This window comes from Limnohabitans sp., from assembly GCF_036804465.1.
Lineage (GTDB): Bacteria > Pseudomonadota > Gammaproteobacteria > Burkholderiales > Burkholderiaceae_C > Limnohabitans.
Genome location: NZ_DAIRSK010000006.1, coordinates 53,735 through 137,926 on the forward strand (window position 1 = coordinate 53,735; position 84,192 = coordinate 137,926).

The 84,192-nt window shown below is 56.8% G+C and carries 79 protein-coding genes and 1 riboswitch (1 of these 80 running past the window's edge); of the genes, 18 read left to right on the forward strand and 61 right to left on the reverse strand.

The features are described 5' to 3' along the window. The 27 genes from hisA to pilM form a co-directional block, all read right to left on the reverse strand. Positions 1–641: the 5' portion of a 1-(5-phosphoribosyl)-5-[(5-phosphoribosylamino)methylideneamino]imidazole-4-carboxamide isomerase gene (hisA, locus tag V7Q41_RS04490; RefSeq protein ID WP_333843330.1), read on the reverse strand. 100 nt of this gene lie to the left of the window's left edge; only the first 641 of its 741 coding nucleotides appear in the window; the start codon lies at positions 639–641; the stop codon falls past the left edge of the window. Positions 642–656: 15 nt separating this feature from the next. After that, positions 657–1,307: an imidazole glycerol phosphate synthase subunit HisH gene (hisH, locus tag V7Q41_RS04495; RefSeq protein ID WP_333843334.1), complete on the reverse strand. Its 651-nt coding sequence runs from the start codon at positions 1,305–1,307 to the stop codon at positions 657–659. Between the two features lie 12 nt (positions 1,308–1,319). Beyond that, positions 1,320–1,925, reverse strand: a complete 606-nt coding sequence (gene hisB, locus V7Q41_RS04500) for an imidazoleglycerol-phosphate dehydratase HisB (RefSeq protein WP_333843337.1) — start codon at positions 1,923–1,925, stop codon at positions 1,320–1,322. A gap of 2 nt (positions 1,926–1,927) precedes the next feature. Next, a complete protein-coding gene (gene hisC / locus V7Q41_RS04505; RefSeq protein ID WP_333843339.1) occupies positions 1,928–3,064 on the reverse strand; it encodes a histidinol-phosphate transaminase in 1,137 nt (378 codons plus the stop codon). Between the two features lies 1 nt (position 3,065). Then, the gene (gene hisD / locus V7Q41_RS04510; protein WP_333843341.1) at positions 3,066–4,409 is read right to left on the reverse strand and encodes a histidinol dehydrogenase; all 1,344 of its coding nucleotides are present in this window, start codon (positions 4,407–4,409) and stop codon (positions 3,066–3,068) included. A gap of 24 nt (positions 4,410–4,433) precedes the next feature. Next, positions 4,434–5,102 carry an ATP phosphoribosyltransferase gene (gene hisG, locus V7Q41_RS04515; RefSeq protein ID WP_333843343.1) on the reverse strand — a complete coding sequence of 223 codons (669 nt, stop codon included), beginning with the start codon at positions 5,100–5,102 and terminating at the stop codon, positions 4,434–4,436. After that, on the reverse strand, positions 5,099–6,379 hold the full coding sequence (gene murA / locus V7Q41_RS04520) for a UDP-N-acetylglucosamine 1-carboxyvinyltransferase (protein WP_333843345.1): 1,281 nt from the start codon (positions 6,377–6,379) through the stop codon (positions 5,099–5,101). Before murA ends, hisG begins: the two co-directional genes overlap by 4 nt. Positions 6,380–6,387: 8 nt before the next feature. Beyond that, positions 6,388–6,633, reverse strand: coding sequence for a BolA family protein (locus V7Q41_RS04525; protein ID WP_333843347.1), 246 nt, complete (start codon positions 6,631–6,633; stop codon positions 6,388–6,390). A gap of 10 nt (positions 6,634–6,643) precedes the next feature. Continuing rightward, positions 6,644–7,423 carry an ABC transporter permease gene (locus tag V7Q41_RS04530; RefSeq protein WP_333843539.1) on the reverse strand — a complete coding sequence of 260 codons (780 nt, stop codon included), beginning with the start codon at positions 7,421–7,423 and terminating at the stop codon, positions 6,644–6,646. Next, a complete protein-coding gene (locus V7Q41_RS04535) occupies positions 7,423–8,340 on the reverse strand; it encodes an ABC transporter ATP-binding protein (protein WP_333843350.1) in 918 nt (305 codons plus the stop codon). The genes V7Q41_RS04530 and V7Q41_RS04535 overlap by 1 nt, the downstream gene beginning before the upstream one ends. Positions 8,341–8,414: 74 nt before the next feature. After that, on the reverse strand, positions 8,415–8,702 hold the full coding sequence (locus tag V7Q41_RS04540) for an STAS domain-containing protein (RefSeq protein WP_333843353.1): 288 nt from the start codon (positions 8,700–8,702) through the stop codon (positions 8,415–8,417). Positions 8,703–8,705: 3 nt separating this feature from the next. Continuing rightward, positions 8,706–9,380 (reverse strand): MlaC/ttg2D family ABC transporter substrate-binding protein, encoded by a 675-nt coding sequence (locus tag V7Q41_RS04545; protein ID WP_333843356.1) that lies wholly within the window; start codon positions 9,378–9,380, stop codon positions 8,706–8,708. A gap of 44 nt (positions 9,381–9,424) precedes the next feature. Continuing rightward, positions 9,425–10,177, reverse strand: coding sequence for an MlaA family lipoprotein (locus V7Q41_RS04550; protein WP_333843358.1), 753 nt, complete (start codon positions 10,175–10,177; stop codon positions 9,425–9,427). After that, on the reverse strand, positions 10,174–10,653 hold the full coding sequence (gene mlaD, locus V7Q41_RS04555) for an outer membrane lipid asymmetry maintenance protein MlaD (RefSeq protein ID WP_333843362.1): 480 nt from the start codon (positions 10,651–10,653) through the stop codon (positions 10,174–10,176). Before mlaD ends, V7Q41_RS04550 begins: the two co-directional genes overlap by 4 nt. A gap of 15 nt (positions 10,654–10,668) precedes the next feature. After that, positions 10,669–11,445: a lipid asymmetry maintenance ABC transporter permease subunit MlaE gene (gene mlaE / locus V7Q41_RS04560; protein ID WP_333843364.1), complete on the reverse strand. Its 777-nt coding sequence runs from the start codon at positions 11,443–11,445 to the stop codon at positions 10,669–10,671. Further along, positions 11,442–12,275 (reverse strand): ABC transporter ATP-binding protein, encoded by an 834-nt coding sequence (locus V7Q41_RS04565; RefSeq protein WP_333843367.1) that lies wholly within the window; start codon positions 12,273–12,275, stop codon positions 11,442–11,444. The genes mlaE and V7Q41_RS04565 overlap by 4 nt, the downstream gene beginning before the upstream one ends. Before the next feature lie 85 nt (positions 12,276–12,360). Then, complete coding sequence (locus tag V7Q41_RS04570; protein WP_333843369.1) at positions 12,361–13,842, reverse strand: glutamate synthase subunit beta; 1,482 nt, start codon at positions 13,840–13,842, stop codon at positions 12,361–12,363. Between the two features lie 30 nt (positions 13,843–13,872). Beyond that, a complete protein-coding gene (locus V7Q41_RS04575) occupies positions 13,873–18,588 on the reverse strand; it encodes a glutamate synthase-related protein (RefSeq protein WP_333843372.1) in 4,716 nt (1,571 codons plus the stop codon). A 112-nt stretch (positions 18,589–18,700) separates the two neighbouring features. Beyond that, positions 18,701–19,411: a transposase gene (locus tag V7Q41_RS04580; protein ID WP_333843375.1), complete on the reverse strand. Its 711-nt coding sequence runs from the start codon at positions 19,409–19,411 to the stop codon at positions 18,701–18,703. A gap of 44 nt (positions 19,412–19,455) precedes the next feature. Continuing rightward, complete coding sequence (locus V7Q41_RS04585) at positions 19,456–20,328, reverse strand: class I SAM-dependent methyltransferase (protein ID WP_333843378.1); 873 nt, start codon at positions 20,326–20,328, stop codon at positions 19,456–19,458. Between the two features lie 87 nt (positions 20,329–20,415). Continuing rightward, the gene (locus V7Q41_RS04590) at positions 20,416–20,988 is read right to left on the reverse strand and encodes a DUF1415 domain-containing protein (RefSeq protein WP_333843381.1); all 573 of its coding nucleotides are present in this window, start codon (positions 20,986–20,988) and stop codon (positions 20,416–20,418) included. Further along, the gene (locus V7Q41_RS04595) at positions 20,985–22,139 is read right to left on the reverse strand and encodes a deoxyguanosinetriphosphate triphosphohydrolase (protein WP_333843384.1); all 1,155 of its coding nucleotides are present in this window, start codon (positions 22,137–22,139) and stop codon (positions 20,985–20,987) included. The genes V7Q41_RS04590 and V7Q41_RS04595 overlap by 4 nt, the downstream gene beginning before the upstream one ends. Positions 22,140–22,275: 136 nt before the next feature. Continuing rightward, a complete protein-coding gene (gene aroB / locus V7Q41_RS04600) occupies positions 22,276–23,376 on the reverse strand; it encodes a 3-dehydroquinate synthase (protein WP_333843387.1) in 1,101 nt (366 codons plus the stop codon). Between the two features lie 9 nt (positions 23,377–23,385). Next, positions 23,386–23,955, reverse strand: coding sequence for a shikimate kinase (locus tag V7Q41_RS04605; protein WP_333843390.1), 570 nt, complete (start codon positions 23,953–23,955; stop codon positions 23,386–23,388). An 8-nt stretch (positions 23,956–23,963) separates the two neighbouring features. Beyond that, positions 23,964–25,526 (reverse strand): type IV pilus secretin PilQ, encoded by a 1,563-nt coding sequence (locus tag V7Q41_RS04610; RefSeq protein ID WP_333843393.1) that lies wholly within the window; start codon positions 25,524–25,526, stop codon positions 23,964–23,966. Further along, on the reverse strand, positions 25,523–26,539 hold the full coding sequence (locus V7Q41_RS04615; RefSeq protein WP_333843396.1) for a pilus assembly protein PilP: 1,017 nt from the start codon (positions 26,537–26,539) through the stop codon (positions 25,523–25,525). Before V7Q41_RS04615 ends, V7Q41_RS04610 begins: the two co-directional genes overlap by 4 nt. Continuing rightward, entirely contained in the window at positions 26,539–27,747 is a 1,209-nt protein-coding gene (gene pilM, locus V7Q41_RS04620) for a pilus assembly protein PilM (protein ID WP_333843399.1), read from the reverse strand. The genes V7Q41_RS04615 and pilM overlap by 1 nt, the downstream gene beginning before the upstream one ends. A gap of 120 nt (positions 27,748–27,867) precedes the next feature. Here pilM and V7Q41_RS04625 point away from each other — a divergent pair, with 120 nt between their 5' ends. Next, positions 27,868–30,243, forward strand: coding sequence for a penicillin-binding protein 1A (locus tag V7Q41_RS04625; protein WP_333843402.1), 2,376 nt, complete (start codon positions 27,868–27,870; stop codon positions 30,241–30,243). Here the strand turns inward: V7Q41_RS04625 and cyaY are convergent. Then, positions 30,233–30,568 (reverse strand): iron donor protein CyaY, encoded by a 336-nt coding sequence (gene cyaY, locus V7Q41_RS04630; RefSeq protein ID WP_333843406.1) that lies wholly within the window; start codon positions 30,566–30,568, stop codon positions 30,233–30,235. The two genes, V7Q41_RS04625 and cyaY, sit on opposite strands and share 11 nt — an antisense overlap. A gap of 12 nt (positions 30,569–30,580) precedes the next feature. Between cyaY and lptM the strand changes: the two genes are divergently transcribed. After that, entirely contained in the window at positions 30,581–30,823 is a 243-nt protein-coding gene (lptM, locus tag V7Q41_RS04635; protein WP_333843408.1) for an LPS translocon maturation chaperone LptM, read from the forward strand. A gap of 18 nt (positions 30,824–30,841) precedes the next feature. Then, on the forward strand, positions 30,842–32,119 hold the full coding sequence (gene lysA / locus V7Q41_RS04640) for a diaminopimelate decarboxylase (RefSeq protein ID WP_333843411.1): 1,278 nt from the start codon (positions 30,842–30,844) through the stop codon (positions 32,117–32,119). Positions 32,120–32,243: 124 nt separating this feature from the next. Here lysA and V7Q41_RS04645 read toward each other — a convergent pair whose 3' ends face one another. The 3 genes from V7Q41_RS04645 to V7Q41_RS04655 form a co-directional block, all read right to left on the reverse strand. Beyond that, positions 32,244–32,873, reverse strand: coding sequence for a sulfite oxidase heme-binding subunit YedZ (locus tag V7Q41_RS04645; protein ID WP_442918803.1), 630 nt, complete (start codon positions 32,871–32,873; stop codon positions 32,244–32,246). A 13-nt stretch (positions 32,874–32,886) separates the two neighbouring features. Further along, positions 32,887–33,909, reverse strand: coding sequence for a protein-methionine-sulfoxide reductase catalytic subunit MsrP (msrP, locus tag V7Q41_RS04650; RefSeq protein WP_333843416.1), 1,023 nt, complete (start codon positions 33,907–33,909; stop codon positions 32,887–32,889). Positions 33,910–34,048: 139 nt separating this feature from the next. Beyond that, positions 34,049–34,702 (reverse strand): c-type cytochrome, encoded by a 654-nt coding sequence (locus V7Q41_RS04655; RefSeq protein WP_333843418.1) that lies wholly within the window; start codon positions 34,700–34,702, stop codon positions 34,049–34,051. A gap of 229 nt (positions 34,703–34,931) precedes the next feature. On the opposite strand from V7Q41_RS04655, the gene yihA reads away from it, so the two are divergent. Next, on the forward strand, positions 34,932–35,534 hold the full coding sequence (gene yihA, locus V7Q41_RS04660; protein ID WP_333843541.1) for a ribosome biogenesis GTP-binding protein YihA/YsxC: 603 nt from the start codon (positions 34,932–34,934) through the stop codon (positions 35,532–35,534). Positions 35,535–35,561: 27 nt separating this feature from the next. Here the strand turns inward: yihA and V7Q41_RS04665 are convergent, their stop codons facing one another. Both V7Q41_RS04665 and V7Q41_RS04670 read right to left on the reverse strand, forming a co-directional pair. Continuing rightward, positions 35,562–36,428 (reverse strand): lysophospholipid acyltransferase family protein, encoded by an 867-nt coding sequence (locus V7Q41_RS04665; protein WP_333843419.1) that lies wholly within the window; start codon positions 36,426–36,428, stop codon positions 35,562–35,564. Between the two features lie 2 nt (positions 36,429–36,430). After that, the gene (locus tag V7Q41_RS04670; RefSeq protein WP_333843421.1) at positions 36,431–37,297 is read right to left on the reverse strand and encodes a lysophospholipid acyltransferase family protein; all 867 of its coding nucleotides are present in this window, start codon (positions 37,295–37,297) and stop codon (positions 36,431–36,433) included. Between the two features lie 193 nt (positions 37,298–37,490). On the opposite strand from V7Q41_RS04670, the gene metK reads away from it, so the two are divergent. Continuing rightward, positions 37,491–38,675 (forward strand): methionine adenosyltransferase, encoded by a 1,185-nt coding sequence (metK, locus tag V7Q41_RS04675; RefSeq protein ID WP_333843424.1) that lies wholly within the window; start codon positions 37,491–37,493, stop codon positions 38,673–38,675. Between the two features lie 268 nt (positions 38,676–38,943). On the opposite strand, the gene V7Q41_RS04680 is transcribed toward metK, so the two are convergent. Continuing rightward, positions 38,944–40,758: an ABCB family ABC transporter ATP-binding protein/permease gene (locus tag V7Q41_RS04680; RefSeq protein WP_333843426.1), complete on the reverse strand. Its 1,815-nt coding sequence runs from the start codon at positions 40,756–40,758 to the stop codon at positions 38,944–38,946. A gap of 38 nt (positions 40,759–40,796) precedes the next feature. Here V7Q41_RS04680 and V7Q41_RS04685 point away from each other — a divergent pair, with 38 nt between their 5' ends. Then, positions 40,797–41,207, forward strand: coding sequence for an acyl-CoA thioesterase (locus V7Q41_RS04685; RefSeq protein WP_333843428.1), 411 nt, complete (start codon positions 40,797–40,799; stop codon positions 41,205–41,207). A gap of 3 nt (positions 41,208–41,210) precedes the next feature. On the opposite strand, the gene V7Q41_RS04690 is transcribed toward V7Q41_RS04685, so the two are convergent. From V7Q41_RS04690 to V7Q41_RS04710, 5 genes are read right to left on the reverse strand one after another with little or no spacing between them, the layout of a single operon-like run. Then, the gene (locus tag V7Q41_RS04690; protein WP_333843430.1) at positions 41,211–41,693 is read right to left on the reverse strand and encodes a thioesterase family protein; all 483 of its coding nucleotides are present in this window, start codon (positions 41,691–41,693) and stop codon (positions 41,211–41,213) included. Positions 41,694–41,705: 12 nt separating this feature from the next. Then, positions 41,706–42,470, reverse strand: a complete 765-nt coding sequence (locus V7Q41_RS04695) for an enoyl-CoA hydratase (protein ID WP_333843433.1) — start codon at positions 42,468–42,470, stop codon at positions 41,706–41,708. 11 nt (positions 42,471–42,481) lie between these two features. After that, positions 42,482–42,934: a DUF2147 domain-containing protein gene (locus tag V7Q41_RS04700; protein ID WP_333843435.1), complete on the reverse strand. Its 453-nt coding sequence runs from the start codon at positions 42,932–42,934 to the stop codon at positions 42,482–42,484. A gap of 35 nt (positions 42,935–42,969) precedes the next feature. Beyond that, positions 42,970–44,766: an acyl-CoA dehydrogenase C-terminal domain-containing protein gene (locus V7Q41_RS04705; RefSeq protein ID WP_333843438.1), complete on the reverse strand. Its 1,797-nt coding sequence runs from the start codon at positions 44,764–44,766 to the stop codon at positions 42,970–42,972. A 12-nt stretch (positions 44,767–44,778) separates the two neighbouring features. Further along, entirely contained in the window at positions 44,779–45,465 is a 687-nt protein-coding gene (locus tag V7Q41_RS04710) for a TetR/AcrR family transcriptional regulator (RefSeq protein WP_333843440.1), read from the reverse strand. 79 nt (positions 45,466–45,544) lie between these two features. Between V7Q41_RS04710 and V7Q41_RS04715 the strand changes: the two genes are divergently transcribed. Further along, positions 45,545–46,219, forward strand: coding sequence for a histidine phosphatase family protein (locus tag V7Q41_RS04715; RefSeq protein ID WP_333843443.1), 675 nt, complete (start codon positions 45,545–45,547; stop codon positions 46,217–46,219). On the opposite strand, the gene ruvB is transcribed toward V7Q41_RS04715, so the two are convergent. Together ruvB and ruvA are read right to left on the reverse strand one after the other, a co-directional pair. Further along, positions 46,216–47,268: a Holliday junction branch migration DNA helicase RuvB gene (ruvB, locus tag V7Q41_RS04720; protein ID WP_333843445.1), complete on the reverse strand. Its 1,053-nt coding sequence runs from the start codon at positions 47,266–47,268 to the stop codon at positions 46,216–46,218. The genes V7Q41_RS04715 and ruvB overlap by 4 nt on opposite strands. A gap of 3 nt (positions 47,269–47,271) precedes the next feature. Continuing rightward, a complete protein-coding gene (ruvA, locus tag V7Q41_RS04725) occupies positions 47,272–47,844 on the reverse strand; it encodes a Holliday junction branch migration protein RuvA (protein ID WP_333843448.1) in 573 nt (190 codons plus the stop codon). A gap of 41 nt (positions 47,845–47,885) precedes the next feature. On the opposite strand from ruvA, the gene V7Q41_RS04730 reads away from it, so the two are divergent. Both V7Q41_RS04730 and ybeY read left to right on the forward strand, forming a co-directional pair. After that, positions 47,886–48,842 carry a PhoH family protein gene (locus tag V7Q41_RS04730; protein WP_333843451.1) on the forward strand — a complete coding sequence of 319 codons (957 nt, stop codon included), beginning with the start codon at positions 47,886–47,888 and terminating at the stop codon, positions 48,840–48,842. Between the two features lie 3 nt (positions 48,843–48,845). After that, positions 48,846–49,298 carry an rRNA maturation RNase YbeY gene (gene ybeY, locus V7Q41_RS04735; RefSeq protein ID WP_333843453.1) on the forward strand — a complete coding sequence of 151 codons (453 nt, stop codon included), beginning with the start codon at positions 48,846–48,848 and terminating at the stop codon, positions 49,296–49,298. Positions 49,299–49,320: 22 nt separating this feature from the next. Here the strand turns inward: ybeY and dbpA are convergent, their stop codons facing one another. From dbpA to tyrS, 3 genes are read right to left on the reverse strand one after another with little or no spacing between them, the layout of a single operon-like run. Next, positions 49,321–50,733 carry an ATP-dependent RNA helicase DbpA gene (gene dbpA, locus V7Q41_RS04740; protein WP_333843455.1) on the reverse strand — a complete coding sequence of 471 codons (1,413 nt, stop codon included), beginning with the start codon at positions 50,731–50,733 and terminating at the stop codon, positions 49,321–49,323. Then, entirely contained in the window at positions 50,730–51,176 is a 447-nt protein-coding gene (gene dtd, locus V7Q41_RS04745) for a D-aminoacyl-tRNA deacylase (protein WP_333843457.1), read from the reverse strand. The genes dbpA and dtd overlap by 4 nt, the downstream gene beginning before the upstream one ends. Positions 51,177–51,180: 4 nt before the next feature. Beyond that, positions 51,181–52,440 carry a tyrosine--tRNA ligase gene (gene tyrS / locus V7Q41_RS04750; protein WP_333843460.1) on the reverse strand — a complete coding sequence of 420 codons (1,260 nt, stop codon included), beginning with the start codon at positions 52,438–52,440 and terminating at the stop codon, positions 51,181–51,183. 163 nt (positions 52,441–52,603) lie between these two features. Here tyrS and V7Q41_RS04755 point away from each other — a divergent pair, with 163 nt between their 5' ends. Together V7Q41_RS04755 and V7Q41_RS04760 are read left to right on the forward strand one after the other, a co-directional pair. Then, entirely contained in the window at positions 52,604–53,893 is a 1,290-nt protein-coding gene (locus V7Q41_RS04755) for a M23 family metallopeptidase (protein ID WP_333843544.1), read from the forward strand. Continuing rightward, positions 53,894–55,045, forward strand: coding sequence for an anhydro-N-acetylmuramic acid kinase (locus V7Q41_RS04760; protein WP_333843462.1), 1,152 nt, complete (start codon positions 53,894–53,896; stop codon positions 55,043–55,045). It begins immediately after the preceding gene. Here V7Q41_RS04760 and erpA read toward each other — a convergent pair whose 3' ends face one another. The 3 genes from erpA to rplM all read right to left on the reverse strand — a co-directional run bounded on the left by erpA (position 55,046) and on the right by rplM (position 56,407). Next, on the reverse strand, positions 55,046–55,411 hold the full coding sequence (gene erpA / locus V7Q41_RS04765) for an iron-sulfur cluster insertion protein ErpA (protein WP_108358382.1): 366 nt from the start codon (positions 55,409–55,411) through the stop codon (positions 55,046–55,048). 165 nt (positions 55,412–55,576) lie between these two features. Next, positions 55,577–55,969 carry a 30S ribosomal protein S9 gene (rpsI, locus tag V7Q41_RS04770; RefSeq protein ID WP_104797055.1) on the reverse strand — a complete coding sequence of 131 codons (393 nt, stop codon included), beginning with the start codon at positions 55,967–55,969 and terminating at the stop codon, positions 55,577–55,579. A 9-nt stretch (positions 55,970–55,978) separates the two neighbouring features. Then, entirely contained in the window at positions 55,979–56,407 is a 429-nt protein-coding gene (gene rplM / locus V7Q41_RS04775; RefSeq protein ID WP_100131731.1) for a 50S ribosomal protein L13, read from the reverse strand. Between the two features lie 208 nt (positions 56,408–56,615). Between rplM and V7Q41_RS04780 the strand changes: the two genes are divergently transcribed. From V7Q41_RS04780 to V7Q41_RS04800, 5 genes are all read left to right on the forward strand, one after another. Next, complete coding sequence (locus V7Q41_RS04780; RefSeq protein WP_333843481.1) at positions 56,616–57,494, forward strand: 23S rRNA (adenine(2030)-N(6))-methyltransferase RlmJ; 879 nt, start codon at positions 56,616–56,618, stop codon at positions 57,492–57,494. A gap of 338 nt (positions 57,495–57,832) precedes the next feature. Continuing rightward, the gene (locus V7Q41_RS04785) at positions 57,833–58,129 is read left to right on the forward strand and encodes a hypothetical protein (protein WP_333843483.1); all 297 of its coding nucleotides are present in this window, start codon (positions 57,833–57,835) and stop codon (positions 58,127–58,129) included. Further along, a complete protein-coding gene (locus tag V7Q41_RS04790) occupies positions 58,120–58,737 on the forward strand; it encodes a tetratricopeptide repeat protein (protein WP_333843486.1) in 618 nt (205 codons plus the stop codon). Before V7Q41_RS04785 ends, V7Q41_RS04790 begins: the two co-directional genes overlap by 10 nt. Positions 58,738–58,810: 73 nt before the next feature. Beyond that, on the forward strand, positions 58,811–59,074 hold the full coding sequence (locus tag V7Q41_RS04795; RefSeq protein WP_333843489.1) for a DUF4212 domain-containing protein: 264 nt from the start codon (positions 58,811–58,813) through the stop codon (positions 59,072–59,074). Next, positions 59,071–61,185 carry a VC_2705 family sodium/solute symporter gene (locus V7Q41_RS04800; RefSeq protein ID WP_333843492.1) on the forward strand — a complete coding sequence of 705 codons (2,115 nt, stop codon included), beginning with the start codon at positions 59,071–59,073 and terminating at the stop codon, positions 61,183–61,185. The genes V7Q41_RS04795 and V7Q41_RS04800 overlap by 4 nt, the downstream gene beginning before the upstream one ends. A gap of 100 nt (positions 61,186–61,285) precedes the next feature. On the opposite strand, the gene V7Q41_RS04805 is transcribed toward V7Q41_RS04800, so the two are convergent. From V7Q41_RS04805 to ahcY, 4 genes are all read right to left on the reverse strand, one after another. Next, positions 61,286–61,897, reverse strand: a complete 612-nt coding sequence (locus V7Q41_RS04805; RefSeq protein ID WP_333843495.1) for an OmpW/AlkL family protein — start codon at positions 61,895–61,897, stop codon at positions 61,286–61,288. A gap of 125 nt (positions 61,898–62,022) precedes the next feature. Then, a complete protein-coding gene (metF, locus tag V7Q41_RS04810; RefSeq protein ID WP_333843497.1) occupies positions 62,023–62,862 on the reverse strand; it encodes a methylenetetrahydrofolate reductase [NAD(P)H] in 840 nt (279 codons plus the stop codon). A 22-nt stretch (positions 62,863–62,884) separates the two neighbouring features. Continuing rightward, the gene (locus V7Q41_RS04815) at positions 62,885–63,640 is read right to left on the reverse strand and encodes a TlyA family RNA methyltransferase (protein WP_333843501.1); all 756 of its coding nucleotides are present in this window, start codon (positions 63,638–63,640) and stop codon (positions 62,885–62,887) included. A 27-nt stretch (positions 63,641–63,667) separates the two neighbouring features. Continuing rightward, complete coding sequence (gene ahcY, locus V7Q41_RS04820) at positions 63,668–65,101, reverse strand: adenosylhomocysteinase (RefSeq protein ID WP_333843503.1); 1,434 nt, start codon at positions 65,099–65,101, stop codon at positions 63,668–63,670. Positions 65,102–65,188: 87 nt separating this feature from the next. Then, a riboswitch (S-adenosyl-L-homocysteine riboswitch) is annotated at positions 65,189–65,273 on the reverse strand. A gap of 108 nt (positions 65,274–65,381) precedes the next feature. On the opposite strand from ahcY, the gene V7Q41_RS04825 reads away from it, so the two are divergent. Further along, positions 65,382–67,013 carry a peptide chain release factor 3 gene (locus V7Q41_RS04825; RefSeq protein ID WP_333843505.1) on the forward strand — a complete coding sequence of 544 codons (1,632 nt, stop codon included), beginning with the start codon at positions 65,382–65,384 and terminating at the stop codon, positions 67,011–67,013. Between the two features lie 45 nt (positions 67,014–67,058). Here V7Q41_RS04825 and V7Q41_RS04830 read toward each other — a convergent pair whose 3' ends face one another. The 10 genes from V7Q41_RS04830 to V7Q41_RS04875 all read right to left on the reverse strand — a co-directional run bounded on the left by V7Q41_RS04830 (position 67,059) and on the right by V7Q41_RS04875 (position 82,945). Next, positions 67,059–68,264, reverse strand: coding sequence for an MFS transporter (locus V7Q41_RS04830; protein ID WP_333843507.1), 1,206 nt, complete (start codon positions 68,262–68,264; stop codon positions 67,059–67,061). A gap of 2 nt (positions 68,265–68,266) precedes the next feature. Continuing rightward, the gene (locus V7Q41_RS04835) at positions 68,267–74,179 is read right to left on the reverse strand and encodes an excinuclease ABC subunit UvrA (RefSeq protein ID WP_333843509.1); all 5,913 of its coding nucleotides are present in this window, start codon (positions 74,177–74,179) and stop codon (positions 68,267–68,269) included. A gap of 167 nt (positions 74,180–74,346) precedes the next feature. Further along, the gene (locus V7Q41_RS04840; protein ID WP_333843511.1) at positions 74,347–74,538 is read right to left on the reverse strand and encodes a hypothetical protein; all 192 of its coding nucleotides are present in this window, start codon (positions 74,536–74,538) and stop codon (positions 74,347–74,349) included. A gap of 83 nt (positions 74,539–74,621) precedes the next feature. Beyond that, a complete protein-coding gene (locus V7Q41_RS04845; protein ID WP_333843514.1) occupies positions 74,622–76,280 on the reverse strand; it encodes an MFS transporter in 1,659 nt (552 codons plus the stop codon). 267 nt (positions 76,281–76,547) lie between these two features. Continuing rightward, complete coding sequence (locus V7Q41_RS04850; protein ID WP_333843516.1) at positions 76,548–77,180, reverse strand: 2-hydroxychromene-2-carboxylate isomerase; 633 nt, start codon at positions 77,178–77,180, stop codon at positions 76,548–76,550. Positions 77,181–77,200: 20 nt separating this feature from the next. Next, the gene (locus V7Q41_RS04855) at positions 77,201–77,467 is read right to left on the reverse strand and encodes a DUF1289 domain-containing protein (protein WP_333843519.1); all 267 of its coding nucleotides are present in this window, start codon (positions 77,465–77,467) and stop codon (positions 77,201–77,203) included. A 30-nt stretch (positions 77,468–77,497) separates the two neighbouring features. After that, a complete protein-coding gene (locus tag V7Q41_RS04860) occupies positions 77,498–78,406 on the reverse strand; it encodes a hydroxymethylglutaryl-CoA lyase (RefSeq protein WP_333843548.1) in 909 nt (302 codons plus the stop codon). A gap of 8 nt (positions 78,407–78,414) precedes the next feature. Beyond that, entirely contained in the window at positions 78,415–80,448 is a 2,034-nt protein-coding gene (locus V7Q41_RS04865; RefSeq protein WP_333843521.1) for an acetyl/propionyl/methylcrotonyl-CoA carboxylase subunit alpha, read from the reverse strand. Between the two features lie 67 nt (positions 80,449–80,515). After that, a complete protein-coding gene (locus tag V7Q41_RS04870; RefSeq protein WP_333843523.1) occupies positions 80,516–81,310 on the reverse strand; it encodes an enoyl-CoA hydratase/isomerase family protein in 795 nt (264 codons plus the stop codon). Positions 81,311–81,322: 12 nt separating this feature from the next. Further along, positions 81,323–82,945: a carboxyl transferase domain-containing protein gene (locus V7Q41_RS04875; RefSeq protein WP_333843525.1), complete on the reverse strand. Its 1,623-nt coding sequence runs from the start codon at positions 82,943–82,945 to the stop codon at positions 81,323–81,325. 98 nt (positions 82,946–83,043) lie between these two features. Here V7Q41_RS04875 and V7Q41_RS04880 point away from each other — a divergent pair, with 98 nt between their 5' ends. After that, complete coding sequence (locus tag V7Q41_RS04880) at positions 83,044–84,081, forward strand: AraC family transcriptional regulator (RefSeq protein ID WP_333843528.1); 1,038 nt, start codon at positions 83,044–83,046, stop codon at positions 84,079–84,081. The last annotated feature ends 111 nt before the right edge of the window (positions 84,082–84,192 follow it).

Below are 84,192 nucleotides of genomic sequence, written 5' to 3' on the forward strand. Positions count from 1 at the left end.
TCCACAGCGCAGAGTTGCTCAATGTCGGCCATGTTGGACAAACCGCCCGAGGCGATGATGGGAATGCTCACGGCTTGCGCGAGTTTGACGGTGGCTTCGATGTTGATGCCGCTCAGCATGCCGTCGCGGCCAATGTCGGTGTAGATGATGGACTCAACCCCATAGTCTTCAAACTTTTTGCCGAGATCAGCGACGTCGTGACCTGTGAGCTTGCTCCAACCATCCGTCGCCACTTTGCCGTCTTTGGCGTCTAGTCCGACGATGATGTGGCCGCCAAACGCGCTGCAGGCGTCGCGCAAGAAGCCAGGGTTCTTCACGGCCGCCGTGCCAATGATGACGTAGCTCAGGCCTGCATCGATGTATTTTTCAATTGTGTCGAGGTCGCGAATGCCGCCACCCAACTGCACTGGAATGTCGTGACCCACGGCTTGCAAGATGGCTTTGATGGCGGCTTTGTTTTGTGGCGTGCCAGCGAAAGCGCCGTTCAAATCCACCAAGTGCAGACGACGAGCGCCCTTGGCCACCCAGTCGAGGGCCATTTGCGCGGGGTCTTCGCCGAAGGTGGTGGATTGCGCCATGTCACCTTGTTTGAGGCGCACGCAATGTCCGTCTTTGAGATCGATGGCAGGTATTAAATACATGATGGCGTTAAGTGTTCAAGGGTTCCAGTGCAGAAAATTGCGAAACAGGGCCAAGCCATGTGCCGCGCTTTTTTCTGGGTGAAATTGTGTCGCAAAAAGGTTGTCACGGGCCACGGCACAGGTAAAAAGGCTGCCGTAGTCAGTTTGGGCTGCGCTGTGTGCTGAGTTTTGAGGGCGCGCATAAAAGCTGTGCACGAAGTAGAAAAAGCTGGCATCTGGAATACCTTGCCACAAAACATGCGGCTGGGTTTGCAAGACTTGGTTCCACCCCATTTGCGGCACCTTGAAGCGGCTGCCATCGGCTTGTGTGCGGCCCGTCAAATCAAACTTGATCACTTCGCCTGAAATCAAACCCAAGCCAGCCGTGTCGCCCTCGGCGCTGTGGTCGAGCATCATTTGCATGCCCACGCACACGCCAAACAAGGGCTTTTTATTGGCGGCGTCGAGCACCGCCTCGAGCAAGCCCGACTCGCGCAACTCGCGCATGCAGTCAGGCATGGCGCCTTGGCCCGGCAAAACCACGCGGTGCGCGTCGCGCACCACTTGTGGCTCAGAAGTGACGATCACCTCGGCATGGTCCACGTCCGAGGCAGCGTGCATGACCGCTTGCGCCACAGAGCGCAAGTTGCCCATGCCGTAATCGACCACAGCGACTTTGTTATGCATAAACGCGAAGGATCACAAGCTTCCCTTGGTGGAGGGGATCATGCCGACAGAGCGGGGGTCCAATTCCAAGGCAGCGCGCAGAGCGCGGGCAAACGCTTTGAACACGGTCTCAGCTTGGTGGTGCGCGTTTTCACCGCGCAGGTTGTCGATGTGCAAGGTCACGAAGGCGTGGTTCACAAAACCTTGGAAAAACTCATACGCCAACTGGCTGTCGAATTCGCCAATCATGCCGCTCTTGAACGGCACATGCATGATGAGACCAGGGCGGCCCGAAAAGTCCACCACCACGCGACTGAGCGCTTCGTCCAGCGGCACGTAGGCGTGGCCATAGCGGCGAATGCCTTTTTTGTCACCCACGGCTTTGGCAAAGGCTTGGCCCAGGGTGATGCCCACGTCTTCCACGGTGTGGTGGCCGTCGATGTGCAGGTCGCCTTTGGCTTGGATGTCGAGGTCAATCAAGCCATGACGCGCGATTTGGTCGAGCATGTGGTCAAAAAAACCAATGCCCGTGGAGAGATTGGATTGGCCTGTGCCGTCGAGGTTGACCTTGACGGTGATTTGGGTCTCGGCCGTGTTGCGGCTGACTTCGGCCGTGCGCGCGGATGCTTGGGATGTCATGTCTAGGCTTTCGATGAAGAGAGAGCGGCTTGCAAGGCTGCCAAGAGTTGTTGGTTCTCATCGGGCGTGCCGATGGTCAAGCGCAAACAGTTGGCGAGCAATGGGTGCATTTTAGAAACGTTCTTCACCAGCACGTGGTGGGACTTCAAGACCTCAAAAGCGCGGTTGGCGGCATCCGTGTCGGCAGGGGAGTTGCCATTGAAACGCACCACCATCATGTTGGCTTCGCTGGTGTAGGCCGTGACGCCTGACATGTGCTGCAAAGCTTTGAACAAAGCGTCCCGCTCGCTACGAACGACCGCAGCTTGCTGCGCAAACACCTCGGCATGCGCCAAGGCAAACAGGGCGCATTCGGCGTTGAGCACGCTCACGTTGTAGGGCGGGCGCAATTTGTCGATCTCGTTGATGAGCGCTTCAGGGGCAATCATGTAGCCCAAGCGAATGCCAGCCAAGCCAAACTTGGACAAGGTGCGCATCAGCAGCACGTTGGCGTTGGCCGCTGGGTATTGGCGAATTTCATCGAGCCAGCTTTTGCTAGAGAACGGTTGATACGCCTCGTCCATCACCACCAAGCCGCCATAAACGCTGACTTGTGTGATGAGGCGGCGAATGGCGTCGGCGTCCCACAAATTGGCGGTGGGGTTGTTGGGGTAGGCGATGTAGACAATGGCGGGTTCGTGCAAGGCGATGGCCACAGACATGGCGGCTTCGTCCAACTCAAAGTCGGCCCTCAAAGGCACGCCGATGTAGGGCAAACCATGCAGCTTGGCGCTCATGCCGTACATCACAAAGCCTGGCTCGGGGGCCAGTACTTTGGCACCGGGCTGAGCACAGGCCATCGACAACAAAGCAATCAACTCGTCCGAGCCGTTGCCCAGCATCAACGCCATGCCCGCAGGCAAATCGACGTAGCGCGCCAACGCGTTTTTGAGGTCGTCAATGCGTGCGCCGGGGTAGCGGTTGACCTCCACGGCACCCAAGCGTGCGCCCAGCTGGGCCTGCAATTCGGGCGAGAGGGTGAATGGGTTTTCCATCGCGTCGAGCTTGACCATGCCCACCGAGTGCTGCACAGCATAGGCGTGCATGGCTAGAACATCAGGGCGAATGAAACGCAGGGCTTTGTTCGTTTGATTCGTCATCTCAGTCTTTCTTCAAACGAAACTCAGCCGCCATCGCATGGGCCTGCAAGCCTTCGCCATAGGCCAACACGGCGGCAATCTTGCCCAGCGTTTGCGCGCCCTGCTCGCTCACCTCGATCAAGCTGCTGCGCTTTTGAAAGTCGTACACGCCCAAGGGCGAGCTGAAACGCGCGGTGCCACTGGTGGGCAGCACGTGGTTGGGGCCAGCGCAGTAGTCACCCAAGCTTTCACTGGTGTAAGCGCCCAAAAAGATCGCGCCTGCGTGCTTGAGCAGCGGCTCCCACTTGTGAGGTTCGTGGCTCGACACCTCTAAGTGTTCGGGTGCAATGCGGTTGCTGATGGCGCAGGCCTCTTCCATGCTGCGGGTGTGGATGAGCACGCCACGGCCATTGAGCGATTTTTCGATGATGTCTTTGCGCGGCATTTGGGGCAGCAAGCGTTCGATCTCGGCTTGCACGCGGTCGATGTACGCGGCATCGGGGCACAGCAACACGCTTTGTGCCAACTCGTCATGCTCGGCTTGGCTGAACAAATCCATCGCCACCCAATCGGCGGGCGTGGAGCCATCGGCCAACACCAAAATTTCGCTGGGGCCCGCAATCATGTCGATGCCCACCGTGCCAAACACGCGGCGTTTGGCAGCGGCCACATAGGCGTTACCGGGGCCGGTGATTTTGTCCACCGCGGGCACCGTGGCGGTGCCATAGGCCAAAGCAGCCACAGCTTGCGCGCCGCCGATGGTGAACACTCGGCTCACACCGGCCACATAGGCAGCAGCCAGCACCAAGGGATTTTTTTCACCACGCGAGGCATTGGCCGAGCTTCTGTCTCTTGCTGGCGTGGGCACCACCATGATGATTTCTTCCACACCTGCCACATGCGCAGGAATGGCGTTCATCAACACGCTGGAGGGGTAAGCGGCTTTGCCACCAGGCACGTAGATGCCCACGCGGTCGAGGGGCGTGACTTTTTGGCCCAACAGCGTGCCGTCCGCATCGCGGTAGGTCCAGCTCTCGCCGCTGGCTTTCTTTTGCGCCTCGTGGTAGCTGCGCACGCGTGCGGCTGCGGCTTGCAAGGCCTCGCGCTGCTCGGCGGGTAAGCCGTCAAAAGCAGCTTTGAGTTCGTCTTGCGTCAGCTCCAACGCGGCCATGGTGTCGGCCTTCAGGCCGTCAAAGCGCTCGGTGTACTCCAGCACTGCGGCATCGCCACGCTTTTGCACGTCGGCCAAGATGTCGGCCACGCGTTGTTCGATGGCCGCGTCGGTGTCGGCAGACCAATGCAGACGCGCTTTGAAATCAGCTTCAAAGGTGGGGCTGGTGGTCGAGAGACGAAGCGGTTTGGCCATCTTGTGTACGGGTGTGATGAGAGTTTATTTGCCTGCGGACAAAGCTGCAGCAAAGGCATCGATGATGCGGCGAATGTCAGCCTGCTTCATCTTTAAAGCAGCTTGGTTGACCACCAAGCGCGAGCTGATGTCCATGATGCGCTCGACTTCCACCAAGTGGTTGGCTTTGAGCGTGTTGCCCGTCGACACCAAGTCCACGATGGCATCGGCCAAACCGGTAAGCGGGGCCAATTCCATGGAGCCATAGAGTTTGACCAAATCAATATGCACGCCTTTGCTGGCGAAGAAGTCACGCGCGATGGTGGTGTACTTGGTCGCCACTTTTAAGCGCGCGCCTTGTTTGACCATTGCGGCGTAGTCAAAGTCTGAACGCACGGCCACGCTCATGCGGCATTTGGCGATTTGCAAATCAAGCGGCTGGTACAAGCCCGCAGTGGCCACACCACCTGCCACGCCGCCGCCGTGTTCGATCAAGGTGTCGAGTCCCGTCACGCCCAGATCAGCGCCACCGTATTGCACATAGGTGGGCACATCCGACGCACGCACCAACACCACGCGCACGCTGGCATGGTTGGTGGGCAAGATGAGCTTGCGAGATTTTTCTGGGTCTTCGAGCACCTCAATGCCCGCGGCTTTGAGCAGCGGCAATGTTTCATCAAAGATGCGGCCTTTGGAAAGCGCGAGCGTGATCATGATTTGACCCTTTCAATGTCCGCACCCAGGGCGCGCAACTTGGCTTCCATCTTGTCGTAACCGCGGTCCAAGTGGTAGATACGGTCCACCCAAGTTTCGCCGTCCGCCACCAAGCCAGCAATGACCAATGAGGCAGAGGCTCGCAAATCTGTGGCCATCACATTGGCACCAGAGAGCTTGGGCACGCCTTCAAGTACCGCCACTTTGCCATCAATTTGGATGTGTGCGCCCAAGCGCACCAACTCATTGACATGCATGAAACGGTTTTCAAAAATGGTTTCGGTCACCTTGGACGTGCCCTTGGCAATCGCGTTCAACACCATGAACTGCGCTTGCATGTCGGTGGGAAAGCCTGGGTATTCGGTGGTGCGAAAGTTTTGCGCCTTGAGGTGCGCGTGGGCAGGGCCTGCGCCTTGAATGCGAATGCCTTGTTCGTTGCTGGTCACCGTGACACCCGCATCACGCAACTTGTCGATGACGGCATCCAAATGGTCGGCACGGGCATGGCGCAAAAACACATCACCACCCGTGGCGGCCACCGCACACAAAAAAGTCCCGGCTTCAATGCGGTCGGCCACCACTTGGTGGCTACACCCGTGTAAACGCTCCACCCCTTGGATGCGAATGCGGCTGGTGCCGTGCCCCTCAATTTTGGCGCCCATGGCAATGAGCATGTTAGCCAAGTCGGGAATCTCAGGCTCTTGCGCGGCGTTTTCGAGCACGGTTTCGCCCTCGGCCAAAGCGGCCGCCATGAGGAAGTTTTCTGTCCCCGTGACCGTCACCATGTCGGTGGCAATACGCGCGCCTTTGAGACGCGTGCGACCGCCGCCCAACTTGGCCAACATGTAGCCGTGCTCGACATCAATCTGAGCACCCATGGCTTGCAAGCCTTTGATGTGCTGATCAACGGGCCGCGAGCCAATGGCACAACCACCAGGCAGCGACACCTTGGCATGGCCAAAGCGGGCCAACAAAGGGCCAAGTGCCAACACCGAGGCGCGCATGGTTTTGACCAGCTCATAAGGGGCTTCGGGGTTATTCAAGGTGCCCGCATCCAAGCTGACCGTACCGTCGTCCGTGCGCTCAGCCTTCACGCCCATGTTGCGAATGAGCTTGAGCATGGTGGACACATCTTGCAAATGCGGCACGTTGTGCAGCGTCACAGCCTGATCCGTCAACAAGGCGGCGCACAGTTCGGGCAGGGCCGCGTTTTTAGCGCCAGAAATCAGCACCTCGCCATTGAGGGTACGGCCGCCGCGAACGAGTAATTTATCCATAGGGTGTCTTAGGCTTTGGCGGCAGCTTGCCACTCGGCAGGCGTGTAGGTTTTCATGGACAACGCGTGCACTTCGTCGGTTCGTATTTTTTGACCTAAGGTGGCGTACACCTGCTGGTGGCGCTGAATGAGGCGCTTGCCCTCAAACTCAGCCGACACCAAGGTGGCATACCAATGACGGCCATCCCCCTCGACCTGCAAATGCTCGCAGGGCAGACCTGCGGCAATCAGCGTTTGTAGTTCTTGTGCAGTCATCTATTCACCCTCATCCTCTAATCTTGTAACCCGTGCGCAGCAGGTGCAGCGCGGTGGTCGACACCAGCGCCAAGCACACGCCCACCACACCCAAACTCAACCAAGGCGACACATCGCTCTGACCAAAAAACCCAAAACGAAAACCGTCAATCATGTAGAAGAACGGATTGAGGTGACTCACACCTTGCCAAAAGCTAGGAAGTGAATGGATGGAATAAAAAACGCCGCTCAAAAACGTCATTGGCATGATGATGAAGTTTTGAAAGGCTGCCATTTGGTCAAACTTGTCAGCCCACAAGCCGGCAATCAAACCCATCGCACCCAGCATCAGTGCGCCCAACACCGCAAAGGTGACGACCCACACGGGCTGGGAGGGCATCAGCGAGAAACTGAGCGCCGACGATTGCCAAACAAACAGCACGCCCGCGAGCAACACGCCCGCACCCACCAGCAAACCACGCACCACAGCCGACAACACATAAGCAAAAAACCAGCCCCAGTGCGACAAAGGCGTGAGGAGCAAGAAAACCAAGTTGCCCATGATTTTGCTTTGCACCATCGACGACGAACTGTTGGCAAACGCGTTTTGCAGCACACTCATCATCACGAGGCCGGGAATTAAAAACGCGGTGTAGCTCACGCTGTCGTAGACCTGCACATGCGCTTCAAGCACATGACCAAAGATCATCAAGTACATCACAGCGGTCAGCACGGGCGCTGCTACCGTTTGGAAACCAACCTTCCAAAAACGCAGCACCTCTTTGTAAAACAGCATGGTCCAACCGTTCATCATGCTGGGCTTTCCGTATGTTGGTGCATCACGCCGAGGAACACATCTTCCAAATCAGCTTTGCGGATTTCCACATCTTGCGCATGTAAACCTGCCTCGCGGACTGCAGTGAGGTAGTGCTCGATTTCCAAGGCATCATGGGCTGGGAACTGCACGATGCGGCCCGTGACACGCGCTTTTGCGGCCAGCAGGGGCGGCAACTCGGCGTCGAGCTTGAAGCGCAGCACATTGCTTGAGGCGGCTTTGAGTAACTCGCAGGTGCTGTCCAGGGCCACCACATTGCCATTTTTCAACATGGCGATGCGACCGCACAAGGCTTCGGCTTCTTCGAGGTAATGGGTGGTCAGCAAGACCGTACAACCTTCGCGGTTGAGTTTGGCAATGAACTGCCACAGAGTTTGGCGGAGCTCGACATCCACACCTGCAGTGGGCTCATCGAGCACGATGATCGGCGGCTTGTGCACCAATGCCTGGGCGACCAACATACGACGCTTCATGCCGCCTGAGAGTTGACGCATGTTGTGGTTGGCCTTGTCCGCCAGTCCAAGGCAGTGCAGCAGTTCATCAATCCAAGCATCATTGCCTGTTACCCCAAAGTAGCCCGACTGAAATTTCAAGGCTTCACGCACATTGAAGAAGGGGTCGAAGACCAACTCTTGTGGCACCACACCCAACATGCGGCGAGCTTTGGCAGATTGGGTGGCCACATCCACACCATGCACCAACACCGAACCCGCGGTGGGTTTGGCCAAACCGGCCAAGATGCTAATGAGTGTGGTTTTACCTGCACCGTTGGGGCCTAGGAGCCCAAAGAACTCGCCCTTTTGGACATCAAAGCTCACGCCATTGAGCGCCTGAAAGGGGCCTCGGGCGGTGAGAAAGGTTTTGGAGACGGATTGGAAAGAAATAGCGGGCATGAGTAGCCAATGATTTTAAGGCTTTACCAATGCCCTCAGACTTGGGGGCGCCTAAACGACGCCTAAAACCCGTTTTAGTGCAGCAATGCGCTCAGGCCATAGACCTGAGCCAAGGCTTTGGCTCGCTCGGGCAAGCCTGTGACGCGTAATTGCGCACCTTTGGCCAACACCGCACGATGACAAGCCAAAATAACAGCCAAAGCGGATGAGTCAAACTGACTCAAAGCCTTGGCATCCAACAGCGCCTCGCCCCCTTGGGACAGCTGCTCGGTCAAAGATTTGACCAAGGCGTTGGCCACTGATTGGGCTTGCGCTTGCAGCAAAACAGCGGGCAAGGCAATGGAAGAGGTCAAGTTGCTCATGGCTTATTTGGCGGCGCGGGCATTTGCTTTGTTGCGTTCGGCCAAGCTGGCGATCAAGCCATCAATGCCTTTGGCGTTGATTTCTTGGGAGAACTGGCTTCGGTAGTTTTCAACCAACCAAATACCCATCACATTGAGGTTGTAAATGCGCCAACCCGATGGCGCATCACTTGATTTTTCAACGCGGTAGTCGAGCTGAATGGGTTCGCCTTTGCCGCGAATCTCAGTGCGCACCACCACCTCTTTGTCGTCTGCTGCAGCTCGCACAGGTTTGACCACGATGGTTTGATCATTCAACTGGCTGACCGCGCCTGAGTAGGTACGAATCAGCAGAGTTTTGAATTCTTCCTGTAAGCGTTTTTGCTGCTCTGGCGTAGCTTGACGCCAGCCTGGACCGACCGCCGAAGAAGTCATGCGCTGAAAATTCACATGTGGCATCACGCGCTGGTCTACCAAAACAGAAATCTTGGTGACATCGCCAGACAAAATGGATTTGTCCGCTTTGACAATGTCCATCAACTCAGAGGTCAGGCGCTTGATAAAAGCATCCGGTTCTTCGAGCGCCGCATGCGCAAACTGCCCCGAGAGAGTCAAAACCAAACCCAACCCAAGCGCAAAAAGGTGACTCAGCCAAGCGCGTCGGCTAGCGGGCAATGCTGAAAATCGAATACGAGCCATACAAACCTATTCCTTACCGTAGAAGAATGAAACGTTTCAAGCAGTTATTTAGACGACTGAGAGGGCGCCTGGCTTTGATCGGGCAAGTCTTGGTCAGGGGGATTTCCATCAAAGATTTGTGAACGCCTGCGCTGCAAATAGGCATCGCGCAAGAAGGCGTATTTATCAATCGAGGCCTCATTCAACAGATTGCCAGCCGCCAGATACCCAGCACGCCTGTCGACGATGCGCAGAATCTGAGTTTCTGGGCTAAAGCTTGCAATGCGAGCGTTGCTCACTGGATCGACATGCCAGTCCACAGGAAGGCCGGCTGTGTCTCGCACCGTCGAAGGGCCAAGTAAAGGCAAAACAAGGTAAGGACCACTTCGAACCCCCCAATACCCCAATGTCTGCCCAAAGTCTTCTGGGTAACGCTCTAGCTTGATGGCAGTGGCCACATCAAACAGACCGTAAACGCCGACCGTGGTGTTCACCACCACGCGCATCAATGACGACGCGGCTTGACGCCCCTTGAGCTGCAGGCCATTGTTCAGGACGGCAGACACATCAGAAAAATTATTGAACACATTGCGCACACCCGTCTGCACCAGCGTTGGCGTGTAATCACGGTAGCCCGTGGCAACAGGCTTGAGCACGTTTTCGTCCAAGCTGTCGTTGAAACGAAACACGCTGCGGTTGAGGGGCTCAAGCGGGTCTGTTGGATTGGTTTGAGGGCCCGTGGCGCAGCCTGCCAAGAACAAAACTGATGCAGCGACAAGCAGCCCATGCGCTGAACGAGAGAAGAGCTGAGCGATCATTTGTCACTCCCTTTCGAAGCGGGCTTGGCCGCAGAGTTGTATAAAAATTGACTGATTAAATTCTCCAACACCACCGCTGATTGGGTGGACTGAATCCGATCACCATGGGCTAAGTTGTCAGCCTCTGACCCCGCTTCGATGCCAATGTATTGCTCACCCAACAAACCGCTGGTGAGAATTTTCAAAGAGCTGTCCTTGGGGAATTGGTAGCGGGTGTTGATGCCCATGGTGACGGTGGCTTGGAAGGTTTTATCGTCAAACGTGACCGACTCGACCCGTCCTACCACCACCCCTGCGCTCTTGACAGCGGCTTGGCGCTTCAAGCCGCCAATATTGTCAAAGCGACCCGTGACGGTGTAGTTGGATTGGAAATTTAAGCTCAGCAAATTAGCGGCCTTCAAAGCCAAGAACAAAATAGCTGCAGCGCCCAAGAGCACAAACAAGCCGACCCACACATCATTTTTGGAGCGTTGCATTGCTTTCTCGATTCATCAAATACTGAACATCATGGCAGTGAGGACAAAGTCCAATCCCAACACCGCCAAAGAAGCGACCACCACTGTTTTGGTCGTCGCACGCGAAACACCTTCTGGCGTGGGTTGGGCTTCATAGCCTTGCAGCAACGCCACAAACGTGACGGTCACACCAAAAACAAAGCTTTTGATCACGCCATTGCCCACGTCTTTCCACACATCGACGCCGCCTTGCATTTGGCTCCAGAACGAACCAGCGTCGACGCCAATCATCAGCACACCCACCATCCAGCCGCCCAAAATGCCAACCGCACTGAACACAGCCGAGAGCAAAGGCAAAGCAATGATGCCGCCCCAAAAGCGCGGACCCAAAATGCGGCGCACCGGATCAACCGCCATCATGTCCATCGCGCTGAGTTGCTCGCCCGCTTTCATCAAACCAATTTCTGCGGTGAGCGAGGTACCTGCACGGCCTGCAAACAACAAGGCACTGACCACGGGGCCAAGTTCGCGCACCAAGCTCAAGGCCACCAACAAGCCCAAAGCCTCTGACGAACCGTAACGCTGCAAGGTGTAGTAGCCCTGCAAGCTCAAGACAAAGCCCACAAACAGACCAGACACCGCGATGATGGCCAGCGAGTAGTTGCCCAAGAAATGCACTTGGTCACGCACCAAGCCAAAGCGTCGCATATTGCTGCCAAACTCTGCCACAAGACGCACAAACAAACGTGCGCCCAAGCCCAATCCAGCCAAAAAGCTGCGCACGGCAAAGCCTAAATTGGCGATGAATTTCATGCTTTGTCCCCCATGCCAAAGTCTTGCACCACACTGGGGCCTGGGTAATGAAATTGAACAGGGCCATCAGGCGCAGCAGTGACAAACTGCTTGACCAAAGGGTCTGTGCTGTGGCGCACTTCCTCGGGTGTGCCTTGCGCAGCAATCTTGCCATTGGCCAACACGATCACTTGATCGGCGATGTGGAAGGTTTCATCCAAATCGTGCGACACGATGATGCTGGTCAGACCCAGCGTGTCGTTGAGTTGGCGAATCAAACGCGCAGCGGTGCCGAGCGAAATCGGGTCCAAGCCCGCAAAAGGCTCGTCGTACATGATTAGCTGAGGGTCCAACGCCATAGCGCGGGCCAAGGCAATACGGCGGGCCATGCCACCAGAGACTTCGCTGGGCATCAAATCGCGGGCGCCGCGCAGACCAACGGCTTCGAGTTTCATGAGCACGATGTCACGAATCATGGATTCGCTCAAGTCGGTGTGCTCTCGCAGCGGAAAGGCCACATTGTCAAACACACTCAAGTCGGTGAACAAGGCACCAAACTGAAACAACATGCCCATGCGACGACGCACAGCATACAAATCGGCGGCATTGAGGACTGCCACTTCTTGGCCATCAAACGTGAGGCTACCGGATTGGGCGCGGTACTGGCCACCAATCAAACGCAGCACGGTGGTTTTACCGCCGCCCGACGCGCCCATGAGCGCCGTGACTTTGCCACGCGGCACAGTCAGCGTGATGCCATCGAGGATCACCCGTTCGCCGTAGCCAAAGCGTATGTCACGCAATTCGACCAGCGCATCAGGGTTTGTGTTTAATGGGGAAGTGGTAGTCATAAAAACAAAAGCTGGCCCATTGAGAGAACAGGCCAGCTTTGTCTATTTTAGAGCCAAGCCGTGAATGGCTTGTAAAGATGAGAAATTAACGCGGCAAATCGCTCGCGCCCATCAAGAACTCATCCACCGAACGCGCGGCCTGGCGGCCTTCGCGGATGGCCCAGACCACCAAAGATTGACCGCGGCGAATATCGCCAGCCGCAAAGACCTTAGGCACGTTGGTGGCATAGCCGCCCGTAAAGTCTGTGGTGGCCTTGGCATTGCCGCGTGCATCTTTCTCAACGCCGAAGCCCTCTAGAACTGTCGCCACGGGGTTGACAAAGCCCATCGCCAGCAACACGAGGTCGGCTTTGATGATTTCTTCACTGCCTGCGACTTCCACCATCTTGCCGTCTTTCCACTCGACGCGAACGGTTTTGACGCCTGTGACTTTGCCGTTTTCACCGACAAACTCTTTGGTCGAGATGGCAAATTCGCGCTTGAGCAAGCCTTTTTCAGCGCTCTCGTCGTGGCTAGAGCTGGTGCGCAGCTTCAGCGGCCAGTAAGGCCACACCATGGGTTTGTTCTCGTGCTCGGGTGGCATGGGCATGACCTCAAACTGCACCACGCCGGCAGCGCCGTGGCGGGTGCTGGTGCCCACGCAGTCAGAGCCTGTGTCGCCACCGCCAATCACCACCACGTGCTTGCCGTCGGCGCGTAATTGGTCTTTGACCTTGTCGCCACCATTGACCTTGTTTTGTTGTGGCAAAAACTCCATCGCGAAGTGAATGCCCGTCAAGTCGCGGCCAGGTGCTGGCAAATCGCGTGACTGCTCTGAACCACCCGTCAACAGCACAGCATCAAACTCTTTTTGCAGCTGAGCGGGGCTGATGGTCTCCACGGCCCAATTGGTGACCTTCGAACCCTTAGGCAACTCGCCCACCATCACATTGGTTCGGAGGGTCACGCCCTCGGCTTGCAGTTGTTTGACGCGGCGGTCGATGTGCGATTTTTCCATCTTGAAGTCTGGAATACCGTAGCGCAGCAAGCCACCGATGCGGTCGTTCTTTTCAAACAAAGTCACGTCGTGGCCGACACGTGCCAACTGCTGTGCAGCAGCCATGCCGGCGGGGCCAGAACCTACGACCGCCACTTTTTTGCCCGTCTTGTGTTTGGCTGGCTTGGCAACCACCCAGCCTTCAGACCAAGCTTTGTCGATGATGGCGTGCTCGATGGACTTGATGCCCACCGCGTCGCCATTGAGGTTCACCACGCAGGCGGCTTCGCAAGGTGCGGGGCAAATACGGCCCGTGAACTCAGGGAAGTTGTTGGTGCTGTGCAGCACGTCAATCGCGTTCTTCCAATCGTCTTGATAGACCAATTCATTGAAGTCCGGAATGATGTTGTTGACGGGGCAGCCGTTGTTACAAAACGGTGTGCCGCAGTCCATGCATCGCGCTGCTTGTTGTTTGGCCTGGCCATCGTCCAAGGCGATGACAAATTCGTCGTAGTTTTTCAAGCGTTCTTTGACGGGCTTGTAGCCCTCTTCGATGCGCTCAATTTCCATGAAGCCAGTGACTTTTCCCATGATTCAAATCCTTTTACTCGGGTCTTTGCATTACTTGACGGCGACAGCTTTTGGCGCCGCTGGAGCAGTGGCTTTGGCCGTCTTGGCGGCGTTTAACTCGCCCAATGCGCGCTTGTATTCGTTGGGAAACACTTTGACAAATTTGGCACGTGCGGTGTCCCAGTTGTCCAACAAGTCACGGGCGCGTTTGGAGCCCGTCCAGCGGTGGTGGTCTTCGAGCAACTTCTTGAGTTGCGCTTCGTCGGTTTGGTCACGGTGCCAAATGGCGCGTGGCAAGGTGTCTTCTTGCTGTGCAGCCGTCAACACTTTTTCCATGGAGACCATGGCAGTGTTGCACTTTTTGTGGAACTGACCGTCTTCGTCGTACACATACGCCACGCCGCCGCTCATACCTGCAGCAAAGTTGCGGCCGGTTTTACCCAACACCGCCACCGTACCGCCTGTCATGTATTCGCAACCGTGGTCGCCTGTGCCTTCGACCACAGCAGTCGCGCCTGACAAACGCACAGCAAAGCGCTCGCCAGCCACGCCGCAGAAGAACGCTTCACCACGTGTCGCACCAATCATCACGGTGTTGCCCACGATGATGTTGTTCACCGCGTCGCCACGGAAGTCAATGCTGGGGCGCACCACCACGCGTCCGCCTGAGAGGCCTTTGCCGGTGTAGTCGTTGGCGTCACCAATGAGGTAGAGCGTGATGCCATTGCACAAGAACGCGCCGAACGACTGACCGCCCGTGCCCTCTAATTGGATACGGATGGTGTCGTCAGGCAAACCCTCTGGGTGCACCTTGGTCACAGCGCCAGACAACATCGCACCGACAGAGCGGTTGACGTTGCGAGCCACTTCCATGAATTGCACTTTTTCACCGCGCTCAATGGCAGGCTTGGATTTTTCGATGAGCTTTTGGTCGAGCGCTTTTTCCAAGCCATGATCTTGCACAGCAACGTGGTAGCGAGAAATTTCTGGACCCACTTGTGGCACCGCCAACAAGCGCGTGAAGTCGAGGCCTGAGGCTTTCCAATGCTGGATACCCGCGCGCATGTCGAGCAAGTCGGCGCGTCCAATCATGTCGTCAAACTTCTTGATGCCCAGTTGCGCCATGATCTGGCGCACTTCTTCAGCGATGAAGAAGAAGTAGTTGACAACGTGCTCAGGCTTGCCTGTGAACTTTTTGCGCAACTCGGGGTCTTGAGTAGCCACACCCACGGGGCAGGTGTTTAAGTGGCATTTGCGCATCATGATGCAGCCCTCCACCACCAACGGGGCAGTCGCAAAACCAAACTCGTCAGCGCCGAGCAAAGCACCCACCGCCACGTCGCGACCCGTTTTCATTTGGCCGTCAGCTTGCACACGGATACGGCCGCGCAAGCCGTTCAACACCAAGGTTTGTTGGGTTTCTGCCAAACCGATTTCCCACGGCGAACCTGCATGCTTGATCGATGACCAAGGCGATGCGCCTGTCCCGCCGTCGTGTCCTGCAATCACCACGTGATCGGCCTTGCACTTGGCCACACCTGCGGCAATCGTGCCCACGCCGATTTCGGCCACCAGCTTCACGCTGATGTCCGCATGAGGGGCCACGTTTTTCAAATCATGGATCAGCTGCGCCAAGTCTTCGATGGAATAAATATCGTGGTGAGGCGGAGGAGAAATCAAGCCCACACCAGGCACGCTGTAGCGCAGTTTGCCGATGTACTCCGACACTTTGGAGCCTGGCAACTGGCCGCCTTCACCTGGCTTGGCGCCTTGCGCCATCTTGATCTGAATTTGGTCAGACGATGACAAATATTCGGCCGTGACACCAAAGCGGCCTGAAGCCACTTGCTTGATGCGTGAACGCAAACTGTCGCCTGCATTCAAAGGCATGTCCACTTCCACCACATCGTTGCCGATGATGGATTTGAGAGTGTCGCCTTGCTTGATGGGGATGCCCTTGAGTTCGTTGCGGTAACGTGCGGGGTCTTCACCACCCTCACCCGTGTTGGACTTGCCGCCAATGCGGTTCATTGCCACGGCCAGCGTGGCGTGCGCTTCTGTGGAGATCGAACCAAGCGACATCGCACCTGTGGCAAAGCGTTTGACGATTTCTGTAGCAGGCTCCACCTCGTCCACCGAGATCGCTTTGCTGGGATCAATCTTGAAATCAAACAAACCGCGCAAGGTCAGGTGACGCTTGTTTTGGTCGTTGACGATTTGTGCGTACTCTTTGTAGGTACTGAAGTTGTTCGAACGTGTGCTGTGTTGCAACTTGGCAATCGCATCTGGCGTCCACATGTGCTCTTCGCCACGGGCGCGCCAAGCGTATTCACCGCCAGCATCAAGCATATTGGCCAACACGGGTTTGTCACCAAACGCATCATGGTGCATGCGAATGCCTTCTTCGGCCATCTCGAAAATGCCAATGCCTTCCACGCGGCTCGGTGTGCCAGTGAAATACTTTTGCACGGTTTCGGTGTTGATGCCGATGGCTTCAAACAACTGCGCGCCGCAATAAGACATGTAGGTCGACACGCCCATCTTGGACATGATTTTTGATAGGCCTTTGCCGATGGCTTTGATGTAGTTGTAAGTGGCCTTGTCGGTCGACAAATCTGCTGGCAGATCTTTGTGCAAGTTGGCCAGTGTTTCGAGCGCGAGGTAGGGGTGCACGGCTTCTGCGCCGTAGCCTGCCAGCACGGCAAAGTGGTGCACTTCGCGCGCACTGCCCGTCTCCACCACCAAACCCGCGGTGGTGCGCAAACCTTCGCGCACCAAATGTTGATGAATCGCCGACAAGGCCAACACAGCCGGAATCGCCACTTGGGTGGCGCCTATTGCGCGGTCGCTGATGATGAGGATGTTGTGGCCACCTTTGATGGCGTCCACCGCTTCAGCACACAACGAAGCCAATTTGGCCTCGACGCCTTCGTGGCCCCATGCCAAAGGGTAAGTCATGTCGAGCGTGGCGCTCTTGAACTTGCCATGGGTGTAGAGCTCGATGTCACGCAACTTGGCCATATCGGTGAAGTCCAACACAGGCTGGCTGACTTCCAAACGCATGGGTGGGTTGACTTGGTTGATGTCGAGCAAGTTGGGCTTGGGACCCACGAACGACACCAGCGACATGACAATGGCTTCACGGATCGGGTCGATCGGTGGGTTGGTCACTTGCGCAAACAACTGCTTGAAGTAGTTGTAGAGCGGTTTGTTTTTGCCAGACAGCACGGCCAAGGGGCTGTCATTGCCCATGGAGCCAATGCCTTCTTCGCCGTTGATGGCCATCGGGGCCATCAAGAACTTGATGTCTTCTTGGCTGTAACCAAAGGCTTGTTGACGGTCGAGCAAAGACACATCGCTGGCTTGGGCGGTTTCGCCTTCATGGCGTTTGACATCGTCAAGTTTGATGCGGACGTTTTCAATCCATTGCTTGTAAGGCTTGGTATTGGTGAGGCCTGCTTTGAGCTCTTCATCATCAATCATGCGACCTTGTTCGAGGTCGATCAAGAACATCTTGCCGGGCTGCAAACGCCACTTGCGCACGATCTTGCTCTCTGGCACTGGCAGCACGCCTGACTCCGATGCCATGATGACCATGTCATCGTCGGTGATGCAGTAGCGTGAAGGACGCAAGCCGTTGCGGTCCAAGGTCGCGCCAATTTGGCGACCATCGGTGAACACGATTGAAGCGGGGCCGTCCCACGGCTCCAACATCGCGGCGTGGTATTCGTAAAAGGCCTTGCGGCGCTCGTCCATGGTGCTGTGGTTTTCCCATGGCTCGGGAATCATCATCATCACAGCTTGGCTGATGGGATAGCCTGCCATCGTCATCAATTCGAGGCAGTTGTCGAAGGTAGCGGTGTCTGACTGATCAGCAAAGCTGATGGGGTAGAGCTTTTTGAGGTCGTCACCCAAGACGGGGGAGGACATCACGCCTTCGCGCGCCTTCATCCAGTTGTAGTTGCCTTTGACGGTGTTGATCTCACCGTTGTGCGCCACATAGCGGTAAGGGTGAGCCAGCGGCCATTCTGGGAAGGTGTTGGTCGAGAAGCGTTGGTGCACCAAACCCAGTGCTGACACGCAGCGCTCATCGGTCAAATCGCGGTAATAAGTGCCCACCTGGTCGGCCAGCAACAAGCCTTTGTAAATGATGGTGCGGCTAGACATGCTGGGCACGTAATACTCTTTGCCGTGCTTCAGGTTGAGGTGCTGAATCGCGGCGCTGGCTGTTTTACGGATGACGTAGAGCTTGCGCTCGAGCGCATCCTGCACGATCACGTCGTTACCGCGGCCGATGAAGATTTGGCGGATCACGGGCTCTTTTTCGCGCACACGTGGCGACATGGGCATGTCCAGGTTGACCGGTACATCGCGCCAGCCCAGCAACACTTGGCCTTCGGCTTTGACCGCGCGGTCAAGCTCTTGCTCGCAAGCCAAGCGCGACGCGCTTTCTTTGGGCAAAAACACCATGCCGACGCCGTACTCGCCCATCGGGGGCAAGTGGACCCCTTGTTTGGCCATCTCTTCGCGGTACAAAGCGTCGGGCAATTGAATCAAGATACCTGCCCCGTCGCCCATGAGCGCGTCAGCACCCACGGCACCCCGGTGGTCGAGGTTTTCCAAAATTTTGAGCGCTTGACCCACGATGGCGTGGCTCTTTTGACCCTTGACGTGAGCCACAAAGCCCACGCCACAGGCGTCATGTTCGTTAGAGGGGTCGTACAAACCCTGAGCTTGCAGGTGTGCTTTGTTGGCAGCCGTGGTCATCGCGCATTCCTCAAAAAAATCAGCGGGACAAGAAGAATACTGCATTGCAGCATCCATGCCAAGAAAATTAATTGGGGTCAGAACCCAATTAATTGCTTGTTAATTCTGGGGATTATTTAATGGGGGACGGATCAAAACCCTTGCCAAACGGCCGTCCCGCCTTGGTTTTTACCAAGCGTCGTGCGGTTTGGGCTTGCAAATCGGCCACAAAACGCTCGTCGCCTAGCGCCCAACCGCTGAGCGTGGCGTTGGTCAGTGCACCGAGCTGTTCCGCACTGATGCCCGCCCGCACCAATTCGGCGTATGCCGCCTCACGGGCGAACGGCGTGTTACCCAAGGACCAGCAGAGGGCATGCGGCGTGATAAGCCGATCCGTGCGAAGCCCCGCATAGTGGCCGTAGCTCGACCATGCGTAATCTTCAGGTTGCGCCACCATGTGCGCACGCACGGGGTTGAGGTCGATGTAGGCCATGCATGCCAAAAGATAGCGGTCGGTCTGTATGAGTGTGCAGCGGTAGCGCCCCTCCCATAGCGTGCCAGTGCGCGCATGCATTTTGTTGAATACCTGCACATAGCTTCGGCCCACGGCCTGCATCATTTTGGGCAGGCACTGGTCTTGTTGTGGCGTGAGCAACAAATGCAGATGGTTGCCCATCAACACATAGGCATGAATATCCACCTTGTGCGCGCGGCTGTGCTCGAAAAGCAAATCAAGCATGCGCTGGTAGTCAACGGTGCTGCGAAAAATGTCTTGGCGGTTGTTGCCCCGCAAGATGACGTGATGCGGGTAGCCGGTGACGGTGAGACGAGGGAGGCGGGCCATCTGCTGATGTTAATTGGGATCTGACCCTAATTAATTCCAATTAATTAGGCGGCAATTTTGAATCGCGTCTCGGCCAGCTCTTCCACACCAAACTCCGTCAGCAACGCCTGCAAGCGCTCCGCTGCAGCGCGCTTTTTCTGCCCCGTGTACTTGGCCAAGATGAGCTCGTTTTTCATGCTGTGCTCCCAGCCCACCAGCTCGGTCACGGTCACTTGGTAGCCCATCGCTTCGAGGTACAAACAGCGCAGCACGTTGGTGAGCTGGCTGCCCATCTCGCGCGTGTGCAGCGGGTGACGCCAAAGCTCGGCCAGCGGGGTGCGCTGCAAGTTGAGGGCTTTGTTTTTGTTGAGCGCACGTGCCAGCTCGGCTTGGCAACACGGCACCAGCACCATGTAGTTGGCTTTCTTTTGCAGACCAAACGCCATCGCGTCGTCGGTGGCGGTGTCGCACGCGTGCAGCGCGGTGACCACATCAATCTGGTCAGGCAACGCATCGGTATGCGTGGACTCGGCCACGCTGAGGTTGAGAAACTTCATGCGTTCGAACCCCAAGCGTTGCGCCAGTGCTTGGGAAGACGCGACCAACTCGCTGCGCGTCTCGATGCCGTAAATACTGCCCTTGCCTAGCCCCTTGAAAAACAAGTCGTAAATGATGAAACCCAAATACGACTTACCCGCACCGTGGTCTGCCAAAGTGGGACCTTGCTCGCTGGCAGGGAGTTCTTTCAAGAGCTTGTCGATGAACTGAAACAGGTGATACACCTGCTTGAGCTTGCGACGCGAATCAAGGTTGAGCTTGCCGTCGCGGGTGAGAATGTGCAGCTCTTTGAGCAACTCGATGGACTGTCCGGGGCGCAGGTCAAGTTGCGAACTTGGGTCTTGAGGCTTGGGTGCGACGGCGAGTTTGTGTTTGGACATAGGCTCATTGTGCCGTGGGAGCTCATTACTTCGCAGCCAATCGGCATAGCCGGTGCGCGAAGCAAACGCAAACACGCCTACCGCCAATTAATCCTGAAGACGCGCACGAATCCCCAAAGCCTTCCACCCCGCATGCCCCAACTGATTCAACACCTCAATGTTGCGCTCAAAGATGAGCGACGCATCGGGATAGGCCTCCACCGCTTTGTCAAGGCTGGCTTCGCGCAGCAAGTGCAGTGTGGGGTACGGCGTGCGGTTGGTGAAGTTTTCGATGTCGTCCACCTCCGTGCCGCCAAATTGGTAGTGCGGATGAAAGTCGGCCACTTGCAGCACGCCGTCTAGTGCTAGGTCTAACAGCACGTCGTCGCAGTCGGCCAAGAAATCGTTGAAGTCCAAAAAGTCGGGCAAGGCCTTGGGCGCAATCAGCAGCGTGGTGTCTAGCTTGTCTGGGTCGGCCTCAGCCAAGTGCTGCAACTCTTCGCGCAGCATGGCCAGCACATCGGTAGGTTCGGCTGATGTGCACACGCGGTAGCGCACCATGTCTTTGACCACCACTGCCTTGGCGAAGGGGCACAGGTTGAGGCCCACCACGGCGTCTAGCAGCCACTTTTGGGTGTCTTCGATGGCGGTTGTTTCGAAGTCAGTCATTCGTTCAGTCATGCGGTCAGTCTGGCGTGTTCACGCGTGGCGAAACGGTCGGTCATGCCGGACAAATAGTCGGCCACGGCACGCGGCACGTCGCTGCGCTGGGCATAAGCCGCAGGCATTTCTTGGGGCTTGCCCAAGTAGACGGCAAACAGTTCTTGCACCATGGCGCGAGCGCCGTCGGTGTTTTGCATGACCTGCGGGTGACGGTACAAATTACGAAACAAAAACGACTGAAGCGCTTTCGACTCTTGGTGCATTGCCACGCTGAACTGCACCAGTGCGGGGCACTGACGCGCTTCGTCGACGCTGGTGGGGGCGTGCTGGTCGAGCGCTGCTCGCGTGGCATTGATCACGTCGTACACCTGGTCGCTCAACATGCGGCGAATGGTTTCATAAAGCAAGCGACGGCCTTGCGCATTGGGGTGCTGCGTTTGCAGGTGCGGGTAATCCAACAGCGTTTGTGCTTGGTAGCGCGCAAACAGTGACACGTCTTGTAACTGGTCGAGCGCGAGCAAACCAGAGCGCACGCCGTCATCAATGTCGTGCGCGTTGTAGGCAATGGCATCGGCCAGATTGCACAGCTGCGCTTCTAAGCTCGGCTGCGTGCCGTTTAAAAACCGAGCGGCAACGCCGTTTGGTTCTTGTGCGTTGATGAGTTCGGCATTGCGGCGCGCGCAATGTTTCAAGATGCCCTCGCGGGTTTCGAAGCTCAAGTTGAGTCCGTTGAAGGCGGGGTAGCGCTCTTCCAACTCATCCACCACGCGCAGGCTTTGCAGGTTGTGTTCGAAGCCTCCGTAGGGGGCCATGCATTCGTTGAGCGCGTCTTGGCCAGCATGACCAAAAGGCGTGTGGCCGAGGTCATGCGCCAAGGCAATGGCTTCGACCAAGTCTTCATTCAAATTCAATGCTCGCGCGATGGAGCGTCCCAGCTGCGCCACCTCAAGCGAGTGCGTCATGCGCGTGCGAAACAAGTCGCCTTCGTGGTTCAAGAAAACTTGGGTTTTGTAGACCAAGCGCCTAAAGGCCGTGGAATGAACGATGCGGTCGCGGTCGCGCTGGTGCGGGTTGCGCACGCTGGAGGCGTGAGCTGGCACAGAGGGTTCTGCGTGGCGGCGACCACGAGACTGTTCAGGCTGGCAGGCGTAGGGGGCGAGTTGGATCATTGCTTTTTTTTCTGTGCTCGCTGGCGATATGGGGGATGTGCCGCTTCTTCATGCTGGTCCAGAAATCATCAGCGGCACATCCCCCATACCGCCAGACTGCGAACGGCGTTGTTTCACTCGCCTAGCTTGGCCACTCTTATTTTTCACAGCAGTCGTCGATGACTTGGGCCACCAAGGCATCGGGTGCGCCACGCACGATGGCCGTGCCCGGCTTGTCGATGAGCACGAATTTGATTTCACCGGCTTCGGCTTTTTTGTCCACGCGCATGTGGTGCAGGTAAACATCTGCGCCAAGTTGGGGGCCGACGATGGGCAAGCCAGCGCGCGCAATGAGGGCGGTCAAGCGCGAGACAAACGCTTCGTCCACCAAACCCAAACGTTGCGAGAGATGCGAGGCCATGACCATGCCGCAGCCCACAGCTTCGCCGTGCAGCCACTCGCCAAAGCCCAAACCCGCCTCAATGGCGTGACCAAAGGTGTGGCCGAAATTCAAGATGGCGCGAATCCCGCCTTCGCGTTCGTCTTGGCCCACCACCCACGCTTTGATTTCGCAACTGCGCTTCACAGCGTGCGCCAACGCTTGCGGGTCACGCGCCAGCAGCGCGTCGAGGTGGCTGTCGATCCAATCCAAAAACTGCATGTCGGCGATGGGGCCGTATTTGATGACTTCGGCCAAGCCCGCGCTCATCTCGCGCTGAGGCAAGGTTTGCAGCGTATCTAAGTCGCACACCACGCGGTGCGGCTGGTAGAAGGCGCCAATCATGTTTTTACCAATGGGATGGTTGATAGCCGTTTTGCCGCCAACCGATGAATCGACTTGCGCGAGCAATGTGGTGGGCACTTGCACAAAAGGCACACCCCGCATGTAGCACGCGGCGGCAAAACCAGTCATATCGCCCACCACGCCGCCGCCCAAAGCGAACAGCACGGTTTTGCGGTCTGCACCTTGACCCAACAGCGTGTCAAAAATCAGGTTGAGGGTTTGCCAATCTTTGTGGCTCTCGCCATCAGGCAAGGCCACCGTGTGCACATGCGGGTAAAGCGGCGCGAGGGCGGCTTGCAAACGCTGGGCATAAAGGGGGCCCACGGTGTCGTTGGTCACGATGAGGGCGGCGGAGGCTTTGGGCAAATCGGCCCAGGTGCTGGCGTGACTGAGCAACTGCGCGCCAATCAAAATTGGATAGCTGCGCTCGCCCAATTCAATGGCAACGCGGTCGAGGTGTGGTGTGTGGGACATGGCTCAGGTTCAGTGAGGAGGCGACACGCGTGGACGGTCGGTGGGCGCGGGAGGCGAGACGGGCTTGATGTGCCCAGCGAGTTCAAGCTGCGACACGATCATGTTGACCAAGCCTGCCACATTCGGGCGGCCTGTTTCGATGACGTAATGCGCGGCTGCGCGGTACATGGGGTCACGCGCCTCAAGCAGCTCACGCAGACGGGCTTGGGGGTCGGCCACTTGCAGCAAAGGACGGTTTTGGTCGTTGCGCAAACGACGAAACACCTCTTCGGGGCTGGAGCGCAAATAAAACACATGACCATGTTGGCGCAGGCGTTCACGGTTGATGGGGCGCAGCACCGAGCCGCCGCCAGTGGACAACACGCCTTGGTGGTGGTGGCACAAATCGGCGATCACTTCAGATTCGAGGTCACGAAAGCGGTCTTCCCCTTCGCGTTCGAAATATTCGCGGACCGAACAACCTAAGCGGTTCTCAATCGCGTGATCCGAATCAACAAAGGGGAGGTGAAGTCGTCGCGCCAATTGACGCCCAACGGTCGTTTTGCCAGAACCCGGCAGACCCACCAAAACCAACAACATAGGCTTTCTCAACGTGCAACGGCACTGTGATCTAGCATTTTAGGGGTTATGAAGACCAGCAACTCTTGCTTGGCTTGGGCGGTGCGGCGGTTTTTGAACAAAAAGCCCAGCACGGGAATGTCGCCCAAGAGCGGCACTTTGTACACGTCCTCTTGTTCGCTGGTTTCGTAAATGCCGCCAATCATGACCGTGCCGCCGTTTTCAACCAGCACTTGGGTTTTGATGTGTTTGGTGTCGATGGCAAAACCCGCGGGGGTGATTTGGCCCACGTTGTCCTTTGAAATATCCAAGTCCAATACAATGCCGCCTTCGGGCGTGATTTGCGGGGTAACTTCGAGCTTGAGGTTGGCCTTGCGAAATGCCAAGGTGGATGCGCCGCTGGCCGCCGCCACTTGATAAGGCAATTCAGTGCCTTGCTCAATCACGGCTTTGGCTTGATCGGCCGTGACCACGCGTGGGCTGGACACGACCTTGCCTTTGCCATCGGCCTCAAGTGCTGACAACTCCAGGTTCAGAAAACGGTTCTTGGCCGAATTAAAAATTGACACCGCAAAACTGGCTGAGGCAAAACCATTGAGGCTGGGAGCGGGCAAATTAACAAAGCTGCCTGAGGTGTCTAGCGTTTTGTCGGCCATGTTGAAGCTCGTGGCTTGCTGCGCCGTGGGGTTGGCATTGGCGACAACGTTGACATTCGTCGGGCCCCACACACTTTGAGAGCCACCCTGCCCCATGCCACCCAGACGAACCCCCAACGTTTGGCCAAAGGTGTCGCTGGCTTGCACGATGCGCGCTTCGATCATGACTTGGCGCAGAGGAATGTCGATTTTGGCAATCATTTGCGCCACCTGCTCGATGCGTTCGGCAACGTCTGTGACAAACAGCTGATTGGTTCGCGACTCGGCCATGGCGCTGCCGCGTGCGCTGAGAATGCGCGAACCACCGCCCATGGATGACAGGCCAAAAGGTGCAGAGCCTAAAGGCGGCACGGCGCCTAGGCCCGCGCCACCCATGCCAGCGAAGCCGCCAACACCTCCGTAGCTGCCCATGGCAGGTAAGGCTGGCATCACCGTGCCGCCTTGAATTTGCGTCAATACATCCACCGCCTTGGCGTAATTGAGGAGAAAGCCACGCGTTTGCATGGGTGCTAGATTTTGCGCGGCAAGTTTGCTTTCATACTCCAGCTTTTCACGCGCAGCCACTTCGGCACGTGGGGCGACCCACACCACATTGCCTTGCTGGCGCACACTCAAGCCCTTCGCTTGGGCCATGATGTCCAACACTTGGTCCCAAGGCACTTTGTGCAACTTCAAGGTGAGTGATCCTGTGACGCTGTCTGAGGTGATGATGTTGAGCCCTGTGAAATCAGCCAAGATCTGCAGCGCCGTGCGTACCTCGATGTTTTGAAAATTCATCGACATGGGTGCGCCGATAAATGGGGGCTTGCTCTCTTGGCCTTGCAATGGGGCTGCAAAAGCGCAACAGCAAATCATGAAGCCCCCCTCAACAGCACGGCGCACTGCATTTACCAATGCACCCGTCACCCGCAAGCCATAGAAAAACTGAACACTCATGGAGACGCCTCCTGCAATGGCAAACGTACTTCGCGTGTTTGCCATTGGCCAGCGGCAGTCAAGGCCAACTCTTGCAGCATCAAGTGTTCAGGGCGAACGGCCAACACTTTGCCAAAATCTTGCCCTAGGCGCTGCCCCAACCGCACGCGGTACACACTCATCATGGCGGCTTCTTTCTTGGCGCCCTCAGGCGGCACAACCCGGATCAGCCCTTCCAACTCAGCGCCAGAGGCGATGTGGCCCACGTATTGCAACCGCTCGCGCGGAAAAGCCTCGAGCACATCACGCGCACGCAACAACTCGGGGGCAACCAAACGCAAGTAACTGGGCTGCTGCGCAGCATATGCTCGCTGCGCACTGACCCAAGCTTGTGCATTGAATGGGTCATTTGAATGTGCATTTGCATTTGCATTTGCACTTTCCAAGTTGACCTTGGACAGCTCAAAGGTCGATTCGGTCGACGTCGATTGAGGCGCCACCGCAAGCACTTGTGCCGCGATGCTGCCAGATGCATCAGCCTTGATCTCTAGCGAAGCCACCGTCATGCCTGGCGCAGCAACTGGCCATTGCGCAAGCCAATGGCGCCAGCTATCCCAAGCGCCATGCACTTTGAAGTGCATAGGCAGCTGCTGTATTTGCAACGCATTCAGGGCTGCACTTTGCAGCGGTTTGTCCACACCCTGCTCAGAAAACTGCAGGCCTTGCTGTTGAGCCAACTGGGTAAGCACAGCCGCATCTGCCAGTGGGACGGCAAATGGCTGTTGCTCTTGCAGCAGTTGCGCAGTTTGTGCGTGCAGCGCTTGTATGGCGTCTTGCTGGGCCTGCAACTTTGCTTGCGCTGCATTCGCTTCATCCAACGCTTGCCAGTTGTGCAGCCACCAAGGACTGAGGAGCAACACACCACACACGCCTGCGCCCACAAACAACAGGTTTTGAACCGCACGAGGCCAACACCAAGGCTGATGCCAATCCACATGTTGCACAGACAACTTAAAAATGCTGAGCCACGCCATCACATTCCTCCTTTCAGATCAGCTTCAATGCGGAACTGCCAGACAGGCAAGCCAGTGGTTGAAACCGCGGACGTCAGTTGCGGCAGCTCGGGGGCTTGCACCCAAATGTCTAGCGCCTTGAGTTGCTGCACCAAGTGCTGCGCATGGCCGGGTGTCAAGGCTTCGCCCTGCATCGTCCAACGCGTCCCTTGCTGTTTGACGGTAGACACCCACACACCTTGGGCGCCATGGCTAAGCACTCGGCTCCATTGCAGACTCTGCAACTGCAGGTCTTGACGAACCTTGAGCCAACTTGCTTGCGCTGCACGCCGCTCATCGATGGTTTTGGCGTGGGCATGTGCGCGTTGTGCCTGCGACCATGCACGAGAAGACGATGCGGCATCGGCCAAGTGAGCTTGCTTGGCTTGAGTGGCAGACGCCATCACCACGGCAAAACCTGCGGCCAACACCGCGCCACCCAGGGCACTCAAGGCCACGCCCCAGAAGCATCTGCGGCGCAACACATCCTGAGATGCATCGCGGCGTGGTAAAAAATTGATTCCGTCATCATGCCATGCACGTAAGGCCAAACCCAAGGCCACCTCGCATTGCATGGTCAAAGCCAAACTGGCGATGGGTAAGCCTGCCAAGGCTTGGCATTGCTCTGCTTGGCATTGCTCTTTACGGCGAACAGCATCTTGTCTAGGTTCAATCACCCGCACTTTGAAGCCCGCCGTGTGTGCCACCCGCTGCAAGGCATCGACTTGCGCACGCGGGACAGCTTGCACACAATAGGTTGATTCGTTCATGGTGGCGGTTGTGGTGTCGACGGCGTAATCGATGCACACCTCTGGGGCATGTGGAGGCAACACCGCCTGCACCTCCGCTTGCAGCTGAAACCTCACATCTGCGGGCGACAGGCCAGCCGCCAAAGTGACCATGTGATGCGACACCTGTGCACTGTCTAACCCGATGAAGACCTCGCTAGGCTCGTAGCCACCCGCGTCCAATTGAGAACGCAGCCATTGCCCCAAGGCCACCGACTGCACCACCTCACCCTGCGCCACCAAACCATGAGGAAGTTGCAGCCGCTCAGCGCAGCAAACCCTGTCGGGCTGGCTCTGAGAACCGCTGAGCACCACCCAACTGCATGCCTGTGGACCAATATCAAGCCCAACCACACAAAGACGGTGCGGGCGTGAGCGTGGCAACCATGAAGTCCAGCGCATCAGAGCATCCTTTGATCAAGCTAAAAATGCTTTGAATTTCAACGTTAAAAAAGCGGATTGCGGCGGTGTTTGACTTGACACTTTTGTGATGCAGGCGTGTTTTTATAATCCTTGTTACTTATGGCCAAAAACCACACCCCCGAAGGTTCGAAAGAACACGCCGCCGCACCTGCAGCGCCCAGCTCTTTACTGGGCTATGTCTTGCTATGGGCCTTTGGACTGGCGGCAGCAGGCGCAGTGATCATTGGCCTCCTGGTCGCCGTGGCGCTGGCCATGGCCTACCCCCAATTGCCCGACATTTCCGACTTGGCTGATTACCGACCCAAGTTGTCGATGCGCGTGTATTCGGTAGAGGGCACCCAAATTGGCGAATTCGGCGAAGAGCGACGCAACCTCACACCCTTCAAAGACATCCCAAAGGTCATGAAAGACGCGGTGCTGGCCATTGAAGACGCGCGCTTTTACCAACATGGCGGGGTGGACTACATCGGCCTGATGCGTGCGGCATTGGCCAACTTAGGACGGGCCAAAAGCCAGGGTGCTTCTACCATCACCATGCAGGTGGCGCGCAATGTGTACCTCACGTCTGAAAAAACCTTTACCCGCAAGATTTACGAAATTTTGCTCACCAGCAAACTTGAACACTTGCTCAGCAAAGACCAGATTTTTGAGATCTATCTGAACCAAATTTATTTGGGCAACCGGGCTTACGGCTTTGCCGCAGCGTCTGAGGCTTACTTTGGCAAACCCCTCAAAAATATCAGCATTGCCGAAGCGGCCATGTTGGCGGGCTTGCCCAAAGCGCCCTCGGCCTACAACCCCATCGTCAACCCCAAACGTGCCCGCTCACGCCAGCTCTACATCATTGAGCGCATGGAGGAAAACGGCTTCATCACCAAAGAACAAGCCATTGCCGCCAAGCAAGAGGAGTTGAAGATTCGCACTGCCACCAGCAGCCTCAACACACACGCTGACTTCGTGGCTGAGATGGCCCGTCAGCTCATGTTTGCGCAGTACGGCCCCGAGATCTATACACGCGGCTTGAACGTCTACACCACGATTCGCGCCAGCGACCAACAAGCGGCCTACTTTGCGCTGCGTCGCGGCATCATGGACTTTGAGCGCCGCCAACACTACCGCGGCCCTGAGCGTTTCATCACCTTGCCTGAAAAAGCAGCTGAGCTAGAAGACGCGATTGACGACGCCTTGATTGAGCAGGGCGACAAAGGCGATTTGCTGGCAGCCGTGGTGCTAGACGCCACCCCCAAAAAAGTGCGCGTGATGCGCCAAAACAGCGAAGTTCTGGAAATCACGGGCGAAGGTTTGCAGCCTGTGCAATCGGGCTTGTCAGACAAAGCCGCGCCCAACATCAAGCTACGCCCAGGCGCGCTGGTGCGCATCACCAAGACCGCCAAAGGCGGCTGGGAAATCACCCAACTGCCCGAAGTGGAAGGCGCGTTTGTATCCATCGACCCACGCGACGGTGCGATTCATGCGCTGGTGGGCGGCTTTGACTTCAACAAAAACAAATTCAACCACGTGACCCAAGCTTGGCGCCAACCGGGGTCAAGCTTCAAACCTTTCATTTATTCAGCCGCGCTAGAAAAAGGCTTCACGCCCATGACGGTGGTGAACGATGCGCCGCTGTTCTTTGATGCCAGCGTCACGGGTGGCCAACCGTGGGAGCCCAAAAACTACGACGGCACGTTTGAAGGTCCCATGAGCTTGCGCAAAGGTTTGGCCAAGTCGAAAAACATGGTGTCGATTCGCGTGTTGCAAGCGGTGGGCGCACAAAACGCGCAAGACTGGATTGCCCAGTTTGGCTTTGATGCTGAAAAACATCCGCCCTACCTGACCATGGCTTTGGGTGCTGGCTCGGTCACGCCACTGCAAATGGCGTCAGGCTATTCGGTGTTTGCCAATGGTGGCTACCGCGTGAACCCCTACCTCGTGACCAAGGTGACCGATCAAATGGGCAAGGTTTTGTCTGAGTTCACACCGCCCCCGCTGGAAGAATCAGCCCGCGCCATCGACGCACGCAACGCATTTGTGATGACCAGTTTGCTTCAAGAGGTCACCCGTTCAGGCACCGCTGCGCGCGCACAAGCCACCTTGAAGCGCAACGACATTTACGGCAAAACAGGTACCACCAACGATTCAATGGACGCTTGGTTTGCAGGCTATCACCCCACACTCACCGCCGTCACATGGATCGGCTACGACACACCGCGCAAGCTGGGCGACCGCGAAACGGGTGGCGGCTTGAGTCTGCCCGTGTGGATCAGCTACATGCAACACGCCTTGCAAAACGTGCCCGTGTCTGAGCCAGTACCGCCCGCAGGCCTGAGCCATGAAGGGGGCGATTGGGCGTATTCCGAATTCAGCCGTGGCGCAGGCGTGGGGAGTTTGGGGCTCGAGAGCCGATCAGGCAACGGCAGCGAACCACTGCCCGCCAACGACGAGAAGAAAAAGATTCTCGATTTATTTAGGAACTAGCATGAAAGCCCAACGCTAGCCCAGTTTGGGTGCTGGCGTCTTGGGACAGGCGTTCAAAAAATTCACCTTGGCCTTTGGTGTCGACCCATTGCAAGCCGTCAAACTTGAAGTGATAGCCCCCAGAGCGTGCCGCCAACCAGACCTCATGCAAGGGCTTTTGCAAGTTGATGATGATCTGGCTTTTGTTCTCAAATGTCAGCGTGATCATGCCACCCACGCGCTGGTTGTCGATGTCGGCCTCACCGTCGTCGTTGATGCGGTCGCAAGCCAACTCAACGGCTTTGAGCAGAAGTTCTGCATGGTCTAAGAATTCGAGATCGGTCATACAATTTGTGCCATGGGTATTGATAAAAAGATTCTAGTCAGAGGCTCGCACCTTGGTGCGACTGCGGCCTCTGCATTGAGCTTGGTGCTTGCTTTGTCAGCCTGCGGCCAAAAGGGCGCACTCTATATGCCCAACGACCCCGAGTTCAAACAACGCGCCACCTTGCCCGACATTGTGCGCCGTCAATTGCCTGGCACCGCAGCACCTCCTGCCTCACCTCCTGCCAATGCTGCGTCTGCTGCGACTGGCCGTTAATTCTTCAAGAACCGTCCAATGACACACACCACGCTTGCCGGCGCGCCCTTTGTGGCCACACAGAACAATGATTTGTATTTAGAAAACGTCAAGCTCGCCGACCTCGCCCATGTGCATGGCACGCCTTTGTTTGTGTACTCCAAAGCCGCCATGCTCAACGCCCTGGCCGCTTATCAACGCGGTTTCGCAGGCCGCAACGCCCGTATTTGCTACGCCATGAAAGCCAACTCGTCCTTGGCCGTGCTGCAAGTGTTTGCGCAAGCGGGTTGTGGTTTTGACATCGTCTCGGGTGGGGAGCTAGACCGCGTGATCGCTGCAGGTGGCGACGTCTCTCAAGTCATCTTCTCCGGTGTAGGTAAAACACGCGCCGAAATGCGCAAAGCTTTGGATGCGGGCATTGCCTGTTTCAACGTCGAGAGCGAAGCCGAACTCGAAGTGCTCAGCGATGTGGCACAAAGCATGGGCAAGCGCGCACCCATCAGCATCCGCGTCAACCCCAACGTAGATGCCAAAACCCATCCCTACATTTCCACGGGTCTCAAAGGCAACAAATTTGGCGTGGCACACGAGCGCGCTTTGGCCACCTACCAACGCGCTGCCAGCCTGCCGGGCTTGCAAGTCAAAGGCATTGACTGCCACATCGGTTCGCAAATTACTGACGCCACGCCCTACTTAGACGCGATGGACCGCGTGCTTGATTTGGTCGATGCCATTGAGGCCGCAGGCATTGCCATTCAACACATTGATTTTGGCGGCGGCCTAGGCATCAACTACAACGGCGACACGCCACCTGCTGCAGACGCGCTATGGGCACAACTCTTGGCCAAGCTCGATGCACGTGGCTACGGCCAGCGTCAGCTGATGATTGAACCCGGTCGCTCTCTTGTTGGCAATGCGGGCGTGTGCTTGACAGAGGTGCTTTATTTGAAGCCCGGCGAGCAAAAGAACTTTTGCATCGTCGACGCGGCCATGAATGACTTGCCGCGTCCTGCGATGTACGAAGCCTTCCACCAAATCGTGCCCTTGACGCCGCGTGCGGGTGAGGCGGTGGCGTACGACGTGGTGGGCCCTGTGTGCGAAAGCGGTGACTGGCTGGGTCGTGACCGCCAGCTCGCAGTGCAGACGGGCGATTTGTTGGCCGTGCTGTCGACCGGTGCGTATTGCGTGGCCATGTCTAGCAACTACAACACGCGCGGGCGGGCGGCTGAGGTTTTGGTGGACGGGGACAAGGCGCATGTGATTCGACGCCGTGAGACGGTGGCGGATCTGATGGCGTGTGAGTCTTTGGTTTCTTAAGCTTTTGCTTTCGTGGCGCTTTGCTTTCGCTGCGCTTTGCTTTCGCTGCGCCGCGGCGATTAGCCAGCCCCTGACGATTTCTGGTACCCCAGCATGAGAAAGGGGCCGCACACCCGTAGCCGCATCAGCGAGTGAAACCAACCGAGCGCAACAAACGACGCCACAAAGAAGAGTGGAAAACCCGCCAAGCCAGCAAAACAAACAAAACAGCGGCATAAACAAACACCTCTGCAAAGTCACTCTTGCCCGCCCGCATCCAAAAAAAGTGCAACACCGCTAGCAAAGCCACCGCATACACCAGCCGGTGCAACGCCTGCCAACGCTTGGCCCCTAGCCAACGAATCGCGCGGTGAAATGAAGTCAAGGCCAAAGGCGTGAGCAACACACACGCAGTGAAACCCACCAAGATAAACGGGCGCTTCGCAATATCCGTCGCAATGTCGCCCCACTCAAACCCCATATCCAACCAGCTGTAACAAAGCAAATGCAGCACCACATAAAAGTAGGTGAACAAGCCCAGCATGCGCCGAAAGCGAAGCAGCTCTGGCAACCCCAACATCACACGCAACGGCGTCACCGCCAAGGTGATGCACAACAGGCGCAGCGTCCAATCGCCGCTGGCGCGAATCAAATACTCCGCGGGGTTCGCACCCAAGGCATCATTGGCAGCGCCCCACACCAACCAAACAAAAGGCGCAAGAGCCAACAGCCACAGCGCAAGCTTGGCACCGCCATGTTGCAAAGCATTGCGCAGGGCGGCATTCACCTCAATAAAACTTACTCAGGTCCATGCCTGCATACAGCTGACCTACTTGGGCCTCATAGCCATTGAACATCAAGGTCTTGCGCTTTTTGGCGAACAAGCCATCTTCGCCAATGCGCCGCTCCGTGGCTTGGCTCCATCGCGGGTGGCTGACGTTTGGGTTGACGTTGGAGAAAAAGCCATACTCTTGAGGCGCTGAGCGACCCCACGAGTTAACAGGTTGCTTTTCGACAAAGCGAATCTTCACCAAGCTCTTGGCGCTTTTGAACCCGTATTTCCACGGCACGACCAAGCGCACAGGCGCGCCGTTTTGATTGGGCAGCACTTCGCCATACATGCCAAAGCTCAAAAGCGTGAGCGGGTGCATGGCCTCGTCCATGCGCAGGCCCTCGACATAAGGCCAATCGAGCACCCGCGAGCGCACGCCGGGCATGGTTTTGGGGTCCGCCAACGTGTAGAACTCCACAAACTTCGCACTGCCCAAAGGCTCCACGCGTTTGATGAGTTCAGCCAAGGAATAGCCCACCCAAGGAATCACCATCGACCAGCCCTCCACACAACGCATGCGGTAGATGCGCTCTTCCATCGGGCTGAGTTTGAGCAAGGCATCGAGATCCAAACGGCCTGGTTTATTCACAAGGCCTTCGATGTCCACCGTCCAGGGTTTGATCGGCAAGGTGTGTGCGTATTTGGCGGGGTCTGATTTGTCGGTGCCAAATTCGTAAAAATTGTTGTAGGTGCTGGCGTCGGTGTAGCTGGTGATTTTTTCCATGGTGTTGGAGCCGCTCACACGGCTCACCGCACCCGTCAAAAGGGCCAACTTGCCTGGACGCACCACGGCTTCGCTGGCTGTTTGAGCCCAAGCCCCACGTGAAGCCCAAGCAGCCATTGACAAGCCCGCTGCACCAGCGGCCATGTGCTTGAGCCAGTCGCGGCGCTGGGCGTAGGCCACTGGCGGCGTGATCTCGCTGCTCACAGGGTGAACAAAGCCCGAGTCATGGTTGTTCGAAAATTGCGGGGATGGCACAACGACTCTCCTTGAACGACGAAGTTTGCTGATTGTGAGGCAAAGTCAATTCCCCCCGCCCATTGGCCCAAACCCATGCAGCAGACAACAAAAAAGCTGGCACATGGCCAGCTTTGGATCATCAAGTGTGGGGCTGGGATTAACGCAAGCCAGCGATGTAGTCAGACACAGCTTTGATTTCGCGGTCATTCAATTTGGAAGCCACACCGCTCATCTGAGCATTGTTGCCACGGCCCACGTTTTGACCCGCGCCTTTGTTGGCGTGCTCACGGAAAGCACTCAACTGAGCCATGGTGTAGTCGGCATGTTGGCCAGACAAACGTGGGTACTGAGAGGGAATACCAGCGCCTGTTGGGCTGTGGCAGCCAGCACAAGCCGCTATTTGACGCTCGGCCACGCCACCGCGGTAAATGCGCTCACCCAATGCCACCAAATCTTTTTCTTTGGCAAAGTTGGGCTTGGCCTCTTTGGTGGCCAACCAAGCGGCGACGTTCTTCATGTCTGCCTCAGACAAACCTGCAGCCATGCCGCTCATGATGGCGTTGGCGCGTTTGCCTGATTTGTACTCTTGCAACTGCTTGACCAAATATTCGGGATGCTGTTGTGCCAGCTTAGGGTTGGCAGGTGAGCCAGAGTTGCCGTCTGCACCATGGCAAGACGCGCAAATCGCTGTGAAAGTGGCTTCACCTTTTGCCAAATCGGCCTTGGCAGCAGGTGCTGGAGGCTGAGCGGCGGTTGACAAGACGGGGGCTACCAAGGCGGCAGCAATGAGCAAAGAGGCAATCAGCTTCATAAGTGTTCTTTGGTTAAAAAGGTCTCAAAGACGGCGAAAAACTTGGCTGATTCTACAATGCCGCATGAATCAGCCCCACCCACACGACACACATCCCCCTATAGACAACCCTGAGACGCCCGAAATCAAGGTCTTGAATGCTGAATTTCAAGCCCAACGCGAAGCCGAGCTGGCAGCTGCCAAAGAGGCCTTTGACCTGCTAAGCCCATCCGAACAAGCCAAATACGCCATGGGTTGGCTTCATACCGCGCGCTTTTTGACCACCGCCGCCCAGCTCCACCACTTGCCCACCTACGATCTGCCCGAAATTGCGTTTGTGGGACGCTCGAATGCGGGCAAATCCACTTGCATCAACGTGTTGACCCAGCAAAAACGCTTGGCCTACGCCTCTAAAACACCCGGCCGCACGCAGCACATCAACTTGTTTGCCATGGGCAGGCATGGCAAGACAGACGCGGTACTGGCCGACTTACCGGGCTACGGCTACGCCGCTGTGCCCAAACAAGACAAGATTCGTTGGCAACAAGTGATGGCCAACTATTTGCTCACCCGCCCCAACCTTCGCGCAGTGGTGCTGATGTGCGACCCCCGTCACGGACTCACCGAATTGGACGAAATTTTGTTGGACGTGATTCGCCCGCGCGTGGCAGAAGGCATGAAGTTTTTGGTGCTACTGACCAAGGCTGACAAGCTCAACAAAACAGATGGTGCGAAAGCTCTGCAAATCACCAAACTGCAAGCCGGCGGTGGTGAAGTACGCTTGTTCTCGGCGCTCAAAAAGCAGGGCGTGGATGAAGTGGCTGCCACCTTGTATCAATGGATGCACCCTTGAATTGCAGCGGGGTTTTGGCTTGACGCGTTAGTAAATTTCAGCCGCACCCACTGGACGTGTTTTGAAGCGCTTGTGCACCCAAAAATACTGAGCTGGCATGGTGTTGATGAACACCTCTAAGCGCTGGTTCATGGTGGCAGTATCGGCCAGGGCATCGTCCGTTGGGAAGTCATGCCAAGCGGGATGCACCACCACCTCGTAGCCTGTATCGGTCATGCGTGTGATGACGGGCACCACGCGGGCTCGACCTAGCTTGGCAAAGCGCGACAACGACGGCACAGTGGCCGCTGGCTCGCCAAAGAACGGCACAAAAATAGACTCGTTCGCGCCAAAATTCATATCGGGCAACAAATACAGCAGTTGGTTCTGACGCAAGGCGGCAAGAATGGGTTTGACCCCATCCTCGCGACGAAACAAACGCACCTGACCAAAGCGCTCCCGGCCTTTGGCCACCCACGCATCCACGGCGGCATTTGACTGCGGTGTGAAGATGGTGGTGAAGTGCAAGGGCAGACGCATGGTGAGCGCAGTCCAGCCTACATCCAAGCCCATGAAATGCGGTGCAAACAGCACGGTGGGTGTCGCCTCTGACAAAGCGCTCACCTCGCCAGAGATCTGTATGCGCGACCGAATGCACGCCGCGCTGCGATGCCAAAGCCAACTGCGGTCCAACCAAGCTTGCGCGAAATACACAAAGGTTTGGCGCATCAAAGCGTCGCGCTCGGCATCACTCCAACCAGAAAAGCAAACGCGAAGATTGGCTTGCACCACGCGGCGGCGTGAAGGAATCGCAAACACCAACAATGCGCCCAAGCCAGCCCCCAAAGCGCGCAACCATGACAAGGGCAAATAACCCAAACCACGCAGCAAAAACAAGCCCCACTTGCTGAACATGGCTAGCTCTCCGCCCGCGGCTGCTTGTCGCGGGCGTAGCCCCACAGGTATTGGCCAGGCGCCTCGCGCACCATGGCTTCCACACCGCGGTTCACGGCAGCGGCGGCATCTAGGGGCGACACCGTGGCGTCTTTCATCTCAGGCGCATCAAAGGGGCGCATGTGCATGCAAAAACCTTGGCCCGAGGGCAAGCGTTCGCACCACGTCATGATGACTTGCGCACCGGTTTGTTGCGCCAACTTGGCGAGCAAGGTCATGGTGTAGACATCTCGCCCAAAAAACGGCGCCCACACACCTTGACCCAGCGGCGGCACTTGGTCGGGCAAGATGGCCGTGTAGCCACCGCTGCGAAGCGTGCGAATAAGCGTTCGCACCCCTGCCAGCGAAGTGGGCGCTGAATCAAGATAAGGTCGGGTGCGTGCATTGGCCACCAAGGGCTCTAGCCACGCTTGGCGAGCAGGACGAAAGAGCGCAACCATCGCGCCATGCTTGGGGCCAAACTTTTCGGCAATGGCTTGTGCGCCTATCTCCCACGCCCCCAAATGCGGCGACATGATGATGGCACCCTTGCCCACTTGCATGGCGGCTTCAAAGTGCTCGGCGCCGTCCCATCTCACCAAACCATCCAACTTGGTGCGGTGAGGACGCATCCACACCCAAGGCAGCTCGGCCACCATCGCGCCAATGGCGGCCACTGCAGGTCGGGCATCAGACCACGCCACGCCTGCAGCTTGCACATTGGCTTTGAAATGACGTCTATAACTGGGCGACAACCACCACACACACCAACCTAGCCCAGCGCCAAGCCGCTGCATCCAAGGCAGAGGGATGCGGGCAAGCAACTGAAAGAGGGGGGGGACGAAAGACATGAACTTTTTACTAACTTTGATAACTCCACTAGAATCACGATTGTCGCCGAGTTAAAGAACTACTTGCAGGGCGACAACACACTGCGGTGTGTGGGCTCGGAGCAATCTGGCCACTCTGCTAAAGCGTTCGCTGGGCTCCAAGTTTTCAGGGTCGGCAACGCCGAACACCCTATCGAAAACAAGGAGCTTTTTTATGTCCAGCAATTACCTCTTCACCTCTGAATCCGTCTCAGAAGGCCACCCTGACAAGGTGGCTGACCAAATCTCTGACGCGATCTTGGACGCCATCTTCGCGCAAGACCCACGTTCACGCGTGGCGGCCGAAACCCTGACCAATACTGGTCTGGTGGTGTTGGCCGGTGAGATCACCACCAACGCGCATGTGGACTACATCCAAGTCGCACGTGACACCATCAAGCGCATCGGTTATGACAACACCGAGTACGGCATCGACTACAAAGGTTGTGCAGTCATGGTTTGTTACGACAAGCAATCCAACGACATTGCCCAAGGCGTTGACCATGCATCTGACGACCATCTCAACATCGGCGCGGGTGACCAGGGCCTGATGTTTGGCTACGCTTGCAGCGAAACACCAGAGCTCATGCCAGCCCCCATCTATTACGCCCACCGTTTGGTCGAGCGCCAAGCCCAGTTGCGCAAAGACGGCCGCCTGCCCTTCTTGCGTCCTGACGCCAAGAGCCAAGTGACCATGCGCTATGTGGACGGCAAGCCGCACAGCATTGACACCGTGGTGTTGTCCACCCAACACAGCCCTGACCAAAGCGAATCCGCCACCAAGATGAAGGCCAGCTTCAACGAAGCCATCATTGAAGAACTCATCAAGCCGGTGTTGCCCAAAGCGTGGTTGCAAGACACCACGTATTTGATCAACCCCACTGGCCGTTTCGTCATCGGCGGCCCACAAGGCGACTGCGGTTTGACGGGTCGCAAAATCATTGTGGACACGTACGGCGGCGCATGCCCCCACGGTGGTGGCGCGTTCTCTGGCAAAGACCCCTCCAAGGTAGACCGCTCAGCGGCTTATGCGGCTCGCTACGTGGCCAAAAACATCGTGGCTGCAGGCTTGGCCACGAAGTGCCAAATTCAAGTGGCGTACGCCATCGGCGTGGCACGCCCCATGAACATCACCGTGAACACCGAAGGCACGGGCGTGATTGCTGACGACAAAATCGCCGCGTTGGTCGCCGAGCACTTTGACCTGCGCCCCAAGGGCATCATCCAAATGCTCGACTTGCTGCGCCCCATCTACAGCAAAACCGCGGCCTATGGTCACTTTGGTCGTGAAGAGCCAGAGTTCACGTGGGAGCGTACCGATAAGGCTGCTGCATTGAAGGCGGCTGCTGGTGTGAAGTAAACGCTTTTTTGCTTTTTTAGCTTAAAGGGCCTCTTGTTTTGACGAGAGGCCCTTTTTGTTTGCGTCTTTGTCTTCGGTCCTCGGGGATGCGAGTTGTTGTTCAAAAAACTTCACGCAAGAAGTGATTGCGTTTAGCCGCGCACGCCTTTAGAAGCTTGGGTGGCGTAGCCCAATAAGGCGCCATTCGTCGCGTAGCGATGTAAGCCGTTTGGGGTGCGCCACCCAAGCTTCGCCGCAACGACGACGAAGCAAAAAGACGAAAGAAACGTCAACCCTCCGAAGACTGCTGCAACGCCCACATCTGCGCATACCGACCATTCATCGCTAACAGCGCCACATGTGAACCCCGCTCCACAATGCGCCCCGCATCGAGCACCAAAATCTCATGCGCATCCACCACCGTCGACAAACGGTGTGCAATCACCAAGGTGGTCTTGTTCTGCGCAGCGCTTTGCAACTCCGCTTGAATCGCTCGCTCATTCGCGCTGTCGAGCGCCGAGGTGGCCTCGTCAAAAATCACAATCGGCGGGTTTTTCAACAAGGTGCGTGCAATCGCCACGCGCTGTTTTTCGCCGCCCGACAACTTCAAGCCACGCTCGCCCACCATGGTGTCGTAGCCCTTGGGTGTGGAAGAGATGAAATCGTGAATGTGCGCAGCGCGTGCCGCTTGCTCCACCTCGGCTTCGGTCGCGTCGGTGCGACCGTAGGCAATGTTGTAGCGCACGGTGTCGTTGAACAGCACGGTATCTTGCGGCACGATGCCCATGGCACGGCGCACGCTGCTTTGGGTCACTTGGCGAATGTCTTGTCCATCGATGGTGATCGCGCCACTGCCCACGTCGTAGAAGCGAAACAGCAAACGTGCCAAGGTGGATTTGCCAGACCCCGAAGGCCCCACCACCGCCACGGTTTTGCCCGCTGGAATTTCAAAGCTGATGCCATGCAAGATGGGTCGTGCGGCTTCATAGGCAAACACCACGGATTCAAACTTCACCGTCGGTGGCCCGCTCAATTGAAGGACAGATGCATTGTCCGCATCAGCCACTTCACGTTCTTTTTCAAGCAAGGTGAACATGCGGTCTAAGTCCGTCAGGCTTTGCTTGATTTCGCGGTACAGCACACCCAAAAAGTTGAGCGGAATGTAGAGCTGAATCATGAAGGCGTTGATCATCACCAAGTCACCTAAGGTCATGCGCCCATCCACCACGCCTTGTGTGGCGCGCCACAGCATACCCACCAAGGCCACAGCGATGATGAGCTGCTGACCCGTGTTGAGCAAGGACAACGAGGTTTGCGCTTTCAAGCGTGCCCGGCGCAAGGCTTCCAGGCTTTTGTCGTAGCGCGCAGCTTCAAAGGCCTCGTTGTTGAAGTACTTCACCGTTTCATAGTTGAGCAAAGAATCTACAGCTTTGGTGTGGGCGGCTGAATCAAATTCATTGGCTTGACGGCGGTACTGCGTGCGCCACTCTGTCACGCTGATCGTGAAGATGATGTACAGCGCCAGCGCGACCAGGGTAATGCCAGCAAACCACACATCAAACTTCACCGCCAAAATACTCAACACCAAGGCCACCTCAATGAGGGTAGGCACCACGCTGTAGAGCGAATAAGAAATGAGCGACTCAATGCCTCGCACGCCCCGCTCAATGTCGCGGGTCATGCCACCGGTTTGACGCTCTAAGTGAAAACGCAGGCTTAGACCATGCAAGTGCTGAAATGTTTCCAAGGCAATTTGCCTAGCAGCTCCCTGTGTGGCTTTGGCAAACACCAATTCGCGCAACTCGGTAAACGCAGACACAGACAAACGAAGCACGCCATAGACAAACAACAAAGACACGGGCACCACGATGACCGCCATTGGGTCGTTGGGCTTGAACGACATGGCATCAATCAACTCTTTGAGTAACAAAGGCACACTCACGTTCGCCACCTTCGCGCCCACCATGAAAGTCAATGCAGCCAACACCCGCCATTTGTATTGCCACAAATACGGCAAGAGACGTTGAATGGTTTCACTGTCGGGGCGTTGTTGCGGAGGCTGCCCAGCAGGCATGGGCTCAGAAGTATGGGCGTGATGACGCATGTTGCACAATGCCAAATAGTAATTCTTCGATTGTGCCTATGTCCAACCCCCAGAAATCTCCCCCAGTCACCCTGCCAGTCGATCAAGAGTTGGTGTTGAAAGTGATCCCCATGCCTGGCGATTGCAACCAAAACGGGGATATTTTTGGGGGCTGGGTCATGGCACAGGTGGACTTGGCCGGTGCGGTGCTGCCGGCGCGTTATGTGCGAGGCCGCATGGCCACGGTGGCAGCCAATGAATTTGTCTTCAAACACCCCGTCAAAGTGGGAGATGTCTTGAGTTTTTTCTCGCGTGTACAGCGCATTGGCAACACCTCCATCAGCGTGAAGGTGGAAGTGTTTGCCGAGCGATTGATCGCACAAGGGCAATACATCAAAGTGACCGAAGCCACCCTGACCTACGTGGCCATTGATGAAGCGGGCAAGCCCCGCGCCATCCCAAAAGACTGAACCTCAAGAGACGATATAGGCGCCCGTGCCGGTGGACATCAGCGTGCCATCTGGACCGCGAAACTCCATGCGCGAAGTACCCACGCGCGTTCCCACACGCAAAGCGTTGGCATGGATGGTGAAGTACTCCCCAATGCCGGGGCGCAAATAGTCCACTCGCAAGTCAATCGTGCCCAGCTTGGCAAAGCGTTCTAAACGTAGTGCAGGGGGCTCTTTCATGTGCTTGGCAGCCAAGCAGGCCATCACGGCCGCACTGCCAATGGCATCCAGCACCGCACTGATGACGCCGCCATGAATGCGGTTGTAAGCGTAGTGCCCAACGAGCTCTGGGCGCATGTCGATGCGTGCCACCACTTCGTCAGGCGTGACGCGCACGAGCTTCAAGCCCAGTGTCTGGTTGAACACCACTTTCTCTTCGTAGATTTCCCGAAAGCCTTCAAGATACTCAGGCTCAAACACGACAAGGCTTGGGTTGGGTTGGGTCATGCCTTGTCGCTCTCAGAGCTGAGAGAAATCAGGCTTGCGCTTTTCCATGAACGCGCCAAACGCTTCTTTGGCGGCGGGCTCGTTCAGCATGCGGCCAAACGATGCGGCCTCTTCGTTCATTTGTTGTTGCACCAGCGCAGCCTGACCGGCTTTCATCAAACGCTTGGTTTCCAGCAGCGACGACAACGGTTTGGCCGCCAACTTACGAGCTTGCACTTGCACGTAGCTGTTCACCTCCGTGGGCGGCAACACGCGGTTGACCAAGCCAATTTCCAAAGCAGCTTCGGCCATGAAGGGCTCGCCCAACAACAAGGCTTCTGCAGCGCGGTGGTAGCCCATCATTTGCGGGGCCAACAAACTCGATGCGGCTTCGGGGCACACACCCAGGTTGACAAACGGCATGGCAAACGCCGCGTTGTCGCCCGCATAAACCAAGTCGCAATGAAACAGCAGCGTGGTGCCAATACCCACGGCAGGCCCCGCCACTGCAGCCAACACGGGCTTGGGAAACGCCGCAATGCTGCGCAGCAAACGAAACACGGGCGCGTCTGCTGATGAGGGCGGATTGCTCAAAAAATCTGCAATGTCGTTGCCCGCACAAAACACGGTTTCGTGACCTTGGAACACCAGCACACGCACCTCTGGGTTGCGCTCAGCTTGCGCCACAGCATCGGCCAAGGCGTTGTACATCGCCGCGGTTAAAGCGTTCTTTTTGTCGACGCGGTTGAACGTCAAGGTCATCACACCCGAGTCGATGTGGCTCAAAATTTCTGTCATAACTTTCCTAATTACTGCGCACGCAGCCAAGTTTGGGTGCGGTAAAACGGTCCGATGTAGCCGCGCACTTGCAGCTTTTTACCGCCCTCTTGCGGCACCAGTTTGACGGTGTATTCCTTGCCGTTTTCTGGGTCCAAGATTTTGCCGCCACTGGCCCACAGGTTCTCACCCGATGCATCAGGTTTGACGCCACGCACAATTTCCATACCGATGATGGCTTGACCCTTGCGGTCGTCTTTGCATTCGTCGCAGGTTTTCTTGGCATTGGGGTCGTTGCGCAGCGACTTGACGACGCGCCCGCTGAGCGCACCGTCTTTGTCGATGATTTGAATTTCGGCTTTGGCCTCGCCTGTTTTATCGTCAATCGAATGCCAAGTGCCCACAGGCGTCATTTGCGCAAAGCTGCTGCCTGCAGACAACAGGGCCAAGCCCACGAGGATTTTGAAAAAGTGTGTGTGTGTCATGGTTTGAATTTACTCGAATTAAATGACGATGCAACTCATGCAAACACCGCCTCTGTCTCCATCAGCACAGCCGCACCGGCGCGAGCGGTGATCATGAGCGAGGCGGTTTCTGGAAACAGCTTGGCAAAGTAAAAACGTGCGGTCTGCAGCTTGGCTTGGTAGAAGGGGTCACGGTCCCCTTGTGCCATCTTTTGCAACGCCACTTTGGCCATGCGCGCCCAAAAGTAGCCAAACACCAAATGGCCCGCCACGCGCAAATAGTCCACCGCAGCAGCCCCCACCTCGTCTGCGTTTTCTAGGGCTTTGTAGCCGATCTCGCCAGTGAACTGCGTCATTTGCTGGCCCAACTTGGCCAAGGGGTTGATGAATTCGGCCATGTCCTCATCGCCCTGGGCATCGGCCACCAGCTCGGCAATGAGCTTGCCAAACTTCTTCAGTGACGCGCCTTGGTTACCCAGCACCTTTCGTCCCAGCAAGTCCAAGCTTTGGATGGTGTTGGTGCCTTCGTAAATCATGTTGATGCGCGCATCGCGCACATATTGCTCCATGCCCCATTCGCGAATAAAGCCATGACCGCCAAACACCTGCATACACGACGACGTAGCCGTCCATGCGTTGTCGGTGATAAAGGCTTTCACGATGGGCGTGAGCAAGGCCACTTGTTCAGCCGATTCGGCACGCACCGCTTCGTCGGGGTGACTGAGCTCGCGGTCAATCAGCACAGCACAATGCAAAGCCAGCGCGCGACCGCCCTCTGCGTAGGCCTTGGCTGTGAGCAGCATCTTGCGCACATCGGGGTGCACCAAAATGCTGTCAGCAGCTTGACTGGGGTCTTTGACGCCCGTCAGGCTGCGCGACTGGATGCGATCTTTGGCATAGGCCACTGCGTTTTGGTACGCCACTTCGGTCAGGCCCAACGATTGCATGCCCACGCCCACGCGGGCGGCGTTCATCATCACAAACATGGCCGCCAAACCTTTGTTGGCTTGACCCACCATCGTGGCCACTGCGCCGTCCAACACCATTTGGCAGGTGGCGTTGCCGTGAATGCCCATCTTGTGCTCTAAGCCGCCACAAAAAATACCGTTGCGCTCGCCAAGGCTGCCGTCGGCGTTGACATGAAACTTGGGCACCACAAACAAGCTGATGCCTTTGCTGCCCGCAGGCGCATCGGGCAAACGCGCCAACACCAAGTGCACGATGTTGCTGACCAGGTCGTGCTCGCCCGCACTGATGAAGATTTTGTTGCCCGTGATGCGGTAAGTGCCATCGGCTTGAGGCTCGGCCTTGGTGCGCAACAGGCCCAGATCGGTGCCGCAATGCGGCTCGGTCAAACACATGGTGCCCGTCCACTCGCCGCTGGTGAGCTTGGGCAAGTACAACGCTTTTTGCGCGTCGCTGCCGTGTGCGTGCAAGGCCTCATAAGCGCCGTGGGTGAGGCCGGGGTACATGGTCCACGCTTGGTTGGCGCTGTTGAGCATTTCATAAAAACACTGGTTCACCACCACGGGCAAGCCTTGACCACCATAAGCAGGATCTGCACTCAAGGCGGGCCAGCCGCCTTGGACGTATTGCGCATAGGCGGCCTTGAAGCCATCTGGCGTTTTGACCTCGTGCGTGTCGCGGTTGAGCGTGCAGCCTTGTTCGTCTCCCACTTGGTTGAGCGGGAAGATCACCTCCGTCGCAAACTTGCCGCCCTCTTCTAGCACCGCCGACATCGTGTCAGCATCCAGGTCCGCGTGCTTGGGCATTTGCTTGAAGTCATCGGTGACGTGCATCACTTCGTGCAGCACAAATTGCATATCGCGCAGAGGTGGGGTGTAGCTAGGCATGTCTGTAACTCCTTACTTTTTGGCTGAATTGGTGCGCTTAAGGCTTGCTGCAATGGCGGGTACAACATCGCTTGCGCCATAGCGCAGCAAGATGTTTTCAAAACCTTGGGTGGTGCGTGACAGCGATTTGGACGAACGCAAAAACCGTGCTTCGTACTGCAAAGCCAAAATGAGGCCGTGCAACTCAAACACCATTTGCTCCGCGTCTGTGCCTGCGGCCAAATGGCCCTCTTCGCACGCTTGCACCACGGTGCGATGCACAGCAGCCAACCAAGTTTTGACCGAGCTCGACAGTGCATCACGCACAGGGCCGGGACGGTCATCAAACTCGGCGGCACCGCTGATGTACAGACACCCTGAATCAATCTCAGCAGAGGTGCGCTTGGTCCAGTTGGCAAACAACTGGCGCAAACGTGGCAAGCCACGCTGGGCTTGCAAAATGGGCAAAAACACCTCGGCTTCAAAGCGCGCGTGGTATTCGCGCACCACCGATATTTGCAGCTCTTCACGTGAACCAAAGTGCGCAAACACACCCGACTTGCTCATGCGCGCCACTTCGGCCAAGGCGCCAATGCTCAAGCCTTCCAAGCCAATTTGTGTGGCCAAGCCCAAAGCGGCGTCCACAATGGCGGCTTTGGTTTGCTGGCCTTTTTGCAGAGCCTTGTGTTCGGGGGCTTCGGTTTTGCGCGTGGCGGTCATGCGAAATTTCAAAGAAGTATTTATAAAAAGAACGATCGTGCTATTTTGCATGATTTTTCAATCTTTAAACTTAACCCTTATGCAAGCCACCCGAATTCTCGCCATCCGCCACGGAGAAACCCCATGGAATGTGGACACCCGCATCCAAGGGCACATCAACATTGACCTGAACGAAACAGGCCGCTGGCAAGCCGAGCGCGTGGGCCATGCCTTGGCAGAAGAGCCAATTCACGCCATTTACAGCAGCGACTTGCAGCGCGCATTCGACACCGCACAAGCCATTGCCAACGCCCCCGCACGGCTGGCCGCACGCACACCCACACCCGCGCACATCACCCCGCACCTGCAATTGCGCGAGCGCCACTTTGGCCACTTACAAGGCAAAACATGGGCAGAAATAGAAACTGACCACGCCCAAGACTGCAAGCTGTGGCGCGATCGCGACCCGCACTGGGCCCCATCGGGCGGCGAGTCACTGACAGTTGTGCGCGAACGCATCCGCCAATGCGTGAATGAATTGGCCAGCCAGCACTTGGGCGAACAAATTGTGCTGGTGGCACACGGCGGTGTGATGGATGCGCTGTATCGCTTGGCCACCAATCAATCGGTGCAAGCGCCGCGCACCTGGCACTTGGGCAACGCCGCCATCAACCGTTTGCTGTGGACACCTCAGGGCTTGAGCCTCGTGGGCTGGGGCGATGTGTCGCACTTTGAGGAGGCGAATACAGGGCCTCGCGATGAGACCACCACTTAGTCTGTGGTGACGTCGCCAATCGCCTTTGGCGGCGTCACCCCCAAGTGCCGATACGCCGCCAAGGTGGCGATGCGGCCACGGGGCGTGCGTTGCAAGAAGCCTTGCTGAATCAAATACGGCTCAATCACGTCTTCAATCGTGTCGCGCTCTTCGCCGATGCTGGCGGCAATGTTGTCTAGGCCCACAGGGCCGCCGTCAAAGCGGTGAATGACCGCTTCGAGTAATTTGCGGTCCATCAAGTCAAAGCCTTGTGGGTCGACATCCAACATCGCCAGTGCTTTGTTGGCCATGTCTAAGGTGATGCGGCCATTGCCCTTGACATCCGCATAGTCGCGCACGCGGCGCAGCAAGCGGTTGGCAATGCGTGGCGTGCCGCGCGAGCGACGCGCAATCTCAAAACCGCCCTCCACATCCATGGGTGTGTTCAACAAACCTGCGCTGCGCACCACGATGCGCTGCAACTCTTGTGCGGTATAAAACTCTAGGCGCGACACAATGCCAAAACGGTCACGCAAAGGGTTGGTCAACATGCCTGCGCGGGTGGTGGCGCCCACCAAGGTGAAGGGTTGAAGATCGAGCTTGATGCTGCGCGCCGCTGGGCCTTCCCCAATCATGATGTCGATTTGGTAGTCCTCGAGGGCGGGGTACAAAATTTCTTCCACCACGGGTGACAAGCGGTGAATCTCGTCGATGAAGAGCACATCGTTTTTCTCAAGGCCCGTCAGCAACGCAGCCAAGTCTTTGGGTTTTTCCAGCACAGGGCCACTGGTAGAACGCAGGTTCACGCCCAGCTCTTGCGCAATGATGTGGCTGAGTGTGGTTTTGCCCAAACCGGGCGGGCCAAACAGCAACACATGGTCAAGCGCTTCGTTGCGCATCTTGGCGGCGCCAATAAAGATTTCTAACTGCTCGCGTACCTTCAACTGGCCCACGTACTCTTGCAGCAGTTTGGGGCGCAAGGCGCGTTCAATGGCTTCTTCGTTGGGCGACACGGGCGCAGCAGACACCACGCGGGGCGCGGGGGCGAAGTCGTCAGTTTGGATGCTCATGCTTTATTTGGCCAATGACTTCAAAGCCAGCTTGATGCCGTCGCTCACACCCACCTCAGCGGGCAAGGCTTTGAGCGCGGCAGCGGCTTCTTTGTCGTTGTAGCCCAGCGCCAGCAGCGCTTGCAAGATGTCGGTTTGGTGGTCGGGCGAGCTCGACCTATTGGGCCCCAAGTCTGCACCCAATTTACCCTTGAGTTCTAAGAGCAAACGCTCAGCTGTTTTCTTGCCAATGCCCGGCACCTTGGTGAGACGGCCTGCGTCTTGATCTGACACCGCACGTGCCAACTCGTCAGCGCTCAAGCCGCTCAAAATGCCAAGCGCCATACGGGGGCCCACGCCAGAGATTTTGATGAGCAAGCGAAAGGTGGCTCGCTCAGATGCAGTGCCAAAGCCAAACAAAATTTGCGCATCTTCGCGCACCACAAAATGCGTCAGCAACGACACTTTTTCGCCAGTGGCGGGCAAGTTGTAGAACGTGCTCATGGGCACGTCGACTTCGTAGCCCACCCCGTGACAGTCCACCAACACTTGGGGTGGATTTTTCTCGCTGAGAATGCCGCTTAATTTGCCAATCACATCTTGCCTATCATTGGGGGTACTTTTGAGAGATTATCGACTTGATTCTTCGCCACACCTTCACCCCGCATAACAACACCCGTTTGTCGCATTTGTGCGGCCCCACCGACGAACACCTGCGCACCATCGAGCTGGCGCTGGACGTGAAAATCGCCCACCGCCACGAGCAGTTCAAAGTGGACGGTCACAAGGCCAAGGCCACCCGCGCCATGGAGGTGTTGCAAGCTTTGTATGAGCGGGCGGCCAAAGCCATTCCCCCAGAGCAAGTCCAGCTCATGCTGGCAGGCGACAGCGCAGACGAAGACGGCGCGCATGTGCTGCAAACCCGCCGCACCGACCTGCGGCCTCGCACCCCCACCCAAGCGGCCTACCTCGACAACATTGCGGCGCACGACATCAGCTTTGGCATTGGCCCCGCGGGCACGGGCAAAACTTATTTGGCTGTGGCTTGTGCGGTGGATTCGCTCGAGCGCAGCGCCGTGCAACGCATTGTGCTGACGCGCCCAGCGGTGGAGGCTGGTGAAAAACTGGGCTTCTTGCCCGGCGATTTGAGCCAAAAAGTAGACCCGTATTTGCGTCCTTTGTACGACGCGCTGTATGACCTGATGGGCTACGACCGCGTGCAAAAAGCGTTCGAGCGCAACGCGATTGAAATTGCGCCGCTCGCCTTCATGCGCGGGCGCACACTCAACAACGCCTTCATCATCTTGGACGAAGCACAAAACACCACACCCGAGCAAATGAAGATGTTTCTCACCCGCATTGGCTTTGGGGCCAAAGCCGTGGTGACGGGTGACGTGAGCCAAATTGACTTGCCCAAGGGCCAGCTCAGCGGCTTGATTGATGCCGAACGCGTGTTGAAACGCGTCAAAGGTATTTCAGTCACCCGCTTCACCAGCGCCGACGTGGTGCGCCACCCGCTGGTGGCCCGCATCGTCGATGCCTATGACGCCCAACGCACTGCCACGACAGGCGCAGCTTCTCGCAAACCAACTTAAAAAATGGCAGCGCCCACCCTTGACCTCTCCCTGCAATTTGGCGACTTGTCTGACGCCGCGCTTCACCGTGCCGCGTTGCCACGTGCCTTTGTGAGCCTTTGCCTTCGCAGCGCCCTAGCCCATGATGCTGAGATGACCGTGCGCATCGTCGATGCGACAGAGGGCCAAGCTTTGAACAAGGACTACCGCAAGAAAAACTACGCCACCAATGTGCTGACGTTTGACTACGCACAAGCACCCATGGTGATGGCCGACCTCGTGCTGTGTGCGCCGGTGGTGGCGGCAGAGGCCAAAGCACAAGACAAGTCGCTGCAAGCGCACTACGCACATTTATTGATTCACGGAGCGCTGCATGCCCAAGGCTATGACCACGACACCTCAGAAGCCAATGCCATCGAGATGGAGACGCTGGAGATGCTCATCATGGCCAGCCTTGGACTGCCGTGCCCGTATTGACGCCAAACCATAGGCAAGTCGATCAACGACCCAATGCGTCTTCCAACAAACGCACTTTCACCGTCTTGCCTTTGACGCGTCCTGCGCTCAAACGCTTGACCGCCTCACGCGCAATGCTTCGCTCCACCGCCACGTAGGTGGAGAACTCATTCACACTGATCTTGCCCACCTGCTCTTTGGTAAAGCCTGCGTGACCCGTGAGTGCACCCAGCACGTCACCCGCGCGAATTTTTTCTTTGCGACCTCCCACTATTTGCAGGGTTGCCATCGGTGGCTGCAAGATGCCGCCTGCGGCAGGTGTGAGGCTGCTCAGCGGGGCCCAGGTGGACTCACGGTTTTGCAAGAGTTCAATCTTGCCCACGTTGCCCATCTCGTCCATGCTGGCGAGTGACAAGGCCAAACCTTCGGCGTCACCGCGGCCCGTGCGGCCAATGCGGTGGATGTGAATCTCTGAATCGGGCGTCACGTCCACGTTGATGACAGCTTCTAAGTTGGCCACGTCCAAGCCACGCGCGGCCACATCGGTGGCCACCAACACCGAGCAACTGCGGTTGGCAAACTGCACCAGCACTTGGTCGCGCTCGCGTTGCTCGAGTTCGCCAAACAAAGCCAAAGCACTGAAGCCTTGCGCTTGCAGCACGGTGACCAAATCGCGGCATTGCTGCTTGGTATTGCAAAACGCGAGGGTGGACTCAGGTCGGAAGTGGTTGAGCAGTTGCGACACGGCATGTAAGCGTTCGTTGTTGCTGACCTCATAAAAAATCTGTTTGATTTTTTGTGCGTCGTGCTGCGCTTGCACCTTCACCGTTTGTGGCTCGCGCATGAACTGCGACGCGAGCTTGGCAATGCCTTCGGGATAGGTGGCTGAGAACAGCAAAGTTTGACGGTCTTTGGGGCACTGACGGGCCACCTTGGCGATGTCGTCAAAAAAGCCCATGTCCAACATGCGGTCGGCCTCGTCGAGCACCAACATCTTCAAGCCTTGCAGGCTGAGCGAGCCGCGCTCTAGGTGGTCCATGATGCGTCCGGGCGTGCCCACCACCACATGTGCGCCGTGCTCTAGGCTCAGAGTCTGACCACGCAAGGCCACGCCACCGCAGAGGGTGACCACTTTGATGTTGCCCACGGCGCGGGCCAAGCGACGAATTTCTTGTGTTACTTGGTCGGCCAGTTCGCGTGTGGGGCACAAGATCATGGCTTGCGCATCGAAGAGCGCGGGGTCGAGTTTTTCAACCAAGGCAATGCCAAAGGCAGCCGTCTTGCCGCTGCCAGTGCTGGCTTGGGCAATCAAGTCGCGGCCCGCCAAAGTCAGGGGCAAGCTGGCAGCTTGAATGGGCGTCATCTGGGTGTAGCCCAGTTGCGTCAGGTTGTCGAGAGAAGAGACCGCGAGGCTCAGAGAGGCAAAGGTCGTAGCGGTAATTTGTGGGTCGGTCATGCACCGATTATCGTGACAGGGATGGTCACTGGGCCATCGTTGACCAAATGCACTTTCATATCCGCACCAAAAAGCCCCGTTTGAACAACAGGGTGGCTGGCTTTGGCTTGCGCCACAAACGCGTCGTACAAGCGGCGGCCTTCTTGTGCGGGTGCAGCGCTGGTAAAGCTGGGCCGCGTCCCACTGCTGGTGTCAGCTGCTAAGGTAAATTGGCTGACGACCAACAAGCCACCTTCCACATCCACCAAGCTTCGGTTCATCTTGCCCGCGTCGTCGTAGAACACGCGCAGCTTCAAAATTTTGTCGAGCATTTTTTGGCCCGTGACTTCGGTGTCGCCTTTTTCGGCGCATAGCAACACCATCAAGCCTTGCGCAATTTCGCCCACGACTTGGCCATCCACCACCACGCGGGCTTCGCTTACCCGCTGCAAGACGGCCTTCATGCCTTCACGCAGTCAATGTGACGCGCGCAAATTTGCGTTTGCCCACTTGCACCACATAAGTGCCAACGTCTAACTTCAAGCCTTTGTCGCTGACAACGCTTGAATCCACACGCACGCCGCCGCCGTCTATCAAACGGTTGGCTTCGCTGCTAGAAGGTGCCAACCCTGTGGCTTTGAGCAAGGCACCCAAACCCATGGGGGCACCACTGAGCGAAACGTTTGAAATGTCATCGGGCACACCGCCTTTGCTGCGGTTGATGAAGTCTTGCTCTGCCGCTTCGGCTGCCGCAGCGCCGTGAAAGCGTGCGGTGATTTCTTTGGCCAACGCCACCTTGGCGTCTTTGGGGTTGCGACCGCCTTCGATTTCTTTTTTCAGTGCCTCAATATCGGCCATGGACTTGAACGAGAGCAAGGTGAACCAGCGCCACATGAGCACATCTGAGATGGAGAGCACCTTGGCAAACATGGTGTTGGGCGCTTCGCTGATGCCGATGTAGTTGTTTTTGGATTTGGACATTTTTTCAACGCCGTCCAAACCTTCGAGCAGCGGCATGGTCAAGATGCACTGCGCTTCTTGTCCGTATTCGGCTTGCAGATGGCGGCCCATGAGCAAGTTGAATTTTTGGTCGGTACCGCCCAACTCCAAATCAGACTTCAAGGCCACCGAGTCATAGCCCTGCATGAGCGGGTACAAGAACTCGTGCACGCTGATGGGCGTGTTGGCATGAAATCGGTCATGAAAGTCGTTGCGCTCCATCATGCGCGCCACGGTGTATTTGGATGCAAGCTGAATCATGCCCATGGAGCCCAACGGATTGCACCACTCGCTGTTGTAGCGAATTTCGGTTTTCGCGGGGTCCAGCACCAACGAGGCTTGCTTGTAATACGTCTCAGCATTCACCTTGATTTGCTCGGGCGTGAGCGGCGGGCGTGTGCTGTTGCGACCCGATGGGTCGCCGATCAAACTGGTGAAGTCACCGATCAAGAAGATCACTTGGTGTCCCAAGTCCTGCAACTGACGCATCTTGTTGAGCACCACGGTATGGCCTATGTGAATGTCGGGCGCCGTGGGATCAAGGCCGAGCTTGATGCGCAGCGGTTGGCCCGAGGCTTCAGAGCGGGCGAGCTTTTTCACCCATGCGTCTTCGGGAATCAGCTCTTCACAGCCGCGCTTGGTGACAGCCAAAGATGCCAGAACACGGTCAGTCACTGGATGTGTCACGGGGTGGCTAAGGGGCTGAGTTTGTAGAGATGCTTGATTCATAAGGAGTTTTTACCGTCGAAGGTATAATCAACGGTTTGGTGTTTAGGCCTGATTTTAGAGGCCCAAACCTGGAGGCCTGGAGCTCTTTGCTGGCCGTCAACCAACTGCTGGAGATCACCCCTTGCAGACATCGTTTTCTTTGTGGGTCACGCGCTTGCAAAACATGCTTCACACACACCACCGCCGCGTCTTGGCGGGAGCTGCTGTGACGCTCACGGTCCTGGGTGGTGGTGCGTTTGCGGTGGCCAACTTGGACGACGGGGCATCCAAACTTCCCTTGCGCCAAGTGGTGGAAAGCGTCAACACCTTGTCGTTGCCAGACTTGTGGACGCAAAAATCTTTGCAATTGTTTCGCTCAGACGTCACCCGCTCTAGCGACTCGGCCGACAGCTTGCTGTCACGCCTGGGCTTGAGCGACCCTGAAGCCGCTGCCTATTTGCGCAGCACGCCCACAGCTCGCCAGTTTGTAGGACGCGCGGGCCGCTTGGTGAGCGTGCAAAGCGATGCCCAACACCGTCTTACGCGCCTGAGCGCCCGTTGGGCCAACGACGATGGCCAAACCTTCACCCGCTGGGTGATGGAGCGCCATGCACAAGGCTTTGTGGAACGCCAAGAAACTGCTGCCCTGACCATCAACTCACGCTTGGGCAGCGGCACCATCCAAAGTTCTCTGTTTGCGGCCACCGACGATGCCAACATTCCCGACAGCGTGGCCAGCCAATTGGCCGACATCTTTGCGGGCGACATCGACTTTCACCGCGCCCTTCGCAAAGGCGACCGCTTTGCAGTGGTGTACGAATCCCTCGAAGCAGACGGCGAGGTGCTGCGCACGGGCCGCGTGATCTCGGCCGAGTTTGTGAACAACGGCAAAACCCATCAAGCCTTCTGGTTCAAAGAAGCCAACGCCAAAGAAGGCGGCTACTTCAATGCCGATGGCATCAGCTTGCGCCGCGCCTACTTGGCATCCCCCCTCGCCTTTTCCCGCATGACCAGCGGATTCAAGATGCGCTTTCACCCTATTTTGCAAACTTGGCGAGCGCATCTGGGCGTGGACTATGCAGCCCCCACCGGCACGCCAGTGCGCAGCGTGGGCCAAGGCATCGTGGATGTGGCTGGCGCGCAAGGCGGTTTTGGCAATGTGGTGATGGTCAAGCACGCCGGCGGCCAAACCACTGTCTACGCACACTTGAGCCGCATCAACGTCAAACGCGGCCAAGCGGTCATGCAGGGCCAAACATTGGGCTTGGTCGGCTCCACCGGCTGGGCAACTGGGCCGCATTTGCACTTTGAATTCCGTGTGAACGGTCAACACAAAGACCCTCTCACCATGGCACGCCAAAGCGTGGCTGTGGAAGTGTCAGCCAGCGCGCGTGAGCAGTTCAAGCAACAGGCTTCAACCGCCAAAGTAGACCTCGCCGCAGCAGCCAGCACGCAAGTGAGTCGCGCTGAATAAATGCTGGGGTCAACGCCAAAGTCACCGGCTTGGGCGCTGACATCGCCACCACTTTTCATTGGATTGATGTCGGGCACCTCGCTTGACGGCGTAGACGGTGTGTTGGCAGATTTCAGCGGCGCTCAGCCACGCGTGTTGGCGCACCACGCCATGCCTTTTGCACCCGCTCTCAAGCAAGAGCTGCTGGCCCTCAACACGCCGTCTGACAATGAACTGCACCGTGGCGCCTTGGCAGCGCAAGCCCTGGTGCGCATCTATGCCCAAACCGTCCACGCCTTGTTGGCAGACACACACACCCGTGCCAGCGATGTTTGCGCCATCGGCGCACACGGCCAAACTGTGCGCCACCAACCCGGCGCGTGTGATGGCACTGGTTACACCCTACAAATCAACAACCCTGCTTTATTGGCCGAACTCACAGGCATCGATGTGGTCGCCGATTTCCGCAGCCGCGATGTGGCGGCTGGTGGTCAAGGCGCACCGCTTGTGCCCGTGTTTCACCAAAGCATTTTTGGCCAACCCAACAGCACAGTGGGCGTGCTGAATGTGGGTGGCATTGCCAACCTCAGTGTGTTGCATGCCAATCGCGATGTGTTGGGTTTTGACTGTGGGCCAGGCAACGCCCTGCTCGATCATTGGTGCCAAGCCCACACTGGCAACGCGTTTGACAACCACGGTGCGTGGGGCGCAAGCGGAAGGGTGATTGAACCTTTGCTTCAAACCATGTTGGCTGAGCCATATTTGCACCAAGCCCCGCCCAAAAGCACAGGCCGCGATTTGTTTCATCCCGCTTGGTTGGCCCAACAACTCCATGGCCATGCCAACGCCCATGCGGCCGACGTGCAAGCCACCCTCACCGAGTTCACCGCGTGCGCATGCGCAAACGATGTGCTGCGCCATGCAGCCGCTGCGTCTGAACTCATTGTGTGTGGCGGTGGCGCGCTCAATCGTCTCTTGATGCAGCGCTTGCAAGCCAGGCTTGACCCTGTCCGCGTGCTGTCATCTGATGTGCGTGGCATGCCGCCCCTGCAAGTCGAAGCTGCCGCCTTCGCTTGGCTAGCGCGACAAACCGTGCTGGGCCTACCGGGCAATTTACCAAAAGTAACGGGCGCTCAAGGCGCCCGCATACTGGGTGGAATTTTTAAAGCTTGATTAGGCGGAGAACGATGAGCCGCAGCCGCAAGTCGATGTCGCATTTGGGTTCTTGATGACGAACTGAGCGCCCTGCAAGTCTTCTTTGTAATCAATCTCAGCGCCCACCAAATATTGGTAGCTCATGGCATCCACCAACAAAGACACGCCGTTTTTGTTGATGGTGGTGTCATCTTCATTCACGATTTCATCGAAAGTGAAACCGTATTGAAAACCTGAACAACCGCCACCCTGCACAAACACGCGCAGCTTCAACTCTGGGTTGCCCTCTTCTGCAATCAGATCAGCCACTTTGGCAGCTGCGCTGTCGGTGAAGACGAATGGGGATGGCATTTCTGTTTGGATATTTTCTGCAACGGCGCTCATAGGAGGACTCCTGAATCTATGTGAAAAGTATATCGCTTTACTCGGGTATTGCATCCATCTCAGGCCAGAGACGCTGTTTGCAACATGGGCATTGCCCTGACGCGTTGGCCCCATGAAAAAAGCCGCAAGGGAGAACCCATGCGGCTTTTGGCAGAGAGAAGCAGATTAACGCTTGCTGAACTGCTTGCGGCGACGAGCAGAATGCAAGCCAACCTTTTTACGTTCGACTTCACGCGCATCGCGCGTCACGTAACCAGCTTGTGACAGGACGGGCTTCAAAGCTGCGTCGTAGTCGATCAAAGCGCGGGTGATGCCGTGGCGCACTGCACCCGCTTGGCCAGACTCACCACCGCCGTGCACGTTGACTTGAATGTCAAACGCTTCGCCGTTGTTGGTCAGCATCAAGGGTTGCTTTGAAATCATGATCGAGGTTTGACGGCCGAAATAGGCGGCGATGTCTTTACCGTTGATCGTGATTTTGCCGGAGCCTTTTTTGAGAAACACGCGAGCGACGCTTGATTTGCGACGGCCGGTGCCGTTGTTCCATTCACCAATCATTTCAGCTCCTTAGATGTCCAGCACTTTAGGCTGTTGTGCGGTGTGTGGGTGCTCAGCACCGCCATACACCTTGAGCTTTTTGATCATGGCGTAGCCGAGTGGGCCTTTAGGCAACATGCCCTTGACGGCCTTCTCGAATGCGCGGCCAGGGTGCTTGGCTTGCATGTCACGGAAGTTGGTCGCTGTGATACCGCCGGGGTAACCCGAGTGACGGTAGTACACCTTGTCCAAAGACTTGGTACCAGTGACCTTGAGCTTGGAAGCGTTGATGATGACGATGAAGTCACCTGTATCGACGTGGGGTGTGTAAATGGCTTTGTGTTTGCCGCGTAAACGGAGAGCAACTTCGCTGGCTACTCGTCCGAGCACCTTATCGGTGGCGTCAATCACAAACCACTCATGCACCACGTCAGCGGGTTTTGCGCTGAAAGTAGACATAGTTAAATCCTAAAAGGAGAGTTGGTTTGTAGGGTCCTTTTCCACGGTCGGCGTTCTTCTCTTGAGAACCTCTTAGGTGGGGGTGCTTTTTGCAAAGCCTCTGCCGCGGGACCACTCAAACGCTGCAGAGCCAAACATTATAAGCAAAATCAAGCGCTTAGCGCAAATATCGCCAAATCAAGGCGATTGGGCGGGTTACCATGCCCCCATGTTCAGTTATCGCCACGCTTTTCACGCCGCAAACCACGCCGACGTCCTCAAACACCTCACTTTGATCGCCACCTTGAAGCATTTGATGCAAAAAGATGCTGGCATTCAGTTTGTAGACACCCACGCAGGCGCTGGCCTGTACCGCTTGGACGGTGACTACGCCGAAAAAAGCGGCGAGGCCGCCGAAGGCGTGCTCAAGCTGCTCAATCTCAAAGGCCCCGCCGCCTTGACCGACTACCTAGAGTTGGTGGCTGGCTTCAACACCAAAGGCAGCACCAAGATTTACCCGGGCTCGCCTTTCATCATCCACAAGCTGTTGCGCCACGAAGCACGTGACCGCCTGAAGCTGTTTGAATTGCACCCCACCGACCACAAGTCCTTGGTGGGCAACGTGCAGCAGTTGGAGGCAGGCCGCACCATCAGCGTGACACGCGCAGATGGTTTTGAGTCACTCAAGGCCTTGTTGCCACCGCCGGTATCAAGCGCTGGCTCACGACGCACCTGTGTGCTGATTGACCCCAGCTACGAGCTCAAAAACGACTATTACCGCGTGCTCGATTGCATTCAAGACAGTTTGAAGCGCTTTGCCACAGGCACCTACATGGTGTGGTACCCCATCATTGCGCGCCCCGAAGCGCATGATTTGCCCCGCAAGCTCAAAGGCCTGTGCAGCCAAGTCAAAAAACCATGGCTACATGCCACGTTGGCGATTGGCCGCAAAACCGGCGGCAACGACACGGGCCTGAGCGCCAGCGGCATGTTCATCGTCAACCCGCCTTTTGCCCTCAAGCCTTTGTTGAACGAAGCATTGCCCGTGGTGGAAGAAGCCTTGGCGCGCGGCCCAGGCCGCGGCTGGACGGTGGAATCGGGCGGCTAATCTAATTGAAGCCACACCTCGTCAGCAGGAATGACCAAAAATCCACTGATGGTTGAAATTGTGTTTCCTGCAGCAGACAGAAACTGGTTATCAACAAGCAAAAAATAAGGGAAATACTCCACAGTACTTTCCCTTAATTACAGTCCAAAAAAAAATTCCGCCCGCGCCAACTTTTTGAAGTTGTTTGGCTGTAACACGCCATTCCTCCAATGAGAAACGCAAAAAAACGAACAAAAAAGCAATTTACCTGAAATAAATAAGGGCTTTTGTCTGGTTTGTAAGCGGCAAGTAATTTTGTAAGAATTTAAGCACTTAAGGATTTGGATCAAGAAAGTTCTATGTTGCTTGCTGTCGTAATTGTTAAAAGTCTGATCGAGCTTTCGCTGATGTTCATTGTTGGGCGATTTTTGCTAGGACTGTTGGCAGGACCCAATCGCGACAACAATGTTTTTTGGCAATTGCTGGATGTGGCGTCCAAACCCGCACTTTGGATCACTCGCAGAGTTAGCCCCAAACTGATACTTGACCAGCACATCCCCCTAGCCGCAAGCAGTTGGCTCACGATTGCTTGGGTTGTGGTGGTGCAAATGAAAATTGAAATGTGCCTCGAATTGGGAATTGCAGCATGTCAGTAAACACCCACATTTCACCGGCCAGCCCCAGCCCCGCTATTCGCAACAGATGCCTGTGGTTGAAATTCAAGGCCAAGGCGTTGTTGGTGGTGGGTTTGCGAGCCAAAGCCCATGGTGTTTTTCAAGAAATTCTCGCTATCAATCCGGCAGATCCTTTAGCGCTCAACAGCCTTGGGTACCAAGAGTTGAGTCTCCAACGTTTTACTCAGGCCTTGGACTACTTTGAACGCGCACTGGTTCAAACACCGCACAACGCCAATGCCCATTTCAATGTGGGATTTGTATGCGAAGAGCTAGGACGAAGCCAGCAAGCTGAACTGGCATTCAAAGCCGCCATTCAGATCGATGACAAATTTGACCGCGCCTGGTATGGCTTGGGCTTGGTGCTGGTGCGGCAGCAACGATTTGAAGAATCCTTGGCGGCCTTCAAGCGCAACACAGAACTGCAATCGATGAGCCCCTTCGCTTGGTACCAAATGGCACGCGTTCACATGGAGTTGCGCCAACCCGAAGAAGCTTTAGCGGTGATGCGACACCTGAAGGGTTTCGAGCCCAAAGTGGCCGCTCAACTGGAACGGGAAACAGGGCTGAAATTAAGCGGCTCTGCATGAGAACAAAAGTCACAAAGGGTGCCTAAAAGTCAAGTTTGTCAGTCGGTAGTTTTTTAACCAAAAGGAGATCAAGATGCAGCTCACTGCAAGGCACCAGGAATACTGGAGCAAAAACTTAAGAATTACTGGGCTTTTGCTTGCCTTGTGGTTTTTTGTGACCTTTGTACTTTTGTTTTTTGCGCGTGATTTGACGTTCACCTTTTTTGGGTGGCCTTTTTCATTTTGGGTGGCCGGACAAGGCGCCCTGATCATCTACTGCCTGATTATTTGGTACTACGCCCGCTACATGAACAACCTTGACAAGGAATATGGCGTTTCAGAAGGAGAAGAAGCATGAGTGTATTTGGAGGGGAAGGCCAAACCCAGGGCCAGTTTCAGCAATCTCTGAACAAAGTTTTTATCATGTACGGCGGGGGCTTTGCGGCCTTCGTCATTGCGCTTGCCGTGCTTGAGCAAATTGGCCTGCCTAAAGACTACATTGGCTACGCCTTCTTGGCGGCCACCGTGCTCTTGTATGCGGGCATTGGTGTTATGAGTCGCACCAACGACGCGGCCGAATACTATGTGGCCGGCCGCCGCGTGCCCGCCATCTACAACGGCATGGCCACCGGCTCTGACTGGATGTCTGCGGCGTCCTTCATCGGTATGGCCGGTACGCTGTACCTGACCGGTTACGGCGGTCTGGCCTTCATTTTGGGCTGGACTGGCGGTTACTGTTTGGTGGCCTTGTTCTTGGCGCCTTACTTGCGCAAATTTGGTCAGTTCACCATTCCCGACTTTTTGGGCGCGCGCTACGGCGGCAATATGGCACGCATCATTGGTATCTTTGCAGCCATCTTGGTGTCCTTTGTCTATGTGGTGGCGCAGATCTTTGGCGTGGGCTTGATCACAGCCCGCATGACGGGTTTGTCTTTTGATGTGGGTGTTTATGTGGGCTTGGCCGGTATCTTGGTCTGTTCATTCCTGGGCGGTATGCGCGCTGTGACGTGGACCCAGGTGGCGCAGTACCTGATCTTGATCGTCGCTTACATGATCCCCGTGGTTTGGTTGTCGGTCAAACACACCAGCAATCCAGTGCCCCAGATCTCATATGGCTACCTGCTTGAAAAAGTCTCGGCCAAAGAAGAACAACTGCTGAAAGACCCCAAAGAACTCGAAGTTCGCGGGATCTTCAAAGCACGTGCTGATGCAGCCGCTGAAAAGCTGAAAGATGTGCCTGCATCCATGGCCGCTGACAGAGAAGCCGCCACGAAAAAGCTGGATGAGCTGAAGGCCGCCAACGCACCAGCAGCTGAGATCAAGGCCGCTGAAACTGCTTTGAATGGACTACCCAAAGATGAAGCGGCTGCCAAAGCGGCTTATACCGCTGCTCGCACCACCAACACGGCACGTGCAGCCCCACCCCTGCGCCATGCTGAGCCATTCCCTGGCAAAGATGAACCCGCCCGAGATATTGCACGCAAGAATTTCTTGGCCTTGGTGTTCTGTTTGATGATTGGTACAGCCGCATTGCCGCACATTCTGATGCGCTTTTACACCGTGCCTTCGGTGCGTGAAGCGCGCGAGTCGGTGGCTTGGTCGCTGTTCTTTATCTCTTTGTTGTACTTCACAGCGCCCGCCTTGGCGGTGTTGGTCAAGTTTGACATCTACACACTGTTGGTCGGCACGCCGATGGACCAGTTGCCGGGATGGATTGCACGCTGGAACGTGGTGGATCCCACGCTGATGGCGGTGGCTGACATCAACAAAGATGGCATCTTGCAGCTCGCTGAAATCCGCTTGGGCGGTGACATTGTGGTGTTGGCTACCCCTGAAATCGGCGGCTTGCCGTTTGTGATTTCGGGTTTGGTGGCGGCGGGTGGTTTGGCTGCGGCCTTGTCCACGGCCGATGGCCTGCTGCTGACCATTGCCAACGCCATGTCGCACGACCTGTACTACAAAGTGATTGACCCCAATGCCTCGCCCAGCCGTCGGGTGGCGATCTCCAAAGTTATTTTGGTGTTCGTAGCCTTGGCCGCTGCTTATGTCGCATCTTTGCGGATGGCGGACATTTTGTTCTTGGTGTCTGCGGCTTTCTCGTTTGCAGCAGCAGCCTTCTTCCCTGCGTTGACGCTGGGCATCTTCTGGAAGCGTGCCAACAAATGGGGCGCTTCGTTGGGTATGGTGGCTGGTTTGGGCATCTCGTTCTACTACATGGTCAAGACCCATCCCTGGATGTACGGCTTGTTCCATGAGGGATCACTGACACCTGAAATCTTGAAGGCCAACACCTGGTGGGACATTGCCCCCATCTCAGCCGGTATCTTTGGTGTGCCACTGGGTTTTGCAGTGATCATCATTGTGTCTCTGCTGACCAAGGAGCCTGAGCAAGAAGTTCAGGATCTGGTGGAGAACGTCCGCTTCCCAAGCTTTGACGGTACTACTTCTCAAGGCATTAGCATGCACTAAGTAAACCGAGTTTGCAAAGTCAGTTTTGCAAACTTGCGTCTACACAGCAAAACCCCGATCGCTCTGTGCGATCGGGGTTTTTTTTAGTTCTTGCTGTTGCTTAGAAGCGATAGCCAACGCCGACACCCACCAAGACAGGGTCGAGTTTCAAAGTGCCTTGACTCACGCCGTTGGCATAAACATCACTCTTCAAATAAATCTTTTTCACATCCAGGTTAATTGACCATTGCTTGTCCAGAGGAATATCCACGCCGACTTGGTATGCAAAACCAAAACTGTGGTTGTCCAAGCTGACGCTGTTGACACCTAATGCTGTTGCTGCACGGCTCAAATCAACCGAGCTGATTTTTGTGTAGTTGATGCCCGCTCCCACATATGGCTTAAAACCTTGAAGGTCTGTGAAGTGGTATTGCATTGTCAAGGTAGGTGGCAAGTGTTTGAACATCCCCACATCTGTTGCACCCACATGCACAGTTTGCGATTGGGGAACCGTCAGAATCAATTCCGCAGCAAGGTTCTTGGTAAAGAAATAGCTGATATCCACTTCGGGAATGGTTTTGTCGTTCACGCTCAAATCTGCAACATTTGTGTTGTTGGTGTTCGCCATGTTCAAGTGGGCCGCACGAGCACGGACCAACCATGGACTTTCCTGAGCGGCGACAGAACCAGCGACCAACATACCGACAGCGGCGGCGATGAGAATTTTTTTCATTGTTTGCTTTCTTGAACTCGGGTCTATTCCCGTGCTGTTGATTTCACAGCGATCAAGCAAGCAAGACATTGACCGCGATCAAGCCTTGGCACCAAGGTGTTTGACGCAGATCAAGCCATGGGGCGTTAGGTGGTCAAGCCAAGGTTTTTACAAATCTCTAAGGTGCTGGCACTTTGGTTCATGCTGTAGAAGTGCAGCCCAGGCGCTCCGCCAGCACGCAACTGATCGCAGAGGTCGGTGACGACCTCTAAGCCAAATGCCTTGATGGACGCGATGTCGTCGCCATAGCCCTGCAAGCGCAAGCGAATCCAACGTGGGATCTCTGCGCCACACGCATCAGAAAAACGCAGCAGCTGCGACGAACTGGTGATCGGCATGATGCCGGGCACCACAGGAATGTGCACGCCCAGTTTGTCCGCATCTTCTAAAAATCGAAAATACGCATCGCTGTTGTAAAAATACTGGGTGATGGCCGAATCAGCGCCCGCCTTGACCTTGGTGGCAAAAGCTTGCAAGTCGGCCTCGGCCGATTTGGCTTGTGGGTGAATCTCTGGATAGGCCGCCACTTCGATGCCAAAGTCATCGCCCGTCTCGGCGCGAATAAACGCGACCAAATCGCTGGCGTAATGAAACTCTCCGCCCGCGCCGTAACCACTGGGCAAGTCACCCCGCAAGGCCACCAAACGCTTGACGCCCATGGCCTTGAATTCGGCCAACTGTTGACGCACGCTGTCGCGCGTGGCACCGATGCACGAAAAGTGCGAGGCGGCCGACATGCCCTCGCCCAAAATTTCTTTCAAGGTTGAGATCGTGCCGGCTTGGGTCGATCCCCCCGCACCGAAAGTGACCGAGCAAAACTGAGGCTTGAGCGGGTACAGCGCTTGGCGCACCGCGCGCAACTTGTGCGCACCCTCTGGCGTTTTGGGAGGGAAAAATTCAATGCTCAAGCTGTTGTTTGGGGTCATCTCTGTCTCACTTGTAGGCGCATCACGCGTGACGCGCACCAATCCAAAACTCGTGGTTGCCATCGCCACCGGCAATGGCGCTGGGCCAGTAGCCCAACACCTCTAAATGCAATGCTGCACAGGCCTCGCGCAAACGCGTTTGTACCTGCACATAGCTGGCTTCGTCCTTGACCAAGCCGCCTTTGCCAATGTCGCTGGGCTGCAATTCAAACTGCGGCTTGACCAACATCAGCAGCGCGCCGCCCTTTTTCATCATGGGCAACACAGCAGGTAACACCAGGGTGAGTGAGATGAACGACACATCACCCACCAACAAATCAAAGCCCATTGCAGCATCTGGCACACGCACATCGTCGGCTTGCAGTTCGCGGGCATTGATGCGTTCGACACACACCACACGCGCATCGTCGCGCAAACGCGGATGCAACTGGCCATGCCCCACATCCAAGCCCACCACTTGCGCAGCGCCTTGCTGCAACAAGCAATCGGTAAAGCCACCGGTGCTTTGCCCCACATCGAGGCAGCGCCAACCTTGCACCGAAAGTCCGCTGCAGAGCAACGCACCCTCTAACTTCAAACCGCCGCGAGACACATAACGTGTCTCGGCGGTGTCCAACAAGCGCAACTCGCTGGGCAGCGGCAACTCATCACCATTCTTGGTCACGCGTTGCCACAGCTTGGTCCCCAACCGCCACTCCACGCCCGAGGTAATCAGCCGCTGCGCTTGAGAGCGCGAAGCGGCCAACCCTCGGTCGAGAAGCAACTGATCAGCCCGCATCAATGCAATGCAATGAAATGCAAGGGCTTAGTAGCGGTAAGTGTCGGCTTTGTAGGGACCGGCCTTTGACACACCGATGTAGGCCGCTTGCTCGTCGCTCAACACCGTCAGCATGGCGCCGACTTTTTCGAGGTGCAAACGTGCCACTTTTTCATCCAGGTGCTTTGGCAGCACATAGACCTTGCCAGATTCGTACTGGTCTTGCTTGGTGAACAACTCGATCTGGGCGATCGTTTGGTTCGCAAAGCTAGCGCTCATCACAAAACTGGGGTGGCCCGTGGCACAACCCAAATTCACCAAACGGCCTTTGGCCAAGAGGGTGATCTTTTTGCCATCAGGGAAAATGACGTGGTCGACTTGCGGCTTGATCTCGTCCCACTGCAACTTTTCTAGAGAAGCGACGTCGATTTCGTTGTCGAAGTGACCGATGTTGCAGACAATGGCTTCGTCTTTCATGGCGGCCATGTGTTCATAGCGGATCACGTTTTTGTTGCCCGTGGCCGACACAAAGATGTCGCACTTGTCAGCGGCGTATTCCATGGTCACGATTTTGTAGCCTTCCATCGCGGCTTGCAGTGCGTTGATAGGGTCGATCTCGGTCACCCACACTTGGGCGCTCAAAGCGCGCAGGGCTTGGGCAGAACCTTTGCCCACATCGCCATAGCCGGCTACAACAGCCACTTTGCCAGCGATCATCACGTCGGTGGCGCGCTTGATGGAGTCCACCAACGATTCGCGGCAGCCGTACAGGTTGTCAAACTTGCTCTTGGTCACAGAGTCGTTCACGTTGATGGCGCGGAACATCAGGCTGCCCTTGGCGGCCATTTCGTTCAAGCGCAACACGCCGGTGGTGGTCTCTTCGGTCACACCAATGATGTGCGCACCTTTGCGGCTGTACCAAGTGGGGTCCACGGCCAACTTGGCTTTGATGGCGTCGAACAAACACGTTTCTTCTTCGCTGCTGGGATTGGCGATCAACGAAGCGTCGGTTTCAGCGCGTTTGCCCAAGTGCATCAACAACGTGGCGTCGCCGCCGTCGTCCAAGATCATGTTGGGGCCTTCGCCTTCGGTTCCGGCCGCGCCGAATTCGAAAATGCGGTGGGTGTAGTCCCAGTACTCGGCCAAGGTTTCGCCTTTGGTGGCGAACACAGGAATACCCGCTTCGGCAATCGCAGCAGCGGCATGGTCTTGGGTTGAGTAGATGTTGCAAGAAGCCCAGCGCACGTCAGCACCCAAAGACTTCAAGGTTTCGATCAGCACGGCCGTTTGAATGGTCATGTGCAACGAGCCCGTCACGCGTGCGCCTTTGAGGGGCTGCGCTTTGGCGAACTCTTCGCGAATGGCCATCAAGCCAGGCATTTCGGTTTCGGCGACTTTGATTTCTTTGCGCCCCCAAGCGGCCAAAGACATGTCGGCCACGATGTAATCCGCGGCGACGTTGGTTTTAAGAACAGCGTTCATGAATAAATACTCCAAACAGTGGGTCAGACCAATGTCAGGGCGCAAGAAGCATCATGAAGAATCACGAGGTGCTCACCTCACGTTGACAGTGGGTGAGCGCGGTTGGAAACCCGAGCCTCGCCTGATGAATAGACCTGTTGCAGGTCCGCAGGCTGCAGCGCTCCTCGGATAACACAGATTTTAGACGAAGTTCTAAAAACCCCGCTTTGCCACGGCCTCAGCGCTATGATTCCCCCCTTGAGTGCTGTTTTTAGGCATTCCTCCCCCCTTTTTAAAGCCCATGAGCTCTTTTTTAAACGAAGTGCGGCGCCGTCGCACCTTTGCCATCATTTCCCACCCTGACGCGGGCAAAACCACGCTGACCGAAAAGCTGTTGCTGTTTTCGGGTGCGATTCAAATCGCGGGAGCCGTGAAAGGCCGCAAAGCCAGTCGACACGCCACCTCAGACTGGATGGAGATTGAAAAGCAACGTGGCATTTCGGTGGCCTCATCGGTCATGCAAATGCTGTATCGCGACCACGTCATCAACCTGCTCGACACCCCCGGCCACAAAGACTTCAGCGAAGACACCTACCGCGTGCTCACCGCGGTGGACTCGGCCCTGATGGTGATTGATGCCGCCAACGGTGTGGAAGCGCAAACACGCCGTTTGATTGAGGTCTGCCGCCAGCGTGACACGCCTATCATCACGTTTGTCAACAAGATGGACCGCGAAGTGCGCGACCCGCTCGACATCTTGGACGAAGTGGAACGCGAACTGGGCATGCCTTGCGTGCCCATGACGTGGCCTGTGGGTCAAGGCAAGTTGTTTGGCGGCATCATCAATTTGCGCACCCAAGCCATGACCGTGTTTGACTCGGGCTCTGAACGCTTGCCGCAAGACTTTGAAACCCACCCTCTCGCACAGCAAGCACAGTTGGCAGAACGCTTTGGCGCTGAGTGGGTCACTGCCATGGAAAGCATGGAACTGGCCACCGGCGCATCGCCCAAGTTTGACAAGGAAGCCTTTTTGGCGGGTAAACAAACCCCCGTGTTCTTTGGCTCGGGCGTGAACAACTTTGGTGTGATGGAGGTGCTTGACGCTTTGGTTGACCTCGCGCCAGCACCCCGCCCTCGCTTGAGCCACTTGGTGGTGAACAAACAAGCGGTCGAGAAAACGATTCAACCTGAAGACGAAGGTTTCGCAGGCGTGGTGTTCAAAGTGCAGGCCAATATGGATGCCAACCACCGCGACCGCATTGCCTTTGTGCGCGTGGCCTCGGGCAAGTTCACGCCAGGCATGAAACTCAAGGTGCAACGCACCGCCAAAGAATTGCGCCCCACCAGCGTGGTGACCTTCATGTCGCAACGCCGCGAAGCCGTAGAAGAGGCCTATGCGGGCGACATCATCGGCTTCACCACCCACGGCGGCGTCCAGCTGGGCGACACCATCACCGACGGTCCTGCGCTGCAATTCACGGGCTTGCCCTTCTTTGCGCCTGAACTGTTTATGACGGTGATTTTGAAAAACCCTTTGCGCACCAAACAACTGCAACAAGGCCTAGACCAACTGGGCGAAGAAGGCGCGATTCAGGTGTTCAAACCCGAAGCCGGCGGCGCGATGCTGCTAGGTGCTGTGGGCCAACTGCAGTTTGAGGTGGTGCAACACCGCTTGAAAGCCGAATACGACTGTGACGTCAAGTTAGAGAGCTGTCAGTACACCGGTGCGCGTTGGATCACAGCCGATACGCCTGCCGAGTTGCGCGAGTTCAACTACGCCTATCCACAGCGCATGGCCTTGGATGCGGCCAACACCTTGGCGTATTTGTGCACCTCGCCCTATGACGTGCGACTCGCGCAAGAGCGGTTTCCAAAGATTCATTTTCATCCGCTGCGCGAGCATGCGGGGTTGGCGTTGTCGACGGCTGGGTGATGGTTTGGTTCGTCACCTCGTCAGTCCATCCACTCGGCTGCACCATCACTGCATGCGGTCTCTGCGCGCCAAGGTTGGAAACAGCTTGATCCAAGAAGCTGCGACCAGCACGGTGCCCACACCACCGCTCACCACCGACACGACGGGCCCCCACAACGCGGCCACAGCGCCCGACTCAAACTCACCGAGCTGGTTGGAAGCGCCAATGAAAATTGAATTCACGGCGGCGACGCGGCCACGAATCTCATCAGGCGTTTGCAGCTGCATCAACGTCACTCGGGTCACCACACTGATGTTGTCGGCTGCTCCCGTCACGGCCAAGGCCAACAGCGATAAACCAAAGCTTTCTGACAAACCAAACACCACGGTAGCCACACCAAATACCGCCACCGAACCCAATAGGCTGTAGCCCACATGGCGTTGCAAAGGCCAACGCAACATGACAAATGACATCACCAACGCACCCACGGCAGGGGCAGCACGCAACAACCCTAATCCTTCAGGACCTGTGTGCAAAATGTCACGCGCGTAGATGGGCAACAGGGCTGTGGCACCACCCAGCAACACTGCAAACAAATCCAAGGTGGTCGCGCCTAACAAAATCTTGTTATGCCGCACAAAGGTCACGCCCGCTAGGACAGACTCCCAAGTCACAACCTCTTGTGTTTTTTGATGCACGTAGCGAACAAGCAATGTCAGCACAACCGAGACCAACATCATGCCTACACAGGTGGCATACACGGTCAAAGCGCCATGCGCATAAAGCAAGCCCCCCAGCGCAGGTCCGCCAATGGTGCCCGCTTGCAGCGCACTCGAACTCAAAGCCGCACCGCGTTGCATCATGGATGGCGGCAGCAGGGTGGCAATCAAGGCTTGCTGCGCAGGCATCTGAAAAGCCCGCGTCGCACCCAGCACGACGGACAAGAAAAAAATCAAATCTCGGCTGACAAACTCTCCCAGCGTGGCCCAGACCAGCCAAGCTGAGACCGAGGCCTGAATCAGCACACACAGCGCAAACAAACGTGCGCGGTGCACACGGTCGGCCACATGACCCGCTGGCAGCGTCAGCAACAAGGCAGGCACAAACTGCAGCAAACCGACCAAGCCCAAGTCCCACGCACTATTGGTCAGGTCATACATGTGCCAAGCCAAGGCCACCATCAACATTTGGTTGGCCGTGACCACCAAAAAGCGAGCGCCCATGAAGCGCACAAAACTGCGTTGAGACAACAGATTTTTCAGCGATGGCATGGTCAAACTCGCGCCAACACTGACTTCAAAGCGACCCCCGTGTGCGTCCCCAAAGCCACCACTGCCTCTGGCGTATCGGCCGCCACAATCAAGCCGCCGCCGTCACCGCCTTCAGGTCCGAGGTCAATGATCCAGTCCGCTTCGGCAATCACATCCAGGTCGTGCTCAATCACCACCACGCTGTGACCGCCATCGACCAGGCGGTGCAACACGCGAATGAGTTTGTCCACATCGGCCATGTGCAAGCCCACTGTGGGCTCGTCCAAAACATACAGTGTGTGCGGTGCTTTGTTGCCTCGGCGGGTCACGTCGTCACGCACCTTGCTCAGCTCGGTGACCAGCTTGATGCGCTGCGCCTCGCCACCACTGAGCGTAGGGGAAGGCTGACCCAGCGTGAGATAGCCCAAACCCACATCCTTGAGTAGTTGCAAGGGGTGCGCGATGTTGGGCATGGTGGCGAAGAATTCCACCGCCTCGTCCACTTCCATTTGCAACACATCGCCAATGCTTTTGCCACGCCAGCTCACCGCCAAAGTTTCGGGGTTAAAGCGTGCGCCGCGACAGGTCTCGCAAGGCACTTTCACATCGGGCAAAAAGCTCATCTCAATCGTGCGCAGGCCTTGGCCCTCGCAGGTGTGGCAACGGCCCTCACCGGTGTTGAAACTAAAGCGACCCGCCCCATAGCCGCGTGCTTTGGCTTCCAGCGTTTCGGCAAACAATTTGCGAATCGTGTCCCAAAACCCAATGTAGGTCGCGGGGCATGAACGCGGTGTTTTGCCAATCGGTGTTTGGTCAACTTCCAACACGCGGTCAATGGTTTGATAACCGTCCAAGCCCGTGCAGCCCACCCATGCCGGATGCGTGCCTTCGTCGTCAAGTTTGCGACCCGCCTGAGTAGAACGCTGCGCCACCGCAGCCGCCACGTTGTGCAAAAGCACATCACGCGCCAGCGTGGACTTGCCCGAGCCCGAAACACCCGTCACCGCCACCAAACGCTTGAGTGGGATGTCCACACTCACGTCGTTCAAGTTGTGCAGAGAAGCCCCTTCGAGCGACAGCCAGTTCAGCACCAAGCCCTCGGAGGAGGATGGTGTGTTGCCGGGTGACGATTTTGGCTTGCCGCATGAGGAACCCGGCAATACACCGTCCTCCGCAGCGAAAGACGCAACCGCTCGTCGCGCTTGCAACGGATGCCGCATCGCATGCAACAAGTAGCGCCCCGTTTGCGATTCGGCTTGATCCGTGATGTCCTTCACCGAACCTTCAGCCATCAACCGCCCGCCCCGCTTGCCCGCGCTCGGCCCAATGTCGATGATGTGGTCGGCCCGTCGAATCGTGTCTTCGTCGTGCTCCACCACCACCAGGGTGTTGCCCTTGTCGCTGAGCAAATGCAAGGCATTCAACAAAATTTGGTTGTCACGCGCATGCAAACCAATGGTTGGTTCGTCCAGCACATAGCACACGCCTTGCAAGTTGCTACCCAACTGCGCCGCCAAGCGAATGCGCTGCGCCTCCCCCCCGCTGAGCGTGGGCGCGCCACGGTCGAGCGTGAGGTAGTTCAAACCGACTTGTTCCAAGAACTCCAAACGGCTTTTGATTTCTGGCAGCAGATCGCGCGCGATGTCAGCATCGCGGCCTGTCATGGCAAGCTTGTCCACCCACTTGCGAATGTCGGTCACACTCAAGCGTGCAATGTCGGTGATGCCCACGCCTGCAAACTTGACAGCACGTGCTGTCACGTTGAGTCGCGTGCCTTCGCAGGTCGGGCACGCCACATCCACCAAATCGTCAACATCAGGCTCAGCAAAGGTTTGCTCTCTGCCTTTGTCTTTGTCGTCGCGCACCGAGTCGTCCAACACTTGGCGTTGGTCTTTGTTCAGCTTCACGCCTGTGCCCACACAGTCCGGACACCAGCCGTGTTTGCTGTTGTAGGAAAACAAACGCGGGTCCAGTTCGGCATACGAGGTATCGCACACTGGGCAGGCACGTTTAGTGGAATACACATCCAAGCGGCCAATGCTGTTGGTATCAGCCTTGGCTTGCATCGCCTCACGCAAGCCGTCAAGTTGGCTCAACACATGCACCACGCCTTTGCCGTGTTCAAGCGCGGTCGCCAGCGCTTGGCGCAACGCGGCCTCGTTTTGCGCGGACACCTCAAGGCTGGCCACTGGCAGCTCGATGGTGTGTTCTTTGAAACGGTCCAAACGCGCAAAGCCGTTGGTGGGTAAAAAGTGACCATCCACACGCAAGTGCGTGTAGCCGCGTGGACGCGCCCAATCAGCCAGCTCGGTGTACACACCTTTGCGGTTCATCACCAGCGGGCTCATCAGGCCAATGTGCTGACCTTTGAACTCGCGCATCAGTTGTGCGGCAATGCGCTCGGCCGTTTGCGGCTGCACTGCTGCACCGTCGTGCGTGCAATGCTGTGTACCGAGCTTGACGTACAACAAGCGCAAAAAGTGCCAGACCTCTGTGGTCGTGCCCACGGTGGACTTTCGGCCGCCGCGGCTGAGGCGCTGCTCAATCGCCACCGTGGGAGGAATGCCGTACACCGCATCCACCTCGGGGCGGCCCGCTGGTTGCACGATGCTGCGGGCGTAGGCGTTGAGGCTTTCCAAATATCGTCGCTGGCCCTCGTTGAACAAAATGTCAAACGCGAGCGTGGACTTGCCCGAGCCCGACACGCCGGTGATAACGTTGAACTTGCCACGCGGAATGTTGACGCTCAGACTCTTGAGGTTGTGCTCTTTGGCGTTGATGATTTGAATCGCACCATCGGCCACTGAAACGCCGCGCGCGGCCTTGGCAAACAGAGCTGCACCTTCAGCGGCCAGCAGCCCTGCAGAGGCTTTTTCTCCATCAATCTCGTAGACCACGCCCATCGACGCGGCGTAGTCGCGCAGGGCCTTACCGGTGTGTGAGCTGGGGTGCAAGCGCACCTCTTCGGGCGTGCCCTCGGCCACCAACAAGCCCCCCGCCTCACCGCCTTCGGGGCCGAGGTCAATCAACCAATCGCTGGCTCGTATCACATCCAAGTTGTGCTCAATGACGATGAGTGAGTTGCCGTCTTCTAGCAAACGGCGCATGGCACGCATGAGCTTGGCAATGTCGTCAAAGTGCAGGCCCGTGGTGGGCTCGTCAAACATGAAGAGCACGCCCTTTTTGGCAAGCGATTGCCGGCTCGATGTTTTGGCCTTGGCGGCTTCAGCCAAGAAACCAGCCAGCTTCAAACGTTGGGCTTCTCCGCCGCTCAATGTCGGTACAGGTTGGCCGAGCTTCACATAGTCCAAGCCCACATCGACGATGGGCTGCAAAGTACGGACTACTTCGCGGTCGTTGGCAAAAATTTCTAACGCTTCACCGACGGTGAGTTCCAACACATCTGCTACGTTGAGGGTGATTCGTGTCGCGGCTGCGGGGGCAACGACTTGCTCCTCTTCGCTGCGCTCAGAGTGTCGCTGCGCCGCCGCCCCCGCAGCCACGCCACGAATGTCGCGCTCGATGCGGACTTCTAGGATCTCTGGGCGGTAACGTTGGCCGTTGCAGTCTTGGCAACGCAAATACACATCACTCAAGAACTGCATTTCTACGTGTTCAAAGCCTGAACCGCCGCATGTGGGGCAGCGTCCATCGCCGCTGTTGAAACTGAACTTGGAGGCGGTGTAGCCACGCTGTTTAGATAAGGGTGCCACCGCAAAAATTTCGCGCACGGCGTCCCACGCGCCTACGTAGCTGGCGGGGTTGGAGCGTGCGGTTTTGCCGATAGGGGATTGGTCCACAAACACCACATCGCTGAGGTAGTCTGCGCCCAGCAAACGGTCGTGCGCGCCTGGCGTTTCGGTGGCGCGACCGAAGTGGCGCAACAAGGCGGGCGTGAGGATGTCTTGAATCAGTGTGGACTTGCCCGAGCCGCTGACACCCGTGATGCACACCAAGCGTTGCAGCGGAAACTCGATGTTCAGGTTGTGCAGGTTGTGCTCGCGTGCGCCTTCCAAAATCAAACGCGGCGTGTTGTCAGTGACCACACGCTTGAGGCCTAAGCCAATCGTTTTGCGTGCACCCAAATAAGCACCCGTCAAGGTATCGGCCGACTTTAAGGCCTCGGTAGTGCCGTCAAACACAATTTGTCCGCCTTTGACGCCAGGGCCTGGGCCCATGTCGATGATGCGGTCAGCACACATCATCACCGCGGGGTCGTGCTCTACCACCACCAAGGTGTTGCCCGCGTTGCGCAAGCGAAGCATGGCTTCATTGATGCGGTTCATGTCGCGCGGATGCAAACCGATGCTGGGTTCGTCCAACACGAACAAGGTGTTGACCAAGGATGTACCGAGTGCTGTGGTGAGGTTGATGCGTTGCACCTCGCCGCCGCTCAGCGTGCGGCTTTGGCGGTCAAGGGTGAGGTAGCCAATGCCCACATCGCTGAGGTATTTCAAGCGGGTGCGAATTTCGTCCATCAGCAAATGCAGGGCTTGCGCATCGGGTCCAGCGACGTCGACTTCTGTGGCGTTGAAGAACTGGTGCAGCTTGTCGAGGGGCAAGAGCATCAAGTCATGCAGACACAGCCCGGGCATGGCCTCGAGTTGCGCACGCGTCCATCGCACGCCTTGGGGCATGAAACGCTTGGCAGGCAACAACACGGCATCGGCGTTGGCTTTGCTGCCGATGCGCCACAGCAAGCTGTCGGTCTTCAAACGTGCGCCAGCGCAAGTGCCGCAGGGTGTGTAACTGCGGTACTTGGACAGCAGCACACGGATGTGCATCTTGTAGGACTTGGTTTCTAAGTATTCGAAGAATCGTTTGACGCCGTACCACTGGTGGTTCCACTTGCCTTTCCACAAGGGCGAGCCGTGGATGACCCAGTCTTTGTGCTCTTGGCTCAGCTTGTACCAAGGTGTGTCACGCGGGATGCCTTCGGCTTCCGCGTGACGCATGAGGTCTTCTTGCGTCTCTACCCATGCGGGGGTTTGGATCGTTTTGATGGCGCCCGCACGCAAGGTGAGTTTGTCGTTGGGAATCACCAGTCCGTAGTCCACGCCAATGACGCGGCCAAAACCACGGCAGGTGTCGCAGGCGCCGACTGCCGAGTTGAACGAGAACATCGATGGGATGGGGTCGCTGTAACGCAAGTCGCTGTCGGGGCAATGCAGGCCCGTGGAGAAACGCCACAAGGAAAAAATGGGGTCAGACCCCGATGCCGACCCCGACTCCTCCCAATACACATTGAGTCGGCCACCGCCACGTTTGATAGCCAGCTCAATCGCTTCCAACACGCGGGCTTGTTCGGTGTTGCCGAGCTTGAAACGGTCGGCCACCACATCCAACAATTTGCGCGGACCCGTGGGCGTGGCCACTTCGCGCTCGGCGTGAATGCGGGTGAAGCCGCTGGCGCTGAGCCACTGTTCGACTTCTGCGGCCGTGGTGTTGGCGGGCAACTCCACGGGGAAGGTCATGATGAGGCGCGGGTCTTGGGGCAACGCAGCGCAGCGGCGTTGCAGTTCGGCATAAATGGTTTGCGGTGTGTCGTGCTGCACGGGTTGCGCAGTTTGGCGGTCAAACAATTGGCCAGCGCGGGCGATGAGCAGCTTCAAGTGGTCGTTGAGCTCGGTCATCGTGCCCACGGTGGAGCGCGAGCTGCGCACGGGGTTGGATTGGTCAATCGCAATCGCAGGTGGCACGCCTTCGACCTTGTCCACAGCGGGGCGGTCCATGCGGTCTAAGAACTGGCGGGCGTAAGCGCTGAAGGTTTCCACATAACGGCGCTGGCCTTCGGCGTACAGGGTGTCAAACACCAAACTCGATTTGCCAGAGCCACTGGGGCCGGTGACCACCGTCAGTTCGCCGGTGCGAATGTCGAGGTCTAGGTTTTTGAGGTTGTGCTGGCGTGCGCCACGGATGCGGATGGTGCCTGTCATGGCGGGAGCCTTTGGGAGTGTGGCAAATATTTTAGAGAGTCGCACGGGCCCACAGATGCATCGGGGCATTGCGAAACATAAGCATTCATATGCAACATGAATCTCCCGCACCAAGCAAAACGCCACGGACTAGCCGTGGCGTTTTGACTGCGCGAGGTAACTAAAAATTACTTGGCAGCAGAAGCGTCAGCCGATGCACCTGAGGCAGTGGATGCCGCAACAGAAGCAGCTTCAGCAGGCGCATGCACCGCATCCGCGCCGTGCTTTTCGCCACTCATGTCCAAGCTGTCCCCACCTTTCATGATCACAAACATGGCCAAGGCCGCAAAGATCACAAAACCCACAAAAATTTTCAACATATCAAACCTCCGATATCAGTAAAAAGCCCTCCACGAGGGAGGGCTTGAATGTAGCACCCAGGTCACCCTGGGTAGCTTACAAATTAGTCGTCAGCGTAGATGTCCACGTCTTTGGTTTCGCGAACAAAGATCATGCCGATGACGAAAGTCATACCAGCAATGATGATGGGGTACCACAAGCCGTTGTACATATTGCCGGTTTGCGCCACGATCGCAAAAGCTGTCGTGGGCATCAAGCCGCCGAACCAGCCGTTACCGATGTGATAAGGCAAAGACATGGATGTGTAACGGATACGGGTTGGGAACAACTCCACCAACATCGCGGCGATAGGGCCGTAAACCATGGTCACCAAGATCACCAAGTAGGTCAAGATAATGACCACCGTAACTTTGTCAAACTTGGTCATGTCGGCTTTGGCAGGGTAACCTGCAGTCTTCAAAGTTTCAGCCACGGCCTTGCGGAATTCGGCAGACTTGGCTTTGGCTTCGTCAGCTGGCAAGCCCTTGGCGCTGTAGCCGGTGATTTCTGTTTCGCCAATCTTGATGCTGGCAGTTGTACCAGGCGCACCCACCACGTTGTCGTAGCTCACAGAACTAGACGCCAACACTTGCTTGGCGATATCACATGAGCTGGTGAACTTCAAAGTACCTGTGGGGTTGAACTGGAATGAACATTCCGCAGGATCAGAGGTGACGATCACTTTGTTCTTTTGTTGTGCCGCATACAAGTCTGGGTTAGCAGCCTTGGTGAGAGCTTCGAACACAGGGAAGTAAGTCAGCACAGCCAACAAACAGCCCAACATGATCAGAGGTTTGCGGCCAATCTTGTCAGACAAGGTGCCGAAAATCACAAAGAACGGTGTGCCAATGATCAGTGAAATCGCAACCATGATGTTGGCTGTCGCGCCGTCCACTTTCAGCGCTTGTGTCAAGAAGAACAAAGCGTAGAACTGACCCGAGTACCAGACCACCGCTTGACCAGCGACCAAGCCGAACAAGGCCAAGATCACGATCTTCAGGTTTTTCCATTGACCAAAGGCCTCGGTCAAAGGTGCCTTGGATGTTTTACCTTCGGCCTTCATTTTCACGAAAGCAGGTGACTCGTTCATCGACAAGCGGATGTAGACAGAGATCACCAACATGATCACCGACACCAGGAACGGCACGCGCCAGCCCCAATCGGCAAAGGCCTCTTCGCCGATGGCGGTACGTGTACCCAAAATCACCATCAACGACAGGAACAAGCCCAAGGTTGCAGTGGTTTGAATCCAAGCTGTGTAGGCACCACGCTGACCAGCAGGCGAGTGTTCAGCCACGTAAGTCGCGGCACCGCCGTACTCACCGCCCAAAGCCAGACCTTGCAGCAAACGCAAGCAAATCAGGATCACGGGCGCGGCCACACCAATGCTGGCGTAGTTGGGCAAGATACCCACAATGAAGGTGGACACACCCATGATCAGGATGGTCACCAAGAAGGTGTACTTGCGGCCAATCATGTCGCCCAAACGGCCGAAGATGATCGCACCAAACGGGCGCACGATGAAGCCGGCAGCAAAGGCCAACAACGCAAAAATGAACGCAGAGCCTTCATCCAAGCCGCTGAAGAACTGCTTCGCAATAATTGCAGCGAGTGAACCATACAGGTAAAAGTCGTACCACTCGAAAACGGTACCCAGTGAAGAGGCGAAGATCACCTTCTTCTCTTCCGCCGACATTGGGCGATTTGCTTCTATCGTTGCCATGTGTGTTGTCTCCTTAGACGATTAACTTCCAATGCCCTGACTGAGCATTGCGCCGCGCAACTATCAGCGGGATAGCTGACCCAATTCTGACGTCACACAAACCATGCGAAGCGATCATCCAGACGACGGCCCCAAACACAGTAATAACCCGAACAAATAATTTCTTATGGTGATAGAACCTGGGTTCTCAGACCTCAAGCCATGGAATTCTGGCCACAAGTCACAGGGTAATTACCCATGAAAATTTTCAAGCTGATGGTTGAAATTTCAGCGCTTGATCCCAGATCGGACGCTTGCAGCGGCATCCCACGCTGAATCAAACCAAGCATCACCATCCAGGTAGGCGCGCATCATAGGCAAGGCATCTAAGCCCCAAAACACTTTGTCATCCACGCAGAAAGTTGGCACACCGAACACACCGCGTGCAATGGCCTCTTGCGTGTTGGCTTTGAGCTGGTCTTTCACTTCAGGCGCATCCACAGAGCGCTGGGGTGATAACTGCTGGGTGAGGTTTTGCAAACGTTGCGGATCATCGGCCGCGGCGCCACCCTGCCAGACATGCTTGAACAGGGTGTCGCACACATAGCGGTTGGGCTCGCCCTCAGCACTGCAGGCGATGGCCAAGCGCAGCAGCGCCAGTGGATTGAACGGATGCGCTTGCGGCATGTCCAAACGCACTCCCAGTTGCTTGGCCTGCCACACCACTTGGCGATAGGTCCACTCCCGCTTGCCTGCAACTTCAGCAGGACCCAGCTGGCCATGGTGCTTGAGCATGGCAGCAAACAACACCGGTTTGTAAACCATGCGATGGCTCAGCCCCATCAGACTGTGGGGCAAGGACTCAAAAGCCAGGTAGGCATAGGGCGAAATGAAGTCGAGGTAACAGGTGATGGTTTTCATGGTTGCCTCTTGATCGGCCATCACGCTTGCAATTTGGCTTGCAGGCGTTGTTGAATCAATCGCCACACGTCTCGCTTGGTTTCTGGGCTGCGGTGGCCCCATCCCGTGATTTCTTCAAGGGTGCGAAAACACCCTTCACACAAGCCCGTGTGATCGGACATGCGGCAGACCGACATGCAGGGCGAGATCGGTGCTTCTTCCTTTTTCAGCTCACGCGCGGCTGCCATTTGCAACCGCAGCTCAGCGGGCGACAGTTTGGGCTTGAGGAAGAGAAGACGATCCAGCATAGCCACGAATTGTCAGCGAACAGCGCCCGCCTAAGCCGCACGCTTATTCAAGACCGCGCGGGACACCAGGGAATTGGGTGACCGGCCCAAGGCCTCGCTGATGAACACGCCCGCCTCAATCAACTTGTCCAAATCAATGCCCGTGTCGATACCCATGCCGTGCATCATGTAGACCACGTCTTCGGTGGCCACATTGCCCGTAGCGCCTTTGGCATAAGGACAACCGCCCAGACCTGCCACTGACGACTGAAAATTCCAAACACCCATCTGCAAAGCGGCCAGCGTATTGGCCAGGGCTTGGCCATAGGTGTCGTGGAAATGACCGCACACATCGTTGAGCGCGAAGTGTTTGAGCGTGGCCTCCATGGCGGCTTGTACTTTGCGCGGTGTAGCCACGCCAATCGTGTCAGCCACGTCCACGCGCTGCACGCCAATGCCTTTCATCAATCCCGCCAAGTAGCTCACGCGCTCGGGTGCAATGTCACCTTCATACGGGCAACCCACGGTGCAGCTCATTGCGCCACGCACCGTGATGCCTGCTTCACGAGCGGCTTTGACCACGGGCGCGAATCGCTCCATGCTTTCAGCGATGGAGCAATTGATGTTCTTTTGGCTAAAGGCTTCGCTGGCAGCACCAAACACCACAATCTCATCAGGCTGAGTTTTCAGCGCGGCCTCAAAGCCTTGCAGATTGGGCGTGAGCACGGAATAGCGCACACCCGCTTCGCGGTGGATGCCCGCCATCACCTCGGCGTTGTCCGCCATTTGGGGCACCCATTTGGGCGAGACAAAACTGGTGACTTCAATCTCTTTGAGCCCCGCCATTTGCAGCCGATGCACCAGCTCGACCTTGATGGCGGCGGGCACAGGTTGCTTTTCGTTTTGCAGGCCGTCGCGCGGGCCCACATCCATCACACGCACACGGTGCGGCAAATTCATAGCCATGTTCACACTTTCAATTTCAAAAGCTCTTCGCCTTCGGCCACCTGGTCGCCAGGGGAAAAGAGCAGCTCTAACACTTCACCATCCGCAGGTGCGGCCATGGTGTGTTCCATTTTCATCGCTTCCATGACGGCCAGCGGCTGACCGGCCTTGACTTTGTCACCTACGGCAACCGCAAACGACACCACCTTGCCTGGCATGGGGGCGGTCAAGCGGCCGCCGGCCTCTTGCACCTCACCCGCATGGGCCAAGGCATCGACCACGGTGATGCGGGTGGCGCCATGCGGTGCAAACACATGGGCCACATCGTCATGGCCTTGAGTTTCGTGAAACACCTGCACACCGGCTTGATGGCCTGCGAAGCTGACGTGTAGCGTGTTGCCTTCTTCGCGGTAGATCAATTCACCCTGCGCTTGACCCACTTGCAAAGGCAAGCTGCCATCGCGCGCATAGGTCAACAGCGCTGTGTGCGCCTGCCCATGGAACACAAAACCAAAGTGACGCGTCGCCACGCCATAAGCGCGCCAGCCGTCACGGCTGCTGAACGGGTCGTGGTCTTTCAAGGCCGCTTCACGGTGCAGCGTGTTGGCCACCACCGATGCAGCGGTGAGCGCCAAGCCCAATGGCTCTTGCGCAAACAAGGCTTTTTCTTCGCGCTGAATCAATGCGGTATCGAGCTTGGCGGTGGCAAAGGAATCGGTGCGAATGATGTGACGCAAGAACTGCACATTGGTGGCCAAGCCCACGATGCGGGTTTGCGACAAAGCCTCATCCAAACGCGCCAGCGCTTGCTCGCGCGTGTCGCCATGCACGATGAGTTTGGCCACCATCGAGTCGTAAAACGGACTGATGCTGTCACCCTCACGCACGCCGTCGTCGATGCGCACTTCAGCGCCGATGCCGCTGGGGTTTGGAATTTCAAAGCTGCTGCACGCAGGCTTGCGGTACACCTGCAAGCTGCCTGTGGCGGGCAAAAAGTTGTTGTCGGGGTTTTCGGCGCAGATGCGGGCTTCAATCGCATGGCCGCGCATGCGCAACTCGCTTTGCTGCAAAGGCAAGGGCTCGCCACTGGCCACGCGCAACTGCCACTCTACTAAGTCAAGGCCAGTGATGGCCTCGGTCACAGGATGTTCCACCTGCAAGCGTGTGTTCATCTCCATAAAGAAAAACTTCATGGACTCGGGCTTGTCATACGCTGTTTGTTCAACGATGAACTCCACCGTGCCTGCGCCCACATAGTTCACCGCTTTGGCCGCCGCCACCGCGGCCTCGCCCATCTGCTTGCGAAGCGCTTCAGTCATGCCCGGCGCAGGCGCTTCTTCCAACACTTTTTGGTGGCGACGCTGCACCGAGCAATCGCGCTCGAACAAATACACACAGTTGCCATGCTTGTCGCCAAACACCTGGATTTCAATGTGGCGTGGACGTTGCACATATTTCTCAATCAGCACCGCATCGTCGCCAAAGCTGTTGATGGCTTCGCGTTGGCAACTGGCCAGTGCATCGGCAAACTCAGCAGGGCTGTTGACCACACGCATGCCTTTGCCGCCGCCCCCAGCACTGGCTTTGATGAGCACGGGGTAGCCCATGCGATCGGCTTCGCGTTGCAACAAGGCGGGGTCTTGGTCCGCCGCGTGGTAGCCAGGCACCAAAGGAACGCCTGCTTTTTCCATCAATTGCTTGGACGCCGCTTTGAGGCCCATGGCTTGAATGGCTGACGCAGGTGGCCCAATGAAGACCAAGCCTGCGGCGGCACAGGCGTTGGCGAAGTCTTCGTTCTCGCTCAAAAATCCGTAGCCTGGGTGCACCGCTTGCGCGCCCGTGTCTTGGGCCGCTTGCAAGATACGCTCCCAACGCAAGTAGCTGTCTTTGGGGGCACTGCCGCCAATGTGCACTGCTTCGTCACACACCTGCACATGCTTGGCGTGGGCGTCGGCATCCGAATACACAGCCACGGTTTTGATGCCCATTCGACGCGCGGTGGCTGCAACACGACAGGCGATTTCGCCACGGTTGGCGATGAGGATTTTTTTAAACATGACAGCTTGTCTTTCTGAGTTCGAGGCGAGGCGTGAAATAGCGAATGGTCAAACGTCTTAGGCCATGTCAAAGCAGCCAATGGGGTGGTCGCTTTTGCAAGAACGACTGCACGCCCTCTTTGCCTTCAGCACTCGCGCGAATGTCGGCTATGCCCGCTACGGTGTGCGCCACCAAAGCGTCGTTGATCTCGCGCTCAGCCACGTCTTGCACCAAGCGTTTGCAGGCGCGTACGGCGTTGGGGCTGGCACTGACCACGGCACGGGTTAGCTCGGCCACTTTGGCGTCCAGCGCATCCGCCGCAACCACCTCGTGCACCAAGCCAATGCGATGCGCCTCGGGTGCGCTGAAACGCTCAGCCGTTAAAAAGTAGCGGTGCGCCGCACGTGCGCCCATGGCGCGCATCACATAGGGGCTGATGGTGGCGGGGATGAGGCCCAACCTCACCTCGCTCAAGCAATAGGTGGCGGTGTCCACACTCACCGCCATATCGCATGCAGCCACCAAGCCCACACCGCCCGCAAACACATCACCCTGCACGCGGGTGATGGTGGGTTTGGGGCATTCGTAAATGGTACGGAGCATGGCCGCGAGTTGACCTGCATCGGCGAGGTTTTCGTCGCGCGTGTAGTCGGCCATGCGGCGCATCCAGTTCAGGTCAGCGCCCGCGCAAAACGCGGGGCCAACGGCTGCCAGCAAAACGCAACGCACGTCGGCGGCTTTACCCGCTTCGATGAATGCGGTTTTCAATTCAGCAATCACTTCGTCATTGAAAGCGTTGCGCACATCGGGACGGCAAAGGGTGATCGTTCGCACTGCCCCGTGATCGGCGATGGTCAGTGAGGTGTTTGAAGGTGTTGTCATGTCAGCGCTCCATCACATGCGGAACAAACCAAACTTGGTCTCAGGGATGGGCGCATTCAACGACGCACTCAAGCCCAAAGCCAGCACGCGGCGGGTGTCGGCGGGGTCAATCACACCGTCGTCCCACAAGCGGGCTGTGGCGAAGTAGGGGTGGCCTTGTTCTTCGTACTGTTGACGAATTGGGTCTTTGAAGGCTTGTTCTTCTTCGGCGCTCCATGCAGCCTCCCCCTTGAGCCCCGATTTAGCTTCGATGCCATCGCGCTTGACCGTGGCCAACACGCTGGCGGCTTGCTCGCCGCCCATGACGGAGATACGCGCGTTGGGCCACATCCACAAAAAGCGTGGCCCAAAGGCGCGGCCACACATGCCGTAGTTGCCAGCCCCAAAACTACCGCCAATGATGACGGTGAACTTCGGCACAGCCGCCGTGGCCACCGCGGTAACCATCTTGGCGCCATTGCGTGCAATGCCTTCGTTCTCGTACTTGCGTCCCACCATGAAGCCCGTGATGTTTTGCAAAAACACGAGCGGAATTTTGCGTTGGCAGCACAGCTCAATGAAGTGCGTGCCTTTCAAAGCGGACTCGCTGAACAAGATGCCGTTGTTGGCGATGAGGCCCACTGGCATGCCTTCGATGCGTGCAAAGCCGCACACCAGGGTGGTGCCAAAGCGCGCCTTGAATTCGTCGAACTCTGACGCATCCACGATGCGCGCAATGATCTCGCGCACATCAAACGGCTTTCGTGTGTCGGTGGGGATCACGCCATACAACTCTTGCGCGTCATACTTTGGTGGCACGGGCGCGTGCGTGGCAATGTTGGGCTGCTTTTGCACGTTGAGGCTTTTGACACATTGACGCGCCAGCGCCAGGGCATGGACATCGTTTTGCGCGAGGTGGTCAGCCACGCCAGACAGACGCGTGTGCACATCGCCACCGCCGAGGTCTTCTGCCGTCACCACTTCGCCGGTAGCGGCTTTGACCAAAGGCGGGCCGCCCAAAAAGATGGTGCCTTGGTTTTTCACGATGATAGTCTCATCACTCATGGCCGGCACATAAGCGCCGCCCGCGGTGCAGCTGCCCATCACCACCGCAATTTGCGCGAGGCCTTGGGCACTCATATTGGCTTGGTTGAAGAAGATGCGGCCAAAGTGATCGCGGTCGGGAAACACTTCATCTTGGTTGGGCAAATTGGCACCGCCCGAATCCACCAAGTAGATGCAAGGCAAGTTGTTTTGCTGCGCGATTTCTTGCGCGCGCAAATGCTTCTTGACTGTGAGCGGGTAATAGGTGCCGCCCTTCACCGTGGCGTCGTTGCACACGATCATGCAATCCACACCACTCACGCGGCCAATGCCCGCGATTAAGCCAGCGCAAGGCGCATCGTTGTTGTACATATTGAGGGCGGCGAGTGGGGCAATCTCAAGAAACGGCGTGCCAGGGTCGAGCAACATGTGCACACGGTCACGGGGCAGCAGCTTGCCGCGTGCGGTGTGTTTGGCACGCGCAGCTTCACCACCGCCGACTGCGATTGTCTCGAGATGGGTTTTGAGATCGTCCACCACGGTGCGCATGGCGGCGGCGTTGGCCACGAAATCTGCAGAGCGTGGGTTGAGCTGGGTGTGCAAAATAGTCATAGAGTGTGTCCTCGAACGGCATTGGAGCCTAGCTTAGGCGCTTAAGGGTTGGACGATACGTCAGATAGGTTGCAAATCCTGCCACAATTAAGCTTACGATGCTTCGCCCTAACCCCACCCCAGTTCAAGCCCCTACCCATGGTCGTGCAGAGACGCCTATTGCATTTATACAAGCGATTGCAACCGCCTATGCACAACGCGGCCTCCACATAGATGAGGCATTGAACAAGGCACAAATCGAGCCACAACTTCTCAAGAAAAATAACGCTCGCGTGACCGCCATGCAAATGGAGTTGATCTCGGGCATTGCCATGCAAGAGTTGGACGACGAAGGCCTGGGTTGGTTCAGCCGCCGCTTGCCGTGGGGCAGCTACGGCATGCTGGTTCGCGCCTCACTCACCTCCCCCACACTGGGCGTGGCACTGACTCGCTGGTGCAGGCACCACGGCTTGTTGACGGATGACATTTGTTTGAGCCTGAGCGAGTACAACGGCATCGCCAGCTTGCATTTAGAAGAGATGCAAGACCTAGGCGTCTTTCGAGAGTTCTGCGTGGTGTCGGTGCTGCGCAACGCCTTGGGCGTCGCATGCTGGCTGACCGATTCACGCATACCGCTCAGGGCCACACATTTGCGCTTTGCGCCACCCGTCCATGCCGACAGTTATCACGTATTGTTTGATGGTCCGACGCAGTTCAATGCGCCAGAAAATGCCTTGCAGTTTGATGCGGGCTACCTTGCCCTGTCGGTGCGTCGAGACGAAACTGCGCTGCAACACATGCTGCAGCGAGCTCTCTTGCTGACCGTGCGTCCCTACCGACGCGACCGATTATTGGTGGAAAAAGTGAGGCAAACCTTGGCTCAGCACCCCGAACACAGCCGCAACGCGGAAGACTTGGCCGCATGGCTGCACATGTCTGCGCGCACTTTGCACAGACAGCTCAAAGAAGAAGGCGCCTCACTGCAAGCGCTCAAGGACAGCGTTCGCGAGCAACGTGCCCGAGCGTTGCTGCTGCGCACCCAAAAACCCCTGAAGCAAATTGCCAAAGATGTTGGCTTTTCGAATGAAAAAAGCCTGATCAGAGCGTTCAAAGCCTGGACGGGACAAGCCCCTGAAACCTTCCGTCAAAACGCCTGAACGCATGTATTTGGCTGTGCATGATCGGTTGCGCATCAATCATGCTGCATGGATCAAATTGAAGACTTAAACCGAACAAATTAAAATTTAGACATTTTTGATAATTAAACA

Coding starts and splice junctions, on each gene's coding strand:
- V7Q41_RS04585 (WP_333843378.1), bottom strand. CDS start 20,328: ATGTCCAAACACAAACTCGCCGTCGCACCCAAGCCTCAAGACCCAAGT.
- hisC (WP_333843339.1), bottom strand. CDS start 3,064: ATGACGAATCAAACGAACAAAGCCCTGCGTTTCATTCGCCCTGATGTT.
- V7Q41_RS04680 (WP_333843426.1), bottom strand. CDS start 40,758: ATGCGTCATCACGCCCATACTTCTGAGCCCATGCCTGCTGGGCAGCCT.
- V7Q41_RS04715 (WP_333843443.1), top strand. CDS start 45,545: ATGCAAGCCACCCGAATTCTCGCCATCCGCCACGGAGAAACCCCATGG.
- dbpA (WP_333843455.1), bottom strand. CDS start 50,733: ATGACCGACCCACAAATTACCGCTACGACCTTTGCCTCTCTGAGCCTC.
- V7Q41_RS04610 (WP_333843393.1), bottom strand. CDS start 25,526: ATGAGTGTTCAGTTTTTCTATGGCTTGCGGGTGACGGGTGCATTGGTA.
- V7Q41_RS04825 (WP_333843505.1), top strand. CDS start 65,382: ATGAGCTCTTTTTTAAACGAAGTGCGGCGCCGTCGCACCTTTGCCATC.
- hisH (WP_333843334.1), bottom strand. CDS start 1,307: ATGCATAACAAAGTCGCTGTGGTCGATTACGGCATGGGCAACTTGCGC.
- lysA (WP_333843411.1), top strand. CDS start 30,842: ATGACACACACCACGCTTGCCGGCGCGCCCTTTGTGGCCACACAGAAC.
- mlaD (WP_333843362.1), bottom strand. CDS start 10,653: ATGCAACGCTCCAAAAATGATGTGTGGGTCGGCTTGTTTGTGCTCTTG.
- V7Q41_RS04815 (WP_333843501.1), bottom strand. CDS start 63,640: ATGCGGGCTGATCAGTTGCTTCTCGACCGAGGGTTGGCCGCTTCGCGC.
- pilM (WP_333843399.1), bottom strand. CDS start 27,747: ATGCGCTGGACTTCATGGTTGCCACGCTCACGCCCGCACCGTCTTTGT.
- V7Q41_RS04870 (WP_333843523.1), bottom strand. CDS start 81,310: ATGACAACACCTTCAAACACCTCACTGACCATCGCCGATCACGGGGCA.
- lptM (WP_333843408.1), top strand. CDS start 30,581: ATGGGTATTGATAAAAAGATTCTAGTCAGAGGCTCGCACCTTGGTGCG.
- cyaY (WP_333843406.1), bottom strand. CDS start 30,568: ATGACCGATCTCGAATTCTTAGACCATGCAGAACTTCTGCTCAAAGCC.
- V7Q41_RS04665 (WP_333843419.1), bottom strand. CDS start 36,428: ATGTTCAGCAAGTGGGGCTTGTTTTTGCTGCGTGGTTTGGGTTATTTG.
- rplM (WP_100131731.1), bottom strand. CDS start 56,407: ATGTCTACTTTCAGCGCAAAACCCGCTGACGTGGTGCATGAGTGGTTT.
- V7Q41_RS04530 (WP_333843539.1), bottom strand. CDS start 7,423: ATGAACGGTTGGACCATGCTGTTTTACAAAGAGGTGCTGCGTTTTTGG.
- V7Q41_RS04615 (WP_333843396.1), bottom strand. CDS start 26,539: ATGGCGTGGCTCAGCATTTTTAAGTTGTCTGTGCAACATGTGGATTGG.
- V7Q41_RS04705 (WP_333843438.1), bottom strand. CDS start 44,766: ATGCCTAGCTACACCCCACCTCTGCGCGATATGCAATTTGTGCTGCAC.
- V7Q41_RS04710 (WP_333843440.1), bottom strand. CDS start 45,465: ATGACCGCCACGCGCAAAACCGAAGCCCCCGAACACAAGGCTCTGCAA.
- V7Q41_RS04860 (WP_333843548.1), bottom strand. CDS start 78,406: ATGAATTTGCCGCACCGTGTGCGTGTGATGGATGTGGGCCCGCGCGAC.
- V7Q41_RS04535 (WP_333843350.1), bottom strand. CDS start 8,340: ATGCCCGCTATTTCTTTCCAATCCGTCTCCAAAACCTTTCTCACCGCC.
- V7Q41_RS04575 (WP_333843372.1), bottom strand. CDS start 18,588: ATGACCACGGCTGCCAACAAAGCACACCTGCAAGCTCAGGGTTTGTAC.
- ahcY (WP_333843503.1), bottom strand. CDS start 65,101: ATGAACGCTGTTCTTAAAACCAACGTCGCCGCGGATTACATCGTGGCC.
- metK (WP_333843424.1), top strand. CDS start 37,491: ATGTCCAGCAATTACCTCTTCACCTCTGAATCCGTCTCAGAAGGCCAC.
- V7Q41_RS04880 (WP_333843528.1), top strand. CDS start 83,044: ATGCTTCGCCCTAACCCCACCCCAGTTCAAGCCCCTACCCATGGTCGT.
- metF (WP_333843497.1), bottom strand. CDS start 62,862: ATGACCCCAAACAACAGCTTGAGCATTGAATTTTTCCCTCCCAAAACG.
- V7Q41_RS04545 (WP_333843356.1), bottom strand. CDS start 9,380: ATGGCTCGTATTCGATTTTCAGCATTGCCCGCTAGCCGACGCGCTTGG.
- hisB (WP_333843337.1), bottom strand. CDS start 1,925: ATGACATCCCAAGCATCCGCGCGCACGGCCGAAGTCAGCCGCAACACG.
- mlaE (WP_333843364.1), bottom strand. CDS start 11,445: ATGAAATTCATCGCCAATTTAGGCTTTGCCGTGCGCAGCTTTTTGGCT.
- V7Q41_RS04845 (WP_333843514.1), bottom strand. CDS start 76,280: ATGGCAACGATAGAAGCAAATCGCCCAATGTCGGCGGAAGAGAAGAAG.
- rpsI (WP_104797055.1), bottom strand. CDS start 55,969: ATGATTGGTGAATGGAACAACGGCACCGGCCGTCGCAAATCAAGCGTC.
- V7Q41_RS04550 (WP_333843358.1), bottom strand. CDS start 10,177: ATGATCGCTCAGCTCTTCTCTCGTTCAGCGCATGGGCTGCTTGTCGCT.
- V7Q41_RS04525 (WP_333843347.1), bottom strand. CDS start 6,633: ATGACTGCACAAGAACTACAAACGCTGATTGCCGCAGGTCTGCCCTGC.
- V7Q41_RS04855 (WP_333843519.1), bottom strand. CDS start 77,467: ATGCTGGATCGTCTTCTCTTCCTCAAGCCCAAACTGTCGCCCGCTGAG.
- dtd (WP_333843457.1), bottom strand. CDS start 51,176: ATGAAGGCCGTCTTGCAGCGGGTAAGCGAAGCCCGCGTGGTGGTGGAT.
- V7Q41_RS04785 (WP_333843483.1), top strand. CDS start 57,833: ATGTTGCTTGCTGTCGTAATTGTTAAAAGTCTGATCGAGCTTTCGCTG.
- V7Q41_RS04580 (WP_333843375.1), bottom strand. CDS start 19,411: ATGGCCCGCCTCCCTCGTCTCACCGTCACCGGCTACCCGCATCACGTC.
- murA (WP_333843345.1), bottom strand. CDS start 6,379: ATGGATAAATTACTCGTTCGCGGCGGCCGTACCCTCAATGGCGAGGTG.
- V7Q41_RS04570 (WP_333843369.1), bottom strand. CDS start 13,842: ATGGGAAAAGTCACTGGCTTCATGGAAATTGAGCGCATCGAAGAGGGC.
- V7Q41_RS04850 (WP_333843516.1), bottom strand. CDS start 77,180: ATGAAAACCATCACCTGTTACCTCGACTTCATTTCGCCCTATGCCTAC.
- V7Q41_RS04835 (WP_333843509.1), bottom strand. CDS start 74,179: ATGACAGGCACCATCCGCATCCGTGGCGCACGCCAGCACAACCTCAAA.
- hisD (WP_333843341.1), bottom strand. CDS start 4,409: ATGGCCAAACCGCTTCGTCTCTCGACCACCAGCCCCACCTTTGAAGCT.
- V7Q41_RS04790 (WP_333843486.1), top strand. CDS start 58,120: ATGTCAGTAAACACCCACATTTCACCGGCCAGCCCCAGCCCCGCTATT.
- V7Q41_RS04865 (WP_333843521.1), bottom strand. CDS start 80,448: ATGTTTAAAAAAATCCTCATCGCCAACCGTGGCGAAATCGCCTGTCGT.
- V7Q41_RS04625 (WP_333843402.1), top strand. CDS start 27,868: ATGGCCAAAAACCACACCCCCGAAGGTTCGAAAGAACACGCCGCCGCA.
- V7Q41_RS04700 (WP_333843435.1), bottom strand. CDS start 42,934: ATGACACACACACACTTTTTCAAAATCCTCGTGGGCTTGGCCCTGTTG.
- V7Q41_RS04780 (WP_333843481.1), top strand. CDS start 56,616: ATGTTCAGTTATCGCCACGCTTTTCACGCCGCAAACCACGCCGACGTC.
- V7Q41_RS04685 (WP_333843428.1), top strand. CDS start 40,797: ATGTCCAACCCCCAGAAATCTCCCCCAGTCACCCTGCCAGTCGATCAA.
- V7Q41_RS04590 (WP_333843381.1), bottom strand. CDS start 20,988: ATGACTGAACGAATGACTGACTTCGAAACAACCGCCATCGAAGACACC.
- erpA (WP_108358382.1), bottom strand. CDS start 55,411: ATGAGCGCCGTTGCAGAAAATATCCAAACAGAAATGCCATCCCCATTC.
- ybeY (WP_333843453.1), top strand. CDS start 48,846: ATGGCAGCGCCCACCCTTGACCTCTCCCTGCAATTTGGCGACTTGTCT.
- yihA (WP_333843541.1), top strand. CDS start 34,932: ATGGGTTGGCTTCATACCGCGCGCTTTTTGACCACCGCCGCCCAGCTC.
- V7Q41_RS04565 (WP_333843367.1), bottom strand. CDS start 12,275: ATGACTACCACTTCCCCATTAAACACAAACCCTGATGCGCTGGTCGAA.
- V7Q41_RS04795 (WP_333843489.1), top strand. CDS start 58,811: ATGCAGCTCACTGCAAGGCACCAGGAATACTGGAGCAAAAACTTAAGA.
- V7Q41_RS04690 (WP_333843430.1), bottom strand. CDS start 41,693: ATGACCCAACCCAACCCAAGCCTTGTCGTGTTTGAGCCTGAGTATCTT.
- V7Q41_RS04840 (WP_333843511.1), bottom strand. CDS start 74,538: ATGTTGAAAATTTTTGTGGGTTTTGTGATCTTTGCGGCCTTGGCCATG.
- V7Q41_RS04805 (WP_333843495.1), bottom strand. CDS start 61,897: ATGAAAAAAATTCTCATCGCCGCCGCTGTCGGTATGTTGGTCGCTGGT.
- V7Q41_RS04540 (WP_333843353.1), bottom strand. CDS start 8,702: ATGAGCAACTTGACCTCTTCCATTGCCTTGCCCGCTGTTTTGCTGCAA.
- V7Q41_RS04755 (WP_333843544.1), top strand. CDS start 52,604: ATGCTTCACACACACCACCGCCGCGTCTTGGCGGGAGCTGCTGTGACG.
- V7Q41_RS04655 (WP_333843418.1), bottom strand. CDS start 34,702: ATGAAGCTGATTGCCTCTTTGCTCATTGCTGCCGCCTTGGTAGCCCCC.
- ruvB (WP_333843445.1), bottom strand. CDS start 47,268: ATGAGCATCCAAACTGACGACTTCGCCCCCGCGCCCCGCGTGGTGTCT.
- tyrS (WP_333843460.1), bottom strand. CDS start 52,440: ATGAATCAAGCATCTCTACAAACTCAGCCCCTTAGCCACCCCGTGACA.
- V7Q41_RS04695 (WP_333843433.1), bottom strand. CDS start 42,470: ATGACAGAAATTTTGAGCCACATCGACTCGGGTGTGATGACCTTGACG.
- V7Q41_RS04605 (WP_333843390.1), bottom strand. CDS start 23,955: ATGTTGTTGGTTTTGGTGGGTCTGCCGGGTTCTGGCAAAACGACCGTT.
- V7Q41_RS04830 (WP_333843507.1), bottom strand. CDS start 68,264: ATGCCATCGCTGAAAAATCTGTTGTCTCAACGCAGTTTTGTGCGCTTC.
- V7Q41_RS04800 (WP_333843492.1), top strand. CDS start 59,071: ATGAGTGTATTTGGAGGGGAAGGCCAAACCCAGGGCCAGTTTCAGCAA.
- V7Q41_RS04670 (WP_333843421.1), bottom strand. CDS start 37,297: ATGTCTTTCGTCCCCCCCCTCTTTCAGTTGCTTGCCCGCATCCCTCTG.
- V7Q41_RS04595 (WP_333843384.1), bottom strand. CDS start 22,139: ATGATCCAACTCGCCCCCTACGCCTGCCAGCCTGAACAGTCTCGTGGT.
- aroB (WP_333843387.1), bottom strand. CDS start 23,376: ATGTCCCACACACCACACCTCGACCGCGTTGCCATTGAATTGGGCGAG.
- hisG (WP_333843343.1), bottom strand. CDS start 5,102: ATGATCACGCTCGCGCTTTCCAAAGGCCGCATCTTTGATGAAACATTG.
- V7Q41_RS04760 (WP_333843462.1), top strand. CDS start 53,894: ATGCTGGGGTCAACGCCAAAGTCACCGGCTTGGGCGCTGACATCGCCA.
- V7Q41_RS04875 (WP_333843525.1), bottom strand. CDS start 82,945: ATGACTATTTTGCACACCCAGCTCAACCCACGCTCTGCAGATTTCGTG.